The sequence below is a fragment of the Janthinobacterium glycogeni genome, from assembly GCF_051380725.1.
Taxonomy (GTDB): domain Bacteria; phylum Pseudomonadota; class Gammaproteobacteria; order Burkholderiales; family Burkholderiaceae_D; genus Janthinobacterium.
The window spans coordinates 228,088-339,424 of the sequence record NZ_JBNYXP010000002.1 but is presented as its reverse complement, the minus strand read 5'-3'; the positions used below and the strand labels follow the sequence as shown (position 1 = coordinate 339,424).

General features: G+C 63.7%; 106 protein-coding genes, 1 tRNA gene and 2 pseudogenes (2 of these 109 running past the window's edge). 59 read left to right on the top strand and 50 right to left on the bottom strand.

Going from position 1 to position 111,337, the window contains the following annotated elements; all coding sequences use genetic code 11:
• On the bottom strand, positions 1-344 hold the 5' portion of the coding sequence (locus tag ACQ4W4_RS07095) for a class I SAM-dependent methyltransferase (RefSeq protein ID WP_436541368.1). 892 nt of this gene lie to the left of the window's left edge; only the first 344 of its 1,236 coding nucleotides appear in the window; the start codon lies at positions 342-344; its stop codon lies beyond the left edge, outside the window.
• 127 nt (positions 345-471) lie between these two features.
• The gene (pdxH, locus tag ACQ4W4_RS07090; RefSeq protein ID WP_436541367.1) at positions 472-1,689 is read right to left on the bottom strand and encodes a pyridoxamine 5'-phosphate oxidase; all 1,218 of its coding nucleotides are present in this window, start codon (positions 1,687-1,689) and stop codon (positions 472-474) included.
• Between the two features lie 113 nt (positions 1,690-1,802).
• Between pdxH and ACQ4W4_RS07085 the strand changes: the two genes are divergently transcribed.
• Complete coding sequence (locus tag ACQ4W4_RS07085) at positions 1,803-2,663, top strand: tRNA threonylcarbamoyladenosine dehydratase (RefSeq protein ID WP_436541366.1); 861 nt, start codon at positions 1,803-1,805, stop codon at positions 2,661-2,663.
• A gap of 1 nt (position 2,664) precedes the next feature.
• Here ACQ4W4_RS07085 and thpR read toward each other — a convergent pair whose 3' ends face one another.
• Complete coding sequence (gene thpR / locus ACQ4W4_RS07080) at positions 2,665-3,192, bottom strand: RNA 2',3'-cyclic phosphodiesterase (RefSeq protein WP_436541365.1); 528 nt, start codon at positions 3,190-3,192, stop codon at positions 2,665-2,667.
• A gap of 100 nt (positions 3,193-3,292) precedes the next feature.
• Between thpR and ACQ4W4_RS07075 the strand changes: the two genes are divergently transcribed.
• Together ACQ4W4_RS07075 and cysK are read left to right on the top strand one after the other, a co-directional pair.
• Positions 3,293-3,757 carry an FKBP-type peptidyl-prolyl cis-trans isomerase gene (locus ACQ4W4_RS07075; protein ID WP_034780576.1) on the top strand — a complete coding sequence of 155 codons (465 nt, stop codon included), beginning with the start codon at positions 3,293-3,295 and terminating at the stop codon, positions 3,755-3,757.
• A gap of 96 nt (positions 3,758-3,853) precedes the next feature.
• Entirely contained in the window at positions 3,854-4,786 is a 933-nt protein-coding gene (gene cysK, locus ACQ4W4_RS07070) for a cysteine synthase A (RefSeq protein ID WP_436541364.1), read from the top strand.
• On the opposite strand, the gene ACQ4W4_RS07065 is transcribed toward cysK, so the two are convergent.
• Positions 4,747-6,036 carry an SGNH/GDSL hydrolase family protein gene (locus ACQ4W4_RS07065; RefSeq protein WP_436541363.1) on the bottom strand — a complete coding sequence of 430 codons (1,290 nt, stop codon included), beginning with the start codon at positions 6,034-6,036 and terminating at the stop codon, positions 4,747-4,749. The two genes, cysK and ACQ4W4_RS07065, sit on opposite strands and share 40 nt — an antisense overlap.
• A gap of 99 nt (positions 6,037-6,135) precedes the next feature.
• Here ACQ4W4_RS07065 and ACQ4W4_RS07060 point away from each other — a divergent pair, with 99 nt between their 5' ends.
• Together ACQ4W4_RS07060 and ACQ4W4_RS07055 are read left to right on the top strand one after the other, a co-directional pair.
• Complete coding sequence (locus tag ACQ4W4_RS07060; protein ID WP_436541362.1) at positions 6,136-7,041, top strand: LysR family transcriptional regulator; 906 nt, start codon at positions 6,136-6,138, stop codon at positions 7,039-7,041.
• 89 nt (positions 7,042-7,130) lie between these two features.
• Positions 7,131-7,532, top strand: a complete 402-nt coding sequence (locus ACQ4W4_RS07055; protein ID WP_436541361.1) for a ribosomal maturation YjgA family protein — start codon at positions 7,131-7,133, stop codon at positions 7,530-7,532.
• Positions 7,533-7,606: 74 nt separating this feature from the next.
• Here the strand turns inward: ACQ4W4_RS07055 and ACQ4W4_RS07050 are convergent, their stop codons facing one another.
• The 3 genes from ACQ4W4_RS07050 to ACQ4W4_RS07040 form a co-directional block, all read right to left on the bottom strand.
• The gene (locus ACQ4W4_RS07050) at positions 7,607-10,438 is read right to left on the bottom strand and encodes a M16 family metallopeptidase (protein ID WP_436541360.1); all 2,832 of its coding nucleotides are present in this window, start codon (positions 10,436-10,438) and stop codon (positions 7,607-7,609) included.
• 66 nt (positions 10,439-10,504) lie between these two features.
• Positions 10,505-10,858 (bottom strand): conjugal transfer transcriptional regulator TraM, encoded by a 354-nt coding sequence (gene traM / locus ACQ4W4_RS07045; protein ID WP_436541359.1) that lies wholly within the window; start codon positions 10,856-10,858, stop codon positions 10,505-10,507.
• Positions 10,859-11,587: a P-loop NTPase family protein gene (locus tag ACQ4W4_RS07040; RefSeq protein ID WP_436521289.1), complete on the bottom strand. Its 729-nt coding sequence runs from the start codon at positions 11,585-11,587 to the stop codon at positions 10,859-10,861.
• Between the two features lie 212 nt (positions 11,588-11,799).
• Between ACQ4W4_RS07040 and ACQ4W4_RS07035 the strand changes: the two genes are divergently transcribed.
• Positions 11,800-13,572, top strand: a complete 1,773-nt coding sequence (locus ACQ4W4_RS07035; protein WP_436541358.1) for a GGDEF domain-containing protein — start codon at positions 11,800-11,802, stop codon at positions 13,570-13,572.
• On the opposite strand, the gene ACQ4W4_RS07030 is transcribed toward ACQ4W4_RS07035, so the two are convergent.
• A complete protein-coding gene (locus ACQ4W4_RS07030; protein WP_436541357.1) occupies positions 13,562-14,044 on the bottom strand; it encodes a CinA family protein in 483 nt (160 codons plus the stop codon). The two genes, ACQ4W4_RS07035 and ACQ4W4_RS07030, sit on opposite strands and share 11 nt — an antisense overlap.
• 223 nt (positions 14,045-14,267) lie before the next feature.
• Here ACQ4W4_RS07030 and ACQ4W4_RS07025 point away from each other — a divergent pair, with 223 nt between their 5' ends.
• From ACQ4W4_RS07025 to ACQ4W4_RS07015, 3 genes are read left to right on the top strand one after another with little or no spacing between them, the layout of a single operon-like run.
• Positions 14,268-14,885, top strand: a complete 618-nt coding sequence (locus ACQ4W4_RS07025; RefSeq protein ID WP_436541356.1) for a TOL_0243 family YfiR-like periplasmic protein — start codon at positions 14,268-14,270, stop codon at positions 14,883-14,885.
• Complete coding sequence (locus ACQ4W4_RS07020; protein WP_436541355.1) at positions 14,886-16,916, top strand: sensor histidine kinase, YfiR-like protein-associated; 2,031 nt, start codon at positions 14,886-14,888, stop codon at positions 16,914-16,916.
• Entirely contained in the window at positions 16,913-19,489 is a 2,577-nt protein-coding gene (locus ACQ4W4_RS07015) for an EAL domain-containing protein (RefSeq protein ID WP_436541354.1), read from the top strand. The genes ACQ4W4_RS07020 and ACQ4W4_RS07015 overlap by 4 nt, the downstream gene beginning before the upstream one ends.
• A gap of 3 nt (positions 19,490-19,492) precedes the next feature.
• Here ACQ4W4_RS07015 and thiL read toward each other — a convergent pair whose 3' ends face one another.
• Positions 19,493-20,473: a thiamine-phosphate kinase gene (gene thiL / locus ACQ4W4_RS07010; RefSeq protein ID WP_436541353.1), complete on the bottom strand. Its 981-nt coding sequence runs from the start codon at positions 20,471-20,473 to the stop codon at positions 19,493-19,495.
• An 89-nt stretch (positions 20,474-20,562) separates the two neighbouring features.
• Between thiL and ACQ4W4_RS07005 the strand changes: the two genes are divergently transcribed.
• Entirely contained in the window at positions 20,563-21,159 is a 597-nt protein-coding gene (locus tag ACQ4W4_RS07005; RefSeq protein WP_436541352.1) for a hypothetical protein, read from the top strand.
• Here the strand turns inward: ACQ4W4_RS07005 and ACQ4W4_RS07000 are convergent.
• Positions 21,156-21,677, bottom strand: coding sequence for a MarR family winged helix-turn-helix transcriptional regulator (locus ACQ4W4_RS07000; protein ID WP_436541351.1), 522 nt, complete (start codon positions 21,675-21,677; stop codon positions 21,156-21,158). The two genes, ACQ4W4_RS07005 and ACQ4W4_RS07000, sit on opposite strands and share 4 nt — an antisense overlap.
• A 123-nt stretch (positions 21,678-21,800) precedes the next feature.
• Here ACQ4W4_RS07000 and ACQ4W4_RS06995 point away from each other — a divergent pair, with 123 nt between their 5' ends.
• The 4 genes from ACQ4W4_RS06995 to ACQ4W4_RS06980 all read left to right on the top strand — a co-directional run bounded on the left by ACQ4W4_RS06995 (position 21,801) and on the right by ACQ4W4_RS06980 (position 26,491).
• Complete coding sequence (locus ACQ4W4_RS06995; protein ID WP_436541350.1) at positions 21,801-22,994, top strand: MFS transporter; 1,194 nt, start codon at positions 21,801-21,803, stop codon at positions 22,992-22,994.
• 40 nt (positions 22,995-23,034) lie between these two features.
• On the top strand, positions 23,035-23,628 hold the full coding sequence (locus ACQ4W4_RS06990) for an SMI1/KNR4 family protein (protein WP_436541349.1): 594 nt from the start codon (positions 23,035-23,037) through the stop codon (positions 23,626-23,628).
• Entirely contained in the window at positions 23,621-23,974 is a 354-nt protein-coding gene (locus ACQ4W4_RS06985) for a hypothetical protein (protein ID WP_436541348.1), read from the top strand. Before ACQ4W4_RS06990 ends, ACQ4W4_RS06985 begins: the two co-directional genes overlap by 8 nt.
• A 198-nt stretch (positions 23,975-24,172) precedes the next feature.
• Complete coding sequence (locus ACQ4W4_RS06980) at positions 24,173-26,491, top strand: NADP-dependent malic enzyme (RefSeq protein ID WP_436541347.1); 2,319 nt, start codon at positions 24,173-24,175, stop codon at positions 26,489-26,491.
• Positions 26,492-26,543: 52 nt separating this feature from the next.
• Here the strand turns inward: ACQ4W4_RS06980 and ACQ4W4_RS06975 are convergent, their stop codons facing one another.
• The 5 genes from ACQ4W4_RS06975 to ACQ4W4_RS06955 form a co-directional block, all read right to left on the bottom strand.
• Positions 26,544-27,413 carry a hypothetical protein gene (locus ACQ4W4_RS06975; RefSeq protein WP_436541346.1) on the bottom strand — a complete coding sequence of 290 codons (870 nt, stop codon included), beginning with the start codon at positions 27,411-27,413 and terminating at the stop codon, positions 26,544-26,546.
• Between the two features lie 69 nt (positions 27,414-27,482).
• A complete protein-coding gene (locus tag ACQ4W4_RS06970; RefSeq protein WP_436541345.1) occupies positions 27,483-28,319 on the bottom strand; it encodes a universal stress protein in 837 nt (278 codons plus the stop codon).
• 310 nt (positions 28,320-28,629) lie between these two features.
• Positions 28,630-29,130, bottom strand: coding sequence for a hypothetical protein (locus tag ACQ4W4_RS06965; RefSeq protein WP_436541344.1), 501 nt, complete (start codon positions 29,128-29,130; stop codon positions 28,630-28,632).
• 63 nt (positions 29,131-29,193) lie between these two features.
• Entirely contained in the window at positions 29,194-29,940 is a 747-nt protein-coding gene (locus ACQ4W4_RS06960) for a M56 family metallopeptidase (protein WP_436541343.1), read from the bottom strand.
• 7 nt (positions 29,941-29,947) lie between these two features.
• Entirely contained in the window at positions 29,948-30,364 is a 417-nt protein-coding gene (locus tag ACQ4W4_RS06955) for a GNAT family N-acetyltransferase (protein WP_436541342.1), read from the bottom strand.
• Positions 30,365-30,511: 147 nt separating this feature from the next.
• Here ACQ4W4_RS06955 and ACQ4W4_RS06950 point away from each other — a divergent pair, with 147 nt between their 5' ends.
• Together ACQ4W4_RS06950 and ACQ4W4_RS06945 are read left to right on the top strand one after the other, a co-directional pair.
• A complete protein-coding gene (locus tag ACQ4W4_RS06950) occupies positions 30,512-30,904 on the top strand; it encodes an Imm10 family immunity protein (RefSeq protein WP_077408640.1) in 393 nt (130 codons plus the stop codon).
• Positions 30,905-30,972: 68 nt separating this feature from the next.
• Positions 30,973-31,551: an NnrU family protein gene (locus tag ACQ4W4_RS06945; protein WP_436541341.1), complete on the top strand. Its 579-nt coding sequence runs from the start codon at positions 30,973-30,975 to the stop codon at positions 31,549-31,551.
• A gap of 152 nt (positions 31,552-31,703) precedes the next feature.
• Here ACQ4W4_RS06945 and ACQ4W4_RS06940 read toward each other — a convergent pair.
• Positions 31,704-31,790: transfer RNA gene (locus tag ACQ4W4_RS06940), tRNA-Leu, on the bottom strand.
• A gap of 173 nt (positions 31,791-31,963) precedes the next feature.
• On the opposite strand from ACQ4W4_RS06940, the gene ACQ4W4_RS06935 reads away from it, so the two are divergent.
• Positions 31,964-32,728, top strand: a complete 765-nt coding sequence (locus ACQ4W4_RS06935) for an SDR family oxidoreductase (protein ID WP_436541340.1) — start codon at positions 31,964-31,966, stop codon at positions 32,726-32,728.
• Between the two features lie 79 nt (positions 32,729-32,807).
• Here ACQ4W4_RS06935 and ACQ4W4_RS06930 read toward each other — a convergent pair whose 3' ends face one another.
• A complete protein-coding gene (locus ACQ4W4_RS06930) occupies positions 32,808-34,124 on the bottom strand; it encodes an enoyl ACP reductase FabMG family protein (RefSeq protein WP_436541339.1) in 1,317 nt (438 codons plus the stop codon).
• 274 nt (positions 34,125-34,398) lie between these two features.
• On the bottom strand, positions 34,399-36,762 hold the full coding sequence (locus ACQ4W4_RS06925; RefSeq protein ID WP_436541338.1) for a DNA polymerase II: 2,364 nt from the start codon (positions 36,760-36,762) through the stop codon (positions 34,399-34,401).
• A 133-nt stretch (positions 36,763-36,895) separates the two neighbouring features.
• On the opposite strand from ACQ4W4_RS06925, the gene ACQ4W4_RS06920 reads away from it, so the two are divergent.
• Complete coding sequence (locus ACQ4W4_RS06920) at positions 36,896-38,575, top strand: AMP-binding protein (RefSeq protein WP_436541337.1); 1,680 nt, start codon at positions 36,896-36,898, stop codon at positions 38,573-38,575.
• A 75-nt stretch (positions 38,576-38,650) separates the two neighbouring features.
• On the opposite strand, the pseudogene ACQ4W4_RS06915 reads toward ACQ4W4_RS06920, so the two are convergent.
• From ACQ4W4_RS06915 to hutC, 9 genes and pseudogenes are all read right to left on the bottom strand, one after another.
• Positions 38,651-38,770: pseudogene (locus ACQ4W4_RS06915) on the bottom strand (PEP-CTERM sorting domain-containing protein); the annotation flags it as partial.
• Positions 38,771-38,818: 48 nt separating this feature from the next.
• Positions 38,819-39,631, bottom strand: a pseudogene (locus ACQ4W4_RS06910) (choice-of-anchor A family protein); the annotation flags it as partial.
• 198 nt (positions 39,632-39,829) lie between these two features.
• Complete coding sequence (locus ACQ4W4_RS06905; RefSeq protein WP_436541336.1) at positions 39,830-41,554, bottom strand: ArnT family glycosyltransferase; 1,725 nt, start codon at positions 41,552-41,554, stop codon at positions 39,830-39,832.
• A 152-nt stretch (positions 41,555-41,706) separates the two neighbouring features.
• Positions 41,707-41,976 (bottom strand): type B 50S ribosomal protein L31, encoded by a 270-nt coding sequence (locus tag ACQ4W4_RS06900; protein ID WP_034746247.1) that lies wholly within the window; start codon positions 41,974-41,976, stop codon positions 41,707-41,709.
• 293 nt (positions 41,977-42,269) lie between these two features.
• A complete protein-coding gene (gene rho / locus ACQ4W4_RS06895) occupies positions 42,270-43,532 on the bottom strand; it encodes a transcription termination factor Rho (protein ID WP_034746249.1) in 1,263 nt (420 codons plus the stop codon).
• Between the two features lie 155 nt (positions 43,533-43,687).
• Positions 43,688-44,014 (bottom strand): thioredoxin TrxA, encoded by a 327-nt coding sequence (gene trxA, locus ACQ4W4_RS06890; RefSeq protein ID WP_086137203.1) that lies wholly within the window; start codon positions 44,012-44,014, stop codon positions 43,688-43,690.
• A gap of 312 nt (positions 44,015-44,326) precedes the next feature.
• Positions 44,327-44,785 carry a response regulator gene (locus ACQ4W4_RS06885; RefSeq protein ID WP_436541335.1) on the bottom strand — a complete coding sequence of 153 codons (459 nt, stop codon included), beginning with the start codon at positions 44,783-44,785 and terminating at the stop codon, positions 44,327-44,329.
• Positions 44,786-44,853: 68 nt separating this feature from the next.
• Positions 44,854-48,138 carry a PAS domain S-box protein gene (locus ACQ4W4_RS06880; protein ID WP_436541334.1) on the bottom strand — a complete coding sequence of 1,095 codons (3,285 nt, stop codon included), beginning with the start codon at positions 48,136-48,138 and terminating at the stop codon, positions 44,854-44,856.
• Positions 48,139-48,586: 448 nt separating this feature from the next.
• The gene (hutC, locus tag ACQ4W4_RS06875) at positions 48,587-49,306 is read right to left on the bottom strand and encodes a histidine utilization transcriptional repressor HutC (protein ID WP_436541333.1); all 720 of its coding nucleotides are present in this window, start codon (positions 49,304-49,306) and stop codon (positions 48,587-48,589) included.
• A 343-nt stretch (positions 49,307-49,649) separates the two neighbouring features.
• Here hutC and ada point away from each other — a divergent pair, with 343 nt between their 5' ends.
• The 3 genes from ada (at position 49,650) to ACQ4W4_RS06860 (ending at position 53,122) form a co-directional block, all read left to right on the top strand.
• Entirely contained in the window at positions 49,650-50,705 is a 1,056-nt protein-coding gene (ada, locus tag ACQ4W4_RS06870) for a bifunctional DNA-binding transcriptional regulator/O6-methylguanine-DNA methyltransferase Ada (protein WP_436541332.1), read from the top strand.
• Positions 50,702-51,391 (top strand): 2OG-Fe(II) oxygenase, encoded by a 690-nt coding sequence (locus ACQ4W4_RS06865; RefSeq protein WP_436541331.1) that lies wholly within the window; start codon positions 50,702-50,704, stop codon positions 51,389-51,391. Before ada ends, ACQ4W4_RS06865 begins: the two co-directional genes overlap by 4 nt.
• Positions 51,392-51,466: 75 nt before the next feature.
• Entirely contained in the window at positions 51,467-53,122 is a 1,656-nt protein-coding gene (locus ACQ4W4_RS06860; RefSeq protein WP_436541330.1) for a mechanosensitive ion channel family protein, read from the top strand.
• Positions 53,123-53,129: 7 nt separating this feature from the next.
• On the opposite strand, the gene ACQ4W4_RS06855 is transcribed toward ACQ4W4_RS06860, so the two are convergent.
• From ACQ4W4_RS06855 to ACQ4W4_RS06825, 7 genes are read right to left on the bottom strand one after another with little or no spacing between them, the layout of a single operon-like run.
• The gene (locus ACQ4W4_RS06855) at positions 53,130-53,636 is read right to left on the bottom strand and encodes a hypothetical protein (protein ID WP_436541329.1); all 507 of its coding nucleotides are present in this window, start codon (positions 53,634-53,636) and stop codon (positions 53,130-53,132) included.
• A gap of 13 nt (positions 53,637-53,649) precedes the next feature.
• Positions 53,650-54,159 carry a hypothetical protein gene (locus tag ACQ4W4_RS06850; protein WP_436541328.1) on the bottom strand — a complete coding sequence of 170 codons (510 nt, stop codon included), beginning with the start codon at positions 54,157-54,159 and terminating at the stop codon, positions 53,650-53,652.
• Between the two features lie 7 nt (positions 54,160-54,166).
• Positions 54,167-54,742 (bottom strand): hypothetical protein, encoded by a 576-nt coding sequence (locus tag ACQ4W4_RS06845; RefSeq protein WP_436541327.1) that lies wholly within the window; start codon positions 54,740-54,742, stop codon positions 54,167-54,169.
• A gap of 52 nt (positions 54,743-54,794) precedes the next feature.
• On the bottom strand, positions 54,795-55,295 hold the full coding sequence (locus ACQ4W4_RS06840; RefSeq protein WP_436541326.1) for a hypothetical protein: 501 nt from the start codon (positions 55,293-55,295) through the stop codon (positions 54,795-54,797).
• A 13-nt stretch (positions 55,296-55,308) separates the two neighbouring features.
• Positions 55,309-55,818 (bottom strand): hypothetical protein, encoded by a 510-nt coding sequence (locus tag ACQ4W4_RS06835; RefSeq protein ID WP_436541325.1) that lies wholly within the window; start codon positions 55,816-55,818, stop codon positions 55,309-55,311.
• A 7-nt stretch (positions 55,819-55,825) separates the two neighbouring features.
• Positions 55,826-56,266 carry a hypothetical protein gene (locus tag ACQ4W4_RS06830; protein ID WP_139174312.1) on the bottom strand — a complete coding sequence of 147 codons (441 nt, stop codon included), beginning with the start codon at positions 56,264-56,266 and terminating at the stop codon, positions 55,826-55,828.
• 10 nt (positions 56,267-56,276) lie between these two features.
• A complete protein-coding gene (locus ACQ4W4_RS06825; RefSeq protein ID WP_436541324.1) occupies positions 56,277-57,347 on the bottom strand; it encodes a hypothetical protein in 1,071 nt (356 codons plus the stop codon).
• Between the two features lie 119 nt (positions 57,348-57,466).
• Between ACQ4W4_RS06825 and ACQ4W4_RS06820 the strand changes: the two genes are divergently transcribed.
• The 9 genes from ACQ4W4_RS06820 (at position 57,467) to ACQ4W4_RS06780 (ending at position 68,738) form a co-directional block, all read left to right on the top strand.
• Positions 57,467-58,081: a GNAT family N-acetyltransferase gene (locus ACQ4W4_RS06820; RefSeq protein WP_436541323.1), complete on the top strand. Its 615-nt coding sequence runs from the start codon at positions 57,467-57,469 to the stop codon at positions 58,079-58,081.
• A gap of 66 nt (positions 58,082-58,147) precedes the next feature.
• Positions 58,148-59,821 (top strand): amidohydrolase, encoded by a 1,674-nt coding sequence (locus ACQ4W4_RS06815; protein WP_436541322.1) that lies wholly within the window; start codon positions 58,148-58,150, stop codon positions 59,819-59,821.
• 138 nt (positions 59,822-59,959) lie between these two features.
• The gene (hutU, locus tag ACQ4W4_RS06810) at positions 59,960-61,663 is read left to right on the top strand and encodes a urocanate hydratase (RefSeq protein WP_436541321.1); all 1,704 of its coding nucleotides are present in this window, start codon (positions 59,960-59,962) and stop codon (positions 61,661-61,663) included.
• 19 nt (positions 61,664-61,682) lie between these two features.
• Positions 61,683-63,242, top strand: coding sequence for a histidine ammonia-lyase (gene hutH, locus ACQ4W4_RS06805; RefSeq protein ID WP_436541320.1), 1,560 nt, complete (start codon positions 61,683-61,685; stop codon positions 63,240-63,242).
• Between the two features lie 20 nt (positions 63,243-63,262).
• Positions 63,263-64,051: an N-formylglutamate deformylase gene (hutG, locus tag ACQ4W4_RS06800; protein ID WP_436541319.1), complete on the top strand. Its 789-nt coding sequence runs from the start codon at positions 63,263-63,265 to the stop codon at positions 64,049-64,051.
• A complete protein-coding gene (locus ACQ4W4_RS06795; protein ID WP_436541318.1) occupies positions 64,036-65,412 on the top strand; it encodes a formimidoylglutamate deiminase in 1,377 nt (458 codons plus the stop codon). The genes hutG and ACQ4W4_RS06795 overlap by 16 nt, the downstream gene beginning before the upstream one ends.
• Positions 65,412-65,987, top strand: coding sequence for a HutD/Ves family protein (locus ACQ4W4_RS06790; protein WP_436541317.1), 576 nt, complete (start codon positions 65,412-65,414; stop codon positions 65,985-65,987). The genes ACQ4W4_RS06795 and ACQ4W4_RS06790 overlap by 1 nt, the downstream gene beginning before the upstream one ends.
• A 12-nt stretch (positions 65,988-65,999) precedes the next feature.
• The gene (gene hutI / locus ACQ4W4_RS06785; RefSeq protein WP_436541316.1) at positions 66,000-67,226 is read left to right on the top strand and encodes an imidazolonepropionase; all 1,227 of its coding nucleotides are present in this window, start codon (positions 66,000-66,002) and stop codon (positions 67,224-67,226) included.
• A 45-nt stretch (positions 67,227-67,271) separates the two neighbouring features.
• Positions 67,272-68,738 carry a glycine betaine ABC transporter substrate-binding protein gene (locus ACQ4W4_RS06780; RefSeq protein WP_436541545.1) on the top strand — a complete coding sequence of 489 codons (1,467 nt, stop codon included), beginning with the start codon at positions 67,272-67,274 and terminating at the stop codon, positions 68,736-68,738.
• Between the two features lie 11 nt (positions 68,739-68,749).
• On the opposite strand, the gene ACQ4W4_RS06775 is transcribed toward ACQ4W4_RS06780, so the two are convergent.
• Positions 68,750-68,929, bottom strand: coding sequence for a hypothetical protein (locus ACQ4W4_RS06775; RefSeq protein WP_034746290.1), 180 nt, complete (start codon positions 68,927-68,929; stop codon positions 68,750-68,752).
• A gap of 59 nt (positions 68,930-68,988) precedes the next feature.
• Between ACQ4W4_RS06775 and ACQ4W4_RS06770 the strand changes: the two genes are divergently transcribed.
• Positions 68,989-69,282: a hypothetical protein gene (locus ACQ4W4_RS06770; protein ID WP_436541315.1), complete on the top strand. Its 294-nt coding sequence runs from the start codon at positions 68,989-68,991 to the stop codon at positions 69,280-69,282.
• Between the two features lie 299 nt (positions 69,283-69,581).
• Here ACQ4W4_RS06770 and ACQ4W4_RS06765 read toward each other — a convergent pair whose 3' ends face one another.
• The 4 genes from ACQ4W4_RS06765 to ACQ4W4_RS06750 all read right to left on the bottom strand — a co-directional run bounded on the left by ACQ4W4_RS06765 (position 69,582) and on the right by ACQ4W4_RS06750 (position 72,384).
• Complete coding sequence (locus tag ACQ4W4_RS06765; RefSeq protein WP_436541314.1) at positions 69,582-70,100, bottom strand: GNAT family N-acetyltransferase; 519 nt, start codon at positions 70,098-70,100, stop codon at positions 69,582-69,584.
• Positions 70,097-71,050 carry a DMT family transporter gene (locus tag ACQ4W4_RS06760; protein ID WP_436541313.1) on the bottom strand — a complete coding sequence of 318 codons (954 nt, stop codon included), beginning with the start codon at positions 71,048-71,050 and terminating at the stop codon, positions 70,097-70,099. Before ACQ4W4_RS06760 ends, ACQ4W4_RS06765 begins: the two co-directional genes overlap by 4 nt.
• Positions 71,051-71,368: 318 nt before the next feature.
• Entirely contained in the window at positions 71,369-71,818 is a 450-nt protein-coding gene (locus ACQ4W4_RS06755; protein WP_046684332.1) for an outer membrane lipoprotein, read from the bottom strand.
• 137 nt (positions 71,819-71,955) lie between these two features.
• Positions 71,956-72,384 carry an Mpo1 family 2-hydroxy fatty acid dioxygenase gene (locus ACQ4W4_RS06750; RefSeq protein WP_070224221.1) on the bottom strand — a complete coding sequence of 143 codons (429 nt, stop codon included), beginning with the start codon at positions 72,382-72,384 and terminating at the stop codon, positions 71,956-71,958.
• Positions 72,385-72,573: 189 nt separating this feature from the next.
• On the opposite strand from ACQ4W4_RS06750, the gene ACQ4W4_RS06745 reads away from it, so the two are divergent.
• Positions 72,574-73,410: a hypothetical protein gene (locus ACQ4W4_RS06745; protein WP_436541312.1), complete on the top strand. Its 837-nt coding sequence runs from the start codon at positions 72,574-72,576 to the stop codon at positions 73,408-73,410.
• Between the two features lie 27 nt (positions 73,411-73,437).
• Positions 73,438-73,989 carry a DNA-deoxyinosine glycosylase gene (locus ACQ4W4_RS06740; protein WP_436541311.1) on the top strand — a complete coding sequence of 184 codons (552 nt, stop codon included), beginning with the start codon at positions 73,438-73,440 and terminating at the stop codon, positions 73,987-73,989.
• 15 nt (positions 73,990-74,004) lie between these two features.
• On the opposite strand, the gene ACQ4W4_RS06735 is transcribed toward ACQ4W4_RS06740, so the two are convergent.
• Both ACQ4W4_RS06735 and ACQ4W4_RS06730 read right to left on the bottom strand, forming a co-directional pair.
• Positions 74,005-75,213 carry a hypothetical protein gene (locus tag ACQ4W4_RS06735; protein ID WP_436541310.1) on the bottom strand — a complete coding sequence of 403 codons (1,209 nt, stop codon included), beginning with the start codon at positions 75,211-75,213 and terminating at the stop codon, positions 74,005-74,007.
• A gap of 107 nt (positions 75,214-75,320) precedes the next feature.
• Complete coding sequence (locus tag ACQ4W4_RS06730; protein ID WP_070224224.1) at positions 75,321-76,187, bottom strand: HDOD domain-containing protein; 867 nt, start codon at positions 76,185-76,187, stop codon at positions 75,321-75,323.
• A gap of 63 nt (positions 76,188-76,250) precedes the next feature.
• On the opposite strand from ACQ4W4_RS06730, the gene ACQ4W4_RS06725 reads away from it, so the two are divergent.
• Both ACQ4W4_RS06725 and ACQ4W4_RS06720 read left to right on the top strand, forming a co-directional pair.
• Positions 76,251-76,481 carry a hypothetical protein gene (locus tag ACQ4W4_RS06725; protein ID WP_436541309.1) on the top strand — a complete coding sequence of 77 codons (231 nt, stop codon included), beginning with the start codon at positions 76,251-76,253 and terminating at the stop codon, positions 76,479-76,481.
• Positions 76,478-77,056 carry a DNA-3-methyladenine glycosylase gene (locus ACQ4W4_RS06720; RefSeq protein ID WP_436541308.1) on the top strand — a complete coding sequence of 193 codons (579 nt, stop codon included), beginning with the start codon at positions 76,478-76,480 and terminating at the stop codon, positions 77,054-77,056. The genes ACQ4W4_RS06725 and ACQ4W4_RS06720 overlap by 4 nt, the downstream gene beginning before the upstream one ends.
• An 8-nt stretch (positions 77,057-77,064) precedes the next feature.
• Here the strand turns inward: ACQ4W4_RS06720 and ACQ4W4_RS06715 are convergent, their stop codons facing one another.
• Together ACQ4W4_RS06715 and ACQ4W4_RS06710 are read right to left on the bottom strand one after the other, a co-directional pair.
• Positions 77,065-78,762 (bottom strand): methyl-accepting chemotaxis protein, encoded by a 1,698-nt coding sequence (locus tag ACQ4W4_RS06715; protein ID WP_436541307.1) that lies wholly within the window; start codon positions 78,760-78,762, stop codon positions 77,065-77,067.
• A gap of 68 nt (positions 78,763-78,830) precedes the next feature.
• A complete protein-coding gene (locus ACQ4W4_RS06710) occupies positions 78,831-79,289 on the bottom strand; it encodes a cache domain-containing protein (protein ID WP_034780434.1) in 459 nt (152 codons plus the stop codon).
• 281 nt (positions 79,290-79,570) lie between these two features.
• Between ACQ4W4_RS06710 and ACQ4W4_RS06705 the strand changes: the two genes are divergently transcribed.
• From ACQ4W4_RS06705 to ACQ4W4_RS06685, 5 genes are all read left to right on the top strand, one after another.
• On the top strand, positions 79,571-80,935 hold the full coding sequence (locus ACQ4W4_RS06705) for a KamA family radical SAM protein (RefSeq protein ID WP_436541306.1): 1,365 nt from the start codon (positions 79,571-79,573) through the stop codon (positions 80,933-80,935).
• Positions 80,936-80,937: 2 nt separating this feature from the next.
• Positions 80,938-82,287: an MFS transporter gene (locus ACQ4W4_RS06700; protein WP_436541305.1), complete on the top strand. Its 1,350-nt coding sequence runs from the start codon at positions 80,938-80,940 to the stop codon at positions 82,285-82,287.
• The gene (locus tag ACQ4W4_RS06695; RefSeq protein WP_436541304.1) at positions 82,232-83,080 is read left to right on the top strand and encodes a fumarylacetoacetate hydrolase family protein; all 849 of its coding nucleotides are present in this window, start codon (positions 82,232-82,234) and stop codon (positions 83,078-83,080) included. The genes ACQ4W4_RS06700 and ACQ4W4_RS06695 overlap by 56 nt, the downstream gene beginning before the upstream one ends.
• Positions 83,080-83,646 (top strand): carboxymuconolactone decarboxylase family protein, encoded by a 567-nt coding sequence (locus ACQ4W4_RS06690; protein WP_436541303.1) that lies wholly within the window; start codon positions 83,080-83,082, stop codon positions 83,644-83,646. Before ACQ4W4_RS06695 ends, ACQ4W4_RS06690 begins: the two co-directional genes overlap by 1 nt.
• A 95-nt stretch (positions 83,647-83,741) precedes the next feature.
• The gene (locus tag ACQ4W4_RS06685) at positions 83,742-85,295 is read left to right on the top strand and encodes a S1C family serine protease (protein ID WP_436541302.1); all 1,554 of its coding nucleotides are present in this window, start codon (positions 83,742-83,744) and stop codon (positions 85,293-85,295) included.
• Positions 85,296-85,352: 57 nt separating this feature from the next.
• On the opposite strand, the gene ACQ4W4_RS06680 is transcribed toward ACQ4W4_RS06685, so the two are convergent.
• The 3 genes from ACQ4W4_RS06680 to yjgA form a co-directional block, all read right to left on the bottom strand.
• Positions 85,353-86,021: an alpha/beta hydrolase gene (locus ACQ4W4_RS06680; protein ID WP_436541301.1), complete on the bottom strand. Its 669-nt coding sequence runs from the start codon at positions 86,019-86,021 to the stop codon at positions 85,353-85,355.
• Positions 86,018-86,647: a molybdopterin adenylyltransferase gene (gene mog, locus ACQ4W4_RS06675; RefSeq protein ID WP_436541300.1), complete on the bottom strand. Its 630-nt coding sequence runs from the start codon at positions 86,645-86,647 to the stop codon at positions 86,018-86,020. The genes ACQ4W4_RS06680 and mog overlap by 4 nt, the downstream gene beginning before the upstream one ends.
• A gap of 90 nt (positions 86,648-86,737) precedes the next feature.
• On the bottom strand, positions 86,738-87,337 hold the full coding sequence (yjgA, locus tag ACQ4W4_RS06670) for a ribosome biogenesis factor YjgA (protein WP_131373528.1): 600 nt from the start codon (positions 87,335-87,337) through the stop codon (positions 86,738-86,740).
• 92 nt (positions 87,338-87,429) lie between these two features.
• On the opposite strand from yjgA, the gene pmbA reads away from it, so the two are divergent.
• On the top strand, positions 87,430-88,782 hold the full coding sequence (pmbA, locus tag ACQ4W4_RS06665; RefSeq protein WP_436541299.1) for a metalloprotease PmbA: 1,353 nt from the start codon (positions 87,430-87,432) through the stop codon (positions 88,780-88,782).
• A 46-nt stretch (positions 88,783-88,828) separates the two neighbouring features.
• Here pmbA and ACQ4W4_RS06660 read toward each other — a convergent pair whose 3' ends face one another.
• From ACQ4W4_RS06660 to ACQ4W4_RS06650, 3 genes are all read right to left on the bottom strand, one after another.
• The gene (locus ACQ4W4_RS06660) at positions 88,829-89,938 is read right to left on the bottom strand and encodes a cytochrome-c peroxidase (RefSeq protein WP_436541298.1); all 1,110 of its coding nucleotides are present in this window, start codon (positions 89,936-89,938) and stop codon (positions 88,829-88,831) included.
• 258 nt (positions 89,939-90,196) lie between these two features.
• Positions 90,197-91,906 (bottom strand): methyl-accepting chemotaxis protein, encoded by a 1,710-nt coding sequence (locus ACQ4W4_RS06655; RefSeq protein ID WP_436541297.1) that lies wholly within the window; start codon positions 91,904-91,906, stop codon positions 90,197-90,199.
• 366 nt (positions 91,907-92,272) lie between these two features.
• Positions 92,273-93,397, bottom strand: a complete 1,125-nt coding sequence (locus ACQ4W4_RS06650) for a M14 family metallopeptidase (protein ID WP_436541296.1) — start codon at positions 93,395-93,397, stop codon at positions 92,273-92,275.
• A 141-nt stretch (positions 93,398-93,538) separates the two neighbouring features.
• On the opposite strand from ACQ4W4_RS06650, the gene ACQ4W4_RS06645 reads away from it, so the two are divergent.
• Complete coding sequence (locus tag ACQ4W4_RS06645; RefSeq protein ID WP_436541295.1) at positions 93,539-93,793, top strand: hypothetical protein; 255 nt, start codon at positions 93,539-93,541, stop codon at positions 93,791-93,793.
• A 118-nt stretch (positions 93,794-93,911) separates the two neighbouring features.
• Here the strand turns inward: ACQ4W4_RS06645 and paaX are convergent, their stop codons facing one another.
• The gene (gene paaX, locus ACQ4W4_RS06640) at positions 93,912-94,841 is read right to left on the bottom strand and encodes a phenylacetic acid degradation operon negative regulatory protein PaaX (RefSeq protein WP_436541294.1); all 930 of its coding nucleotides are present in this window, start codon (positions 94,839-94,841) and stop codon (positions 93,912-93,914) included.
• A 267-nt stretch (positions 94,842-95,108) separates the two neighbouring features.
• Here paaX and paaA point away from each other — a divergent pair, with 267 nt between their 5' ends.
• The 17 genes from paaA to paaZ form a co-directional block, all read left to right on the top strand.
• Positions 95,109-96,098: a 1,2-phenylacetyl-CoA epoxidase subunit PaaA gene (gene paaA, locus ACQ4W4_RS06635; RefSeq protein WP_436541293.1), complete on the top strand. Its 990-nt coding sequence runs from the start codon at positions 95,109-95,111 to the stop codon at positions 96,096-96,098.
• Positions 96,099-96,126: 28 nt separating this feature from the next.
• On the top strand, positions 96,127-96,411 hold the full coding sequence (gene paaB / locus ACQ4W4_RS06630; protein WP_034746356.1) for a 1,2-phenylacetyl-CoA epoxidase subunit PaaB: 285 nt from the start codon (positions 96,127-96,129) through the stop codon (positions 96,409-96,411).
• A 12-nt stretch (positions 96,412-96,423) separates the two neighbouring features.
• Positions 96,424-97,191, top strand: coding sequence for a 1,2-phenylacetyl-CoA epoxidase subunit PaaC (paaC, locus tag ACQ4W4_RS06625; protein ID WP_436541292.1), 768 nt, complete (start codon positions 96,424-96,426; stop codon positions 97,189-97,191).
• Positions 97,191-97,736 carry a 1,2-phenylacetyl-CoA epoxidase subunit PaaD gene (paaD, locus tag ACQ4W4_RS06620; protein WP_436541291.1) on the top strand — a complete coding sequence of 182 codons (546 nt, stop codon included), beginning with the start codon at positions 97,191-97,193 and terminating at the stop codon, positions 97,734-97,736. Before paaC ends, paaD begins: the two co-directional genes overlap by 1 nt.
• 40 nt (positions 97,737-97,776) lie before the next feature.
• Complete coding sequence (paaE, locus tag ACQ4W4_RS06615; protein WP_436541290.1) at positions 97,777-98,856, top strand: 1,2-phenylacetyl-CoA epoxidase subunit PaaE; 1,080 nt, start codon at positions 97,777-97,779, stop codon at positions 98,854-98,856.
• Positions 98,857-98,966: 110 nt separating this feature from the next.
• Positions 98,967-99,758: a 2-(1,2-epoxy-1,2-dihydrophenyl)acetyl-CoA isomerase PaaG gene (gene paaG / locus ACQ4W4_RS06610; protein ID WP_436541289.1), complete on the top strand. Its 792-nt coding sequence runs from the start codon at positions 98,967-98,969 to the stop codon at positions 99,756-99,758.
• A 1-nt stretch (position 99,759) separates the two neighbouring features.
• Positions 99,760-101,325, top strand: coding sequence for a 3-hydroxyacyl-CoA dehydrogenase PaaH (gene paaH, locus ACQ4W4_RS06605; RefSeq protein WP_436541288.1), 1,566 nt, complete (start codon positions 99,760-99,762; stop codon positions 101,323-101,325).
• Entirely contained in the window at positions 101,318-101,764 is a 447-nt protein-coding gene (gene paaI, locus ACQ4W4_RS06600; protein WP_436541287.1) for a hydroxyphenylacetyl-CoA thioesterase PaaI, read from the top strand. The genes paaH and paaI overlap by 8 nt, the downstream gene beginning before the upstream one ends.
• A 67-nt stretch (positions 101,765-101,831) precedes the next feature.
• Positions 101,832-103,160, top strand: a complete 1,329-nt coding sequence (gene paaK, locus ACQ4W4_RS06595; RefSeq protein WP_436541286.1) for a phenylacetate--CoA ligase PaaK — start codon at positions 101,832-101,834, stop codon at positions 103,158-103,160.
• A 22-nt stretch (positions 103,161-103,182) separates the two neighbouring features.
• Positions 103,183-104,388: a 3-oxoadipyl-CoA thiolase gene (gene pcaF / locus ACQ4W4_RS06590; RefSeq protein ID WP_436541285.1), complete on the top strand. Its 1,206-nt coding sequence runs from the start codon at positions 103,183-103,185 to the stop codon at positions 104,386-104,388.
• 84 nt (positions 104,389-104,472) lie between these two features.
• Positions 104,473-105,624, top strand: a complete 1,152-nt coding sequence (locus tag ACQ4W4_RS06585) for an ABC transporter substrate-binding protein (protein WP_436541284.1) — start codon at positions 104,473-104,475, stop codon at positions 105,622-105,624.
• Positions 105,625-105,695: 71 nt separating this feature from the next.
• Positions 105,696-106,574 (top strand): branched-chain amino acid ABC transporter permease, encoded by an 879-nt coding sequence (locus ACQ4W4_RS06580; RefSeq protein ID WP_436541283.1) that lies wholly within the window; start codon positions 105,696-105,698, stop codon positions 106,572-106,574.
• Positions 106,571-107,554, top strand: coding sequence for a branched-chain amino acid ABC transporter permease (locus ACQ4W4_RS06575; RefSeq protein ID WP_436541282.1), 984 nt, complete (start codon positions 106,571-106,573; stop codon positions 107,552-107,554). The genes ACQ4W4_RS06580 and ACQ4W4_RS06575 overlap by 4 nt, the downstream gene beginning before the upstream one ends.
• Before the next feature lies 1 nt (position 107,555).
• Positions 107,556-108,311, top strand: a complete 756-nt coding sequence (locus ACQ4W4_RS06570) for an ABC transporter ATP-binding protein (RefSeq protein ID WP_034746375.1) — start codon at positions 107,556-107,558, stop codon at positions 108,309-108,311.
• Positions 108,311-109,042 (top strand): ABC transporter ATP-binding protein, encoded by a 732-nt coding sequence (locus ACQ4W4_RS06565; protein WP_436541544.1) that lies wholly within the window; start codon positions 108,311-108,313, stop codon positions 109,040-109,042. Before ACQ4W4_RS06570 ends, ACQ4W4_RS06565 begins: the two co-directional genes overlap by 1 nt.
• Positions 109,043-109,051: 9 nt before the next feature.
• Entirely contained in the window at positions 109,052-109,666 is a 615-nt protein-coding gene (gene paaY, locus ACQ4W4_RS06560; RefSeq protein WP_436541281.1) for a phenylacetic acid degradation protein PaaY, read from the top strand.
• Positions 109,667-109,728: 62 nt separating this feature from the next.
• Positions 109,729-111,337, top strand: partial view of a phenylacetic acid degradation bifunctional protein PaaZ gene (paaZ, locus tag ACQ4W4_RS06555; RefSeq protein WP_436541280.1) — the 5' portion only. 443 nt of this gene lie beyond the right edge of the window; the window shows 1,609 of its 2,052 coding nt (coding positions 1-1,609); the start codon lies at positions 109,729-109,731; its stop codon lies beyond the right edge, outside the window.

The following is a 111,337-nucleotide window of genomic DNA, read 5'->3' as shown; positions in this document are numbered from 1 at the left end:
GCTTCGGCATCCTTGCTCTTGTCGTGCGTAAAGCTGCGCACGATGCGGGCCAGCTTGCCTTCCGGCTTCAAGGTGTTGCGCGCCAGGGCATTGCAGATGGAAATCATGTCCTGGGCCGTGCCCTTGACCTCGATATTGCCTTCCACATAGGCCGAGCCCAGGTTGGCCAGCGAGGGGTTCAGCAGATAGCGGGCCGAGGCGACGGTCGGCAGGCGGATGGTGACTCTGGGCGTTTCGCTGGACAGGTCGACATGCTGGCCGTTCCACAATTCTATGCGGAGCGGCAAGGCGGTCTTGCTGCGGATGCCGGCGATCCAGGACTTGAGTTGGTTTTGTACAAACAAAATAGCCTCCAATGCAGCGACCCCAGCTGGGGCCGCAAATTGAGAAACAATGTTATTTAGTAACTTTCACCCTCATAGCCTACACCGATATTGACCAGCTTGCTTTGCGCCGCCTTGGCTATCCTGCTTATGGTTGCAAGCGTTGCATGCTCCATTGCCCGTCAGCACCGCGTGTAAACACGATGCGGTCGTGGAAGCGCGAACGGCGCCCCTGCCAGAATTCGATGCGTTCCGGCTGCAGGCGGTAGCCGCCCCAATGGGCGGGGCGCGGCGGTTGCGCGTCGCCGATGGCGGCCGCCACAGCCTCGTAATTGCTTTCCAGCGCGGCACGGTCGGCGATGGGGGCGCTTTGCTGCGAGGCAATGGCGGACAGCCGGCTTTGCAGGGGGCGCACATTGAAATACTCGTCGCTCTCGGCTGCCGAGGTTTTTACCACCGTGCCCTCGATGCGCACTTGCCGCTCCAGCTCGCGCCAGAAGAACAGCAGGGCGGCGTGCGGATTGTGTTCGAGATGCCGGCCCTTGTCGCTGTGGTAATTCGTGTACCAGGTAAAGCCGCGCTCGTCGAACTGCTTGATCAGCACGATGCGCGAGCTGGGCTTGCCCTCGGGTGTGACGGTGGACAAGTCCATGGCGTTCGGTTCGCTGACCTGGGCTTTGAGCGCTTCGTCGAACCATTTTTCAAATTGCGCGATCGGGTCGCGCTGCACGTCTTCCTCGGACAAGAGCTTTTGCACATAGTCGATGCGCATGGCGGCCAGGGTGGCGGCATCGTGCACGGGGACGGCGGGAGCGGCGGCTGCGGTGCCTTCCGGCGCGATGCCGCGGCGGCGCTGCATGGCCGTGCCCAGCTGCTCCATCTGCTGCGCGCTGAACAGGCGCTTGGCCATCGGCGCCAGCTGGCCTTCTTCCTTGCTCATGTGGGCCTGGTAGGCGGCCACATAGTCGCGCACGCCATGGGCGGACAGCTGCACGCCGGTGCCGGCGGCGATGGCATCGAGTTCCGGGCGCAGGGTCAGCCAGGCCTGGTCCATGCGCTGGTGGTCGGCCAGGATTTCCGGCACCAGGGTCGCCAGCAGGGCCGCGTCCTCGCCCGTGGCCGTCGCCTGCAGCATGGGCATCAGGTCCTGCTCTTCATCGTCATGGTGCAGATGGGCGGCTTGATTGAAATATTGCAACACCGCCTTGGCCGCCTGCTGCGCGTCCGCCGTGTTGCCGTGCTGCACCAGATGGGCCAGCAGGTTTTGCAGGGTGGTCAGTTGCTTGCGGATCTTGTCGTGGCAATGCTTGAGTACGGCGATGGGCTGGTCAAAGCCGGGAACGGAGTCGAACAGGGGAGAGGTCATGGCGAGTTCTCGTGGTGAACGGTGTGGGGACGCGGCGACAAACGGAGCTTGTCGCTGTGTCAATTCGGCTATTTTAGAATATCCGCCAGCGCAGTGTCCGTTAAAATGGCGCCATGCATACCTCCACCAATGAACTAATTTCCATGGACTTGACCGAGATCGATTTTGAACGGCGTTTCGGCGGCATTGCCCGCCTGTATGGCGCGCCGGCGTTGGCCCGCTTCCGCGGCGCCCACGTGTGTGTGATCGGCGTGGGCGGCGTCGGTTCCTGGATTGTCGAAGCGCTGGCGCGCAGCGCCATCGGCCGCCTGACCCTGATCGACCTCGATAATGTTGCCGAATCGAACATTAACCGCCAGATCCAGGCCATGAGCGACACCATCGGCAAGGCCAAGATCACGGCCCTGGCCGAACGCATCGAACTGATCAACCCTTTGTGCCAGGTCACGCAGATCGAGGATTTCATTGCCCCCGATAATCTGGACCAGTTGCTGGGCGGGTGCGATTTCGATTACCTGGTCGACGCCATCGACAATGCCAAGGCGAAAGCGGCCGTGATCGCGTATTGCCGCGCGCGCAACCTTCCCATGCTGACCATCGGCAGCGCGGGCGGGCAGACGGATCCGACCCTGATCGCCGTGCGCGATTTGTCGAAGACGGAGCAGGAACCACTGCTCAAGCGCGTGCGAAAACTATTGCGCACCGAATATGGTTTCCCTCGTGGCGTGAAAAACAAATTCAATGTCGACGCCGTGTTTTCCATGGAGCCCTTGAGTACGCCTGAAAGCGCGGAAGCGTGCGCCATCGACGGCACGCCGGTCGGCGTGACGGGCCTCAATTGCGCCGGCTTCGGTTCCAGCGTGGTGGTCACGGCCAGCTTCGGCATGGTGGCGGCCGCCCATGCGCTGAAAAGCTTGCGCCAGGACAAAGTTCCTGAAGTGCCAGCGCCCGTGCCAGTACCGGACGCCGCCTGAGTCACACTGCTGAGGTCAGCTTCCTGCTGGCCACGATGCGGTAGTCGCCGCTGCTTTTCAGCGACTCCACCAGCACCAGTTCGTCCGCCTGCCAGGCGATGGGCGCGAAGTCCTGGTTCGCCGGCGGCGGCGCCTGGCGCGCCAGGGTCACGTGCGGCGTAAAGCGGTCGTGCTCGAAGCGGGGCGCCAGCCCCTGCTCCGCCAGGCCGTGCATGCAGGCCGCGCGCAGGTCGAGCAGGGCCGGCGACGGCTGCGCCAGGGCGGCCCAGGCCAGCGCCAGCTTGGTAAAGTGGCTGGCGTGATCGAACAGCAAGGGCATGGGATGCGCCGGCAATTGCGCCAGGAGTGTTTGCAGGGCCGGCAGGTCGCTGGCCGGGCGCTGGCCCAGGAAGGCCAGGGTTAGGTGCAGCTTGTCCGCGCGCACGGGTTTGCCTTCCAGGCGCGCCTGCCAGGCGGCCAGGGCGGCGCGCGTGGCCGCGTCGGGCCACAGCGCGTAAAACAGGCGGGGAGCGTGCGTATCGGGCGACAAGTTTTTCCTATCGTTGCGGCGGTTTGCTATTATTGGCGTTCCCTGCCGCGCTCACTGGCGCTTGCAGGGATCTCACCGAAACTCACTGAAAGAATACATCATGACGCGTAGCTCCGTTTTGTTTGCCCTGATCTGCTCCGTCGCCGCGTCGCTGGCGCAGGCACAGGCGCCAGCGCCTGTTCCCGCCTCGGCCGTCTCGCTGAGCCCTGGCCCTGTCGCCGATAAATTGATTCTGATCGACAACAAGGTCGGCACGGGCAAGGAAGCGTCCGCCGGTAGCAACGTTACCGTGCACTACACGGGCTGGCTGTACCGTCCCCTGGCGAAAGATTCGCGCGGCAAGAAGTTCGACAGCTCCGTGGGCCGTGGCCCGTTCGACTTCCCGCTCGGCAAGGGCATGGTCATCAAGGGCTGGGACCAGGGCGTGGCCGGCATGAAAGTGGGCGGCAAGCGCACCCTGATCATTCCTGGCGAACTGGCTTACGGTCCGCGCGGCGCCGGCAATGGCGACATTCCGCCGAACTCGGCACTGATCTTCGACGTGGAACTGCTGGACGTGAAGTAATTGTTCAGCTTGGCGGTGGCGCGTGCTCGCGCCGTCGCCATCGGCGTGCTGAAACGCGGTAGACTGGGGTTTCTTGAAATAGCGGAGAGTCCTTCCATGAACATCGCCAACGACGTCACTGAACTGATCGGCAACACCCCCCTCGTGCGCATCAACCGCATCGCCGCCGGCAGTGTGGCCACCATCCTGGCCAAACTCGAATTCTACAATCCCGCGCACAGCGTCAAGGACCGCATCGGCCTGTCCATGATCGCCGCCGCGGAAGCCGCCGGCAAGATCCATCCCGATACCGTCATCGTCGAGCCCACCAGCGGCAACACGGGCATCGCGCTGGCCATGGTCTGCGCCGCGCGCGGCTATCGCTGCACGCTCGTCATGCCCGACACCATGAGCCGCGAACGCCGCATCCTGCTGCGCGCCTACGGCGCCGAGCTGGTGCTCACGCCGGGCAGCGAAGGCATGCTGGGCGCCATCCGCAAGGCCGAGGAAATGGTCGCGGCCGACCCGCGCTACCTGATGCTGCAGCAATTTAACAATCCCGCCAATCCCGCGATCCACCGCGCCACGACGGCCGAGGAAATCTGGCGCGACACGGATGGGCAAGTGGACATCGTCGTCGCCGGCGTGGGCACGGGCGGCACGATCACCGGCATCGGTGAAGTGTTGAAAGAGCGCAAGCCTGGCGTGCAAATGATCGCCGTGGAACCGGAAGCGTCGCCGATGCTGTCGAAAGGCACCAAGGGGCCGCATCCGATCCAGGGCATCGGCGCCGGTTTCGTGCCGCAGATCCTGAACACGACCATCTACGACGAAATCATCTGCGTCAAGAACGACGACGCGTTCGCCACGGCGCGCCTGGCCGCCAGCGATGAAGGCTTGTTGGTCGGCATCTCGTCGGGCGCCGCCCTGTGGGCCGCCCTGCAAGTGGCGCGCCGCCCGGAAAACGCGGGCAAGACCATCGTCACCATCATCCCGTCGTTTGGCGAGCGCTACCTGAGCACGGCTTTGTACGCAGGCCTGGGCGACTGATTCATTAACAGCGGCAGGGCTATCCCTTCCGCCAGCGCCCGGTTGCCCGCGTCGCCCGGGTGCAAATGGTCGCCCGAGTCGTAGGCGGGCAGCAGGCGCTGCGGGTGCGCCGGGTCGCGCGCCCATGCATCGAAGTCGAGTACGGCGTCGAACGTGCCGCTGGCGCGTATCCACGCGTTCAGTTGCTGGCGCAGCGCATCTTTTTCCTTTTGATAATAGTCGCTCAGGGGCGTGCCGGGCAGGGCGCCTGCGAACGGCGTCAGGGTGGCGCCGACCACGCGCACGCCGCGGCCGCGGGCCTGGGCCACCAGTTGGGCGTAGCCGTTGGTTAATTCTTCCAATGTCGGCCGTTGTGCCCGTGGCGCAAACGCCGTGCCGGGCCAGCTGATGTCATTGATCCCCAACAAGATAACCACCGTGCGCACGCCGGGCTGCGCCAGCACGTCGCGCCCGAAACGCGCCTGGGCGTTCTCGCCCATGCCGTCGGACAACAGGCGTGCGCCGGAAATGCCCGCATTGATCACGGCCACGCCGTGCGGCGCCAGGCGCCGGGCCAGAAAGTCGGGCCAGCGCGCATCCATCCCCAGGCTGGCGCTGGCGCCGTCGGTGATCGAGTCGCCGAGGATGGCCACGGCTTGCGCCCCCGGTGCCGCTTCCACCTCGATGGCGCTCAGTAAAAGGCGCGCCGTGGTGGTCTGCACGCCGGGTGCGTCATCGATGCGGATGGCGCGGGTCTGATCCTGCGGCGCGATCCACGCCGTCTCGCGGCCATCCCAGTGAAACGTGGAGACGGGACTGGCCTGCGGCAGGTGCACGCTCACCGTCAGACGGGCCAGGTCCGGCACGGACAGCGTGACGGGGTCGCTGACGAGCGGCGCGCCCGGCGCCATCGTGGCCGAGGGCTGGCCGGCAAAGGTGAGCGTGCGCAGGCTGGCGGCATCGATGGCCGAACCGGAAGCGGCCAGCGCCACGGTGGCCGCGCCGATGCGCAGCGGCACCTTGCCGTAGGCGTTCGACAGCACGATGCGCACGCGCGGACCGCCCACGCTGATGCGCGCCACCTGGCGCACGGTCTGCGCTTGCAGCACGGCGGGCACATTGCTGGGGAACAGGAAGTCGCTGCCCCACACGGCTTGCGGGCTGGCTGTCCAGCTGGCCAGCCAGCTGGTATCGGCGTTGGCCGCCTGGACCGGGCTGGTGCTCAGTACCAAGCTCAGCAGGGCGGCGGGGAGGAGGGAATATCGTTGCATGGCGGCTCGCTTCATCAAGGGGAATGTGCGCATGATGCAAGCAAAGCCATTTATGTACTAGACTATCCTATCGAAGAACATTTATGAGTTGAATTCACAATGGCCAGACTGGAAGTGAACCGTTCCGGCGAGCTGGAAGTGTTTGTGCGCGTGGTCGAACTGGGCGGCTTTTCCGCCGCCGCGCGCGCCTGCGGCATGACGCCGTCGGCCGTCAGCAAGCTCGTGTCCCGGCTGGAAGAGCGTCTGGGCGTGCGCCTGTTGAACCGCTCCACGCGTCAGCTGCAGCTGACGGCCGAAGGCTGCGGCCTGTATGAACGGGGTATGCAGGTGCTGGCGGCGCTGGACGAGGCCGAGCGCTGCGCGGGCGTGCAGGATGTACCGCGCGGCAAGATCAGGGTGAATGCGAACGTGCCGTTCGGCCAGCATTTTTTGCTGCCGCTGGCGCCGCTGTTTCTTGAACGCTACCCCGAGGTGACGCTCGACATCGTGCTCACAGATGAAGTTGTCGATATCCTCGAACAACGCACGGACGTGGCCGTGCGGGCCGGCCCCCTGAAAAGTTCCAGCCTGCTGGCGCGCAAGCTGGGCCAGACGCGCATGGCGATCGTGGCGTCGCCATCCTACCTGGCGCGGCGCGGCACGCCGCTGTTGCCTGCCGACCTGGCGTCGCACAATCTGCTCGACGCCAATTACGCGCGCGCCCGCTCGGGCTGGCCGCTGCGCCTGCCAGGCGGCGACCTGGTCGTGCCGGTTACCGGCAATGCGCAGGCCAGCGATGGCGAAGCCTTGCGGCAACTGGCGCTGGCGGGACTGGGACTGGCGCGCCTGGCCGCCTTCCAGGTGCGCGCCGATCTCGCGGCCGGGCGCTTGCAGGCCGTGCTGGAAGCGTTCAACCCCGGCGACAGCGAGCAAGTGCATGCCGTGTTTGTGGGCCAAGGCGGCCATGTGCCGCTGCGCGTGCGCGTTTTTCTCGACTTCCTGGCGCAGCATGTCGACCTGGCTTGATGCGATAGGCTGCAGGCGGACACGGCCGCGCAGTACAATATCGGACGGGCCGCAATGGTTCGGCCCGTATTGTGCCTTTGAATGGAAATATGTTCCTGGTAAAACCTGAACGCCGCCGCCTGCTGCAGGTGGGCGCAACCGTGGCTGTCATCGCGCTGGGCCTGGCCTCGCGCGCCTATCCCCAATTCGTCCCTGCCGCGCTGGGCAAGTATCCGGGCGACGCCCTGTGGGCCATGATGATCGTCTTTGCGCTGGGCATCTTCGCCACGCGCATGCGCACGTGGCAGCTGGCGCTGACTGCGCTGCTGATCTGCTTTGCCGTCGAATTCGGCCAGCTGGTGCAGACGCCCTGGCTCGTCGCGCTGCGCGCGCATCCGCTGGGGCACCTGGTGCTGGGTTCGACCTTCGGCTGGGTCGATTTGATCGCCTACACGGCGGGCGTGGCGATCGCGGCGCTGGTCGACAAGATGATCTTGTTCAAGCGCCGCTAGCAATGGGGTCAGACCCGGCGGGGGAAAGCGCCCAATGGGGCGCTTTCCGATCGCGAAGCGACTGACCCCAGAACTTACTTTACTGCCCCCTCCGCATCGCGCAATTCCACGGGCGCCAGCTTCAGTTTCGACAATTGCGGGGCGATCTTCGCCTGGTCGCCCACGCCGATGACGATCAGCTGTTCCGGCTGCAGGTATTTCTTTGCCACCTGCTGCACCTGCTTGTCCGTCACGCTGGCAAAGCGCTGCGGCAAGGTCGCGTAATAGTCGAGGCCCAGGCCGTAGATATACGTGTTGGCCATGCTGGCGCTGATGCTGGCATTCGTCTCGAACTGGCCGGGCAGGGACAGCACCTGCGAATTGCGCGCATTCGACAATTCCTTGGCCGTCAACGGCTTGGCGATCATGGCGCGGATTTCCTTGAAGGTTTCCGACACGGCCGCGCCCGTCACGTCGGTGCGCACGCCGGCCGCGATCGAGAACGGTCCCGGCTGGCTGCGGTACTGGAATTGCGAGCGCACGCCATACGTGTAGCCCTTCTCTTCGCGCAGGTTATTGCTCAGCCGGCTCGTAAACAAGCCGCCCAGCGCCGCGTTCATCACTTGCAGCGGCGCATAGTCGGGCGTCGCGCGGGCCACGCCGATGGCCGACAGGCGCACGGCCGTCTGCGGCGCGCCCGGCTTGTCGACGAGGATCAGCCTGGCTTTCGTCGTGGCCGGCGCCGCCGTCACGGAAGGCGCTACCACGCCCGCCTTCCAGCTGCCGAACTTGGCTTCGGCCAGTGCCTTCAATTGCGCCGCGTCGATGTCGCCCGAGACGATCAGCGCCGCATTGTTCGGCACGTAATGCTGCTGCCAGAACGCCTGCAGGTCGGCGCGGCTGGTGGCTTTCAGGGCCGCTTCCGTGCCCAGCTGGATATAGCCGTACGGATGCTGCGTACCGTACAGAGCGGCCGCTTCCACGCGGGCCGCCACGGCCCCCGCGTTTTCGCGCTGCTGCGCCAGTTCGCCGATGCGGCTGGCGCGCTGGCGCTCCACTTCGTCTTGCGGGAATTGCGGGTGCTGCACCACGTCGGCCAGCACGTCGAGCGCTTGCGGGAAGGTGGTTTTCAGCGACGTCAGCTGGGCGAACGAGGCGTCCGCGCCGGAACCCGTGCCCAGGAAAGCGCCCAGTTGCGCCACGTCATCGGCGATCTGCGGCGCGCTGCGCGTACTGGTCCCTTCCTGCAGCAATTGCGCCGTAAAGCCCGACAAGCCCGGCTGCGCCAGCGGATTGGCGCCCGAACCGCTTTTGATGACCAGCTGGCTGGAGACGAGCGGCACGGCCCGGTTGTAATTGTGGATCACGGTCAAGCCATTGCTCAAGGTGAAGGAGGTCGCTTGCGGCAGCACGATCTTCGGCGCGGGACCGGCCTTCGGCACCGCGTTGCGCCACGGCTCGTCCGCATTGATGGCCGTGCCTGGCGCCGGCTTGACCTTGCCCGGCGCCGGCGTCGCCACTTCCGGACCCAGGTCCGGCTTGCCCGGCACGCCATACACGACCACGCGCGCCTGGTTTGTCAGGTAGGTGTCGACGGCGCGCCGCACGCCGGCCGCCGTCACCTGGCGGTATCGCTCGATATCCTTGCCCAGGTAGCCGGGGTCGCCCAGGTACTGGTTGTACTGGTTCATCATGTTGGCGTTGCCGCCCACTTTTTCCACCTGGCTCAGCATGGCTGTTTCGATGCTGTTGCGGGCCCGCTCGATTTCCTTCTCGCTGGGCCCCTGGGCGCGCAATTGCTCCAGCTCCGCCTGCATGGCTTGCTCGATTTCCTCGGGCTGGTGGCCGGGGCGGGCCGTCACGTCGAGGCTAAACACGGAAGTGAGGGCGTTCGAGCTCTGGTTGGCGCCCACGTCCTGCGCGATCTGCTTGTCGTACACCAGCGATTTATATAAACGGCTGGATTTGCCGCCGGCCAGGATGTGCGCGGCCATCGACAGTTCCGCGTCATCCTTGGCGTAGGCGGACGGCGTCAGCCAGGCCATGAAGACGCGCGGCAGTTCGACCCGGTCCTGCACCACCAGGCGGCGCTCCTGCGTGATGGGCGGCGTCACGACGTCGGGCTTGGCCACGGCGGGGCCGCTCTTGAAGCTGCCGAAGTATTTGTTGACCAGCTCCTTGGTCTTGGCCTTGTCGATGTCGCCCGCGATCACCAGGCTGGCATTGTTGGGACCATAGTATTTGGTGAAGAATTCCTTGATGTCGGCCAGTTTCGCGTTCTGGATGTCCGCGTGCGAACCGATGACGCTGGCGTAATACGGATGGGTCTTGGGAAACAGCTGGTGGTACAGCGCTTCCTGAACGATGCCGTAGGGCGCGTTTTCCACGCTCTGGCGGCGCTCGTTGCGCACCACGTCCTGCTGGTTCGTCAGCGCCGTCTGGTCGAGCACGTCCAGCAGGTAGCCCATGCGGTCGGAATGGGCCCACAGGGCCAGTTCCAGCTGGTTCGACGGCACCGTGTCGAAATAATTGGTGCGGTCGAAATCCGTGCTGCCGTTCGAGTCGGTGGCGCCCGCGCCTTCGAGCAGCTGGTCAGCCATGCCGCGCGGCACGTGCTTGGTGGCGGCAAACATCATGTGCTCGAACAGATGCGCGAAGCCCGTCAGCCCCGGCGCTTCATTCGCCGGTCCCACGTGGTACCAGATGTTGACGGCCGTGACGGGCAATTTATGGTCTTCCACGAGGATCACGTCGAGACCGTTCGGCAAGGTGTATTTTTCGTAGGCGACATTGGGCACGGCTGTGGCTGCCGTCGCGGCTGTGGCTGCCGTCGCGGCAGCGGCGCCGGCGGCGTGGGCGAGCGTGGGCGGGGCGCCGTACAGCGACAGCAGCAGGGCGGGTATGGCCAGCAATTTGATCGGTTTCATGCATGCTTCCAGGCTAGGGTGGGGAAGACGCTGCGGCCCGCTCGTGGCTGGCCCAGCGCGACGGTGCTACGGTTGATACAGCAGGGCCGCGCCGCCCAGCACCAGCAGCGCGCAGGCGAGCGAGACGATGGCCGCCGCGCCCAGCAAACGCCATTCGCGCGGCGTAAAAAGGGGGGCAGGCCCGGGCGCTTGCGGCACGGGCTGGGGTATGGCAGCGCCCGGTTCGGCCGGCAAGCCGCCCGTGGCGCGCGCCTGTGCGGCCAGCGCCTGGGTGGCGGCGTCCAGCAGGGCCAGCTGGCGCCCGACGGTGTCCGCCAGCACCGCTTCATTCAGCGCCACGAGGGCGAATATCGGGTCGTCAACGTCGACCTTGATGCCCGTCTTGTCGAACACGTGGCTGCGCAGTGTGTGCCGGTCCATCTACCACTGCACCTTGTCGAGCTGTTCGAAGATGTCGCGGTAGACGACCTTGATGCGCTGCTTTTCCATGATGTTGAACTTGTCGTTCTGCAGCACTTCCTGCATCGTCAGGCGCGCCGTATTCATTTTTTTCACGTCCGCGCCGAAGGTGTCGGGATTGCGCTGGCTCAAGGTGATGCTGCCTTTCACGCGCGCGCGGTTGTCGGCATACGATTGCGATTCGACGAACTGCTTGCCGGACGCCGATTGCAGCAGGCCGAAGTGTTCGTTTTGCCACAGCACCAGCGGCACCTTCGTCGATTGGGCCGTCGCGACAAACCCCGTGGCCGTGTCGTGCAGGGTGTCGCCGCCGCCGACGATGGTGTGGATGTACACCTTGCGGCCCGATTCTTCCAGCAGCGAAAAACAGTCGTTTTCCAGCAGGTAGCCCATCAGCGGCGAAAACGTGTTCGCGCCATTGTCGATCACGCAGTTGCCGTCCGTGTCGAGGATATCGATCATCAGCGCGTCGAAGCGTTTCGGATCGATGTTGCGGGCATCCGTCATCACGGGCACATGCTTGACGTTCATCGCCTTGTAGCGCGAGAACGTGGCGTTTTCCTGATCGGTGTCGTAGCAGCGCAAAGGCGTGTCGTCCTTGCCGCCTATCCACTGGGCCAGCAGGGTCGAGACGAGGGTCTTGCCGATGCCGCCCTTGCCCTGCAGGATGAAATGTACCGTGTTTTGCATTGCGACTACTCCAAGTTGTTGCGTCAGTGACAATCAAAGATCCGTGACAGCGGCGATGGCGCCCGGCCAGGTCACGACAGGCATTTTTACCACAATCCTTTGCAAAGATGCCATGCGCGCGCGCGAATCTGGTTATGATGTTAATCAGGATACCATTGATACAAAGCAAGTTTTGTGTGAAAAATGCACCCCAGAGTGTGAACGAGGACGCAGTGCCGATCTCCAGTCTCGATAAAGCCGACATTGACCGTTTGAATCAGCAAGCCCTGTCCTGTCTGATCGGTAACCGCCGCCAGGCACGCCGGCTGGCGCAGATGGCGCTGGCGGCGGCGCAACGACAACAGTATGCGCGCGGCGGCGCATATGCGGAACTCAATCATTGCTGGCTCGCGTATTACGCGGGCGAGGCGGAACCGTCATGCGAGCGCCTGCGCGCGTATTTCCTGCACAGCGGCGACCTGGAAGGGGGCATGGAAGTGGCCGCCCTGCAGGGCGCGTACGCGAGCCGGCGCGGCGACTTTGCCGGTGCCGAGCAGCATTTCCTGCAGGCGCGCAGCCAGGCCGCGCAGATCCCCGACTCGCTGCACAAGTTCATGCTGTATGCGCGCCTGGGCGTCGATGCCCTGAACCGTGGCGATACGCAGGACGGTCCGCGCAATTTCCTGCTGGCGCTCGACATCGCCGAGCGTTTCGGCAGTCCCGCGCACCGGGTCAACAGCCTGTCGAACCTGGCGTCGTCGCAGCACGACCTGGGCAACGATGAAGACGCCATCCCGCTGCTGGTCGAGGCGCTCGACATCATCGGCACGCAAAAGCTCAAGTACCAGCAAACCATCGTGTCGGCCAACCTGGCCATGTGTTTATTAGCCACCGGCAAGCCGGCCGAGGCGCTGGCGCTGGTCGAGCCGTTTTACGAGTGGCCGGAAGAAGACCTGGCCGTGCGCGCCTTCCTGTTCTGCATCGCCGCCCACGCCGCCATCCTGCTGCGCCAGCCCGGGAAGGCCTTGCAATTGCTGCTGCGGGCCGAAGACTATGCGCGCCGGGGCCAGGACCTGGAGGAGCAGATGCATGCATGGCTGGTGCGCGGCAAGCTGGACCTGCACGCGGGCCAGACGGCGCAGGCGCTGGCGTCCCTGACGCAGGCGCACAGCCTGCTGAGCTGGACGCGCAACCCGTTTCACCAGCAACAGATCCTGCGCGGCTTGGCCGACATCAATGCCCAGCTGGGCGAATGGCAAACCGCGTACGGTTTCCTGCAGCAATACCAGGCCGCGTACGAGGCCAGCAGCAAGTCGGCGCGCGCCTCGCGCAGCCTGATGCGCAATCTGGAAAAGGAAATGCACAGCCTGAAGGCCGAGCGCGACAAGGCGCTGGAGCTGCAGGCGGCGCGCGAATCGGAAAACGTCAAGCTCGAGCACCTGAACCGTGAACTGGCGCACCAGATCCTGCACGTCAATTCCCTGCAGGACAGCCTGAAGGAACAGGCCATGCGCGACCATCTGACGGGCCTGTACAACCGCCGCCATTTTGAAACCTGCCTCAATGCCATCCTGCACGAGGCCGATGGGGATGCGCCCGTGGCCATCGCCATCATCGACCTGGATTTTTTCAAGCGCGTCAACGACACCTACGGGCATAATTTTGGCGACGAAGTGCTGATCCAGTTCGCGCGCCTGGTGGAAGGCCAGCTGCGCGGCAGCGATATGGTGTGCCGCTATGGCGGCGAGGAATTCTGCCTGCTGTTACGCGAAGCCGACAGCCTCATCGCGGCGCACAAGATCGACGACATCGCCGTGCGCTACCGCCAGCTGCTGATCCGGCAGGCGCCGCACAGCTTGACGGGCTGCACCTTTTCGGCCGGCATTGCCGAATATCCGCGCCACGGCGCCGGCCGCCACGAATTGCTGATGCGCGCCGACAGCGCCCTGTACGCGGCCAAGCAGGCGGGCCGCGACCGTGCCTGCATCGCCGACGCTACTGAATAAAACGCAGCAGTTCCCGCAAGGCGTGCGCCACCGCCTGCTCGCGCACGGCCTGGCGGTCGCCCGCGAACACCAGCCGCTGCGTCTGCACGCGCCCGTCCATGGCCCAGCCGAAGCAGACGGTGCCGACGGGCTTGCCCGGCACGCCGCCCGTGGGGCCGGCGATGCCCGTCGTCGAGACGGCTACCTGGGCTTCGCTGTGGGCCAAGGTGCCCTGCGCCATGGCGGCCGCCACTTCCTCGCTGACGGCGCCGTGTGCGGCGATCAGTTCGGCGGGCACGCCCAGCATGCCGGTCTTGGCCCCGTTGGAATAGGTGACGAAGCCCCGTTCGAACCAGGCGCTCGAGCCCGAGATATCGGTGATGGCCTGCGCCACGCCGCCGCCCGTGCACGATTCGGCCGTGGCCAGCAACAGGCCTTTCGCCTGCAAGGCCAGGCCGACGGCGGTGGAGAGGGGGACGAGTGCGTTGCTCATGGTTGATTCCTGCATGCGGTGAAGATGGTGGCAGGACTGTAGCATGGCCGACGGTAAAAGAAACTTTCCCCGGTCACAGCGAAAATGCGTACACTCTTTTATACATTTGCTACCACTTCGGGCCGGCAGGCGGGCTGTCGCTGCGCCACCTTGGTGCGCATCGTCCGAACCGGCAAGCGGCATGGTGCCGCGCCTTCATATGCATTATCTTTACTCGGTTGTCATGGTAATTCTGAACTGGACCTGGTGGCGTCATCCTGGCCCCCTGCGCCGCCCCGTGCGCGGCGCTGCTCGCCGTTCCCTGCGCTGGGGCTGGCTAATGCTGCTCCTGGGCGTGCTGTGCGTCGATGCGCGGGCGCAGGTGCCGGGGGAGCTGGAACGCCAGGTCAAGGCCGGGTATCTGTACAAGTTTGCCGGTTATGTCGAGTGGCCCGACGGCAGCTTTGCCCGGCCCGACTCCCCGCTGGTGATCGGCGTGGCGGGCGCCGATGCGCTGGCCGAGCAGCTCGAACAGAGCGTGGCCGGGCACAGCGTCAACGGCCGCGCCGTGCAGGTGAAAAAAGTGCGCCGCGGCGAAGCGCTGGCCGGGCTGCACGTGCTGTACCTGGGCGCGCTGGATAAAATGGCGCTGCAGGAAATGCTGGCCGCCAGCCGTGGCCTGGCGTTGCTGACGGTATCCGATTCGGATGAGGTCTACGCGATGGGCAGCATGATCAATTTTGTGATGGCCGAAGACAAGGTGCGCTTCGACGTGGCGCTCAAACCCGTGGCGCAGGCGCATATCCGCATCAGTGCGCGCATGCTGCTGGCCGCCTACCGCGTGCAGACGGGAGGCGCCTAGATGATACGACTGCGTTCCATCCGCCGCAAGCTGATGTCGGTGGTCTTGCTGACCACCCTGGTGGCGCTCGTCATTTCGCTGGGCACCATCGTCGTCTACGACTTGCGCGCCTACCACCGCAACCTGGTGGCCGACATCAGTACCCAGGCCGAGCTGCTGGGGCACATGAGTTCGGCCGCGCTGGCCTTCGACGACGAACGCCTGGCGCTGGAAAACCTCAACCTGATGCGCATCCGCCCGCGCGTGACGGCCGGCGCCCTGTACAAGGCCGACGGCAGCCTGTTTGCCAGCTACCGCGCAAATGAGCGCGTGGGCGCGCTGCCGGAGAAGGTGGGCAAGGAAGGCGAAAATATCACCGGCAGCTCGGTCGAATTGTTCAAGCCCATCGTCGACAATGGCGAACTGCTGGGCACCGTGTATCTGCGCGCCGATTACGAGCTGGCCGGCCGCACGGCCGATTACCTGGCCATCGCGCTAGGCGTGACGGTGCTGGCGCTGCTGGTGGCCTTGCTGCTGTTGCGCCGCCTCGATTTCGTCATCACGCAGCCCATCCTCGACATCGCCGACGTGGCGCGCGAAGTGATCGAGACGGGCGACTACTCGCGCCGCGCGCGCAAGCTCAGCGACGACGAAGTGGCGCAGCTGGTCGATTCCTTCAACAAGATGCTGGCCGAGATCGAGCTGCGCACGCAGGCGCTGGAGCGTTCGAACGGTGAACTGGCGCGCGAAGGCGAGCGGCGCACCCAGGCGCAGCAGGAAGTCATGCGCCTGAACCAGGAACTGGAAGTGCGCGTGCACGAGCGCACGATGCAGCTGGAAATGACGAATGGCGAACTGGCCATGGCGATGGAAGAGGCGCGCAGCGCCAACTATGCCAAGTCGGCCTTCCTGTCGTCGATGAGCCATGAATTGCGCACGCCGCTCAACGCCATCCTGGGCTTCGCGCAAATCCTCAGTTCCGACCGCCTGCCGTCGACCCTGGAGCAAAAGAAGGAGTTTGCCGGCCATATCCTGAAATCGGGGCGCCACCTGCTGACCTTGATCAATGAAATCCTCGACCTGGCGAAGGTGGAGTCGGGCACGGTCAGCCTGTCGCTGGAACCGGTGGGCCTGGACGCCATCTTGCAGGAATGCCGCGACATGATCGCGCCGCTGGCCAGCCAGCGCGGCATCCGCATGACCTTTCCCGACGCTTGCCCCCTGAACGTGCTGGCCGACCGCACGCGCCTCAAGCAGATTCTGTTGAATCTGCTGTCGAATGCGCTCAAGTACAACCGCGAGCAGGGGCAGGTGGCCATCGATTGCGCGCCGCAGGCGGACGGACGGGTGCGCATCAGCGTGCGCGACACGGGCGTGGGCCTGGACGGCGAACAGGTGGCGCTGCTGTTCCAGCCCTTCAACAGGCTGGGGCAGGAAGGCGGCACGGAAGAAGGCAGCGGCATCGGCCTGGTGGTCACCAAGCGCCTGGTGGAGCTGATGGATGGCAGCATCGGCGTGACCAGTGCGCCCGGCGAGGGCAGCACCTTCTGGATCGAGCTGCGCGTGGTCGACGCCGTGCCCGCACCCGACCTGCTGGCCTTGCCGCGGCCCGACCTGGCCGGGGCGCTGCTCGAGCACAGCGCTCCCGTGACCTTGCTGTACGTGGAAGACAATCCCGCCAACCTGACCCTGGTCGAGGAAATCGTCCGCTACTGCCCGCAATTGCAGCTGCTGACGGCCACGGATGGCCGCCTGGGCGTGGAAATGGCGCGCACGCACCTGCCGCAGCTGATCCTGATGGACATCAATCTGCCGCACGTGAACGGCACGGAAGCGCTGAAGCTGCTGCGCGCCGATCCCCGCACGGCGCACATTCCCGTCATCGCCCTGACGGCCAACGCCATGCCGGGCGACGTCGAGCGCAGCATGGCGCTGGGCTTTTACCGCTACCTGACCAAGCCGATCAACCTCGATGAATTTACCGAGGCGATCAACAGCACCCTGGCCTATGTGGCGCAGCAGCGCCGGCAGAAGGGAACAGGCGCGCCATGATCAGCCAGGCCGATATCTATGCGGCGAAAATCCTCATCGTCGATGACCAGGACGTCAATTTGCGCCTGCTCGAGCATTTGCTGCAAAGCGGCGGCTACACGGCCATCAGCAGCACCCTCGACGCGCGCGCCGTGGCCGGCCTGCACCAGCGGCACCAGTTCGACCTGATCATCCTCGACCTGGTGATGCCCGGCATGAGCGGCTATGAGGTGATGGATGCCTTGCGCCCGCTGGAGCTGGAAGGCTATCTGCCCGTGCTGGTGATCGCCGCCGACCCGGACGCCAAGCTGGCGGCGCTGGAAGCGGGCGCGCGCGACTTCATCAGCAAGCCCTTCGACGCGCTCGAAGTGCTCACGCGCATCCGCAACATGCTTGAAGTGCGGCTGCTGCACCGCGCCGCGCGCCACTACAACACCCTGCTCGAACGCACGGTGGGCCAGCGCACGGCCGAACTGCAGCGCTTTCGCGGCGCCATGGACGCCACCACGGACGCCATCTTCCTCGTCGATGTGCTGGGCATGACCCTGGTTGACGTCAACGACGGCGCGTGCCGCCTGCTCGGCTATGCGCGCGCCGAACTGCTGGCGCTGGCGCCCGGCACCTTGCTGCCGTCGCCGCCGGCCCCGCCGCTGGCCGCGCTGCCGGGCGGCCCGGCCCACCTGGCCACGGAAGTGACGGAATGCGAACTGGTGCGGCGTGACCTGAGCCTGGTGCCCGTGGAACTGGGCTGGCACTGGTATGCGCAGGCGCCCGTGATGGGCGGGCAGGCGGCGGGCGGCCTGCTGCTGATCGCCGTGGCGCGCGACATCAGCGAGCGGCGCCAGGCGCAGGAGCGCCTGAAGCACCTGGCCCACTACGATGGCTTGACGGGGCTGCCGAACCGCAGCCTGTTCTACCAGACCCTGGCCCAGGCCGTCGAACTGGCGCAGGAAAAAAGCTGGCGCATCGTGGTGCTGTTCATCGCGCTGGACCGCTTCAAAAGCATCAACGACACCCTGGGCGCGGCGCTGGGCGACGAGCTGCTGCGCCAGTTCAGCAACCGCCTGGTCCAATGCGTGCGCCTGCGCGACACGGTGGGCCGGTTGGGCAACGACGAATTCGCGCTGATCCTCACCATGAGCCGCAACCAGCAGGAAGCTGTGGCGGTGGCCAACCAGGTGCGCGAAGCCTTGCGCGCGCCGTTCGACTTGCGCGGCCACGCGGCCACCCTGACGGCCAGCATCGGCATCGCCATGTATCCGGACGACGCCACCGACCCGGAAACGCTGATCAAATACGCGAATACGGCCATGGGCGGGGCCAAGCAGGCGGGCCGCGACGGCTACCGCTTTTTCACGGCCGGCATGAACGTGCAGGTGCTGGCGCGCCTGGACCTGGAACTGGCGCTGCGCCATGCGCTCGAACACGAGCAGTTCATCCTGTATTACCAGCCGAAGGTGGATTTGCGCACGGGCCGCATCAGCGGCGTGGAGGCGCTGCTGCGCTGGCGCCGCCCCGGCTACGGCCTGGTGGCGCCGGCCGAATTCGTGCCGGTGCTGGAAGACACGGGCCTGATCGTGCGCGTGGGCGCCTGGGTGATCCAGGCCGCCTGCCGCCAGATCGCCGAATGGCGCGACAGCGAAGTGGGGCCCGTGCACGTGGCCGTGAACGTGTCGAGCCGCCAGTTTGCCGAAGGCGACCTGGAAGGCGAAGTGACGCGCGCGCTGACGCGGCACAACGTGGCGCCCGAGCTGCTGGAGCTGGAACTGACGGAAACGGCGCTGATGTCGAACGCCGAGCGCACCATCGTCGTGCTGGGCAAGCTGAAGAAAATCGGCGTGAAGGTGGCCATCGACGATTTCGGCACCGGTTACTCGAGCCTCGCGTATCTGCAGCGCTTCCCGATCGACAAGCTGAAGATCGACATCGCCTTCGTGCGCAACATCACCAGCAACCCGAACGACGCGGCCATCGCGCTGGCCATCGTCAGCATGGCGCACAGCCTGAAACTGAGCGTGGTGGCCGAGGGCGTGGAATCGCGTCCGCAGCTCGAATACCTGCGGCGCAACCGCTGCGACGAGATCCAGGGCTTTTATTTCAGCCGCGCCCTGCCGGCGCTGGAACTGGGGCAGATGATCGTCGCCGGCGCCGGCCTGCCGCCCGGCCACGACCCGGCCGCCCAGCCGGCGCAAACTCTGCTTATCGTCGACGACGACGTCAACGTGCTGTCGTCGCTGCACCGCCTGTTCCGCCCCGAGGGATACCAGATCCTCACGGCCAGCACGCCGGCCGAAGGCTTTGAAATGCTGGCCCTGCACAGGGTCCACGTCATCGTCTGCGATCAGCGCATGCCCAGCATGAGCGGCACGGAATTCCTCAGTAAAGTCAAAGAGCTGTATCCGGAAACCATCCGCATCATCCTGTCCGGCTACACGGGCCTGGAGGCCGTGCTCGACTCGATCAACCGGGGCGCCATTTACCGTTTTTATACGAAGCCGTGGGACGACACCCAGCTGCGCGACAACATCCGCCTGGCCTTCCAGCACTACTGGATGGTGAACCAGCCGGGGCTGGCGCGCGTGGCGGTGCGCTAGAACCTATTGGCTGAAGTGGTCGAAGGAAGACAAGCGCAGGTCGAGCGGCTGCCCCGTTGCATCCACCAGGCGCAAGCCTGATTGCGCTTCGATGCGGCCCACGCGCGTGGCGGGCGTGCCGCAGCTGATCGCCAGTGCGGCGATGGCGTCGCGCGAGGAAGCCGGCGCCGTGAAGCACAGTTCATAGTCGTCGCCACCGGCGGCCGCGTAGCGGCGGCGCAGGCCTGTTTCCTGCCGTGCCAGCACGGGGCCGGCCGGCAGGGCATCGACGTCGAGCGTGGCGCCCACCCGCGACGCTTTCAAGATGTGACCGAGGTCGCCGACCAGACCGTCCGAAATGTCGATGGCCGCATGCGCGAGGCCCGCTTCGGCCAGCGCGCAACCGAGCGCCACGCGCGGCGTCGGCGTGTGCATGCGCGCGGCCGCTGTCAGCAGGTCGGCGGGTGCCAGCTCCTGTTCCATGCGGTAGCCGGCCAGCGCCAGGCGCGCGTCGCCCACGGTGCCGCTGACCCAGATGTCGTCGCCCGCCACGGCCGCGCTGCGGCGCAGGGCCTGGCCCGGCGCCAGTTCGCCGAACACGGTGATGCAGATATTGAGCGGGCCCTTGGTGGTGTCGCCGCCGATCAGTTCGCAATTAAACGCGTCGGCCAGCGCGAACAGGCCTTCGGCAAAGCCGGCCAGCCAGGCGCGTTCCGCTTGCGGCAGGGCCAGGGCCAAAGTGAATGCCACGGGACGCGCGCCCATGGCGGCCAGGTCGGACAGGTTCACGGCCAGGCTTTTATGGCCGAGCATGCGGGCGTCGGCGCCGGCAAAGAAGTGCCGGTCCTCGACCAGCATGTCCGAGGAGATGGCGATCTGCTTGCCGGCGCCGGGCGTGATCAGTGCGCAATCGTCGCCGATGCCCAGGGTGGCGCGGCCGGGGCGCTGGCGCACGAAGTATTGTTTGATCAGGTCGAATTCGGAAAGCGCGTCGTGTGGGGCCATGGCGTGGTCTGTTCGTTGAGTGATGGTGTGGCCCGGCTATTATAGGCTGGCCTACAATACGGGGCTTTGCCACCGCCGATCATGCCCCTATGCTCTTCCACGATATCCACGCCCTGATGCAATCCTATCTTGACGATGGCTGGCTGCGCGAGCCGCAGGCCGTCGGCCTGACCACGTTCACGGCGCCGGAACTGCTGGCGTGCGGGTTTTACGAGCTGTGCGATGGCGGCCAGCTGTGCCTGTATGAGGATGAGCGCTGGTTCCGCCGCGCCGGCCGGGCCGTGCAAGCATCGTTCAAGGTGTATCTGCAAGGCGGCCGCTTGCATGCGAATGGATTGGAACTCGGTTATCAGGTACGCCTGGCCAGCGTGCTGCGCGCGGCGCGGCGGCCCTTGCCGCCGTATCGCCTGCTGCTGGAGGCAGGGGCGCGCAGCGGTGCGCTGCTGTTCGACAGCGGCCTGGTGCTGCAGTTCGCGGCCAACCTGCGCGGCGCGCAGCGGCATTATTTCCTGACCCTGGTCGAGGGGCAGTTGCCCGATCCCGGTGCGGGCGAACTCGACCTGCGCGCCGCCAGCGAGGGCCACGTCCAGGCCCTGTATGGACACTGTGCGCCGGAAGAATTGCAGCGCCAGGCCCGGCGCGGCCATGCGGCGCTGCGCGAGCTGGCGCAGCTGCTCGCTGCTTAGTCCTTCTTCGCCTGCGCCATGCCGTGCAGCAGCTTGGCCAGCAACTGGTCGAGCTGGCGCTGCTCGTCCGCGCTGAGCACCGACAGCATCCTGCGCTCGTTGTCCACGTGCAGCAGCACCAGCTTTTCAATCAGTTCCACTCCCTTGGGCGTGAGCGCCACCAGCACGCCGCGCCGGTCCGTCGGATGCTTCTGGCGTTCGATCAGGCCGGCCGCTTCCAGCCGGTCGATGCGGTTGGTCATGCCGCCCGAGGACAGCATGGCCGCCTCGTACAGGGCCGTCGGCGTCAGCGCATACGGCGCGCCCGAGCGGCGCAATGTCGCCAGCACGTCGAATTCGCCCGGCTGCAAACCGTGTTCGGCGAACAGCGGGTTGAGCCAGTCGCGCGCCATCAGCTGCGCTACCGTGCCCAGCTGGCCCACCAGCTGCATGGCGCGCGTATCCATCTGCGGCAGTTCGCGTTGCCATTGTGCGGCGGCAAATTGCGCGCGCGTGTGTTCTTGCGGGGTAGTTGTCATGGGATTTCCATTTATCTTGGCCTTAAGATAGATTTCTATCTTTATGTTAAGATACTTTTCATCGAGTCATATTTTGGATGACGCATTAAACCATGTGCCTCCCAGCGAGGCAAGGACTATCCCATGCCTACCGCACGACCTGCCGTTCCCCTTTCTTCTTCCGCTTCCCCGGCCCTGCTGGTGGCCGCCATCATCCTGCTGGGCCTGAATTTGCGCCCCATCCTGGCGGCCATCGGCCCCTTGCTCGACAGCATCCAGGCCGGCACGGGCCTCGGCAATGCCGACGCGGGCTTGCTGACCACCGTGCCCGTGTTCGCCATGGGCGTGTGTGCGCTGGCGGGCGCGCAGCTGCAGCGCCGCCTGGGCGTGGCGCGCGGCATCAGCCTTGGCATCGCCATCATCGCTGCCGCCTGCGCGTTGCGCTGGCCCCTGCATGGCAGCGGCGGCCTGATCGCCACGGCGGCCCTGGGCGGCCTGGGCATCGCGCTGGTGCAGGCGCTGTTGCCGGCCTTCATCAAGCGCCATTTCCCTGAACGGGCGGGCCAGTTGATGGGGTTTTACACGACCGGCATCATGGGCGGCGCGGCCATTGCCGCCGCCTCCGCCTCGCCGCTGGCGCAGTCGCTGGGTTGGCAGGCGCTGCTGGCCCTGTGGGCGCTGCCTGCCGTGGCCGCCGCCCTGCTGTGGCGCCGCGCCGCCGCTTCGCGCGTGGACGTGGCCAGCGGCGCGGGCGCCAGCCTGCCCGTGGGCAGCCCCCGCGCCTGGCTGCTGATGGTGTTCTTTGGCATCGGCACGGGCGCCTACACCCTGGTGCTGGCCTGGCTGCCGCCGTTTTATACGGAGCTGGGCTGGAGCGCGGCCGACAGCGGCTTGCTGCTCGGCGGCCTGACCCTGGTGGAAGTGCTGGCGGGACTGGTGATTTCCAGCGTCATCCACCGCTTTCCCGACCGCCGCATCCTGCTGCTGGCCGTCTTGCTGTCCGTGCTGGCCGGCCTGGCCTGCCTGATCGTGGCGCCCGCGCAACTGGCGCTGCCCGCCGTGATCTTGCTCGGTTGTGGCATCGGCGCCCTGTTTCCCCTGTCGCTGATCGTCAGCATGGACCATGTGCGTGACCCGGCGGGCGCCGGCGCGCTGCTGGGATTCGTGCAGGGCGGCGGCTACATCATCGCCAGCAGCATGCCCTTCATCGCCGGCCTGATCCGCCAGCATTCATCCAGCCTGGCCCAGGCGTGGATGGTGATGGCCGGCGGCGTGGTGGTCTTGCTGCTGATCGCCGTGCGCTTCGCGCCCGGAGCTCATCTGGCCCCGTCGCGTTAGCGTGCGCCTGCCGCGTACCGGCAGCTGCTATATTTCGGCCATGAACATCGTCGACCATTATTTAGCCGGCCTGCGCCAGGCCATGCCGCCGGAACCGCTGGCGGAGCTGGCGCTGGCCAGCGGCGCCAGCGCGGCGCAACTGGCCAGCCTGCGCCAGGCGTATCCGCTGTGCCCGGACAGCCTGCTGCGCTTGCTGGGCCAGTACAACGGCACCTATTATCAGAAGTATGCGGGCGGCATGGTGCTGGTATACATGCTGGGCTCGGACGTGTTCGAGTATCCGTATTACCTGAGTTCCGTCGAACAGATCCTCAAGGACGGGCAGGCGAACCAGCGCAGCATCGCCGACATCTACGGCCATTACCTGGACGACGATCCCGGTATCGTCGACGCCCGCATCGACGCCGGCATCGAGCAGGGCCGGCGCCTGTGCTTTTCGCATTGCATGAACAATGGCGGCTCCTCGCGGCTGTATATCGATTTCACGCCCACGGCGTCGGGCAAGGTGGGGCAGGTGGTGCGCTTCCTGCACGATCCCGATAGCTACCTGGTCATCGCCGACAGCTTCGACGCCTATCTGCACATGCTGATCGATGACGACTATGCCTTCCTGACCGATGAAAATTTTGAATAGTCCGGCCGCGCCGCCGTCCCTGCTGCCGGCCAACCGCCGCATCGTGCTGTCCGGCGAGGATGCGCTGCGCATCCTGCGCGAGATCGAATTCCTGCTGCAGTCGCTGCATCACATCGGCCGCCATTATTATCCCGACGGAGACGATGACGGCGCCGATGCCGCGCGCCGTGCGCGGTATTGCGCGGAGACGACGCGTTTCATCGACGCGCAGCAAGCGACGACCCGTTTGGCGCTGATGCGCCGCATCCTGTCCGCGCCGTTCGACACGAGCCTGGGCGACGACGACATGGACGATATCGAGCGCGCCGTCGCCGCGCTGCCGCTGTGGCGTGCCCCTGGCGACTGATCACAAAAACTAATTGAAATCTAAAATTTGATAGTTTTTCCTGTTCAGGACGTTTGTGCCGCCGGACGGCCTTACAATGCTAGGTTATGCGTTTTCGTGATATCAGACTGTGGCTAGCGGAAAATACCTAGCTAATTGAAAGAATCGGTCTGATAAAATCCGGAACACCCGATCGACCAAACAGGAAGGCAGCACAGCATGGATTCGTCATCTGATAAAAAAGAAGAATTGCGTCAACAATTGCGCTTGGCCGCACTCGAGTATCACGAGTGCCCGCGCCCCGGCAAAATCAGCGTGACGCCGACCAAACAACTGACCAACCAGCGCGACCTGGCACTGGCCTACTCGCCAGGCGTGGCCGCCCCCTGCGAAGAAATCGTCATCGATCCGGCGAATGCCTATAAATATACGGCGCGCGGCAACCTGGTGGCCGTCATCACCAACGGCACGGCCGTGCTGGGACTGGGCAATATCGGCCCGCTGGCCGCCAAGCCGGTGATGGAAGGCAAGGGCGTGCTGTTCAAGAAATTCGCCGGCATCGACGTCTTCGACATCGAGATCAACGAGATGGACCCCGATAAACTGGTCGACATCATCGCCTCGCTGGAGCCGACCTTCGGCGGCGTGAACCTGGAAGACATCAAGGCGCCCGAGTGCTTCTACATCGAGCGCCAGCTGCGCGACCGCATGAAGATTCCCGTCTTCCATGACGACCAGCACGGCACCGCCATCATCGTCGGCGCGGCCATCCTGAACGGCTTGAAAGCCGTCGGCAAGAAAATCGAGGACTGCAAACTGGTTGTCTCGGGCGCGGGCGCCGCGGCGCTGGCCTGCCTGGACCTGATCGTCGACCTGGGCTTCCCCCTGAAAAACATCTACGTCACCGACCTGGCCGGCGTCGTCTACAAGGGCCGCACGGAACTGATGGACCCGGACAAGGAACGCTTCGCGCAAGACACGCCGCTGCGCACCCTGGCCGAGATCATCCCGGATGCCGATATTTTCCTCGGCGTCTCCGCCGGCGGCGTGCTCAAGCAAGACATGGTGCGCAAGATGGCGCCGAATCCGCTGATCCTGGCGCTGGCCAATCCGAATCCGGAAATCCTGCCGGAAGAAGTCAAGGCCGTGCGCAGCGACGCCATCATCGCCACGGGCCGTTCGGACTATCCGAACCAGGTCAACAACGTGCTGTGCTTCCCGTACATCTTCCGCGGCGCTCTCGATTGCGGCGCGACGACGATCACGCGCGAGATGGAAATCGCCGTCGTGCACGCGATCGCCGACCTGGCGCATGCCGAGCAGTCCGACATCGTCGCCACCACCTACGGCATCAGCAACCTGTCGTTCGGTCCTGAATACCTGATCCCGATGCCGTTCGATCCGCGCCTGCTGATCAAGATCGCGCCGGCCGTCGCCAAGGCGGCCGAGGATTCGGGCGTGGCCACGCGTCCGATCAAGGATCTGCAAGCGTACGCGGACAGCCTGCAGCAATTCGTCTACCGCAGCGGCACCTTCATGAAGCCGCTGTTCCTGATGGCCAAATCCACGCCGGCCGAACTCAAACGCATCGTCTACGCCGAAGGCGAAGAAGAGCGCGTGCTGCGCGCCGTGCAAGTGGTGGTCGATGAAAAACTGGCGCGTCCCATCCTGGTGGGCCGTCCACCGGTGCTCGAAGCGCGCATCCAGAAGTTCGGCCTGCGCCTCAAGCAAGGCGTCGACTTCGACGTCATCAACCCGGACTTCGACGAGCGCTATCGCGATTACTGGAACACGTATTACGCGATGACGAGCCGCAAGGGCGTCACCGAGGAATACGCGAAGCTGGAAATGCGCCGCCGCCACACCCTGATCGGTTCGATGATGATCCACAAGGGCGACGCCGACGGCATGATCTGCGGCACCTTCGGCACCACCCAGCTGCACCTGAAATACATCGACCAGGTGCTGGGCAAGCGCGCCGGCAGCAACGTCTACGCCGCCATGAACGTCCTGATCATGCCGGAACGCCAGCTGGTGATGGTCGACACGCACGTCAATGAAAACCCGGATGCCGAGCAGCTGGCCGAGATCACCATCATGGCCGCCGAAGAGATGACCCGTTTCGGCCTGTCGCCGCGCGCGGCCCTGCTGTCGCACTCGAACTTCGGTTCCAGCGACAGCGCTTCGGCGCAAAAGATGCGCGCCGCGCTGGCCATCATCAAGGACCGCGCGCCGGACCTGGAAATCGACGGCGAAATGCACGGCGATACGGCCCTCGACAGCAAGCTGCGTCAAAAAATCATGCCCAATTCGGCACTGAAGAACGACGCCAACCTGCTCGTCATGCCGAACATCGAATCGGCCAATATCGCCTACAACCTGGTCAAGACGGCGGCCGGCAACGGCATCGCCGTGGGCCCGATCCTGCTCGGCTGCGCCAAGCCCGTGCACATTTTGACGCCATCGGCCACCGTGCGCCGCATCGTCAACATGACGGCCCTGTGCGTGGTCGACGCCGTGGCACAGCGCAAAGCCTAAGCTTTTAGCTGCCGCTTGAAAGCCGCGCCATCCGCAAGTAGGCGCGGCTTTTTTACGTGGGTGAAACGGGCAGGGCCGCGGCGGGCGGATGGCGGCGCAGGTAATAGTGACGATACAGCATGATCTCGCCCCACACCAGCAGCAGCGCGATCAGCGCGAACAGGCCCAGCGTGATCTTGAGCGAATTGAAATAGGCGCCGGCCTGCCGTTTGATGGCGTCGATGAAAATCATCGGCACCGACTTGTCGAGTTTGCTGAAGTCGGCCTGGCGCGCCACATCGGTGGTCAGGCGCACGGCCAGGTCGGTGCCCAGCGCAGCCAGTTCGCCCGTCGCCTGGCCGCGGAAGTTGGCGCCCTTGAGCGCTTCGCCGAGCAGGCCGACCCTGGCGATCAGCTGTTCCTGCAGCACCTGCGTCAGCAGCACGCTGCCGCGGCGCAGAATGAATTCATTGATCCAGCGCGCCTTGCCGCGTTCCCAGTAACTGTTGGATGTGGGGCGGTAATACATGCCTTGCACGAAGGGCTCGAGCAGGCTGCGCACGCTGATGGGCTGGCCCGGGGCGATCAGCTTGACCTGCTGTTCCAGGTAGACGCGCAGCGCCGGCATCTGTGCTTCGACCACCGGCTGCAGATCGCGCTCGAGGGCCTGGTTGACCACGCGGTGCACGCTGTGCACGGCGCCCAAGCCGGCACCGAGGAGCGGCAGCGCGAACAGGATCAGCACGTAGCTGAGCTTGGCTGCCACATGCCAGGCGCGGGGACGGCGCACCAGCAGGCATTTTCTGGCCAGCTGGTAGCAGATGCCGAGCGCCAGCACGAAGCCGGCCGCGCTGCCCAGCAGCATCCACGGCAGGGCGCTCCACAGCAGTTCGCCGCCGAACGGCGCCAGGCTGTTGCCCCAATTGAGCAGTTGTTGGTTCATGTACATTGCTTTGATATGGATAAACAGGCAAGTATACCCATTGTGCAACGACATGGAGCGCGTTTGGTGTCAGTGCGCCATCAGCACGGGCAAGGTCATCTGGCGCAGCACCGTTTCCGTCACGCCGCCCAGCAGGATTTCGCGGAAGCGCGCGTGGCCGTAGCCGCCCATCACCAGCAGGTCCGCATGCACTTCGGCCGCCATGGCCAGCAGCGCCGCGCCGACGTCGCCCGTGGTGACGGCCGGGCGCACCTCGACGGGCACGCCATGGCGGCTCAGGTAGGCGGCAATGTCGGCGCCCGGATGGCGGGCCGGCTGCGCGTGGCCGGCCGGCGGGTGCAGCAGGGCCAGCACCACCAGGCGCGCCGCGCGCAGCAGGGGCAGGGCGTGGCCGATGGCGCGCGTCGCTTCCATGCTGCCATCCCATGCCACCACGACGGTGTTGTCCACGTGCGCGAATTGTCCGCTGCGCGGCACGATCAGCACGGGACGGGCCGCGTTCAGCATCACGTACGGCACCAGGTCGCTCATGGCGCCGGGCAGCGCTTCGCTGTCGTCGTGCTGGCTGAGCACTGTCAAGTCGCTGTAGCGGGCGCTGACGGCCATGCCGCCATCCGCATCGTCTTCGATCAGGCGCCGCTCGAGCGAGACGGCGCCGGCCTGGCGCGCCAGCATCTCGAACTGATCGAGCGCCTGCTCCGCCTGTCCGTGCAGGGCGGTAATTTGCGCCGCCACGGCGCCGCCGCGCATGCCGCGGTTGTTTTCCAGGGTAAAGCGCGACACGCCCGTCATGGCGGCGCCGATCAGGTGCGCCTGGTGCGTGTGCGCCAGCCGCGCGGCGATGGCGATGCGCTGCGGCGCATGGCGCGACAGGTCGGCGTGGACGAGGATGGATTTGTAAGCCATGTTGTCATTCGCTAGTCAGGGTGGCAACAAGGCTAGAACGGCAACACGGCCAAGTCCAGCATTGCCGTGCTGGACGGCAGTTTTCTTATGCGGGGCTTGATGTGGGTCAAAAAAAACACGGGCCATGCCCTTTCGCAAGGCGACAGCCAGGAAATTGCGAACTGTTTGATGCGCATCAAAATGCCTGGCTTCCTGCCGGCGATAATGGCATCGAACTCCTTGCTCTTCCAGTGGTCTGCATCGGCGCCGGCGCCATCTGTCCGGCATTTCCTTGTGTGACGCAACAACGCTGGCCGTGGCGGGAGTTCACTTAATTGTAGGGCTGCAAGTCCAGCCAGACGGCGTACGACAGGCGCTTGCCGTTCCACAGGCCGCCGCCGCGGATGACGGCGTCGCACGAGGTCAGCTGCCCCACCAGGTCCATGCGGCCCAGGTTGCGGCGCAGGCGCAGGGCGTCGTTGTGCGACAGGTAGCCGACCAGCTGGCCATCGATGAAGACGGCGATGGCCTTGTCCTGGAACGGATTGGCATCGTCGCAGACGAGCAGGGCCAGGCATTTTTCTTCCGCATTGCCGGGACCGTGCTCGCCGGCCAGTTTGGCGATGGCGGGTTGGTACATCGCTTCGTTTTCCACTTCCGACGCAAAACGGCCGTCATCGGTCCAGTGGTGCGCCGGGGCGCCGGGAGGGATGGCCGGCACGTACTGGCGCACGGACATGAGCGGCTTGTGCAGCGGCTGGGCGGGCGTGCGGCCGCTGAAGACGTAGTACAGCAGGGCGATGACGATCACGATGGCAAGCAGGTAAAGCATGGTATCTCTCTGATTTCTAAGGGGGAGCCGATGGCGCGGGCGCGCCGCGCGGCGTTGCCGCTACTATAGCAAGTTCGCCGCCTGGTCCCGGGTAAATCTGCCCATGATCCGCCGCCGGCGCCGCAGGGCCAGCGGGTCGTTCAGCACGATGGGCGAGGCGCCCGTCAGCCCCGAATAACACTGGCCGTGCTGGCGCAGGACGATGGCATAGTCGCGCGGCGCGTGGCCGTGCGCCAGCATGCGCGCGTCGCAATCGACTTCGATGGCAAAGCGCAGCCGGTGCACCTGCCACCACAGCGGTAAATTCCAGGGCATCAGCAGGATCAAGGCGTAGGCCAGGGCCAGCAGCTGCGGGTCGCGCGCGGCCAGCCGGCATTGCGCATGCGCCAGCAACAGCGCCTGCTGCTGGGAAGAAATCAGTCGCAGCCAGACGGGCATCACGATGCGCGGGCGCAGCAAGCCCGCCACGCAGGGGCCGATGCCGCCGCTCAGGAAGACGGGCGTGCCCAGCAGTGATGCTTTCTGCCAGCGCCGCTGGTGCGACAGCAGCCAGACACCGCGCAGCGCCAACATCAAGAGCATGCCGCTCGATAAGACAAACCAGCCCAGTTTCAGCTGCGCCTGTTCCGGCGGCATGGCCGCCAGCACGCGGGGCAGCCATGCCAGGGGCACGATGGCGGACGCGGCGATGGCCGCCAGCCACAGCCAGCGCGTCGCGCGTGCGCGCCTTTGCTGCGCGCGCTCGGCGCGCCAGGCGGCGGCGCTCAGCAGCAGCGCCAGCGCCATGGTGCACAGCAGCCAGGCCGGCATCGGGCGCCTAGCGCTTCAGCGCCATGCCGACGGAGGCGGGCGCCGTGTGCTGGAAACCGAATTGCGCATACAGCTCTTGCGCCTGGCCGTCGGCGATCAGGCTGACATACGCGCTGGGCGGTACTTCCGTCTCGATGAATTGCATGATCTCGCGCATGATGCGCTTGCCCAGGCCCTTGCCCTGGTGGGCCGGCAGCACGGCGATATCGGCGACCTGGAAGAAGCAGCCGCCATCGCCGATGACCCTGCCCATGCCCACCACCTCGTCGCCCAGCAGCACTTGCACGGCAAACAGCGAGTTCGGCAAGCCCCTGGCGGCCGCCTCCATGGTTTTCGCGCTCAGGCCGGCGGCGACGCGCAGGTGCTGGTAGGTGGCGATGGCGGGAATGGCCAGGCGGATGGTGTAGGGCGATGCTGCGCTCAAGGCGGTCTCCTGTTGAAATAGTTTGGAGCGGCAATTATAGGCGGCGATGGATTTCCGTGGCGGCACGCTTTATTCGCCGCGCCCTATGTCGTGCGGGGCGCTTTTGCGCTATGGTGGCGTCATTCCTTGAATTGCTGAAAGCACGCCATGTCCGCAGGATTTACCGCCACCGAGTTGTCCGTCATCAACGAAGACGACGCCCTGATCACCACCCTGGCCGCGCCCGCCGGCAAGGGCGAGCCCGTCTACCTGATGCTGCAGCGCGCCGACGAGTACGACGAGCAGGATGTGGCCATGGGCATGGACGAGCCCTACATCGAATATGGCGGCCAGGAATTTGCCTGGTATGGCCACATGCACGCCGTGATCCTGCATCCGAACCGCCTGTCCGTGCAGATGGATGCCGAGGCCGCCATGCAGATGGATGACGATGGCCAGATCGACGTGCGTTTCAACTTGACGCCGGAGCGCTACGCCCAGCTGCAGCAGGCGCTGCGCACCACCTTCGAGGGCTGCGATTACTATCGCGAAGAACGTTGATCTGTGCGGACGGCATCGTTCACGGTGCCGTTTATGATCGATAGCGGGTAATGACTGGGGAGACGACGATGACGGTGCTGATATTCGGCTTGCTGCTGTTCCTGGGTTTGCATTCGGTGCGCATCGTCGCCGACGGCTGGCGCAGCGCCCAGCTGGCACGCCTCGGCGAAAAGCGCTGGAAGGGCCTGTATTCGCTCGTGGCATTCGCCGGGCTGGGCCTGATCATCTGGGGCTACGGCCTGGCGCGCCAGCAGCCGCAGGTGCTGTGGACGCCGCCCATGGGCTTGCGCCACGCCAGCGCCCTGCTGATGCTGTTCGCGCTGATTTTATTGGCGGCGGCCAATGTGCCGCGCAACCGCATCAAGACCCTGGTGCATCACCCGATGCTGCTCGGAACGCAACTGTGGGCCATCGCGCATCTGCTGGCCAACGGCAGCGTGGCCGACGTGCTGCTGTTCGGCGGCTTTCTCGTCTGGTCGTCCGTCGATCTGTATGCCGCCGTGCAGCGCGACCGCGCGGCCGGCGTCGCCTACCAGGGCGGCACCGTGGCAGGCACCCTGATCGCCATCGTCGCGGGCTGTGCGCTGTGGCTGCTGCTGGCGTTCTGGCTGCACGGCGTGCTGTTCGGCGTGCGGCCGTTTGGATAGCCGGATGGCTGCACACGCAATGTCGTGCGTTTCAGCATTGTTGATACGGAGTGGGCGGCGGTGCTGGAGCGCAGATCGGGGCGCTAATACAAAAAAACCCGCAGCATCTGGCGATAGGCGGGTTTGATCGGGTACTGCCAAAACATGTTCTGTGGTGCCGGGAGCCGGAATCGAACCGGCACGCTGTTTCCAGCGCGGGATTTTGAGTCCCGTGCGTCTACCTATTCCGCCATCCCGGCAACGCGAGACGCATTATCACTGATTTGTCACAATCTGGCAAGTTTTATGCTTGGCGTGCGTTTTGCACAAGCATGGAGAATCTGTGAAGACGCCGATTCCAGCGCAAGAAGCGGAGTGCCGCGCCTGGCCAGCCGTCCTATCGTGTCCTTTCACTTATCTGGAGGGATATCCCATGCAACAACTGGAAAACAAGGTCGCCATCATCACGGGCGCCAGCTCGGGCATCGGCCATGCGGCGGCGCGGCTGTTCGCCCGCCATGGCGCGCGGCTGGTGCTGGTGGCGCGGCGACGGAAGGAACTCGATGCGCTGGTGGCGCAACTGGCGGACGGCGGCGCGCAAGCCGTGGCCTGCGCCGGCGACGTGGGCGACGCGGCGTGCGCGCAAGCGGCCGTGGCGCTGGCGCTGCAACGTTTTGGCGGCCTCGATATCGCCTTCAATAATTCGGGCACCCTGGGGCCGATGGGGCCCACGCCGGAAGTTGCCCTGGAAGATTGGCGGGCGGCGCTCGATACCAATCTCACCAGTGCCTTCCTGGCAGCCAAATATCAGTTGCCCGCCATGGCGGCGCGCGGCGGCGGCTCGCTGATCTTCACCTCGAGCTTCGTTGGGCATACGCTGGGCATGGACGGCATGGCCGCGTATGCGGCCAGCAAGGCTGGCGTGATCGGCCTGACGAAGGCCCTGGCGGCCGAGTACGGCGCGGCGGGCGTGCGCGTGAATGCCCTGTTGCCGGGTGGCACCGATACGCCGATGGGGCGGGCAGTGGCGGCTACGCCCGAGGCGCAGGCCTTCGTGGCGGGATTGCATGCCCTGAAACGCCTGGCCACGCCGGACGAGATCGCCCGCTCGGCGCTGTACCTGGCGTCCGATGCATCGAGTTTCACCACCGGCACGGCGCTGCTGGCCGATGGCGGCGTGTCCATCGCGCGCGCCTAAGGCATGCGCAGAAACGCCGACGGCCCGGGGATGAGCCGGGCCGTCGGTGTCTTGCAGCGTACCCTACGCTACCTCAAGCTCAGTTGTGAACCGAGTTCAGCTGGCGGGCGATGATGTCGTGGTTGAGCCAGACGACGGGCGCTGGCGGTTCCGACATGGTGTGGAACATCAGCGGGCCCGTGCCTTCCAGCACCAGCGAACTCAGGTGGTCGGTGATCAGTTCCTTGCGGTCCTTGTGCAGCTTGGTGATGTCGTCCGAGGTGCCGATCATGACGTCGGCCAGCTCAGGGGTGTTGTCCATCGGCCAGGCGGCGAAGTTGCGGAACTGCACGCTGGTGGCGTCGCCATTGTAGGCGGCGATACGGTCGAGCAAGTCTTGCAGCGACACGCCGTCTTCCAGCAAGCCCTGGCAGATTTTCCACTGCTCTTCGGCCCAGGCGCCGCCGCCTTCTTTTTTCAGCGCGTCGAGCAGGGGGAACAAGGACAGTTCCACGCCGACGAAAATGTCGGACGAGTTCGTGCGGATTTCCGGGCAATTGAAGACGGTGGCCTTGATACCTTTTTCCCACGCAGCCTTGGCCACGTTTTCCAGGCGCATCTTGGCCAGGCCTTGCGTGTAGTTGCTATACGTTTGCCACTGGTATTTGCCGTCGATCAAGATCTCTGTGCCGTGGTAGCCGTAGGCGCTGTAGCGTACCTGGCCGCCCGTTTGCTCGATGCGGGCGCGGATGGCGGCGCTGCCGTCGATCAGGTGCTGCAGGGTGTTGGCCGTGACTTCGTCGAAGTTCATCAGGATTAATTTACCCAGGTCGCTGTCGAGCAAGGCGCGCGAGGACATGAAGCGCTCGCCGCGGCCTTTATAGATGCGGTTGGCGATCGCCAGGAAGACCTTGACCTTCGGAATGCCGCCGGCCATGGTGTGGGCGAAATACACATTGCTGCCGTCAGGAATCAGGCTGTCCAGTTCGGCCATGGCTTTTGCCACGGAAGCGCTGAAGCGGGCGATGCCGGCTTCGCGGCAGCGTTCGATCTGCGCCCAGTCCAGCTTGTCTTCCTGCCAGCTTTTCAGGGTCATGTCGGCCAGCAGGGCCGTCGGCGTCGGTTCGCCGGCGGGCGCGTCGAGGTCGAAACCGGCCATCAGCGGCACATTGATGATGCGGCCGCCCAGGTTGGCTTCCGCTTCGGCCAGCTCTTCCGCGTTCAGCGGGCGCAGCGCCATGTTTTCATCGCGGCGGCCGACCGTCATGCCGACGATATTCATGCCCGCCTTGCGCGCTTCGTCCAGCAAGCCATTCACATAGCCGCGGCCGAACAGCTCGCCGAACAGCACAAAGGTGTCGCCCTTGCGGAAGATATTTTTTTGCGGGATGTCTCTTAAGGACGTGATCTCGGTCATGGTGTCAATTCATTCAAAAAATAGCAGGGGAGGCGCATACCGCACAGCCTGCTGGTTCAACATAGTGATAAATTATGCGCCCTTTCAGTGGCGACAATCTTCTTGCGAACGATTCTCGTCTGGAGCGGCATCTTCTTCTGCGGTGGAGCTCTTATTCTTTCGCCATGGCGTATTTTACGCTGCCGCGGCCCACAGCGCCTGTTGGACAGGGCCAGATAAGCCCGGCAGGCGCCGATATTACCTCAGCTTGGCCGCCCAGGTCAGCAAAATTGATCTAAAACAAATCCTGCTGCCCCGATACGAGGCGCGAAAAATCGTCGCCCAGGAACGGCAGTATCGCGTCCGCCACCGGCTGCAGCTGGCGCGTCAGGTAATGCTGGTAATCGATGGGCGAGCGCTGGGTTTCCAGTGGTTCCGGCCCCGCCACCGTGATGACGTAGCTGATCCAGCCGCCGTTCTGGTATTGCAATGGCCAGCCCTGCGCCAGGTTGTAGGCGTCGGCCGTGCGCGCCGCGCGCACGTGGGGCGGCACGTTGCGCTGGTAGTCGTCGAGCGGGCGGCGCAAGCGCTTGCGGTAGACCAGCAAGGCGTCGAATTCGCCGCGCACCGTGCGCGCCACGTAGTCGCGCACATAGTCCTGGTAGGCGGCGCGCTGGAAGATGCGCAGGTACAAGGCTTGCTGGAATTGCTGCGCCAGCGGCGTCCAGTCGCTGCGCACGGTTTCCAGGCCCTTGTAGACCATCTGTTCGCTGCCGTCCGGCTTACCCACCAGGCCCGCGTAGCGCTTCTTGCTGCCTTCTTCCGAGCCGCGGATGGTGGGCATCAGGAAGCGCCGGTAATGCGTCTCGAACTCGAGCTCCAGCGCATTGTCCAGGCCGAATTCCTCGCGCAGATAGGCATCCCACCAGGCGTTCACGTGCGCCACCAGGGCGCGGCCGATCTTGCCCGCCTCTTCATCCGTATGCGCTGTTTTCAGCCACACAAACGTGGAATCCGTGTCGCCATAAATTACCTGATAACCCTGCTCGGTGATCAGCTCGCGCGTGCGGTGCATGATGTCGTGGCCGCGCAGGGTGATGGACGAGGCCAGGCGCGGATCGAAAAAGCGGCAACCGCTTGACCCCAGCACGCCGTAAAACGCGTTCATGATGATCTTCAGCGCTTGCGACAGCGGCGCGTTGCGCTCGCGCTTGGCCGTCTCGCGCCCTTGCCACACCTGTTTCACGATGGCGGGCAGGCAATGTTTTACGCGTGAAAACTGTGCGCCCCGGTAGCCGGGCACGGTATCGGCCTCGTCGCCGCTGGTGCCCACCACCAGGCCCACGGGGTCGATCAGGAAGGTACGGATGATGGACGGGTACAGGCTTTTGTAGTCGAGCACCAGCACGGAGTCGTACAGGCCCGACTGCGAATCCATGACGAAGCCGCCCGGGCTGTTGTCGCCGGACACGTCGCCCAGGTTGGGCGCCACATAACCCTGCCGGTGCATCAGCGGCAAATACAAATGTTCGAAAGCGGCCACGGAACCGCCGCTGCGGTCGGCCGCCAGGCCCGTCACGCTGGCCCGTTCCAGCAAAAAGGTCAGCAGCTCGGTCTTGGCGAAGATGCGCGTGACCAGTTCGCAATCCTTGAGGTTGTAGCGGGCCAGGGCGGGCTTGTCTTCGCGGAAACGCCGGTCGATCTCGGCCATGCGCTGGTAGGGATTGTCGATGGACTTGCCTTCGCCCAAGAGCGTTTGCGCCACGTTTTCCAGGCTGAACGAGGAAAAATTCCACGTCGCCGAGCGCAGGGCTTCGATGCCGTCGATGATCAGGCGGCCGGCCGCGGCGGCAAAATAATGTTCCTGCTTGCCGCCATGCTCGCGCCATTCCATCACGGCGCCGCCGCGTCCCAGTTTCAACGGTACTTGATAACGCTCGGCATGTTCGCGCAGCACGCGCAAATCGAACTGCACCAGGTTCCAGCCGATGATGGCATCCGGATCGTGGCGCTCCATCCACGCGTTCAGGCGCTCGAGGATCTGTGCGCGCGTGTCGCAGTATTCGAGGTCGAAATCGAGCGTTTCATCGCCGCCGTTTTGCGGCCCCAGCATATAGACCTGGCGCTGGCCGCAGCCTTCCAGGGCCAGCGAGTACAGCTCGCCATGCGCCGTCGTCTCGATGTCGAGCGAGGCCAGTTTCAAGCTTGGCCGGTAGCCGGGCGCCGGCCTCAGCTGCACGTCCTGCCCTGTCTCCCCTTTGACGCTTACCGGCGCCGTGATGAAACGCTCCATCAGGTAGCGCTCGGGCGGGCGGATGTCGGCTTCGTAGACGTCGACGCCGTGCGCGCGCAGCTGCTTTTCCAGTTTCAGCAAATGCCGGTATTGCTTGCAGTACAGCCCCAGCACGGGACGGTGGTGGAAATCGCACAGCGACAGGGGACGCAGCTCGGCATGGCGCTCGCCGCGCAGCAACTGTTGCGCCTGTTCCTGCTGCTCCATGGGAAGGAAGGCGACGGCCGTCTGCACGGGCAGGCGCACGTGGCGTGGCCCTGCATCCGTTGCCAGCCAGAAATCGACTTCCGTGCCGGCGGGCGTGTCGCGCCAGTGGCGGGTCAGGATGAAGCCCTGTTCGAGTGGGTGCTGGGTGTTGCCTGTCATGGTGCCGTGAGTGTCTGGTGTGCTGGCCTGCACATTACAGCAAGCTGACGCAGGGCGGGGGCGGTTGCGGCTATAATTTTCAGTATCGAAGACGATAACAAGAGCGCGCCGCGCCACCCACCCCGGAGACAGCATGCAAGCAATCAGTTATGTACACGGCGCCCACGAGACGCCGTTGATCGGCGAAACGATAGGCGCCTACCTGGACGGCATCGCCGAGCGCTACGGCCAGCACGACGCCCTGATCGTGGCGCACCAGAACGTGCGCTGGACGTATCGGGAATTCCAGCAGCGCGTGCACAAGCTGGCCGCCGGCCTGTTGAAACTGGGCTTGCAGCCGGGCGACCGGGTCGGCATCTGGTCGCAGAACTGCGCCGAATGGGTGCTGACCCAGTTTGCCACCGCGAAAGCCGGTTTGATCATGGTCAACATCAACCCCGCCTACCGGCGCTCGGAACTCGAATACGTGCTCGACAAGGTGCAATGCAGCGCGCTGATCCTGTCGCCCAGCTTCAAGTCCAGCGATTATCTGGCCATCGTGCAGGACGTGGTGCCGGAAATCGCCCGTTCCCGCGCGGGCGACCTGCAGTCGCCGCGCCTGCCCCAATTGCGCCACGTCATCCGCCTGGGCGCTGCCGCCACGCCCGGCATGCACAACTTCGACGCCCTGATGGACGGCGTCACGGACGCCGACCTGGCGCACCTGGAAGAAGTGAGCGCGACCTTGCAGTTTGACGATGCCGTCAACATTCAGTTCACGTCCGGCACCACGGGCGCGCCGAAGGGCGCCACCCTGACGCACCACAATATCCTGAACAACGGTTTCTTCATCGGCGAAGCCATGCGCCTCACCGAGCAGGACCGCCTATGCATTCCCGTGCCCCTGTACCACTGCTTCGGCATGGTGCTGGGCAACCTGGCCTGCGTCACGCATGGCGCGGCCATGGTGTTTCCCGGCGAAGGTTTCGATCCGAAAGCCGTGCTGGAAACGGTGCAGGCCGAGCGCTGCACGGGCTTGCATGGCGTGCCGACCATGTTCATCGCCATCCTCGACCATCCTGACTTCAAGCAATACGATTTGTCGAACTTGCGCACAGGCATCATGGCCGGCTCGCCTTGCCCGATGGAAGTCATGACGCGAGTCATCGAATTGATGCACATGGCGGAAATCACGATTGCGTACGGCATGACGGAAACGTCCCCCGTGAGCTTCCAGACGGCGATCGAAGACCCGCGCGAGATGCGCGTCTCGTCCATCGGCCGCGTCCACCCGCACCTGGAAGTGAAAATCATCGATGCGGAAGGCCGCATCGTGCCGCGCGGTGAAAAGGGAGAATTGCTCACGCGCGGTTATTCCGTGATGCAGGGCTACTGGGGCGACCCTGAAAAAACAGCCGAGGCCATCGATACGGCGCGCTGGATGCACACGGGCGACCTGGCCGTCATCGACGCCAACGGCTTTTGCAGCATCGTCGGCCGCTCGAAGGACATGGTGATACGCGGCGGCGAAAACATCTACCCGCGCGAAGTCGAGGAATTCCTGTACCGCCACCCGAGCGTGCTCGACGTGCAATGCGTGGGCGTGCCGGACGCCAAGTATGGGGAAGAATTGTGCGCCTGCATCATCCTGCGGCCGGGCATGCAGGCCACCAGCGACGACATCCGCGCCTTTTGCGATGGGCAGATCGCCTATTACAAGATTCCCCGCTATGTGCGCTTCGTCGAGGAATTTCCCATGACGGTGACGGGCAAGATCCAGAAATACCTGTTGCGCCAGCAGGTGGCCAACGACCTGGGTCTGGGTACGCAATAAACTTTTCGCCAGCGCATAAAAAAACACCGGGACGCTCGCGCGGCCCGGTGTTTTTTTATTGCTTCAGCGTAAAGCTTATGCCAGTTGTGCTTGCGGTGCGCGCGCTGGCGTGCGGCGGCGCATGAAGGCCAGCAAGCCCAAGCCGGCCAGCAGCATGGCGTAGGTGCCTGGCTCAGGTACGGCCGAGACGTTGACCGTGTTGAAGCCGGAACCGTTCATTGCGACGTGGCCATAATTGATCGAGCTGACCGAATTGGCGATCAGGGTGCCATTCATGTCGCCCGAACCGGAGAACGCGGCCTTCGGTGCCAGGATGCTGCCGTTGATGCCGACGTTCTGCAGGCTGGTGGTGGTGGCGTTGGCGAAGTTGAACAGCGTGCGGTTGGCGAAACTGGCGAAATTGTCGAAGCCGCCGCTCATGGTGATGTTGGTGGCCGTGCCGTTGATGATGATGCTGGCCGTGCTTTTCAGCGAGGACAGGTCCAGGGTCAGGTTATGCAGGTTCGACGCATCGATGTTGAAAATATTCACGTCGGCGTTGATATTGCCGACCAGGGTCATGTTGCCGTACTGCGAGATCACGGTGCCGTTCGATTGCAGCTTGGCCACGTCGCCCGACAGGGTCGTCAGTTGCTGCTTGGCGCCCGCGAAGTCCAGGGTGGAGGCGTTGCCTTTGCTGATGTTGTCTTTTGGAAACCACTGTGGCGCCGTCAGGGTGGCGTTGGGATTGCTGACGCCGTACACGGCCGAGCCGCTGAGCGTGCCCCAGCCCGTGTTCAGGTTGCCGCCAGCAACGACCGAATTGACGGCGCTGCCTGGCTTTTTATTCGTGCCGACGTTGTAGTTGTCCAGATAGATATTGCCGCCAGCGGCAATGCTGCCGCCGACGCTGGTGAAGCCGCTGCTGCCGCTGCTGCCGATGTTGCCAAAGATGAAGGCCGAGTAGCCATTGGCGACGCCGAGGTCGACCACGGTGGCTTGCGCCGAAGCGCTGAAGGAGAAGGCGAACAGGGCGGCGCTGATGAGCGGCAAGGTGCGGGTAGCAAATAATTTCATGGACAACCTCATAGTCAATTGGGGGACGATTCGGGCGGGAAAGCAACACACCGCCATCGCGCAGCCGGCCATTATAATATAAAAAACAATGTTAGTTCAATTTAGGTAATTAACTATATTTTAAGGCAACAGTTTTCCTATAGTCAGCAATTGTCTGACGGACATAAAAAAACCGGGGCTGGCCCGGTTTTTTGCTGCTTACCTGACGCGCTGGTACAGGCGGAAGCGTTCCACGTCATCCGTGGGGCGGCGTCCTTCCCACAGCTTGATCCAGTCCGCACCGTGATGTTCCGGCAGTTTTTCCTTGTTATCCGGAACTTTAATGCTGTCTTGCAACAAGAACACATCGCAATGTTGCTGGCCCACATTGGCAAACGGCAGGTGGCCGTAGTAGGCGAACGAGGCGCGCTGGGCGGCGCCGACATTGCTGTTGATGCAAGTAGTGCCTGGCGGCAGGTGGACGGAAATCTGGTGCGCGACGCTGGCGTAGCTCTTGCTGTAGTTCAGCGGCGGCAGGAACAGGGTCATGATCAGTACCCAGATCAGGATCAGGCCGCCGGACGACAGCACCACGGCGCGCCACAGCACGGCTGGCTGGCGCGAGATGCGCCAGTGCACCAGCGCCACCCAGCCCGCGCTGGCGCAGGCGGCGACGAAGAAGGCCAGCAAGTCCAGTTCGGGCTTGAAACCCGGCATCAGTTTCAGGGCGTTATGGGACAGTTTCGGCGGCCAGCCGGTCAGGATGGCAAACCAGAACAGCCACAGCGCGAGGGCGCAGATGGTCAGCACCATCACGGAGAACCAGTCGATGGCGTTGATGGCGCCCCGTTTCATGGTCAGCAAGCCGAACGCGGCCATCACGGCCAGCGGCGGCAGCAGCGGCAGCAGCTGGCTCGGGTCTGGATCGGGATGGCACAGGCCCAGGATGGCCAGCATGGCCACAAAGGTCAGCGGCACGACGATGTGCAGCACGTGGTGCTGGCGGCGCCAGGCATACACGGCCCAGGCGGCGAAAGGCCACGCGGGCCAGAAGAACCAGATGCCGACACGCCAGAAGTATTGCAGGCTTTTCAGGCTGGGGGCGCTGAACTGGCGGTAATTCCATTCCATCCACGCTTGCAGCGGCGCATGGCCATAAGGTTGCAACCATTCGCCCGGCAGCAGCCAGACCAGGGTCAGCGCGATGCCTATCAGGATGGCCAGCGCCAGGTGGCGCACGCTGCGCAGCAGCGGCAGGCGCAGGAAGACGGTGCACAGCAGCAGGGCGATGCTCAGCGCCGCCGGCGTGATCCAGCCGCGCGCGAGGGTCAGGCCGCCCAGCGCCAGGCCCAGCAGGGCGGCATTGCGCACTGATGGACCTTCCACGTAGCGCACGGCGCGGTACAGCAAATAGGCCATCAGGGACACGTACAGCGCTTCGGCCGTGATGTCGTGGCTGTGCTGCAGCAGGCCCAGGCAGCCCAGGTAGATGAGCACGGCGGCATCGGCCAGGGTGCGGCCGAAGTCGTCCGGTTCGGGCTGGCCGCCGAAGGCCAGGCGCAGCGGCTGGGCGTCGTTGCGCCGGCCCAGGTTGAAGGCGGTGTACCAGACGGACAGGGTGCTGACGACGAAGATGCCGATGGTCGACATGCGCGCGCCGAAGACGTCGCCGTCGATCCAGCCGAACAGCTTGATGAAGATGGCGCCCAGCCAGAAGGCCAGCGGGCCCTCATCGGGCAGCGACAGGCCGGCGATGTTGGGCCACAGCCAGTCGTTCAGGCCGCCATGCGCCATGGTCCACATGATGCCGAAACTGGCGGCATCATCGTTCTTCCACGGTTCGCGGCCGATCAGGCCAGGCAGGATGTACAGCAGGCCGAGCGCAAACAAGGCCCATCGTGGCAGCGCGAGTGTGGCAGCGGCGGGAAGGCGGACTGGCTTCATCGATAATCGGTATCAGAATAGTGGCAAGACGCGACGAATGGCGTCGGGTATGCGCGAGTATAAAGTAAAGCGGCCAAAGACAAAAAAGGCAGCCGTGGCTGCCTTTTCTCTGGTAGCCGAAGCTGCCCTGTTTTGCCGCAAAGCGGCAAAAATCAGCCTGCTGCGACTGCGGTTTTCGAACCAACCGAACCGAACTTCTGACGGAACTTCTCGACGCGACCGGCGGTATCGACGATTTTGTGCTTGCCCGTGAAGAATGGGTGCGATTCAGCCGAAACCTCGATCTTCACCAGTGGGTATTCTTTACCGTCGTGGGTGATTTTTTCGCGGGTCTGGATGGTCGAGCGGGTAACGAATTTGAAATCGCACGACAGATCGTGGAAAACAACTTCGCGGTATTCTGGATGGGTATCGACTTTCATGGTCTTCTCTCTAGTTTGGTAGCCAAACAGCACTTCGTCGGTCGTCTTGCTTCTTGACCCGATTGCCGATCACTTGCCAGGGTTTAAAATAATGCAACCGTCGATTATATAGCGCTTTCGGGCCGGCGGCAATAAAAAAGCCGCTCGATGAGCGGCTTGGGCCGGTAGTACATTGATATGTGCCACCGAGGGGAGGGAAACCGTAGCGAGCAGGCCCGATATACGGCCGAGTAGCGCAGCTGTACGAAGGTACAGCGAGCAACACAGGCCGTAGAGCGGGACGCGCAGCAGGTTTACCCCCCCCGGCGCATCATGTCGAAAAACTCGGCGTTGTTCTTCGTCGCTTTCATCTTGTCCAGAATGAACTCCATCGCCTCGATCTCGTCCATCGAGTACAGCAACTTGCGCAGGATCCAGATTTTTTGCAGTTCGTTTGGCTTGATCAGCAGTTCTTCGCGGCGGGTACCCGATTTGTTCAGATTGATGGCCGGGTAGACGCGTTTTTCGGCCAAACGGCGTTCCAGATGCACTTCCATGTTGCCGGTACCCTTGAATTCTTCAAAGATCACGTCATCCATGCGCGAACCCGTTTCGATCAGCGCCGTGGCGATGATGGTCAGCGAGCCGCCTTCTTCGATATTGCGCGCGGCGCCGAAGAAGCGTTTTGGACGTTGCAGCGCGTTCGCGTCGACACCACCGGTCAGGACCTTGCCCGAGGCAGGGATGACGGTGTTGTAGGCGCGCGCCAGGCGGGTGATCGAGTCGAGCAGGATGACCACGTCTTTTTTCATTTCGACCAGGCGCTTGGCTTTTTCCAGCACCATCTCGGCCACTTGCACGTGGCGCGTGGCCGGCTCGTCGAAGGTCGAGGCGACGACTTCGCCGCGTACCGAGCGTTGCATTTCGGTCACTTCTTCCGGACGTTCGTCGATCAGCAGCACGATCAGCGTGATATCCGGGTGGTTGGCCGTGATCGCATGGGCGATGTGCTGCAGGATCACGGATTTGCCGGATTTCGGCGACGCCACCAGCAAGCCGCGCTGGCCTTTGCCGATCGGGGCGATCAGGTCGATGATGCGGCCGGTGATGTTTTCCTGGCCATTCATTTCACGTTCCAGGCGCAGCGGCTCGTTCGGGTGCAGCGGCGTCAGGTTTTCAAACAGGATGCGGTGTTTCGACATCTCCGGCGATTCGCCGTTGACCTTGTCGACTTTGACCAGTGCGAAATAGCGTTCGCCATCTTTCGGGGTCCGTACCTCGCCTTCGATCGAATCGCCGGTGTGCAGATTGAAGCGGCGGATTTGCGAAGGGGAGATGTAAATATCGTCGGTGGACGCCATGTAGCTGGCGTCAGGCGAGCGCAGGAAGCCGAAGCCGTCAGGCAGCACTTCCAGGGCGCCGTCGCCAAAAATCTGTTCGCCGGACTTGGCGCGTTTTTTCAGGATAGCGAACATCAGCTCCTGTTTGCGCAAGCGGGCTGCGTTGTCAATGTCAAGACCGATCGCCATCTCAAGCAGGGCGGATACGTGTAGGGCCTTTAGTTCGGATAAATGCATATGTGTTGAGTGTCCCGAGACGGGATGTAAAGGTAGGGGAGGGGACTGCGTGGCGTTGATTAATTAGTGGGGAAGGCTGTGCACGAATGAGGCAAAGCCGCTTCCCGGTCTATCCAGTCAGGCGGCGCTGCGGGCGCAGCGCTGCCCATCATACATTAAATGTTGCTGTCGACGAAAGCGGTCAACTGGCCCTTGGCCATGGCGCCCACTTTTTGAGCAGCTGCAACACCATCCTTGAACAGGATCAGGGTCGGGATGCCGCGGATGCCGAACTTGGCAGGCACTGCCTGGTTGGCGTCCACGTCCATCTTGGCGATCACGATGCGGCCGGCGTATTCCTTGGCCACTTCTTCCAGGATCGGGGCGATGGCCTTGCAGGGACCGCACCATTCCGCCCAGAAGTCGACCAGTACTGGCAACTCGGATTTCAGGACGTCTGCTTCAAAAGATGCATCGCTAATGTGTTTGATATTTTCGCTCATATTTTCCTCAAATGAGGGTGGGATCAATAATGCCTGGAATTCACCATACGCTGGTTCGCCATCCATGCTTCCTGGAATGCAGTGAGAAGATGGGGGCAATGGGCACAAATTCAATGTTCTTGGAAGGTGCGACCAGAGGTATGCAGGCGGGGATGGCTGAAATAATAACCCATTTTTTCAAAGCGTGGCGATTATTGCAGAAAAACTTGAGGCATATCGCCGGCATATCGCTCCCGCGCGTGCCGCCAGGGCGGCAAAGCCGCATGCCTGCTGGCCTGCGGCGCCGTGTCCCGCCTCCCGGCCCGGCTCCGCTCAGGCTTGCGCGCCGGCCTGACGCGCCGTGTGCTGCAGTTGCAAGTTCACCATGAGCTGCAATTCCGCGCTTTCCATCGGCTTGCGGAAGGTGCCTAATATATGCAGGCCGTTGGCCATGGCCAGGCGTTCGGCCGCCAGGCGCACGGCCGAATGCAGGCCCGACAGCAGGACCACGCCGCCGCGGAAGCCGTTTTCCGCCGCCATGCGCAAAAATTCGATGCCGTCGATGTCGGGCATGGACAGGTCGCAGATCAGCAGATCGGGCTGATGCTGCTTCAGGGTCGACAGCGCCTGTTCGCTATGCGACTCGCAGCGGATGTCGAACGGGCCCATTTGCTCGAGCATGTCGCTGAGCACGTCGAGCATGAAAACATCGTCGTCCAGCAGCAGCACGCGCAACGGCGCCAGGCCTGCTTCATTCTGTTCCTGGCTGGTTTGGTTTGATACAGTGTTCATCGTCATGTCTTTCTGTTGATATGCATCGCTGTCGATGCCGATACCTTGCCATGGCGTACTGGCGGTAGCTAATCGTCATTGGCAAAGCTGGTGTTATTCATGATCTGTTCGGTAATCTGTTCCAGCAGGGGCCACAGGCGCGCGACGATGCGCTCGGCCCGCTCTGCCTCGTCGGCCGGCTCGCCCGGCGCCAGGGTTTCCAGGTTGTGGCACAGTTCGGCCAGTCCCAGGGCGCCCACGGTGCGCGCCGACGACTTGATGCGGTGCCCCAGTTCGCGCACCTGGTGCACGTCGCCGCGCGCCAGGGCCGCATCGATGTCGCCAAAGCCATCCTGCGTCGTCTGCAGGAACTTGAAGGCGAATTTGCGCACCTTTTCCGGGTTGTAACCGAGCAGCTTGGCCAGGATCGACAGGTCGATCACCTGCGGGTCGCCCGCCAGCGTCGTCTTGAAGGCGGGCGCGGCGCGGCTGCGCGCGGGCTGCGGCGGCGTGTCGCGCGCCGGCAGCCAGCTGGCGATGGTCTGGTACATCATGGCCGGCTGAATGGGCTTGGAAATGAAATCGTCCATGCCCGCCTCCAGGCAGCGCACGCGGTCTTCGCTGGTGGCCGTGGCCGTCATGGCCAGCACGCGCAGGTGCGCCAGCTGCGGGTCGGCGCGGATGTGGCGCGTCGCCTGCAAGCCATCCATCAGCGGCATCTGCACATCCATCAGCACGCAGTCGAACTGCGTCTGGCGCAGCAGGTCGAGCGCTTCCTCGCCATTGTTGGCCAGGCAGACGGAGGCGCCCGCTTCTTCCAGCAATTCCAGCGCCACCTGCTGATTAAAAGTGTTGTCTTCCACCAGCAGGATGCGCGCATGCTTGAGCGTGCGCATCACCAGGGCCGCGTCGGCGCTGGCGCGCATGGCCGCCGCCGTCTGCACCATGCTGTCGAGCATGGCGGGCGCCGCCTGGTCGGAAATGCCCAGGTTGGCCGTGAACCAGAAGGTGCTGCCGGCGCCGGGACGGCTGTCGACGCCGACGTCGCCGCCCATCAGCTGCGCCAGCTGCTTGCAGATGGCCAGGCCCAGGCCCGTGCCGCCATATTCGCGCGTGGTGGACGTGTCGGCCTGCTGGAAGGACTGGAACAGCTTGCTCATTTCATCCTGCGACAGGCCGATGCCGTGGTCGCACACTTCAAAGCGCACCAGGCAGTGTTTCGCGTCCGCCACCACCTTGCGCACCTTCACGGTGATGCTGCCCTGTTCGCTGAACTTGATGGCGTTATTGGCGTAGTTGATCAGCACTTGTCCCAGGCGCAGCGGGTCGCCCACGAGCACGGCCGGCAATTGCGGGTCGATTTCAAACAGCAACTCCAGGTTCTTGCCGGCGGCGCGCGGCGCCACCACCGTCATCAGCGTTTGCACGACGTGGTCGAAACTGAAGTTGACGCGCTCGATTTCCAGCTTGCCCGCCTCGATTTTCGAAATGTCGAGAATGTCGTCGATGATGCCCAGCAAGTGTTCGCCGGCAAAACGGATTTTTTCCAGGTAATCGCGCTGGCGCGGTTCCAGATCCGTTTTCAGGGCCAGATACGCCATGCCGATCACGCCATTCATCGGCGTGCGGATTTCATGGCTCATGTTGGCCAGGAATTGTCCCTTCGCCAGGCTCGCTTCTTCGGCCACCTGCTTGGCCTGGTCCAGCTGCTCCGTGCGCTGCGCCACGCGCTCTTCCAGATGTTCATTGAGTTCGCGCAAGGCGCTCTCGCTGCGCTTGTGATACGTGATGTCCGTCAGGCTGGCCACCACCATGCCCACCTTGCCGTATTCATCGCGGATGGCCTCGGTATTTACCGACAGCCACGACAGGCTGCCGTCGGGCTGTTGCACGCCCATCAGCACGTCGCGCATGGCGACCCCCGTCGACAGGGTGATGTGCACGGGATGGCTGCGCTGGTCGAAGGGGGAGCCGTCCTCGTGGATGGCTTGCCACAGGCTGTTGCCGGCCGGACTGGCCGCCAGCATGCGCTCGGCGGCGGCGTTGCTTTCCAGTATGTGGCCGTGGCTGTCCTGCACCACCAGGCCGTTCGTCACGGCGCCGAACACGGACGCCATGCGCTGGCTCGAATTCGACAAGGCGATCGACGCCTGGCGCCGCTCCGTGATGTCGGTAATCATCGCCAGAGTGCCACCCGGCTCGCCGTTGTCCGACTGGATGCTGGTGCTCGACAGCAAGCCCCACAGGCTCGACTGATCCTTGCGGAAGAAGCGGAAATCGACCTGGTCCGGCTGGCTGGCCTGAGTGCCGTGGCTGGCCAGGCGGCGCTGCATCAGCAGCTGGCTGTCGCGGTCCATGAAGTCGAGCAGGGGACGGCCCAGCATTTCCTGCACTGTGTAGCCGAGCATGTGCGCCATCTTCGGGTTGACGAAGGTGGTCTTGCCATCCGCATCCGTCATCCAGATGCCTTCGGCGGCCGTCTGCACGATCAGGCGGTAGCGTTCGGAACTGGCGTGCAGCGCTTCCTCGGCGCGCTGGCGCTGCGTCATGTCGCGCAGCGAGACGATGGAAAATACTTGCCCGGCCATGCGCAGCGGCGACAGGCTGACCTTGGCCGGGAAGTGCGTGCCGTCGCGGCGGCGCGCCATCATCACCCGGCCCGGCAGGCTGTGCCGCGCTTGCGGGTCGCCCACGGAGTGGCTGGCCGTGCTTTCCGGTACCAATTGCTCCAACGACATGCCCGTCAATTCGGCCAGCGGATAGCCGAAGCAGCGCGCGCCGATCTGGTTGGCGTAGTGCACCTTGCCTTCGACGTCGGCCACCAGCATGGCTTCGGGCGCCGCTTCCAGCATCGAGCGCATGCGCGATTGTTCATCCTGTTTGCGTTCGCTGATATCGCAGACGATGCCGCTGGCCTGCGTGGCGGCGCCATCCGAGGCGCGTGTCAGCACGGCGCCGCGCGCCAGCAGCCAGCGCCAGTGGCCGTCGCTGTGGCGCAAGCGGAATTCGCAATTGAAGGTGCCGGGCGCCTGGCCATCGAGATGCTGGCGAAAGGCCAGGCTCAGGCGCGCGCGGTCGTCGCGGTGCACTTCGGCCAGCCACTCGTCCAGTGCATGGTCGAGCCTGGCGCTTTTGTCGCCCAGCACGTCCTGGTACTGGGGCGCGAACTGCAGCCGGTCCGACTGTCGCCGCCAGGTCCAGCCCGCCATGGCCGCGCCGCGCAAGGCATGCCCGGCGTCCTGTTCGGCCAGGGCATGCGCGGGCAGCAGCAGGCGGCGCAACTGTTGCCGCAGCCGCCAGGCTTGCCAGCAAGCCACTCCCGCCAGGGCGGTGGCGCTGGCGGCAGCGTAAGGCCATAGCAGTGTTGGCGCCATGCCGTGTACCGCCGCCTGCACCGGCAACGACAGCGTCAGGCCTGCCGCCAGCATCGTATGAGCGAGCCGGCGCAGCGCAGGGCGCCGTCGGCGTGATGCGCTGAAACTCGTGTGGCTGCAATACGACAAATGCATCCCTTTCTGGGGCATGATGGAACTGGGCTGACAGTGCATGATGCGCGTTCAAATAAACGCCTGCGGCGCTTTCTGGCGGCAACTATAGCATCGAATATTTGCTCGGGGTATTTAAGTTCTGAAACAGGCAAAACGGGATTTTTTTTGCCCCGAAATGGCTGTTTTTTTCGCGGTTTGGTGAGAATCTGTGACAAAGTTTGCGCGAAATCGTGCTACTGAACCACCAGCTCGGAAGACGTCTGATAAAACCGTAGCGAGCCGGTGAGTATCACAGGCCGCAAAGCGCGACGCGCAGTAGGTTTTTCAGGTGTTCTCAGGCGAAGCTGCCTGCAAACTGATAGCGGTGCCCGGGATGCCACATGGTGGCGATGGAGGCGATCCTGCCGCCCGAGCGCGTCTGGCGGCGCAGCACCAGGCACGCCTGTTTCGTGTCGATGGCCAGCATTTCGGCGATGTCGCGCGGCGCCGACAGCGCTTCGATGCTGTAGGTGGCGCCTTGCAGGGGGGCGGCGGCCATCAGGTATTCGTTCGGCGTGATGCTGGAAAAATCCTGCGTCATGTAGTCGGGCGCGCATTCGGGATTGACCCAGCGGTCTTCCACCTGGATCGGCACGCCGTTTTCAAAATGCACGATCAGCGAGTGGAACAGCGGGTGTTCCGGCGGCAAGCCGAATTGCTTGGCCAGCAAATCCGAGGCTTTCGTACGTTCCAGCAATTGCAGGCTGCTGCGGTGGATATGTCCGCGCGCCCGCACTTCATCGGCGATACTCTTGATTTCCAACAAGGTCGCCTGGTATTTTTGCTGCGCCACATAAGTGCCGGAACCCTGGCGCCGCGTCAGCACCTGTTCGCTGGTCAGTTCGCGCACGGCGCGGTTGACCGTCATGCGCGAGACGCCGAATTGTTTCACCAGGGCTTGCTCGGAGGGAATCACGTCACCTTCCTTCCAGCGTCCGGCGGCGATACCGGCCAGCAGAAAATCCTTGATACGCTGGAAAATGGGCGTATTTTCTTGTGTATTGTGATCGTCCAATGCGGTTTCTCCGAGGCGCAGGCAGGGCGCGCCGCCGGCTGGAGGCGCGATGGCCGATTTTAGCACCGAGCACGATGCCTGCCGCCAGCCTTTTTTTTGAATTCAAAAGCAAGCGCCGGAGTGTGGCGCGCATGGGCGCTGGTTATGCTGGTGACTTGGAGCCTATCCCAGTAGGGAGCGTCTTCTGCTGGCAGTTCATCAGGAGCGCGGACAAGGCGTGAGGAGGACGCGTGGCGAGCCACGCGACGACGAGCAACGCCGTCCCCGCTTCTGAGGGGCGCCAGCAGGGGATGTATTCATCTACTGGGATAGGCTCTTACTATTGACTTGCACGGAGCTCGCTATGGAACACGCTTACCTGACTGACGATGAACGCTGGGACGCCCTGCAGCGGCGCGCGCCCGACGCCGACGGCGTCTTTTATTACTCGGTGCGCACGACGGGCGTGTATTGCCGCCCTTCCTGCGCGGCGCGTCCCGCCTTGCGCCGCAACGTGGCTTTTCACGCCACGTGCGAGCAGGCGGAGGCGGCCGGATTCCGCCCCTGCCTGCGCTGCAAGCCGAACCTGCCGCCGCTGGCCCTGCGCCAGGCGGCCATCGTGGCCGACATCTGCCGGCTGATCGACGCCAGCGACGAGCTGCCCGACCTGGACGCGCTGGCGCAGGCCGCCGGCATGAGCCGCTTTCACTTCCACCGCGTCTTCAAGGCGCACACGGGCATTACGCCCAAAGCGTACGCGGCGGCGCGGCGCGGCGAGCGCCTCAAGGCCGGCTTGCAAGGCGCCGCGAACGTCACGGAAACGTTATATGCGGCCGGCTTCAACTCCAGCGGCCGCCTGTATGCCGCCACGCCGGGCTTGCTGGGCATGACGCCGGGCGCGTTTCGCGCCGGCGGCAGCGGGGCCGTGATCCGTTTTGCCATCGGCGCCTGTTCGCTGGGGGCCATCCTCGTGGCCAGCACGGACAAGGGCATCTGCGCGATCTTGATCGATGACGACCCGGAAGTGCTGCTGCGCGACTTGCAGGACCGCTTTCCGCAAGCCGAGCTGCGCGGCGCCGAGCCTGACTATGAACAGACGGTGGCGCAGGTGGTGGGCCTGGTCGAGGCACCGGGCCTGGGACTGGACTTGCCGCTCGACGTGCGCGGCACCGTGTTCCAGCAGCGCGTGTGGCAAGCCTTGCGCGAAATTCCCGCCGGCAGCACGGTCAGCTATGCCGAACTGGCCCGCCGTATCGGCGCCCCGCAAGGCGCGCGCGCCGTGGCGGGCGCCTGCGCCGCCAATGCCCTGGCCGTCGCCATCCCCTGCCACCGGGTGGTGCGCAACGATGGCGCGTTGTCCGGCTACCGCTGGGGCGTGGAACGCAAGCAGGCGCTGCTCGAACGCGAGGGCGAACGGTGAGGGCGCTCGATTGGCCGCAGATCGAGGATGAGCTGAACCAATACGGCTGCGCCGTCGTGCCGCGCTTGCTCAATCCCGCGCAGTGCGCGGCGCTGGCGGCACGGTATGACGACGCGTCGCGCTTTCGCAGCAAGGTGGTGATGCAGCGCCATGGCTTTGGACAGGGCGAGTACCAGTATTGGGCGCATCCGTTGCCGGAAGCGGTGGCCGCCTTGCGCGAACAGCTGTACGGACCGCTGGCGGCGATTGCCAATCGTTGGCAGGCCAGCATGGGTCTGGAGACGCGCTTTCCATCCAGTCACGCCGATTTTCTCGCGCGCTGCCATGCGGCTGGGCAGACGCGGCCCACGCCCTTGCTGCTGCGCTACCGCGCAGGCGATTACAACTGCCTGCACCAGAACCTGTATGGCGAGCACGTGTTTCCGCTACAGCTGGCCGTGCTGCTGTCGCGCCCGCAAGACGATTTCACGGGCGGCGAATTCGTGCTGACGGAGCAGCGCCCGCGCATGCAGTCGCGTGTCGAAGTCGTGCCGCTGGCGCAGGGCGATGCCGTGATCTTTCCCGTGGCGCAACGCCCCGTCAACGGCACGCGCGGCAGCTACCGCGTCAACATGCGCCATGGCGTGTCGCGCCTGCGCTCGGGCATGCGCCACACCCTGGGCATCATTTTTCATGATGCGAGCTGAACGCTAGGTGCGGCGCTTGAGTTTCCGCAATTACATGGCATGATGGCTATTCCTTGTCACTTTTTCATTTCTGCCATGTCCGCGTTGCTCCGCCTGTTGTGCCTGTTGACCATCTTCCTGCTGCCTGCAGCCCATGCGGACGATGGCGCGTCCTCGCTCGGTGCGGAAGCCGCGACCGCCATCGCGCCGTCACAGGCCGCCGTCGTGAAGACGGCGCCCTTGATGTTTGCCAACCGCAAGGTCTTCGTCTTCCGTGCCGCGCTGGCCGGCTATCCGCCCGATGAACGGGCCATCGGCGCGCAGCGCCGCCTGGAAAGCGTGCTGGCGAAAAACGGTGCCTTGCAGGCGAGCACGCGCATGATTCCCGAAGGCACGCAAGTGCTGCTCGATGGCGTGCAGCTGTTCGTCGTCGTGCCTGGCGACGTCAACTTGCTGGCCGGCGACACGACGGAAAGCGTGGCGAAAACGGCCGCCAGCGAGTTGAGCAAGGCCGTGCTTGACTATCGCGAGCAGGGCAGCTGGCGCTACCTGGCGATCGCCGCCGCCGTGTGCGCGGCCGCCACGCTCGTGTTCTGGCTGGTATGGATGGGCTTGACGCGTCTGTATCGCTGGGCCAAGCGCCGCAGCGGCATCCTGCTGGCCTCGCGCCTGCGCGACGTGCGCCTGAAAAACGTGCGCGTGCTCGACGCCGAACACTACATCGCCTTCGCCTATCAACTGCTGAGCGCCGTGCTGTGGGGCTTGCGACTGATGGCCACGTATCTGTGGGCCGCCTTCGTGCTGGGCCGCCTGCCTTACACGCGCTCCTGGGGCGAAAGCCTGAGCGGCTACCTGTTCGACGTGGCGGCCGATGTCTTCCACGCCATCATCGGCGCCTTGCCGGGCCTGGTGCTGGTCTGCGTGATCTTCGCCATCGCGCGCCTGATCGCCGCCACGGCCGCCTCGCTGTTCAAACGGGTGGAAAGCGGCGAACTGCAGATCGGCTGGCTCGACAAGGACACGGCCCTGCCGACGCGCCGCATCGCCAGCGTGGTGATCTGGCTGTTCGCGCTGGCCATGGCGTATCCGTATCTGCCCGGTTCGCACACGGCCGCCTTCCAGGGCCTGTCCGTGCTGGTGGGCCTGATGGTGTCGATCGGCGCGTCGAGCATCGTGGGCCAGGGCGCCAGCGGCCTGATACTGATGTACACGCGCGCCCTGCGCAAGGGAGAATATGTGCGCGTGGGCGACAGCGAAGGCACGGTGGTCGAGTTGGGCATGTTCGAGACGCGCCTGCGCACGGGCCTGGGCGAAGAGGTCGCCTTGCCGAACGCCTGGGTGATGTCGCAAACGACGAAAAACTATTCGCGCGCCCAGCCCGGCGGCGGCTTCGTGCTCGACTCCACCGTCACCATCGGTTACGCGACGCCATGGCGGCAAGTGCACGCCATGCTGGAACTGGCCGCGTCCCGCACGACGGAACTGTCGACCACGCCAAAACCCTACGTGATGCAACTGGCGCTGCAGGATTATTATGTGCAATACCGCCTGGTCGCCTACGCCAGCGCCGAAGTCCCCCGCCAGCGCGCCGAAGTGCTGAACCGCTTGCACCAGAACATCATCGACGTCTTCAACGAATTCGACGTGCAGATCACCTCGCCGCACTACATCGACGACCCGAAAGAGTCGCATGTGGTGCCGCCGGAGGAGTGGTTCAGGGCGCCGGCGAAGCGGGGGGAGGAAGATAAATAGTGTCGGACTATGGGAGGGAGGGATGGGCTGGGCAGATTTCAGTTCGCCACTCCTGCATGTCGCTGTCAATAGGAATGACTTTCTGAGCTCCGGCCTCCGTCGCCACCACGCAGAATTTTCCTTGGTAACCATAGGTTGGATCGGATGGATCTTTGGGGCTGCCATTTAGGAATACGCTATAAAAGTGCCCAGGTATCAGTTTTTCAGCGCGTATGCCCGTCGCGCCGGTAGGCACATTTCCATAGCGGATACATATGCTGGCGCGGATGGGTAGCGGCATCTCTGGAGGCATGGAGAATCCCCATACTTCTCTTACCGGTTGCATGGACATGTCTGAAACCATGAGTGCGCCAAGAAATGGCAGGCCATTGCGCGCCTCTTCCTTTTTTGTAATCGAGAAGCAGGGTATGCCGTTGAGAGGGTGAACGTGGGCATCAGCGATGCGCGACCATGCCGAGGCATCGATAGTCGTCAGGGTGGCAAGCAGGAATAGCAGCGTGTGACGATATGGCATGGCGAGCCTCGCACTATCTGATGAGCGAATGTTCCGGGCAACTATCCTGTTCCCACGCTGGCGTGTCGCTGCCAATGGCGATGATTTGTCGTTCACCAGTGGATGTGGCTACTATGCAAAATTTTCCCATGTAACCATAAGTGGGGTCTGCAGGATCATTTGGTCTTCCATTGAGGAAAATGCTGTAGACCCGTCCTGTTTGCAGTTCAGGGGCGGGCATGCCGTTCGCTCCCTGAGGAAGATCAGCATACCGAAGGCAGCTTTTTGACGAGAGCGGTACTTTTTTTCCACCAGTCATATAGAAACTCCATACACCAACGGCGGGCTTTTCTGACAGATCTGAAATGCTGAGTGCTCCCAGAAGTGGCTGACCGTTACGTTTTTCTTCCGTCTGCGAGATTGTGAAGCAGGGGGTGCCATTCACTGAACTGATTTCAGCATCGGCGATGCGTGATGTTGCACAGGCATGCAGGCCGAGGGACATGAGCAGTATGAACAGGGCATTCTGCTGCAAGGACATCATGTTTTCCCTATTTCCGAACGGGACAGATTTCATCTATCCAGGCTTGGCTATCGCTGTCAATACGGAGAATTTTTCGCTCCCCAGAGATGCCGCTGATTAAGCAAAACTTGCCCACGTAACCGCGAGTAGGATCTGAGGGATCGGCTGGCCTACCGTTCAGGAAGACGTCATACATCCGTCCCGTTTTCAGCGGCGGCGCTTTGGGCGGCTTGACCTCTGCTGTTGCTGGTGCAACTCCATACAGAAGGCAGGACTTGGCGTGAATAGGAATAGACCTGCCATTCAAAAATACTTCGTACACCCTGCCGGTCTGCAGTTCAGGAGCCGGCGCAGCTTCCGCACTGGCTGGAATTCTTCCATAAAGAATGCAATTTGCTGATGACAACGGAATTTTCTTGCCACCTGTCATGAGAAACCCCCATATTTCCGTCGTTGGCTTGACCGTCATGTCCGACACGCTCAAGGCGCCGAGGAAGGGCTGGCCGTTGCGTCTCTCTTCCTTTCTGGAAATGCTAAAGCAGGGTACGTCATTGATCGAGGTGACTTCGGCATCGGCCATGCGTGATCGCGCGTCGCTGTTCATGCTCGAGAATGCGAGCAGTATGAATAGTGTTTGATGAGACAAGGGCATGATGCTAAGGCGGCGTTGGGCAGACTTCATCGATCCAGGCCTGCATGTCGCTGTTGATGGGAATGACTTGCTGGCCGCCAGCAGCCGTAGTTCTCACGCAGAATTTTCCTTGATAGCCATACGTTGGATCGGACGGATCTTTGGGGCTGCCATTCAGGAAGACGCTATAGAAATGTCCAGGAACAAGACTTTTTGGCTTGATTCCAGTAGTCGCAGTAGGGGGTAAATCTCCATAACGAATGCACGAATCTGCATGGATTGGAATAGGCCTATCTGGAGGTGTAGAGAAAGACCATACCTTCTTGACGGGTTGAACGGACAGATCGGAAACGATCAATGCCCCGAGCATTGGCGTGCCATTGTGTGCCTCTTCCTTTTTTGTAATGGAGAAGCAGGGCATGCCGTTGACAGAGTGAACGTGGGCATCAGCGATGCGCGACCACGCCAAGGCATCGATACTCGTCAGCGTCGCAAGCAGGAATAGCAGTGTGTGACGATATGGCATGGCGATCCTTGCACTATCTGATGAGCGAATGCTCCGGGCAACTATCCTGTTTCCATGCTGGTGTGTCGCTGCCAAAGGCGATGATTTTTCGTTCACCAGCGGGCGTGGCAACGATACAGAATTTCCCTCTATAGCCATAGGTCGGGTAGGAAGGATCATCTGGACGCCCATTCAAGAAGATGCTGTAAACCTGTCCTGTTTGCAGTTCAGGGGCTGGCATGCCATTTGCGCCCTGTGGAATGTCGCCATAGAGAAGACAGATTTTTGATGAAAGTGGAACTTTTCCTCCTCCGCTCATCACAAAGCTCCACACTTTTGTAGCGGGTTTTACTGACAGGTCTGAAATACTGAGTGCTCCCAGAAGTGGCTGACCGTTACGTTTTTCTTCCGTCTGCGAGATTGTGAAGCAGGGGGTGCCATTCACTGAACTGATTTCAGCATCGGCGATGCGTGATGTTGCACATGCATGCAGGCCGAGGGATATGAGCAGTATGAACAGGGCATTCTGCTGCAAGGACATCATGTTTTCCCTATTTCTGAACGGGACAGATTTCATCTATCCAGGCTTGGCTATCGCTGTCGATACGAAGAATCTTGCGCTCCCCGGAGATGTCGGTGAATAAGCAAAACTTGCCCACGTAACCGCGAGTAGGGTCCGATGGATCGGCTGGCCCACCGTTCAGGAAGACGTCATACATGCGCCCCGTTTTCAGCGGCGGCGCTTTGGGTGGCTTGACCTCTGCTGTTGCTGGTGCAACTCCATACAGAAGGCAGGACTTGGCATGCACAGGAATAGTCGCTGCGCCCGGTAAAAGAAAAGACCATACTTCTACTGCAGGTTTGACGGATACATCTGTCAGTACGATCGCACTAATCTGCGGAACCCCGTTGCGCGCTTCTTCTTTTTGCGAAATGGTGAAACAGGGAGTGCCATTTTTTAGCTGTACTTCCGCGTATGCCATGCGGGACATGCCGAAAGCGTTATGGTATGTCAAACAAAGGCTCATGTTCAGAGTTACGGCCAGGCAAATTCGCCTTGCTTTTCCTATCTTTAAGAAAGTCATGTAATACCTCTTCATAGAGCCCAATTGAGTTTTGATATTCCGGTTCCCGCATTGTATTTGGTTTTTTTAAATACTTCAGTGTGTGATAGTCGGCGAGCAGGTCACCTTGTGCTTCCATGTTGTAATCCGATAATTTTTTCTTCGGAAGTAGCACATATTTGTAGTCCAAACCTAGCCTGACAAGTCCCCGTATCGCTACTGGATAATTCAATTGATGCTGCCAAACATGCACCATTTCATGCATGAACCAGTTTTTTGGCCTTGGTTTCTCCTTTGAGAAGTCCTCTCGGAATTCCGACTCATGAAAATAAATCTCCCCATCCGGCGTCATGGCCACATCCTTCGGCTGCAGGCCAAACCATAGATACGGTTCCCCATGCACCTTGACCTTGCCGTAGTCGATCGCATCCTGGAACAGCATCCAGGCCATGTCGATCTCGCCCCTGGTCAGCGGGCGAACCTTGTCCTTCACTTTGACCTGTTTCACAGAGGAACCGACATCCTTGTCGGTCGTCTTGATGCCATCGAGCTGAATGACCTTGACGGCAGGCGCAGCGTGTTTTGGCGCGGCGGCGCAGCATGGCGATTTATCCGGGTGCGGCAGGAACTCGGCCTGGGTGATTTGCGCCTCCCGCTTGCTGGCGACGCGCCCCGTGCGCCCCTTTGCATCCGTCGTCCCCGTCCACGTTTCGCCATTGCTCAAGGTGAGCCGGTAATCGGCGTGCGCCAGCGGCACCTTGTTTTGCGAGACGAATTCCAGCTGCTCGTCGTAGCCGCAGCACCAGCATTCGTCGGGCTGGCCGGCCAGGCGGTGCAGTTCGCAGCCACTTTTTGCGTCGCGCAGGGCCGCGCCGCGTACGGGCTGGCCGTCGGCGCTGAAGGTGACGATCATGCTGTCGAAGTGCGCGCCCAGGCTGCTCTTCTGGTGCGCCACGAGCTTGAAGAACACGTCGCACGCGGTGGTGCTGATGACATGGTGCCTGGCCATGGTGACTCCGCGATAAAACGCCAGCGTAGGCCCGCACCGCCATGCGAGTATTGACCGGGCGCAAGGCCTGCGCGCTTGCGTTAAGATGCCGGGCGTTTCAATGAGAAGAAAGAGTCCCCATGTCCAGCCCATCCAACATCGCATCCTCCCGCACCGCCCGCAGCCTGGCCGCCGCCCTGGCCGGCGATCCGTTCTACCGCACCGTCACGGTGGCATGCGGCGAGGACGAAGCGGCGCGGCTGGCCATGCTGGAGGCGTACTTCGCGCTGGCGCTGGCCGAGGGCGAGCAGGCGGGCCGCGTCGACCTGGCCGATGCGGCGGGCCATGGCGCCGCCATCTGGACGACGGATACGCCGGCGGCCCTGCGCCAGGCCGCTTACGCGCAGCGCGAAGCCGCCTTGCGCGCGCTGCTGGGGGAGCGCGGCTTCGCGCATTTCACGGCCATCGTCGCGAACATGGAGCACGCGCTGGCGCCGCATGGTCTGCAAGACGCGTGGTATTTGTCGATCGCCGGCATCGCTCCCGCCGCGCAGGGGCAGGGGCTGGGCGCGTCCGTGCTGGCGCCGGGACTGGCGGCCGTCGATGCGGCGCGTGCCGCATGCTTCCTGGAGACGTACAACGAGCGTAGCCTGCCGTTCTATGCCCGCCTGGGCTTCGTGTCGGCGGGACGCTACGTGGAAGCCGTCACGGGCTGCGGCTACTGGCTGATGGTAAGACCGCCTTCCGCTGCCTGATTGACCATTTTGCCAATTTCTATACACTCGTCTTTTTGCTAACGACTAAAAGACCTGGAGATGGAAATGCCGACCTTGCCACTGCGCCGCACCCTGCTCACGCTCGCCTGCCTGGGGGCCATCGGCCACGCGCATGCCGATACCGTCATCGACAACGCCAACGGCTACACGCTCGACACAAACGGCAAGGTGCTGCGCTTCACGGCGCTGGCCTTTGACGACGCGGGCAAGCTGCTCGCCGTCGGCAGCGCCGCGCAGGTGAAACGCAAGGCGGCCAAGGGCGCCACGCACGTCGACGTGCAGGGAAAAACCGTGCTGCCAGGCCTGATCGACGCGCACGGTCACGTCTTCGGCCTGGGGACGATCGCCAGCGGCGTGATGCTGTACGGTTCGTCGTCGCTGCCGGCCGCCGTGCAGGCCGTGGGCGACTTCGCCCGTGCGCATCCCGAGCGCGGCTGGATCGTCGGCAATGGCTGGAACCAGGAAATCTGGAAGCTGGGACGCTTTCCCACGGCCGCGGAACTCGATGCGGCGGAAAGCGCGCGGCCCGTGTGGCTGCGCCGGGTCGATGGCCACGCAGGCTGGGCCAACAGCCGCGCGCTGGCGCTGGCCGGCATCACGCGCGCCACACAAGATCCGGCCGGCGGCAAGATCGTCCGCGACGCGGACGGCAACGCCACCGGTGTGCTGGTCGACAGCGCCATGGATTTGATGGATGCCGTGCTGCCCAAGCCGGGCGACGTGGAAAACCGCGCCGCCCTCGATGGCGCGCTGGCGCAGCTGTCGCAGGTGGGCCTGACCAGCGTGCACGATGCGGGCATCGGCCAGATGCAGGACCGCTTGTTCCGCGATTACGCGGATCACGGCAAGCTGACGGTGCGCGTGTACGGCATGATCTTTGACACAACGGAAGACTTTGACGCGCTGTCGAAAAATGGCCCTGTCAATAGCTATGCGCGCGACATGTACGCCTTGCGCGCCGTCAAACTGCTGTCCGACGGCGCCCTGGGCAGCCGCGGCGCGGCCCTGCTGGCGCCGTACAGCGACGATCCTTCCACCAGCGGCCTGCTGTTCTACCCGGACGGCGTCATGCGCGCGAAGATGGAAAAAGCCATGCGCGCCGGCTATCAGGTGAATGTGCACGCCATCGGCGACGCGGGCAATCATCAGATCCTCGACGGCTATGCAGCCCTGATCGGGAAGTACCGCAGCGCGGGCCTGCGCCACCGCATGGAGCACGCGCAGGTGGTGCAATTGAACGATATCCCCCGCTTCAAGGCGCTGGGTATCGTGCCGTCGATGCAGCCCACGCACGCCACGTCCGACCAGAACATGGCGGAGCAGCGCGTGGGCCATGAGCGCATCAAGGGCGCGTATGCGTGGCGCACCTTCCTCCAGCAAGGCTCGCGCATCGCCTGCGGTTCCGACTTCCCCATTGAGTCGCCGAACCCGTTCGAGGGCATCCATGCGGCCGTTACGCGGCAAAATAGCGAAGGATTCCCGGCTGGCGGCTGGTATCCGCAGCAAGCCATGACGGTGACGCAGGCGCTGCGCTGCTTCACCCTCGACGCGGCCTGGGCGGCGCACCAGGAAAAGGTCATCGGCACACTGGAAGCGGGCAAATGGGCGGACTTCATCGTCGTCGACCAGGACCTGTTTACCGTGGCGCCAGCGGCCATCGGCAAGACGCAGGTGCTGCAGACGTGGGTGGCGGGCAAGCGCGTGTTTGAGAAAAAATGAGGGTTGGGATCAGACCCGCCGGGTCTGACCCCAAAGAAAACCTGTTGACTTGGTTGTATAGACAACCTATGCTGGGAGTACCAGAGCGGGCCAGGTATCAGGCTAGATACGCCCGCTCGCACCCTACGAGGAGACAGCATGAACAGCACAATGGACACCGATCCACGCTTTGATGCCAGCCGTACCATCCGCGCGCCGCGCGGCACGGTCATGGCTTGCAAGAGTTGGCAGGCCGAGGCGGCCTACCGCATGTTGCAAAACAACCTGGACCCGGAAGTGGCGGAAAATCCGCAGCACCTGGTCGTCTACGGCGGCATCGGCCGCGCCGCCCGCAACTGGGCCTGCTTCGACCAGATCCTCGCCTCCTTGCGCGAGCTGGAAGACGACCAGACCCTGCTGATCCAGTCCGGCAAGCCGGTGGGCGTGTTCCAGACCCACGCGGATGCGCCGCGCGTGCTGATCGCCAATTCCAACCTGGTGCCGAAATGGGCGAACTGGGAACACTTCAACGAACTCGATCGCCAGGGCCTGTTCATGTACGGCCAGATGACGGCTGGCAGCTGGATCTATATCGGCACGCAGGGCATCGTGCAGGGCACGTATGAAACCTTCGCCGAGGCGGGCCGCCAGCATTTCGGCGGCGACTGGGGCGGGCGCTGGATTTTGACGGCGGGCCTGGGCGGCATGGGCGGCGCGCAGCCGCTGGCCGCCACGATGGCGGGTGCCGTCTCGCTCAATATCGAATGCCAGCAGAGCAGCATCGACTTCCGCCTGCGCACGCGCTACCTCGACAAGCAGGCGGCCAGCCTGGACGAAGCCCTGGAGCTGGTGAAATATCACACCGAACGCAAGGAAGCCATCTCGATTGGCTTCCTGGGCAACGCGGCCGAAGTGCTGCCGGAACTGGTGCGCCGCGCCAAGGCGGGCGGCCTGGTGCCCGACCTGGTGACGGACCAGACGTCCGCGCATGACCTGGTCAACGGCTATCTGCCGCGCGGCTGGAGTGTGTCGGACTGGAAGGCGGCGCAGCAGGACCCGCAGCGCCACGCGCGCCTGACGGTGGCCGCCGCCGATTCCTGCGCCGCCCACGTGCAGGCCATGCTCGATTTCCACGCCATGGGCGTGCACACCGTCGATTACGGCAACAACATCCGCCAGGTGGCGTTCGACCAGGGCGTGCGGAACGCCTTCGACTTTCCCGGTTTCGTGCCGGCCTACATTCGCCCGCAGTTCTGCGAAGGACGCGGTCCGTTCCGCTGGGTGGCTCTGTCGGGCGACCCGGAAGACATCTATAAAACGGATGCGAAGATCAAGCAGCTGTTCCCGCACCACCAGCAGGTGCACCACTGGCTGGACATGGCGCGCGAGCGCATCGCTTTCCAGGGCCTGCCGGCGCGCATCTGCTGGCTGGGACTGGGCGAGCGCCACATCGCGGGCCTGGCCTTCAACGAGATGGTGCGCACGGGCGAGCTGAAGGCGCCCATCGTCATCGGCCGCGACCACCTGGACACGGGTTCCGTCGCCAGCCCGAACCGCGAGACGGAAAGCATGAAGGACGGCACGGACGCCGTTTCCGACTGGCCGCTGCTCAACGCCATGCTGAACACGGCCGGCGGCGCCACCTGGGTCTCGCTGCACCATGGCGGCGGCGTGGGAATGGGGTATTCTCAGCATGCGGGCATGGTCATCGTGGCCGACGGCAGCGAAGCGGCGGCGAAACGCCTGGCGCGCGTGCTGGTCAACGACAGCGGCTCGGGCGTGATGCGCCATGCCGATGCCGGCTACGAAACAGCGGCCGCCTGCGCCAAGCGCAACGGCCTGATTCTTCCGATGATTCCTTGAGACCTAGATGCGAATGACTATGACACAGCATGCCAAAAGTTGGACCCTGAAACCGGGCGCGATGACCCTGGGCGACCTGCGCGCCGTCTGGGCTGCACCCGCGAAACTGATCCTCGCCGCCGAGGCCTATCCCGTCATCGAGGCGTCGGCCGCCGCCGTGCAGGCCATCGTCGCCAAGGGCGATGCGGCCTACGGCATCAACACGGGTTTCGGCCTGCTCGCCAAGACGCGCATCCCCGATGAAAAGCTCGAGCAATTGCAGCGCAACCTGATCCTGTCGCATTCCGTCGGCACGGGCGAACTGCTGTCGGACGCCGTCGTGCGCCTGATCATGCTGATGAAGATCGGCAGCCTGGCGCGCGGCTATTCCGGCGTGCGCCCGCTGATCGTCGACACCCTGATCGCCCTGTACAACGCGGGCATCATGCCGGCCATTCCCGCCAAGGGTTCCGTCGGCGCCTCGGGCGACCTGGCGCCGCTGTCGCACATGACCCTGGCCATGCTGGGCGTGGGCGACGTGCGCGTCAATGGCGAATTGATGCCGGCCCCCGAGGCGCTGGCGCAGGCGGGCATCGCGCCCGTCGTGCTGGCGGCGAAAGAGGGCCTGGCGCTGATCAACGGCACGCAAGTGTCGAACGCGCTGGCGCTGCATGGCCTGTTCATGGCCGAGCGCCTGCTGGAAGCGGCGATGGTCACGGGCGCGCTGTCGCTCGATGCGGCCAAGGGCAGCGATGCGCCGTTCGACGCGCGCGTGCATGCGGTGCGCGGACAGCCGGGGCAGATCCTGGCCGCGCAGATGTACCGCCAGCTGGTGGCCAACAGCGCTATCCGCGCCTCGCACCTGGAAGGCGACGAGCGCGTGCAGGATCCGTACAGCCTGCGCTGCCAGCCGCAAGTCATGGGCGCCTGCCTCGATTTGATCGGCAACGTCGGCCGCACCCTGCTGATCGAAGCCAATGCCGTCACGGACAATCCGCTGATCTTCCAGGATGGTCCCAACGGCCAGGCGGAAATCGTCTCGGGCGGCAATTTCCACGCCGAGCCCGTCGCCTTTGCGGCCGACACCCTGGCGCTGGCGATTTCTGAAATCGGCGCGCTGGCCGAGCGCCGCATCGCGCTGCTGATCGACGCCACCCTGTCCGGCCTGCCGCCGTTTCTCGTGCGCGACCCGGGCGTCAATTCCGGTTTCATGATCGCCCACGTGACGGCCGCCGCGCTGGCGTCGGAAAACAAGTCGCTTGCCCATCCGGCCAGCGTCGACAGCCTGCCGACGTCCGCCAACCAGGAAGACCACGTGAGCATGGCCACGTTCGCCGGGCGACGCCTGGACGACATGGCGCACAATACGGCCGTCATCGTCGGCATCGAGCTGCTGGCCGCCGCACAGGGCATCGATTTCCACCGCCCGCTGAAAACCTCGCCGCACCTCGAGCACGTGCATCACCAGCTGCGCCAGAAAGTGCCGTTTTTCGATGCCGACCGCTTCTTCGCGCCCGATATCGAAGCGGCCAAGCAGATGGTCTTGCATGGTGAATTGAGCAGCACGTGCAAGAATTTGTTCGCCCCGCTGTACGCCTGAGCGGGCGCAAGGAGACAAGCATGGATTTCCGCTTCAACGAAGGCAGCATCCCGCTGCTCGTGTCGATGCCCCACGTGGGCACCGACATACCGGACGATATCGCCGCGCGCATGACGCCGCAGGCCCTGGTCAAGGCCGACACGGACTGGCATCTGCGCGAGCTGTACGGCTTTTTGCAGGAGATGGACGCGTCGGTGCTGTCGGCGCGCTGGTCGCGCTACACGATCGACTTGAACCGGCCGCAGGAAGACACGAATCTGTACCCGGGCCAGGACACGACGGGCTTGCTGCCCAACGATACCTTTCACCGCGAGCCGCTGTACCTGGCCGGCAAGGAGCCCGATGCGGCCGACGTGCAGCGGCGCTTGCAACGCTACTGGGCGCCGTATCATGCGCAGCTGCGCGCGGAACTGGACCGGCTGCTGCGCGTGCATGGCGCCGTGGTGCTGTGGGATGCCCATTCCATCGCCTCGCATGTGCCGCGCTTCTTTGACGGCAAGCTGCCCGACCTGAACTTCGGCACGGCCGATGGCGCCAGTTGCCACGGCGGCCTGACGTCCGCCGTGGCCGATATCGCGCGCGCGCAGGAGCAATTTACCGTGGCCTTGAATGGCCGCTTCAAGGGGGGCCATATCACGCGCCATTACGGCCAGCCGGACAAGCGCGTGCATGCGATCCAGCTCGAGATGTGCCAGTGTCTGTACATGGATGAAGCGGAACCGTTCGGCTACCGGCCCGACCTGGCGGCCCAGGTGCAGCCGCTGCTGCGCCGGATGATGGAAGCGGCCGTGGCATGGGTGGCGCGTTGAGCGGCTGTCTGTTCGCGCGCCACGCGCTGCTGCCGCAAGGCTGGCGCCGCGACGTGCTGCTGGAATGGGATGGGGCAGGCGATTTGACGCGCGTCCAGGAAGACGCCGTGCTGCCGCCTGGCGCGGCAGTGGCCGAATATGTCTTGCCCGGCATGGTCAACCTGCATTCGCATGCCTTCCAGCGGGCGCTGGGCGGCATGACGGAGATGGCAGGCGAGGGCCCTGACAGCTTCTGGACCTGGCGCGAGCTGATGTACCGCTTCGCGCACCACATCACGCCGGAACAGATGGAAAGCATCGCCGCGCAGCTGTTCGCCGAATGCCTGCGCCATGGCTACACGGCCGTGTGCGAATTTCACTACCTGCAGCGCGATGCGGCTGGCGCCCTGTATGCGCGCCCTGCCGAAACAGCCGAACGGGTGCTGGCCGCGGCGCGCATCAGCGGCATCGGCATGACCATGCTGCCCGTGCTGTACAGCCATGCGGGCTTCGGCGAGCAGCCGCTCAAGCCCGAGCAGGCGCGCTTTCGCACGGACGCGGACGATGTCCTGCGCATCGTCGAAGCGCTGGCGCCGCAGCGCGGCGGGCAGGTGGAAGTGGGCTTTGCGCCGCATTCACTGCGCGCGGCCGCCGTGGCGCAGATCCGCGAAGTGGCGCAAGCGCTGCCGGCGGATCGCCCCATCCACATCCACATCGCCGAGCAGCAGGGCGAGGTGCGCCAGAGTCTCGATCACAGCGGCCGGCGCCCGGTGCAGTATCTGTACGATCAGGTCGACGTCGATGCGCGCTGGTGCCTCGTGCACGCCACGCATGTGCAGCCCGACGAGGTGGCGCGCATGGCCGCCAGCGGCGCTGTCGCGGGCCTGTGCCCGACGACGGAAGCGAACCTGGGCGATGGCCTGTTCCCGCTGGCCGAATTCATCGCCGCCGGCGGGCGTTTCGGCATCGGCAGCGACAGCCACGTGTCGCAGTCGCCGGTGGAAGAATTGCGCTGGCTCGAATACGGCCAGCGCTTGCAGCGCCAGCAGCGCAATGTGGCCGCCACGCCGGAACAGCGCCATGTGGGCGACTATCTGTGGCAGGCGGCCCTGCGGGGCGGCGCGCAGGCGGCCGGGCGCAAGCTCGGTGCTTTGGCGCCGGGCTGCCGTGCCGACGTGCTGGTGCTCGACGACGCGCATGTGAACCTGTGCGGCGTGGACATCGTTGACGTGCTGGGCAGCGTTGTTTTCTGCGGCAACGACAACCTGGTGCGCGACGTGCTGTGCGGCGGCCAGTGGCAGGTGCGCGATGGGCGCCACGTGGCGCAGGACGCCATCGCCACCGCCTACAAACGCACGCTGGCGCAATTGAGGGCGCTCTGATGGCGACCTTCATCCCGCATGAATGCCTGCGCGCCGCGCCGTGGAAGAACGGCGGCGGCAGCACGATGGAAATCGCCATTGCTCCCCCTGGCGCCGACCTGATTGAATTTGACTGGCGCATCAGCCTGGCGACGATCACGGCCAGCGGGCCGTTTTCCAGCTTTCCCGGCATCGACCGCAGTCTGATGCTGGTCGATGGCGACAGTGTGCAGCTGACGCTGGACGGCACACGCAAGGTGACCTTGAGCGCGGCGCAACCGATGCTGTGGTTTCCCGGCGAAGCGGCCGTGTCCGCGCAAGTGAAAGGGCCGACGACGGATTTCAACGTGATGACCCGGCGCGACCGCTGCCGCCACCAGCTGGAAAAAATCACGGCCCCCGGCAAACTGGCGCGGCGCAGTGCGGCGACCTTGCTCTTCGTCGCCGGCGAAGGCCACGTGCTGGCGCGCGGTGGCGACCAGCAGTTCGCGCTGGCCCGCCATGACACGCTGCTGCTCGACGCCGACGATGCGCAGGAATGGCGTCTCGACGCCTTGCAGCGCACGGCCGTGTTCCGCGTCGACCTGTTCATCTAGGAGAGAAAAGCAATGCAAGACTGGGACCTGGTCATCCATAACGTCCACCTGGCCACCATGGAGCACGGTTATGGCGAACTGCTGGACGCGGCCATCGCCGTCAAGGATGGCCGTATCGCCTGGTTCGGTCCCGGCGACGAGCTGCCGGCCAGCGGCGCCGTGCTGCACGACGGCCATGGCTGCTGGCTCACGCCTGGCCTGATCGATTGCCACACGCACATCGTCCACGCGGGCAACCGCAGCGACGAATTCGAGGCGCGCCTGAACGGCGCCAGCTACGAGGATATCAGCCGCGCCGGCGGCGGCATCATGTCCACCGTGCGCGCCACGCGCGCGGCCAGCGACGACGAACTGCTGCGGCAAAGCCTGCCCCGCGTACTGGCGCTGCTGGCCGAGGGCGTGACGTCGCTGGAAATCAAGTCCGGCTATGGCCTGGATGCGGCCAGCGAGGCGAAGATGCTGCGTGTGGCGCGCCGCATCGGGCAAGAGCTGCCCGTGTCCGTGCGCACCACCTTCCTCGGCGCGCACGCGCTGCCGCCCGAATACGCGGGCCGGGCCGACGCCTATATCGACTTGCTGTGCGCGCAGGTGCTGCCCTGGCTGGCTGGCGACGGTCTGGTCGACGCCGTCGACGCGTTTTGCGAGCGCATCGGTTTTACCCCGGCGCAAACGCAGCGCGTGTTCGAGGCGGCGACGGCGCTGGACTTGCCCGTCAAACTGCATGCGGAGCAGCTGTCCGACCTGGGCGGCGCGGCGCTGGTGGCGCGCCATGGCGGCCTGTCGGCCGACCATCTGGAATTTTTGTCGGAAGAAGGCGTCGCCGCCCTGGCGCAGCATGGCACGGTGGCCGTGCTGCTGCCGGGCGCGTATTATTTTTTGCGCGAGACGCAGCCGCCGCCCGTGGCGGCCTTGCGCGCGGCCGGCGTGCCGATGGCCGTGTCCACCGATTGCAACCCGGGTACGTCGCCGATGACGTCCTTGCTGCTGGCGATGAACATGGCGTGCACGCTGTGGCGCCTGACGCCGCAGGAAGCGCTGGCCGGTTGCACGATCCACGCGGCGCGCGCGCTGGGCTTGCAGGATCAGACGGGCAGCCTGGCAGTGGGCAAGCGCGCCGACTTCGCCCTGTGGCGCATCGCGCGCCCGGCCGACCTGGCGTATGCGCTGGGCCTGAACCCGTGCGCGGGCGTGGTGCATGGCGGTGTCTGGCGCGCGCCGGTGGTAAGCTTGCCGGATTGATCATCCGTCCTGGAGCGCCGCGTGCGTCTTGCCTGCCTGTTGTTTTTGTTTGTTTTCAGCGCCGCGGCGCCCGCGCACGCCCGGGACGGCGGCATCCTGAAGGTGGGGTCGAAGCGCTTTACGGAATCGTATATTCTCGGCGAAATCCTCCGGCAGAGCGCCGCGCCGCACGTCAAGGCGGAACACCGCCAGGGCCTGGGCAACACGGCCATCGTGCTCGCCGCGCTGCAGGCGGGCAGCATCGACGTGTATGCCGAATACATGGGCACCATCGCCAGCGAAATCCTCAAGCATGACCAGGCCATCGACCTGGCGCAGATGCGGCGCGAGCTGGCGGCGCTGGGCCTGGGCGTGGCCGTGCCGCTGGGTTTTAATAATACGTATGCGCTGGCCGTGCGGGGCGATGAGAAAGCCATCGCCAGCCTGGACCAGCTGGCGCAGCATCCTGCCCTGAAGTTCGGCCTGTCGCATGAATTCATCGGCAGGATCGATGGCTGGCCTGGCCTGGCCGCGCGTTACGGCTTGCCGCAGCGCCCGCGCGGACTCGATCACGGCATCGCCTATGAAGCGCTGGCGCAGCGCCAGGTGGATGTGATCGACATCTATTCGACGGACGCGAAGATCCGTCAGTACGGCTTGCGCGTGCTGGCCGACACGCAGCAGTATTTTCCCCGCTACGACGCCATGCTCCTGTACCGGCTCGACGTGCCGGCCCGCTTTCCCGCCGCCTGGCAAGCCTTGCAAGGCTTGCAGGGGCGCATCGGCGAGGGCGACATGATCGCCATGAATGCGGCTGTGGAAATCGATGGCAAGACTTTTTCTGATGTGGCGCGCCAATGGCTGGCCTCCGGCACGCAGGCGAACAAGCCGGCCGCCGCGCGCAGCAAGCTGCTCGATAAACTCATCGGCGACGATCTGTGGAGCCTGACGCGCCAGCATGTAACCCTGGTGCTGCTGTCGGTGGCGCTGGCGTGCCTGATCGGCATTCCGCTGGGCGTGCTGGCGGCGTTTTCGGCGCCGCTGCGGCAAACGGTGCTGGCCTTCGTCGGCGTGCTGCAGACGGTGCCGTCGCTGGCCCTGCTGGCGATATTGATTCCCGTGCTGGGCATGATCGGCACCGTGCCGGCGCTGGTGGCGCTATTCGTGTACGCCTTGCTGCCCATCGTGCGCAACACGTGCACGGGCATCTTGCAGGTGCCGCAAGGCTTGCGCATGGCGGCGCTGGCGCTGGGCTTGAGCCGGCGCGACCGCCTGCTGCATGTGGACTTGCCGCTGGCCTTGCCCGTGATGCTGGCGGGCGTGAAAACGGCGGCCGTGATGAGCGTGGGCACGGCCACCATCGCCGCCTTCATCGGCGCGGGCGGCTACGGCGAACGCATCACCATCGGCCTGGCCCTGAACGACAACGACATGCTGCTGGCCGGCGCGATCCCCGCAGCCGTGCTGGCCCTGCTGACGCAAGGCCTGTTCGAGCTGGTGGAGCGTTGGGCCGTGGCTGGCCGGCAGCGCTGACGGCATTACGGTTACAGCGAGTGCAGTTTGGAGCGCACCGAGACGACGGCCTGGTGCAGGATGCGTTCGGCCTGGAAGTCGTTTTCGCGCTGTTCGGCGATGGCTTGCAAGTCGCGCGTGTAACGTTCCAGGCGGGAACGCAGGTAGGCGCGGTAGATCTTCATGACGAGCGGTTTGGCAGAGACATTCATGATGTGGCTCCCAGGTGCGGAATGATGCGTTCATTTTGTGTGAGCGGAATGCCGCCACTTTGCGTCAGATCAAACGCCATGACCCCGTCAAATTGGCGCGTTTGACATTGCGCAATGCCCCCAACGTCGCAGATGCCACACTGAATCTTCCCTGCTCGCCTGGACATCATCAGCCGCGAGCCCTGATCCCATCAAGCATACTCAAGGAGCGTCGCATGGTCATTTTTGCCGTGGTTGCTGGCTGCATCGCCTGCCTGACAGTGTACCAAATCTATAAAAATTCGCAGGGTGGCAGTGGGGTTGCGCAACAACATATCGGCTTGCACGGCACATTGATTGAACCACGGAAATAATCAGTGTCATCCGAGCGACACTTGGTAACACTTGGTTAGCCGATTTAAGTCAAATGTAAGGCCCGGTAAGCAAATGTAAAGGTCTGCGCCGTCGCAAGCGGCAGCGTTTATATTGATAACCGTTGATTGCATTCTCCCCCTCCCACTTGACAATGGGTTCACCCCGCGGTGCCGCTAGCCCGCGGGGATTTTTTTTGGAACTTACTGCGCGGCGCGCCTGGCGGCCTGCGATGCTCACTGCCTCGGCGGCCCCGTACTGCGTACAGTTCCGCTTCTTGGCCACAAATCGCCTCCGCTCGCTACAGTTCCAAAGCGATGGTCTTTGGCGTACCCGCCGACAATTGCGTCAAGGCATCACCAGCGACCCGGCAGATGCGCCAGTCCGGCATCACGTCGGCGCCCATGCCCTTGTAGAAGTTGATCGCGTTTTCATTCCAGTCCAGCACCGACCATTCGAAGCGGCCGCAATCGCGTTCGACGGCCAGTTGCGCCAGCGCCACCAGCATCTGCTTGCCATAGCCCTTGCCGCGCACCGATTGCTTCACATACAAGTCTTCCAGGTACAGGCCCTTGCGGCACAGGAAGGTGGAAAAGTTGTGGAAGAACAGGGCGAACGTCACCACCTCGCCATGTTCCTCGCCCACCAGCGCTTCGCACGCGGGGTGCTTGCCGAACAGGCTGTCGTGCAGCATGGATTCCTTGGCGATCATCATGTGTTCGAGTTTTTCAAACACGGCCAGTTCATGGATCATGCCGAAGATGGCGGCCACGTCGGATGCGGCCGCGGGACGGATGGCGAGGGAGGAAGAGGTGCTCATGTTGCCTTTGCGGATGGAGTGGTGGAAAGAGAGGATGCGACAGCCGTCTTGCGCGCGCCCGACGTCAGGGCCCAGGCCACGCTGGACAGGCACAGCACCATGCCCACCCATTCGATGGGGGCGGGCCGGTAATGTTCGAACTGCACCGACAGCAGCACGGAAATGACGGGCGTGACGACGCCGATATACACGGTCTTTTGCGTGCCGATGCGCGTGATCAGGGTGAAATACGCGCTGAAGGCGATCACCGAGCCGAAGAGGGCCAGATAGACCAATCCCATCCAGTAACTGGGGCGCGTGGGCAATTGCCAGGACTGGCCCGTGACGATGGCCCAAGCGGCCACCATCAGGGTGCCCCACAGCATGGTCCACGCCATGGTCAGCATCACATTGCCGGATTGTTCGCGCACCTTCATGACGAGGGCATTGCCCGCCGTGCTGGACACGGTGGCCACCAGGGCCAGCACGAAGCCGAGCAGGAAATGTGCATTGCGGCCATTGCCGCCGCCCAGGATGTCTTGCAGCGCCGCGCCGATGGACTGGTAAAACAGCAGCACGATGCCGCAGATGGCGACAAACGCCGCGCAGCAGGTGCTCCAGGTAATCGGCGTGCCGAAGGCGATGCGGTTGAGCAAGGGCGTCCAGAACACCATCAGCGCGAACAGCACGCTGACGAGGGCTGACACCAGGTATTGCTCCGAGCTGTAAGTGCACACATAGCTGAGGGCAAACGAGGCCAGGCCCTGCAGCAGCATCCATTTTTGCGCGCGCCAGGGCAGGCGCAAGCGGTCGCCGCGCACGGCGCACCAGGCAAACAGGGTGGCGGACGCGAGGCCGAAGCGGTAGACCACGGAAACGGCGGGGGCGACGTCGCCCAGCTGCAAGGTGATGGCCCAGAAGGTGGAGCCCCAGATCAGGCAGGCAATGATGAACAGGAGAGGAGAGGACATCGCGCAAGTATACGGGCATCGCGCGGGGATGGCGAGTGCGGTCGAGCTTGCTCGATGTGCGACGAGGAGACAGCAGGCATTGAGCCAGCGCAGTGCTTCTGGAAAATATTGAATTTATGAAAATATTTACATTAATATCAAGTAAATATTTTCCGGATTGCATCTTTGAAGGAGACCTCCATGCCCGCCTCACTGCACATCAAAGTATGGAGCGTGCTTGTGTATGTTGTCGTGACTGCCGTGATTGCCATCTGGCTGCACCCTTCTGCCTTGCTCGCTGCCGGCGCATTCGGCTGAGCACATGCGCCGGCAAGCGGATCAGTGCGTGACGCGGGTCTTGCGGCCGTCCGACAGCAGGCGCACGCGTTCGCCCGGGCGGAACAGTTCGTCGGCGTCTTGCACGATGGCGCGCATGTCGCCATTGTCCAGCCGCACGGTGATTTCCAGGCCGGGTTTGTTGGACGCGTTCGCCTCGATGCTCTTGCCGGCCATGCCGCCGGCGACGGCGCCGAGGATGCTGGCCGCAATGGCGCCCTTGCCGCCACCGACTGCCGAGCCGGCCACGCCGCCCAGGGCCGCGCCAGCCAGCACGCCTGTGCCCGTTTCGCCCTTGTCGATGGTGACCTGGCGCACGGATTCAACCGTGCCCATGCGAACCGATTGTTCATTCTGCGCCTGGCGCGCGTTGTAGACATTTGCCGAGTTCGGTTGTACGGCGCAACCGGCCAGGGTGGCGAGCAATGCCACTGCAATAATTGGTGCTTTCATGTAGGACTCCCTTGGACAAAAGTTGGTTGCCGATTGCGTCGACCGGCAGATGATGACTTATCATAAGGACACTTGCCTAAGATAACTAGTTGCGAATAGTAAAAATCTGTTACTGGCCCCGCGTGACCGCCTGCCGCTTAATACGCCAGCCGCAGGCGCCGGTACAAAAATCCCAGCACGAAGAGCGGACCCACCAGCAAAAAGCGCAAGTCGTCGAGAAACGACGGTTTCTTGCCTTCGATCTGATGGCCGATGAACTGGCCTATCCAGGCCAGCACGAACAGCGCCAGCGACGCGGGCAGGATGGTCAGCGGCGGCATGAGCAGCAGCAGGCCCAGCATGGCGGCCAGCATCGCCAGCATGCCCGCCGCAAACGGGCGCGACAGCTTGTAGTAATAGTATAAGGCCAGGATACTGCCGAGCAGCGCCACGCTGGGATGCACGCTCCACAGCAGCCCCAGCAGGCTGAAAACGATCAGCGGCACGCACACGATGTGCACCCATTCATTGACATGGTTGCGGTGGCTTTCGCCATACTGGGCCAGCAGGGTGTCGATGGTGCGCATGGGCGGTCTCTTGTGTGGTGTTCTGGCTGGAAATTCTACACCGGAACACCAGCCGCCGAACGCAGCGTGCTGTGGTGAATTGCTCAATTGCTAATTTTGCGTTATTATTTCCCGTTGGAAATATTTTCGTTCATCTCAAAGACATCCGTGACATCGCCCGCCAGCCTCCCTGATTACCAGCGCTATTCCATGGCGTCCCTGCAACAAGCCCTGTCCGGCGCCGACGGCGCCGATGCGGCACGGCGCCAGCGCATCGAAGCGGAAATTGCCCAGCGCCAGCAGGATGACTATGCGGCAGAACAGCGCCAGTGGGCAGCGCGGCCGCAGGACAAGCCGCTCGATCCGGCCAGCGCCGCACTCACGGAAGCGGCCAAGCCCCACTTGCAGTCAGCGGGCTATGTCCTGCTGTTCACGTGGCTAGTGTTGACAGTCAGTGCCTGGTCTGAAATCGCTCTGGCGGATAGCCGGATCTATTTTGTTGGCGGCCTCGAGTTGCTGGTCTTTGGCATCTTTTTGTTGCGTGGCAACCTGCGCGCGGCGAGATGGCTGCGCTGGCTGATTGCCCTCTTGCTGCTACCCACCGTGCTGGTGCTCGATTTCCTGTTCATGCAACCGCTGTCCCTGACCGTCACGCAGTTCAAGCTGGCGCCTGTCCGCCATGGCTGGCTGGTGCTGGAAACCGTGCTGTCGCTGTGGACCATGCATTATGTGTACCGTCAACTGGGGATGCCTGCCGTCATGGCCGCCTGCGATGCCAGGCGATACAGGCGGCGCGATGTGCGCATACCTGCCATTCTCGGGCTACTCCTGGGTATCAGCAGTGTTGGCATCGGGCTGGCGACCTTGCGTGGCGAGACGGCGCGGCAGGCGCACACGATAGCGGCGCAGCGCTATGGATCGGGCTACCAGTACCATGTCAACGGCGTCGGCAATGCCGTCACACCGCAAGGCAGATTTCATACGGCACAGGTGCTGGTGTGGGATGACAAGGGCATCATGTCTGTGCCCGTGCAATGGCCCCAGTAAAATAGGCGCTCCCCCCACTCCCGCAGGATGCCGCTTTTGACCCGCTTATTGTCTGTTGACCCGGCCATGCCGGACCCGCGCAAGCGCTGTTTCGACCCCGTCGTCGATGCCGGCACGCGCTTGCTGATACTGGGCAGCTTGCCCGGCGAAAAATCGCTGGCGCACAGCCAGTACTATGCGCATCCGCAAAACAGGTTCTGGATGCTGCTGGGAGCAGTGCTGGGCGCGGAGTTGACCGGCCTGCCTTATGAAGCCCGGTTGACGACCTTGCTGGCGCATGGCGTGGGCCTGTGGGATGTGGTGGCGCAGGCGCAGCGCACGGGCAGCCTGGACAGCAATATCCGCGCCCGCGACGACAACGACCTGGTGGCGTTGGCCGCCAGCTTGCCGCAATTGCACACGATCGCCTTCAACGGCGGCACGGCCGCCAAGCTGGGTATCAAGGTGCTGGGTGAGCACGCGCAGCGTTACCGCATCGTCAGCTTGCCCTCGAGCAGCCCGGCTTACACCTTGGCGTATGCGCAGAAATTGCAGGCGTGGCTGTCGCTGCGTGGCCAACGGGAGCCGGCCGCGCCTTGATCGTGTGGCCGGCCTTTACGCCGGCGCGTACGGCTGCGCTTCCACCGGCTGTCCCTTGGCGTCGAATTTCAGCGCCACGGACAGTTGCGTCACGCCGATGGTGGCCAGCGCGTCGCAGATGTCGTCGACTTCGTCCTGCAGGTCGGCGGCCAGGTCCAGCGGCTTGTCGGCGCTGTGCAGCAGCTGGCCGCCCGCCGTGCTGACATTGACGCGCAACAGCATTTCACCGTGCTCATCGGCCGGGCCGACGACCACCGCAACGTCACCGGCGTCCACCTGGTTTTCCGCCAGTGCATGGTTGATGCCGGACATCATCTGCAGCATCGCATATTCGCTCATGCCTTGTTCCTTGCCGCCGTGGAACAGGTCCTGGTAGAGGAAGCTCACTTCCAGCGCGCTGCCGGCCGGCGCCAGGCAGCGTTTCACCAGGTCGCCCACTTCCGTCGTCCACTGCTGGTAGCGGGCCATGCGCGCGTCGAACCAGGCGTCGAGCGCCGCTTCGTCCTTCGGTTCCGCATAGAACGGGTCGTCCACGCGCTTCAAGGCAAAGCCCAGCAGGAAGCGCAGTTCGACGGCCGTGTCCTGCGGGCCGAAAGCCGTTTCGCTCCAGCCGACGATGCTGCTTTCCAGGCCCGGCGTGGCGACGATCTTCTTGTCTGTCATCGATGCGTACGCATCGCGCACCATCTCGTGCAGGTGGCTGTAGGTGATGCGGTCGATTTCATCGAGGTCGTAGGCATGGCTCATCAGGACCACCTTGGCCTTGGCGCTTTCCAGTTCTGCCTGCTGAAAACTTTTCACCAGCGCTTCGAATGCATCCTGGTCCTGGAAGCTGTCCGCTTCCTTCAGGCCGCCCGTGCTTTGCACCAGCAGGGGCACGACGAAGGCGTTGATTTCCATCGCCGGGGCATTCTCGCGGCGGATCACGGAAATGGACGCCGCTTCCTCGATATGGCTGCGCAGGTACTGGTAGGCGCCCACGTCCTCGTATTTGGAGCGCTCGATGGCGTCGTACAGGATTTCATCCTTCTTTTGATTCAATGCCTTGCGGATCAGGCGGCCGAATTCGACGGCTTGCTCGGCCAGCACCGTGCCCTGCGATTCGCTGTCTTCCTGCTCCGCCAGGTTCAGGGCCATCGTGCACAGCATGCGTGTGACGGATTCATCCTTGTCTTCAGGCGTGTTGGCGGATTTACGGGGGACAGGGCGCTTATTTTTGGGCATGGCGATCAACAGGTTAAGAAATACGGGTCAGGCAAACGGAAATGGGCGCCAGGGCTGATGCCAGGCGCCGGGATGGATCATACAGGCGGACGCGGCCGCCTGATACCTCAATGGTCGGTATCGAACATCTCGTGCAGCTCGTCGAGCAGGTCGGCGGCTTCTTCCTGCGACAGGCCGAGATGCTGGCAGGCAAGTTCGCCGCCCTTGTCCCACTCCAGCGAGGTACTGTTGCCATGGTAGCGCTGAATGCCCTTTTCGGCCAGCAGCGACAGGGCGACGAGCGAGCGGATGGCGTCGTCCGTGGACGGGTCCGCCAGCACCGTGTAGTCGTGGTGGTGCAAAATTGCCCAGGAAACGTCGGAGGACAGGCCCCAGTTGCGTGCCAGCAGGCAACCGATAGCCGCGTGGTTGGTCTGGTGGCGCGCGTCTTCCAGGGCCGTGAAACAATTGTGCGCATCGTTGGCCGCCGCCGCATACGTGTTGACGTAGTCGGGGAAGCGGTTCATCAGCAGGGGCACGCCGATGTCGCAGAACAGGCCGAAGGTGTGGGCGATGTCGGGCGGGGCGATGCGCAGCTTGCGCGAGGTAAATACCAGGGCGCGCGCACGCTTGGCCGACACATCCCAGAAGTGGGTCAGTTCCACGCCTTCCGCTTCCAGCGCCTGGCGCGCCAGCAAGCCCGTCATCATGGCGCTGCACTGGTTAATGCCGAGAAAGTTGATGCCTTGCTCGACGGATTTGGCCTTGCGCGCGGCGCCATAGAACGGCGAATTCGCCAGTTTCAGCAGGGCGCCCGACATGCCGACGTCGTCGGCGATGATGCGCGCGATGCGACGCGGCGACGGGTCCTGCTCCGCCAGTTCGCGCTGCAAGTCGACCAGCAGGCTGGGACGCGGCGGGATACGGATGGAACGCATCAAGGCGTCAACCGGATCTTCCTGCACTACCTGCTTTTGCGCTGCCGCTCTCATCATCACGCTTTCATCATCATTTTTGTGCCCGGTGCTTATTCTGTGCGCGCTGCCGCTGCCCGCTTCATGAGCGTCTGGCGCAGTGCCCGACGATTATCGCTGTTTATGGGCAACAATAGTTCACATCTGCAATATATTGTCGCAAAAATCCCTGTTTTGGCTTGGTCCAGTTGCGATTTCCGTCATGTCATGACACTGTTCATCCCGGAATCCATGATGAAAAAATCAAGTTTTATTTGTTTTCAAGGCGGGAGTGCGGCGTGCGGCGAACAGGGCGGCGGTACAATTGCCGGATGAAAAAAATCCTCGCGGGTATCGATTTTGCGGACGATTCCAGCAGCGTGGCGCGCCAGCTGATCGGCGTGACCGTGCTCGTCGACGGCGTGGGCGGGCGCATCGTGGAAACGGAAGCGTATGACCGGCTGGACCCGGCCTCGCACACGTATGGCGGCATGACGCCGCGCAATGCGGCCATGTTCGGCCTGCCCGCGCACGCCTATGTCTACCGCTCATACGGCATTCACTGGTGCCTGAACTTTGTGTGCCGCGAAGCGGGGCATGGCGCGGGCGTGTTGATCCGCGCCATCGAACCGCTCGTGGGACTCGATACCATGCGCGAACGGCGCGGCGTCGAGGATGCCCGGCTGCTGTGTTCGGGGCCGGGCAAGGTGTGCCAGGCGCTCGGTGTCACGCATAGGCATAACCGGCTGGCGCTCGATGCGGCGCCGTTCATGCTGCTGCCCCGCGAGGACGAGGTGGCTGTACAGGCGGGGCCGCGCATCGGCATTTCCAAAGCGATGGATACGCCGTGGCGTTTCGTGCTGGCAGGCTCGCGCTACCTGAGCAAGCCGATGCGCGCGCCTGTTATCTAGCCGCGTAGCTAGCCGCGCCGGCGCTGGGGCGCATCCTTGGCGCCGCGCTGGCCTGGCATGCCGCGTAGCGGGCTGTGCAGCGCGCGCCGCTCCTGGCCGGGCGTCCTGGCGGGGTCTTGAAAGGCTTCCTCGTCCGCGCCGGCGGCCGCAGCAGCAGCAGCTTGGTCCAGGGTAAAGACGCTGACCGCCGCCGACAGTTTGACGGCCTGGTCCTGCAAACTGGCCGCCGCCGCCGCCGCCTGTTCCACCAGGGCCGCGTTTTGCTGCGTGACGTCATCCATTTGCGCGACGGCCTGGTTTACTTCCGTGATGCCCGACGCCTGCTCGGCGCTGGCATCTTTCACGCGCTGGATGATCTCGTTGACTTGCTGCACCGAGGCCACGATGGCGCCCATGCTGTCGCCCGCCTGCTGCACGGCCACGCTGCCGCCGTCGATGGTGGTGACGGATGTGGCGATCAGGGTCTTGATTTCCTTGGCCGCCTGCGCCGAGCGTTGCGCCAGGGTGCGCACTTCCGACGCCACGACGGCAAAGCCCCGGCCTTGTTCGCCCGCGCGCGCCGCCTCCACCGCCGCATTCAGCGCGAGGATATTGGTCTGGAAGGAAATACCGTCGATCACGCCGATAATATCCACGATCTGGCGCGAATTGGCGCGTATCGTCGCCATTGTCGCCACCGCTTGCTGCATCGATACGCCCCCTTGCACTGCCAGGGTCGACGCTTGTCCCGCCAGCTCGCAGGCCAGCTGGGCATTGTCCGCATTGTTGTTGACGGCTGCCGTCAAGGTTTCCATGGCGCTCGATGTTTCTTCCAGCGAGCTGGCTTGCATTTCCGTGCGCGCCGACAGGTCCAGGTTGCCGGTGGCAATTTCGCGCGAGGCCGTGTCGATCGATTGCACGGCGCCCATGATAGTGCGCAAGGTCTGGTTCAGGTGGGCGATGGTCTGGTCCAGCACGCGCGAGGTAGCGGCGATTTCGTCATTGCCCGGCTTGGGGGCGCCGGCCATCAGCTTGCCTGCTGCCAGATCTTGCACGGCGTCGGCGATGCCGCGGATTTCCACCAGCATGGCGCGCCGCACCAGCATGGTCACCACGATAGAGACGAGGATCGATAGCGCCACCGTCAGCAACAGGCTCCAGCCCAGGCTGCGGAACTCGGCGCTGGCCGTCGCGTGGGCCTGGCTGCTGAGCGTTGTTTCCAGGGCAGACAGCTGCGCCAGCTGCGTATTGAACTGGACGAACTGGGTTTCCGCCTTGAGCATGGAGTTGGTGGCGATCGACTGGTCCATCTGCGCCATTTCCATGGTTTCCAGCACGGCCTTGCGATAGCCGGCCAGGGCCGTGATGGCCGCATCGACCAGGGTGCGTTCGGCGCCCGTGGCCGTGGAACGCAGCGTGCCCAGCTGGGCGCCGATGGCTGCGTGGCGCGCCTTGATCTGTTGCTCCAGCGCATCGAGGCGGGCCTTGGCGAAGCTGCCATTCGTCCATGACAGCAACTGGTACATATTGCCATGTACGTGCTTGGCCTCGCCCAGTACGTCCGCGGCCGCCTTCAAATGTGTAATGCGTACCCGCACCATGTTTTCCAGCGAGGCATTTTGCCGCACCATGCCATACCAGGCGCCGCTCGAGCTGAGTATCAGCAACAGCAAGACCAGGGTGGGCGCCAGCAATAATTTTGGTCCGATGCGTAATTGATTGAGCATGCTTGACTCCTGGCTATGGCTGTTCAAACCGCAGGCGGCGCGCGGCGTTCCTGCGCGCCGCCCCTGCCTTATTTTTTGTAGATGCCCGCTTCCAGCACCACATCGTTGACGCGCAGGATGTACGTGGTCTTCGGCTCGATCTTGCCGCTGGTGGGATTCTTGTACTGGTAATCGACCCAGCCCTTGCCTTGTTTTTGCGCCAGCTCGATGATTTCACGCCGATATTTCTTGCCATTCGCGTCCGGCACATCCGTCAGATCCTTGCCCACGATGGAAGGATTGATGGGGTGGGCCAGCACGATGCCCGTCTTGATGTCGCGCATGTCCACGTACAGCGAACCCTGCACGAAGTCCGGATCTTTCGCCGTGATTTTCTTCATCATTTCTTCCTTGCCATGCGCCTTCATGAAGGCGGCGCCCCGTTCGGCCATGGCGATGGCGTCTTTTTCCGTTGGCTCGACCGCGGCACTGACGCTGCCGCCGGCAAATGCCAGGCACAGCAGGCTACCCGTGAATAAGCGTTTCATGAAAGCTCCTTGTGATATCGAGGGATGTGTTGCCAAGCCGTAATTTACGTCGCCGACAGTCCCATCAAATTGCGGTGGAACAAACTTAGGTGTTGCTTGTAGGCAGCATGCAACGTATCGACCGCTTGTTGATATGTAGCAATTTGGTTCCTGTAGGCAAGAACTATGATGACTTTCACAGCATGCCGAGCTGGCCTGGCATGGAGAGGAAGAGGCTGGAATTGGCCGATATACGGCCGATTTTATGAAAGTTATCGCTATTTACAGGCAAGGAGCCGATCGTGTCCGCACTCATTACCGAGCCGTTTCCACCCAAGTTTAAGCCGTACACGCGGCACACCATTCAACAGGCGCGGCAGTGGGAATGGCTGCCGGAAGAGCAGCGCGAAGCCGTGCAAGTGGTGTCGCACGTCTTGCCATTTCGCACCAATGAATATGTGCTTGATCAGTTGATCGACTGGAACAACATCCCTGACGACCCCATCTACCGCCTCGTCTTCCCCCACCGCGACATGCTGCCTCCCGAGCAGTACGCGCACTTGCGCGACCTGGTGCTGGTGCGGCGGGACAAGGCGGCCATCGATGCCTATGTGCATGGCTTGCGCCTGGGAATGAATCCCCATCCGGCCGGCCAGATGACGCACAACGTGCCGCGGGTCAACGATGCGCCCGTGCGCGGCCTGCAGCATAAATATGCGCAGACGGTGCTGTTTTTTCCCAGCGCGGGCCAGACCTGCCACGCGTATTGCACTTTCTGTTTTCGCTGGCCCCAGTTCGTCGGCATGGACGACATGAAGTTCGATGCGCGCGAATCGAACGAGCTGGCCGCCTACCTGAAACTGCATCCCGAAGTGACGGACGTGCTGATCACGGGCGGCGATCCGATGATCATGAACACGCGGCAACTGGCGGCCTACCTGGAGCCGCTGCTGGCGCCGGGCCTGGAACACATCCAGAACATTCGCATCGGCACCAAGGCGGTGGCGTATTGGCCGCAGCGCTTTGTCTCGGACCGCGATGCGGATGATTTGCTGCGCCTGTTCGAGCGCATCGTCAAGGCGGGCAAGAACCTGGCCGTGATGGGCCATTACAGCCATGCCGTCGAGTTGCGCCAGGAGATCGCGCAGCAAGCCGTGAAACGCATCGTCTCCACGGGCGCCACCTTGCGCATGCAGGGGCCGCTGATCCGCCACATCAACGAAGACCCGGCAAGCTGGGCCGAGCTGTGGCAGACGGGCACGCGCCTGGGGGCGATTCCGTATTACATGTTTGTGGAGCGGGACACGGGCCCGCGCGGCTATTTCGAGTTGCCGCTGGCGAAAGCGTACGAAATTTTCCAGGCCGCCTACCAGATGGTGTCGGGCCTGTCGCGCACGGTGCGCGGGCCCTCCATGAGCGCCTTTCCCGGCAAGATCGTCATCGACGGCATCGTCACCATCAATGGTGAAAAACTGTTTGCCCTGCAATTCTTGCAGGCACGCAATCCGGACTGGGTGCGTCGGCCGTTCTATGCGAAATTCGATGCGGAAGCGACGTGGATGGACGATTTGAAACCCGCGTTCGGCCACGATAAATTCTTCTTCGAGACGGATGAACCTGTGCCGCAGCTGCCGCATAAAGTCATCCGCCTGGCACAGGCTGCCTGAGCATGCACGCGGCCGGTGCGCCCGCCCGCTCCGGCGTGGCCGTGTTTTGCCTGGTGTTCCTGCCGTTCGCGCTCGGCCACTACCTGTCGTGCCTGCTGCGCGGCGTCAATGCCGTGCTGACGGCGGAATTGCTGGGCGCCGTCGCCTTGACGCCAGCGCAGCTGGGGCTGCTGACCAGCGCCTTTTTTCTCGCCTTTGCGCTGGTGCAACTGCCGGTTGGCATGGCGCTCGACCGCTACGGTCCCCGCACCGTGCAACTGTGGCTGCTGGCGCTGGCGTCCCTGGGCGTGTGGCTGTTCAGCCGGGGCCACAGCTTTGCCGAGCTGATGTGGGCGCGCGCCCTGATGGGGGCGGGGCTGGGCGGCTGTTTCATGGCGGCCGTGAAAGCGATCTCGTGCGCCGTCGCGCCGTCGCGCCTGCCTTCCGTGCATGGCTATCTGATCGCCGTGGGCGGCCTGGGCGCGGCCACGGCCACCATGCCCGTCAAGCTGGCCCTGCATTACACGGACTGGCGCGGCGTGTTCCTGGGACTGGCGCTGGCGGCGCTGGCCGTCGGCTTGCTGATCCGCCTGCTGTCGCCGGCCATGCCCGCGCCCGCCACAGGCAGGAACAAGGTAAGCAAGGTTAGCGTCTGGAGCGTGTACCGCGATCCCGGCTTTCGCCGCACCATCGCGCTGATCCTGTTGCCGCACACGGTGTTCTTTGGCGTGCAGGGCTTGTGGGTGGGGCGCTGGCTGGCCGACGTGGGCGGCTTGTCCGATGACAGCGTGGCGTATTTGTTGTACCTGGGCATGGCGGCCGTCATCTTCGGCGCCATCGGCATGGGCATGCTGACGGAATGGGCCGGGCGGCGGGGCATTGCACCCATGCAAGTGGCGGCCGTTGGCATCGTCCTGTTTGTCGCCGTGCAAGTGGTGATGGCGTGCAATGTGGCGCCCAGCCTGCCTTTGCTGTCCGTGCTGTTTACCTTGCTGGGCACGGTGACGGGCCTCGAGTATGCAATCGTCGCGCAAAGCATGCCGGCCAGTTTGACAGGCAGGGCGGCCACCTGCCTCAATTTGCTCATTTTCACGGGCGCCTTCCTGGTGCAGGCGGGCTTTGGCCTGATTCTCGGCTGCTGGCCCCTGAACAGCCAGCAGCAGTACCCGCCGCAGGCCTACCAGGCGGCGTTTGGCGTGCTGGCGGCCTTGCAACTGCCGGGACTTGCGATGTTTTTCATTCGCCGCTGCAGGCGTGCCGGGCCATCCGGTAAAATGGCAGCCTGCACAGCGGCAATGATCAACTCCAAGGAAGACTATGAAACTCGTTCGTTATGGACGTCCAGGCAAGGAAAAACCGGGCCTGATCGATGAAGAAGGCAAACTGCGCGACCTGTCCGGCGTGATTGCCGATATTGACGGCGCACAACTGTCAGACAAGGCCCTGCGCAAGCTGGCCAAGCTCGACGAAAAGACCTTGCCCCTGGTGCGCGGCAATCCGCGCTTCGGCGTGCCGCTGGCGAAAGTCGGCAAGTTCATCGGCATCGGCCTCAATTACGCAGACCACGCGGCAGAGTCCGGCATGGCTATCCCGGCCGAACCCATCGTGTTCATGAAGGCCATCACTTGCCTGAACGGCCCGGACGACAATGTCGTGTTGCCGAAAGGCTCGAAAAAGACGGATTGGGAAGTGGAGCTGGGCGTGATCATCGGCACGCGCGCGCAGTACGTGAGCGAAGAGGACGCCCTGAAATACGTGGCCGGCTATTGCGTCGTCAATGACATTTCCGAGCGCTCGTTCCAACTGGAACGGGGCGGCCAGTGGGACAAAGGCAAGGGCTGCGACACCTTCGGCCCCGTCGGCCCCTGGCTGGTGACGCGCGATGAAGTCATCGACGAGCAGGACCTGGACCTGTACCTGGAAGTCAACGGCAAGCGCATGCAGACGGGCAATACGCAAACCATGATTTTCACCGTGGCGCAGATCGTCAGCTACCTGTCGCAATTCATGACCCTGGAACCGGGCGACATCATCGCCACGGGCACGCCGCCGGGCGTGGGCCAGGGCCGCAAGCCGCAGCGTTTCCTCAAAAAAGGCGACAGCCTGCGCCTGGGCATCGCCGGCCTCGGCGAACAGCAGCAGGACGTGGTCGCCTGGACTGCCTGATGGCCGGTAGCGATATCGACCGCTTGCCCGCGCTGCCGCTGGACCGGCTCGACGCACAGCAGCGCGCGGCCGCGCAAGCCATCATCGATGGTCCGCGCGGCGCCCTGTACGGCCCCTTCGTGCCGCTGATCCGCAGCCCCGAGCTGATGGAAACGGCGCAGCGCATGGGCGAGTATTTGCGCTACCGCAGCGCCATCGGCACGCGCCTGTCCGAGCTGGCCATCCTGGTGACGGCGCGCCAGTGGGATCAGCAAGTCGAGTGGGCCATCCACGCGCCGCTGGCCGTGCAGAACGGTATCGCGCAAGCGGCAGTGGACGCCATCGCGCAGCGGCGCGCGCCGCTTGCCCTGAAGGAAGACGAGCAAGCCGTGCATGACTTCTGTATCGAGCTGCAGCAAAACAAGCGCGTCAGCGACGCCACGTATGCGCGGGCGCTGGCCCTGTTCGGCGAACAGGGCGTGGTCGACTTGATGGGCATCAATGGCTACTACACCTTCCTGGCCATGGTAATGAATGGCGCGCAGACGGCGGTGCCGGCCTTGGGCGTGACGCCCATGCCCGCCTGATTAGAGGCATTCTTCGGGCAAAGATGGACAAAGTGTAATGAAGTTGCAATTATTCAATATATAATTTTGCTTCCCTTCCATTGCCAACCAGCTCAATGAAAACTCGTCCGTGCATCACCCTGATGGGCCGCGCCTTCCTGGCGCTGGCCCTTTCTTTTTCCCCCTTGATGACGCTGCGCGCGCTTGCCGCCGAGACCAGCGCCACGGCCAGCGCCTCTGCGCTGGAAAATTCCGTCGTCAAGGTGTTTTCCACCTTGCGCGGGCCCGATCCCTACAAGCCGTGGAGCAAGGCCGCGCCGCAAGAGGTGACGGGCTCCGGCGTCGTCATTGAAGGCCGCCGCATCCTCACCAATGCGCACGTGGTCGGCTATGCCAGCCAGGTGCAGATCCAGGCCAATGGCGCGGGCGACAAGATACCGGCGACCGTGCTGGCCATTTCGCGCGGCATGGACCTGGCCTTGCTGAAAATCGATGACGACAGTTTTTTCGCCAGCCACAAAGCGGTGCCGCGCGCCAACGTCTTGCCCGACGTGCGCGATGCCGTGCTGGCGTATGGCTATCCGACGGGCGGCACCTCACTGTCGATCACCAAGGGCATCGTGTCGCGCATCGAATTCGTGCGCTACAACTTTCCCGTCTCCGGCCTGCGCATCCAGATCGATGCGGCCATCAACCCGGGCAATAGCGGCGGCCCCGTGATTGCCGGCGACAAGATGATCGGCCTGGCCTTTGCGGGCATGCTCAATGCGCAAAACATCGGCTACATCATCCCCAACGAGGAAATCGAGCTGTTCCTGCGCGACCAGGAAGGCGGCGCGCCCAAGGGCAAGCCGGCCATGCGCGACGTGACGCAAACGCTGGAAAACCCCGCGCTGCGCACGTATTTGAAACTGGCCAAGGGTGTCGAGGGCGCCGTCGTGATGACGCCGGCCAGCAAGGATGCCGCCTATCCGCTCAAGGAGTGGGACGTCATCACGCATATCGGCGATTTCCCCATCGACAACCAGGGCATGGTCAAGCTGAATGCCAACAGCCGCGTGCGCTTCCAGTACCGCGTGCAGCAGCTGGCGAAAGACGGCGAATTGCCGTTGACGGTGGTGCGCCAGGGTGCGCCTGTGAAAATCAAGGTGCCCGTCTCGGCGGCGCACCCGATGCTCATCAGCGGCCTGCAGGGCAATTATCCGTCCTATTTCATCTTCGGTCCCATGGTGTTTTCGCGCGCCAGCACGGAATTCATGGCCGCGCCGAATGGCAATCCGGCAATGTTGGGCGGCATGAGTTTTGCCGGCAACCCTTTGGTGACGCGGCGCGGCGATGCGCCCGACAGCGAGCGCGAAGAGCTGGTGGTGATCGCCGCGCCGTTCTTCCCGCACAAGCTGATGAATGGCTACAGCACCCGTTTCTTCTCGGTCGTCGATTCCGTCAATGGCGTGCGCGTGCGCAGCCTGGCGCACCTGGTGGCCTTGCTGCGCGACCAGAAGGATGACTTGCTGACCTTCCGCTTCCAGCAGCGCGATGCGGAAATGGTCGTCGTGCCCCGCAAGGAGATGCTGGCCGCGACGGAATCGGTGCTGACGGACAACGGCATCCGCTCGGAAGCATCGCCCGACATGCTGAAAATCTGGAATGAAAAAACGCCGGCGAACTAAGCGTTCCCGGCGTGTAGCAAGACAGCAGGCGCGGTGGATGCCGCGCCTGTTTTTACTTTAAGCCAATACTTTTTTCAGCCAGGCGCCGATGGCGTCGATCTCTTCCTTGCACAGCGAGTGCTGCATCATGTATTCGTGCCATTCCACCTTGTAACCCATGCCGGTGAGCAAGTCGCGCGACTGCTGCGCGCGGCCGATCGGCACCACGGGATCGGCCGTGCCGTGCGCCATGAAGATCGGCGTCTGCAGGCTCGCCGGCGTGCGCTCAAGGGCCGTCTTGTCGGCCAAGGGCAGGTAGCCGGACAGGCACATCAGGCCGGCCAGCGGTTCCGCGTGGCGCAAGCCCGTTTGCAGGGTCATGGCGCAGCCTTGCGAAAAGCCGGCCAGGATGATGCGGCTGGCGGGGATGCCGCGCGCCTTTTCGCGCGCGATCAGCGCTTCGATTTGTGCCTGCGAGGCGCGCAGGCCGGCCTCGTCTTCGCGGCGCACGAGGTCGTTCACGAGGATGTCGTACCAGGCGCGCATCACATAGCCGTTGTTGATGGTGACGGGCATGGTGCCGGCGCTGGGGAAAATGAAGCGGATGGCGGGGCAGCCGCGCAGGTCCAGCTCCTTCACCAGTGGCACGAAGTCGTTGCCGTCGGCGCCCAGGCCATGCATCCAGATGATGGAGACGGTGGGATTCGGTGCGCTGTCGAGTTCTATGGTTTCCAGCAAGGTGCTCATGTATTTTCCTCAGGTATGGGTTGCGCCGGACGCAGCGCCGATTTGGGACGGAAGGCCTTGCAGATGGCCGGGTCGGTTTCCATGTAGGGACCGCCGATGAGGTCGATGCAATACGGCACGGCGGCAAAGATGCCGTTCACCAATTGATTTCCATCAACATCCTTCAAGCCTTCCAGGGTTTCCTTGATGGCCTTGGGCTGGCCCGGCAAGTTCATGATCAGGCAAGCGCGCTCGGGCGTCTCGCGGATCACGGCTACCTGGCGCGACAGGATCGCCGTCGGCACGAATTGCAGGCTGATCTGGCGCATCTGTTCGCCGAAACCGGGCATTTCCTTGGTGCCCACGCTGAGCGTGGCGTCCGGCGTGACGTCGCGCCGCGCCGGGCCCGTGCCGCCCGTCGTCAGGATCAGATGGCAGTGGTTCAGGTCGACCATGTCGATCAGGGTGTTTTCGATCTGCGAGCGCTCGTCCGGGATCAGGCGCTTTTCCAGGCGGAACGGCGTGCGGATGGCGGCGGACAGCCAGCTTTCCAGGGCGGGGATGCCCAGGTCTTCATACACGCCGCCGCTGGCGCGGTCGGAGATCGACACGAGGCCGATAATCAATTCGTCTTCTATCGTGGTCATGGGGCACCTGTCTATGTCGTAAAAAAACCGGGCTGATCCCGGTTTTTAGCTACTGTCGGGGTCAGACCCGCCGGGTCCGACCCCAGTTGCTTATTCGTCTTCTTCTGGCTCGACGCCATCTTCATCGGCATCTTTCTTGCCGCTGTTGTTCTTTTTGGCGATCTCTTTCAAGATCTGGAAGATTTCGCGGTAGGCTTTCGGCGGCTTGTTCTCGGCTTGCTCCTTGCGGGCATTGCGGATCAGGGTGCGCAGGTGCTGTACGTCCAGTTCCGGGTTTTCCGACAGCAAGACGGTCAGCGCCTTGTCGTCCGTCAACAGCTTGTCGCGGCGGCGTTCCATCGCGTGCATATTGGCCGTGTCGGCTTTCGACAAGCCTTTCCAGCTATCGATGGTGCGTTGGATGGCGGCAACTTCTTCTTCATCCAGGGTACGCATTTTCTTGCCCACGTATTGCAGCTGGCGGCGGCGGCCTTCGTGATCCTTGATTTGCTGACATTCGAGAATGGCGTCGCGCACGTCTTCCGGCATCGGGACGCGCTTGACGCGGTCGCGTGCCTCATTGACGAGTTCTTCGCCCAGCTTTTGCAGGACGGTCATCTGGCGCTTGAGTTCCGATTTCGACGGACGTTCATATTCCTGTTCGAATTCGGTGGATTGGAAGCCGCAAGCTCCCCGGTTTGGATTTGGCATGATAAGGCGGGATTGGCCGCGTAGGCCGCACCTGTAAACTGTAAACGACTGCTATGATAACCTTTTTAGCGGCTTTCCGAAGAAAACAGCGCATGAACGACTCCGTATTTACCCATAGTCAAGAGCAATTGCAGCAACTAGCCCGTGATGTGTTGTCTTTTGCGCGGGAAGCGGGCGGCACCGACGCTGCCGTCGAGGTCAGCGAAGGCGGCGGCCTGTCCGTGTCTGTACGAAAAGGCAAGATTGAGACGATCGAGCAAAACAAGGACAAGGGCATGGGCGTGACCGTGTTTGTCGGCAAGAAACGCGGCAATGCCAGCACCTCCGACTTTTCGCCGTCCGCCCTGCGCGCCACGGTGGACGCCGCCTACAACATCGCGCGCTTCACGGCCGAGGACGATTGCGCGGGCCTGGCCGACGCCGACATGCTGGAAATGTCCCCCCGCGATTTGCAACTGTTCTATCCCTGGCTTATTTCGACCGAGGAAGCCGTCGCACTGGCCCAGCGGGCCGAGGCGGCTGCGTTTGCCGTCGATCCGCGCATCACGAACAGCGAGGGCGCCAGCGTGCACGTGCAGCAATCGCACTTTGTGTCCGCCAATTCGCGCGGCTTCATCGGCGGCTATCCGTTTTCGCGCCACACCCTGTCCGTGGCGCCCATTGCCGGCAAGGGCGCCAAGATGCAGCGCGACGACTGGTATTCGTCCGTGCGCGACGCCGCCAAGATGTCGAGCCCGGAAGCCATCGGCCGCTATGCCGCCGAGCGCGCGCTGTCGCGCCTGAACGCGCGCAAGCTGGGCACGCGCACCTGCCCCGTGCTGTTCGAGGCGCCGCTGGCGGCCGGCTTGCTGGGGACCTATGTGCAAGCGACCTCGGGCGGCGCCCTGTACCGCAAATCCACTTTCCTGAACGATTCCCTGGGCACGCAAGTGCTGCCCTCACACGTGCAGATCTTTGAGGATCCGCACGTGATCGGCGGCGTCGGTTCGGCGCCGTTCGATGAAGAGGGCGTGAAAACCGTCAGCCGCGACGTCGTCAAGGATGGCGTGGTGCAAGGCTATTTCCTGTCGACTTACACGGCCCGCAAACTGGGCATGCAGACGACGGGCAACGCGGGCGGTTCGCACAATCTGTACCTGACCTCGAACCTGACGGCCGCCGGCGATGATTTTAGCGCCATGCTGAAAAAGCTGGGCACGGGCTTGCTGGTGACGGAATTGATGGGACAGGGAACCAATTACGTGACGGGCGACTATTCGCGCGGCGCGTCCGGTTTCTGGGTGGAAAACGGCGTAATCCAGTATCCGGTGGAAGAAATCACCATCGCCGGCAACATGAAGGACATGCTGCGCAACATCGTTGCCGTGGGCGCCGATGTGCTGCGCCGCGGCACCAAAGAGACGGGTTCCATCCTCATCGAGAGCATGGTGGTGGCGGGCGGCTGAGTGCTTGGGGGCCCGCCGCGGCAACGCCGGGCAGGCGCCCCACGCTTTACTGCTGAACCTGATAGCCATCCGTCAGCGTGGCCAAAAATTTCACCATATCCTCGATCTCGCCGGCCGTCAGCGCCGGCGCCATGCCGCGCTTGCGGTCGAACGGCGCCTCGCTGACGTTCACGTTGGCGCGGTATCTGGCGGGTACGTCGTTGAATTTCAGCACTTTTCCCCGCCTGTCGCGCGGATACCATTCTTGCGGGTGCGTATCGCGCCGCGCGTAGAAGCGCAGGGCATCCGTCAGATTGTCGAACACGCCGTTGTGAAAAAATACCTGGCGCGTGGCCACATTGCGCAGGCTGGGCACCTTGAAGGCGCCGCACAGCTCGCCTTTCAGCGCCAGGTCCGTGCGGTCGGGGCCGCACAAGCCCAGATCGAAATACGCGGGGTCGGCCGTGGCGGGAATGCGCGTATTGCGCGGCACGCCCAGGTTGTCGAAACTGAAGTCCGTAAACAAGGGCGGTGCGCCATGTTCGCCCCGCACGCTGGGGTGGCAAGCGGCACAATTGCCCTTGCGTTCATCGTTGAACAGGGCCAGGCCACGCAATTCCGCCAGCTCCAGCGGAACCTTGTTGGCCAGGTAGAGGTCATATTTGGAATCGTAGCGGTGGAAATCCGGCTCTTCCAGCTGGAATTGCTGCAAGGCATAGGTGATGCGGCGGAATGCCTGTTGCGGTTGCGTAAAGATGGCAGCGCCAAAGACGTGCCGGAATGTTTCTGCGTAACTGCCGTTGCGCAGCCGTTCCACCACTTCATCCGTGTTGGCATTGGCCATTTCGTGCGGTGCCAGGAAAGGCCGTTCCGCCTGTTCCGCCAGGCTGGCGGCGCGGCCGTCCCAGTTGATGCCGCCGTTGGGCGCGCCTTCCCCATCCAAGCGGAAGGGCGGAGTGTGTTCCAGGTAGCGCAGCGATGGCGTGGCGCGGTAGCCGTGCGTCTGGCCATCGGCGCCCCCCAGTTGCACGGCCAGCTTGTTGCCGGGCGCAAAGGCGTGGGCCGGGTCATGGCAACTGGCGCACGACTGCTTGCCCGAAGCGGACAGGCCGGCATCGTGGAAGATGCGCCGCCCCAGCTGTGCGGCAGGGCTGAGTTCTGCCGCTGTACCTGGCATGCCGTGCAGGCCAAGCAATAAAAATATGCACACGTGTGCAAATCGGGTCGGTGAAAATCGCGCCTCAGCGCGTGGCTGGTATTTGATGGTCATATGCGGGATGGTTATCGGCAAGGGAAGGGACAGGCAACGCTGCGCCCAGTATAGGCAGCAATAGCCGGCGTGGCAACGATTTGCGATGCTGCACTGCGCCATGGCCCAGTGCCGCTGCCGCCGCGCCAGAGGACGGCAGCGGCGGCTGGCTGCCGCCCGGTCAGGTCAGTATTGTTCCCACTCGCCTTCCGCCGCCATGGCCGGCGCGGCGCTCTTGCGGCTGGCGGGGGCGTTGGCGACGAGCCGGGGCTGGGCCGCCGTGGCGGCTGCGGGCCGAGGCGCCGGCTTTGGCGCCGGCCGCGATGCTGGCGCGGCTGGCGCCAGCGCTTGTGTGCCGTCGAGCTTGAACACGCTGACGGCTTCGGCCAGGATGCCCGCTTGATCCTGCAGCGCTTCGGACGCGGCCGCCGCCTCTTCCACGAGGGCCGCATTTTGCTGGGTCACGGCATCCATTTCCGTGATGGCCTGGTTGATCTGTTCTATCCCCGCTTCCTGCTCGTTGCTGGCGGACGTGATCTCGGCCATGATGTCCGTGACGCGCCGCACGCTATTGACGATTTCCTCCATGGTGCTGCCCGCCTGGTTCACGAGGGTGCTGCCCAGACTGACCTGATGCACGGAATCGTCGATGAGAATCTTGATTTCCTTGGCGGCGGCGGCGGAGCGGTGCGCCAGGTTGCGCACTTCCGTGGCGACCACGGCAAAGCCCCGTCCCTGTTCGCCCGCCCTGGCCGCTTCCACGGCCGCGTTCAGGGCCAGGATATTGGTCTGGAAGGCAATGCCGTCGATAACGCTGATGATGTCGACGATTTTCTTCGACGAGGCATTGATGGAATCCATGGTCGTGATCACTTCCGCCACCACCTGGCCGCCCTTGCTTGCCACGCTGGAGGCCGATTGCGCCATCTGGTTGGCCTGGCGCGCGTTCTCGCCATTCTGCTTGACGGTGGACGTCAGTTCTTCCATCGACGAGGCCGTTTCTTCCAGCGAGCTCGCTTGCTGTTCCGTGCGCGACGACAGATCCATATTGCCGGAGGCGATTTCACGCGAGCCGTGGGCGATGGCATCCGTACCATGGCGCACACGGGCCACGATGCCTTGCAGATTGTCATTCATCTCTTTCAAGGCGCGCAGCAGCTGGCCCGTTTCATCGTTGCCGCGCGCATCGATGCTGACCGACAAGTCGCCGGACGCCACCCGTTGCGCCACCTTGACGGCTTCGGCTATGGGCCGGCTGATGGAGCGGCTGATCAGGAGGGCCAGCGCGATGGCAATGAGCGTCGCGGCGATCGAGAGGGACAGTGTCAGGATGATGGCCATGCGCCCATCGGCAGCGGCTTGCTTGCCTTCGTTTTCCATCAGCGATTGCTGAAAGTTGGCCATGGCCGCCAGTGCCGTCAGGAATTTTTCTTGGGGATAACGCAGCTGCGTCAACAGGAAGATGCCCGCCGTTTCCGATTTGCCTTCTTGTAATAGTTTGATGTTCGCATCGCGCGTCCTGGCATAGCTTTCGCGGCTGCTCATCACGGCTTGGAGCAGCTCCTGGCCCTTGGGCGTGTTGATCATGGTTTTCAGGCGCGCCAGCAGCTCCGCGTTCTTTTTGATCGACGCCTGAATCTTGGCCACGGAACTGCTGACTTCATCGGCATCGTTGGCGCCGATGATGGCGATGCTCAGCAGGCGGGCCTGGATATTGACCTCGGACTGTATCGTATTGGACAGCATGACCTTGACATAGCGGTCGTTGAGAATTTTTTCCGTCGAGGCATTGATGTTGCGAATGCGGCTGATGGAAACAAATGCCACCATGGCAAGCAGGACAATGATCAAGCCGAAACTGACAGCCAGGCGGGTACTGATTTTAAGCTTAGACATAGGTCATTCATCCTCGGCGAGAAGCGGAAAGCGTGCGCTGGGAATCGTCCCGCGGACAGGCTGTGTCCATTCAAGACGATGCTGATGCGGTCAGTTTGCGTTACAGAAAGCTAATTCGGCAGGGACAGGGCCGTGGATGCGTATTGCCGGTGGCCGGGAAGTCATGGCGACCCGCCCGGCGAGCTATTCTTGCGGGGCCGTGCAGCGTGGCGCGGTCCGATTCTGTTGCCTAGTGTAGGACGATAATTTCTGGTAGGCAAGATGTTAGGAAAAAAAACCGCTCGGACAGCAACGCTTGTCGTGCAGTCAAAAAAAAGCCCCGGCGAGCGGGGCAGGGGATCAAGCGGGCCGTGTCGGCCCCGGCGCTCAGGCGCGCAAGGTGGACAGGATAGGTTGCAGCACGGCCGCGCCCAGGGCGGCGCTGCGGGCGCCGCTCCAGCCCGTTTGCGGGTCGGGATCGTTGGCGTTGTCCTTGAACGGCAGTTCCAGGGTCAGCGACAGGCAGCCGAAGGCGTGCGTGATGTGGGGCGAACCCATGGTCAGCACTTCCGGCGTGAACGGGCCGTCTTCATAGCCGTGCTCATCCTGGAAGTCGGGGCTGGCCACCTTGAAGTCGGCGATGAAGCGGTCTTGCTCGGCTTTTTGTGCCGGCGTGAAATTTTCCAGCGCGTCGCTGCCGGCCACGAACACGTACGGCAAGCCTTCGTCGCCATGCACGTCGAGGAACAGGTCGCAGCCGATTTCATGCATTTTCTGTTTTACCAGGAACACTTCCGGGCTGCGCTCCATGGTCGGCGTCATCCATTCGCGGTTCAGGTTGGCGCCGGCCGCGTTGGTGCGCAGGTTGCCGTGCACGGAACCGTCCGGGTTCATGTTCGGCACCACGTAGAAGACGGCGTCCTGCAGGCACTGGCGGGCAAATGGATTGGCCTGGTCCAGCAAGGCTTCAAGCATGCCTTCGACAAACCATTCGGCCATCGTCTCGCCCGGATGCTGGCGCGCGATGACCCAGACTTTTTTCTCGGCATCGGCGTCGCCGACCACCAGCAGATTCATGTCGCGGCCTTCCACGGTGCTGCCCAGGTCGACCAGGCGCACCAGCGGCGACGCTTGCGCACTGTCGATCAGGGCCAGGTGGCGGTCCCATGGATACGGTTCGAAGTAGGCGTAGTACACGCTTTCTTCTTCCGGCGTGTGTTCGATGGTCATCACCGTGCCGTCAAAGCTGGTGGGCACGCGGAACCAGGTTTCGCGGTCGTAGCTGGCCACGGCCTGGTAATCTTTCCAGCCGTCCGGGTAGGCCGACTTGCCGGCATTCATGAAGCGGATCGTGCACGCCTCGCCTTGCGCACCTTGCAGGCGGAAGTAAAACCACTGCGTGATGTCGGCGTGGGAATCCTTGCGGATGTTCAGCTCGATGGATTGGGCATCGTCGGCGCGCAGCACCTCGATCGCGCCGGCGTCGAATTGCTGGCTGATTTTAATGGTCATGAGTGTTCCTGATAAAAACGTATGGGTTTTGCATCGTGTGCAATGGCGCGATGATACCTGTTTTGCGGCGGCCTTTGTGCTGGCGCAAGCGATGGCGGACGTGCTTTGCTAACGTGGAAGCTCCGACACAGGGAGAGCATCATGGAAGACAACGGCAAACACATCCGCGAACTGGAAAAGAAAATCAGCGCGCTCAGCGATGCCCTGGCGCACCTGGGCAAGGGCACGACCTTGCAGGAATTGCTGCGCATCATACGCTTTCCCGGCTATACGACGCCGGCCGAATTCACCTTCAACGTTGCCATCCTCGACACCATGCTGGTGCAGGCCAATGCGCTGGAAAAGCTGGGACAGGATTTATTGGCAGGGGCGAAACAAGTGGTAGCCAAACAGTGAGCGCAGGCGCTGACTTATTCCTGAACGCCTGAAAAATGGCCAGGGCCAAGGCAAGGCGCGGGGCCGCAGGCAGTACGAACGTACGCCCAGGCCCTGCAACGCCGCCATGGACGTTTTGTCAGGTGTTCAGGCCGCCGAAGCGTTCAAAAAACCAGGGCTCCACGTCCGGTGCCTGTTCATCCTCGCGCCGCAGGGTCGCCAGGATATGTTCCTCGGCCGCCGCGTACGTGATGCGGTACAGGTCGCGCGCCAGCGCATAGGCTTGCGTGCCGGGCCACGGTTCGGGCAGCAGTTCGACGGGCAGTTGCGGGTCGTGCAATTGCACGCGGCGGTAGGCGTGCGTCAGCAGCGAGCGGATGACGAACGCCTGCTCGGCATCGAACACGGGTGCTTCCTGTAGCAGGGTCAGCAGCGGCTGGAAGCTGGCGATGAATTTTTCGTAGCCGGCCATCACTTCCGACAAGTCCCAGCAATCGCCCACCATGTCGCGCAGAGGACGCGTACTGACACCTGGCAATTCCGTGGTGTGGCAGACATACAGCTTGCCCTGCACCTCGTTGCGCACGAGGATATCTTCCAGCGCCTCCGCATTGCTGGCCGGGTGGCCAAAGATGCCGGGAGAGATCAAGCCATAGCCGGCCCACAATAATTCCTTGCGCAGCGCCCCCCGCTCGGCGGCGCCGATGCTGCCGGCCGGCCCGATCACCAGGGTCCAGCTGCCATCCCAGTGCACGACCAGCGGCGCATAGATGCGGCGATAGGCGCGCTCGAAGCGGGCCAGCGCCTCCGGGCGTATCGCATAGGCGCTGCGGCGGCCGTCGCGCTGCGAGCTGAGCCAGCCCTCCTGCGCCAGGCGGAACACGCTGGTGCGCAATAGCCGGTCATTGACGCCGAATGGCGCCAGCAGCTCGATCAGGCTGCCCAGCCAGATGGCGCCGCCCCGCGGCACGATGGCGTCGCCAAAGATGGTCATCACCAGGGACTTCGAGCGCGGTGGGTCGCTTTCCAGGAAATCGGCTATCCATGCCGTGCAGCGGGTGTTCTTCATGTGGTTCCGGTCTGGCCGTGTTGCGGTCGGTTCAATAAAAACAGCAGTTTACTTGGCTGCGCGGTTAGCGCGGCAATAATTTGCCGGAAGCGCTGGTGGCACTTCGCAATGTTTTCTCATCAGCAATATCATACGCACAAAAAAGCTGCACAAGATACGATTTTTTAAAATGATTCACATCAAGTGTATGCAAATCGTTTTTTGTATCGTATTATCTGTTCATCGCACCGCGTTGCTGCGCAAAATCAAAGACATGGGAGACACATCATGTACGCACAAATGGTTGAAACCGGCCTCAAGAACGTCCGCTCGATCGACGACATGGGTCAAGAAGAACGCGCTTTCCAGGCGCGCATCGACGAAGGCATCAAGATCGAGGCCAAGGACTGGATGCCGGACGCCTACCGCAAGACCCTGATCCGCCAGATTTCGCAGCACGCGCACTCGGAAATCGTCGGCCAATTACCTGAAGGTAACTGGGTCACGCGCGCACCGACCCTGAAACGCAAATCGATCCTGCTGGCGAAGATCCAGGACGAAGCGGGCCACGGCCTGTACCTGTACAGTGCTGCGGAAACCCTGGGCGTCTCACGCGACGATTTGCTCGCTGCCTTGCACTCGGGAAAAGCCAAATATTCCAGCATCTTTAACTATCCGACCCTGTCGTGGGCCGACATGGGCGCCATCGGCTGGCTGGTCGACGGTTCCGCCATCATCAACCAGATTCCCCTGTGCCGCTGTTCCTATGGTCCGTATGCGCGCGCCATGATCCGTGTCTGCAAGGAAGAATCGTTCCATGCGCGCCAGGGCTACGACATCATGATGTCGCTGTGCAAGGGCACGCCGGCGCAAAAGGCCATGGCGCAGGATGCCTTGAACCGCTGGTGGTGGCCATCCTTGATGATGTTCGGCCCGTCCGACGCCGCCTCCGTCAACAGCGCCCAGTCGGCGCAATGGCGCATCAAGCTGTTCTCGAACGATGAATTGCGCCAGCGCATGGTCGACCAGACCGTGCCGCAAATCGAATACCTGGGCTTGACCGTGCCCGATCCCGACCTGAAGTTCAATGCGGAAACGGGCCATTATGAATTCGGCGAGATCGACTGGGCCGAATTCAACAATGTCCTGAAGGGCAATGGCCCGTGCAACCGCGAACGCCTGCAAACGCGCGTGAAAGCGTATGCAGACGGCGAATGGTTCCGCGATGCCTTGGTCGCGTATGCAGACAAGCAAGCCGCTAACAAAGCGGCAGCGTAATTACATAAGACAGATAGGGGAGAGCAACATGAGCAAAGAATGGCCTTTGTGGGAAGTTTTCATCCGCAGCCAGCACGGCCTGGCGCACAAGCATGTGGGCAGCCTGCACGCTTCCGACGCCACCATGGCGGTCAACCATGCGCGCGACGTCTACACGCGGCGCAATGAAGGCGTGAGCATCTGGGTGGTGCGCGCGGCCGATATCGTCGCCAGCAGCCCGGGCGACAAGGGCGCCCTGTTCGAACCGTCGAACAGCAAGGTGTACCGCCATCCCACCTTCTTCCCGATGCCGGAAGAAGTCAAGAACCTGTGATGGGAGCCTGCAATGGATGACAAGGTCACGCAACAAAAGTTCGATTACCTGCTGCGTCTGGGCGACAATGCCCTGATCCTCAGCCAGCAGCTGTCGCAGCTGTGCGGCAAGGGGCCGGCGCTGGAAGAAGACATGGCGCTGACCAACGTGGCGCTGGACTTGCTGGGTCAGACGCGTCTGTGGTTCAGCTATGCGGCCGAACTGGAAAACGCGGGCCGCGACGAGGACGACATCGCCTTCCTGCGCGACGCCCACGACTTCAAGAATTGCCTGCTGGTCGAACAGCCGAACGGCAATTACGCCGACACCATGATGCGCCAGTTCTTCTTCGACAGCTGGCACTACTTCCAGCTGCTGGAACTGACGAAATCGACGGATGCGCGCATCGTCGAAGTGGCGCAAAAGTCGATCAAGGAAGTGACGTATCACCTGCGCCGCAGCGGCGACCTGATCGTGCGCCTCGGCGACGGCACGGAAGAAAGCCACGCGAAAACGCAAGCTGCCGCCGACAAGCTGTGGATGTACACGGGCGAGATGTTCACGTACGACGCCGTCGACCAGGCCATGGTCGCCGCCGGCATCGCGCCGCCATCGGATATCTTGCGCCAGGCTTTCCTCGAACATGTGGCCGAGATCTTCGCCGAAGCCACTTTGACCATGCCGGCGCCCGACGCCTGGATGCAAAAGGGCGGCAAGCAGGGCACGCACACGGAGCACCTGGGTTTTATTCTGGCCGAGATGCAGTTCCTGCAGCGCGCCTATCCCGGGGCGGAGTGGTAATGAACGCCGCCGCTGGCGCCGCAGCGCTGGACGCCGCCCAGGTCTGGGCCTGGCTCGGCGAGGTGCCGGACCCGGAAATCCCCGTCATTTCGGTGGTGGACCTGGGCATCGTGCGCGCCGTCGACATCACGGATGGCGATGCGTGCGTCGTGACGATCACGCCCACGTATTCGGGCTGCCCGGCCATGCAGGTGATCGCCGACGCCGTCACCGATGCCCTGCGCAGCCATGGCGTGGCCAAGGTGACCCTGGTGAACCAGCTGGCGCCCGCCTGGACCACGGACTGGATGAGCGAGGCGGGCAAGGCCAAGCTGAAAGGCTATGGCATCGCGCCGCCGCAGCAGCAGGTGATCGACATCAGCGGCCTGCGTGGAGGAACAGCAGGCGGAGTAAAACGCCAGGCTGGCCCCAAGCTGGACGTGATCTGCCCGAACTGCGGCTCGACGCATACGCAGTTGACCAGCCAGTTCGGCTCCACGCCGTGCAAGGCCCTGTACAAGTGTATCGATTGCCGCGAGCCGTTTGACTACTTCAAGTGCCACTAAAAAAATCAGGCACACGTTCCGAAGAAACTGGAGATGAAGCATGAGTAAATTTTATCCGCTGTGCGTGGCGAACGTGCGCAATGAAACGCGCGACACCATCGCCGTCACGTTCGACGTGCCAGCGGAACTGCAGCAGCAGTTCCGCTTCCAGCAGGGCCAGCACCTGACCCTGCGCGCCAATATCAATGCGGAAGACGTGCGCCGCTCGTATTCCATCTGTTCGGCGGTGCAGGACGGCACCCTGCGCGTGGCCATCAAGCGCACGCCGGGCGGCGCCTTCTCCACCTGGGCGAACGACACCCTGAAAGCCGGCGCCACCATCGAGGTGATGCCGCCCATGGGCCACTTCAACGTGCCGCTCGACTGCGTCAACCGCAAGCACTACCTGGCGTTCGCGGCCGGCAGCGGCATCACGCCCATCCTCTCCATCATCAAGACGACCCTGCTGACGGAACCCCTGAGCCGCTTCACCCTGTTCTACGGCAACCGCGCCTCGTCGTCCGTCATCTTCAAGGAAGAATTGACGGACTTGAAGGATGTGTACCTGGAGCGTTTGAACCTGGTCTACGTGATGAGCCGCGAGCAGCAGGACATCGAATTGTTCAACGGCCGCATCACGCAGGAAAAATGCGAGCAGTTCCTGCAGCACTGGATCCGTGTCGAAGACTACGACAACGCCTTCATCTGCGGCCCGGAAGACATGATGCTGGGCGTCTCCGCCGCCCTGCAGGCGGCCGGCATGCCCAAGCAGAATATCAAGATCGAACTGTTCGCCGCCAGCATCCCGAAAAACGCCCACAAGCCGCGCGCCCAGTTCGACGCGGGCGCCGTGCAGGAAACGGAAGTGACCGTCATCATGGATGGCAATCACACCACCTTCACGATGGACAAGGACAAGGAATCCATCCTCGACGCGGGCCTGCGAGCGGGGCTGGACATGCGCTACTCGTGCAAGGGCGGCGTATGCTCGACCTGCCGCTGCAAGATCCTCGACGGCAAGGTCGAAATGGACGTCAACTACGCGCTGGAAGACTACGAAGTGGCGCGCGGCTTCGTCCTCAGCTGCCAGAGTTTTCCGCTGACCGACAAGGTCGTGGTCGACTTCGATCAGGCAGAGTAAAAGCCGGGGTCTGACCCGCCGGGGTCATTCGTCCCAGTGGGGCGAATGACGATTCCGCAGGAACTGACCTTCCTTGCGCTTGGGTTGAAAACGAAAAATAGCGAGACGCCATGACCTACCAAAACATCCTCTTCACCATCGAGCACGGTATCGCCACGCTCACCCTGAACCGTCCCGACAAGCTCAATAGCTTTACGCAAGCCATGCACGAGGAAGTGCGCGACGCCATCGCCAAAGTCAAGGCCGACAGTTCCGTGCGCGTCTTCGTGCTGACGGGCGCGGGGCGCGGCTTTTGCGCGGGCCAGGATTTGTCCGACCGCGCCGTGGAACCCGGCTCGAAGGGCGTGGATCTGGGCGAGTCGGTGGAAAAGAACTACGCGCCGCTGGTGCTGGCCTTGAAGGCCTTGGCTATGCCCGTGATTTGCGCCGTCAACGGCGTGGCCGCCGGCGCGGGCGCCAACCTGGCGCTGGCCTGCGACATCGTCATCGCCGGCAAGTCGGCCAGCTTCGTCGAAGTGTTCTGCAAGCTGGGCCTGATCCCGGACACAGGCGGCACCTTCTTCCTGCCGCGCCTGATCGGTTCGGCGCGCGCCATGGGCCTGGCCATGCTCGGTGAAAAACTGACGGCGGAAAAGGCCGAGGACTGGGGCCTGATCTGGAAATGCGTGGACGATGCGGAACTGGCGAAAGAAACGCGCAAGCTGGCCGTGCACTTTTCCACAGCGCCGACCAAGGGCCTGGCCTACACCAAGCAGGCGTTGGCCGCCAGCGGCGCCAATACCTTGCCGCAGCAGCTGGCGCTGGAAGCGCGCATGATGAGTGATCTCGGTAACAGCGACGATTACCGCGAAGGCGTGGCCGCCTTCATGGAAAAGCGCGCACCGCAATTCAAGGGACATTGATATGGCAGCTTTGGACAACAACAGTATCGTCGCCGTCATCGGCAGCGGCGCCATGGGCGCCGGCATCGCGCAGGTGGCTGCCGCCGCCGGCTACAGGGTCAAGTTGTACGACACCCGAGCAGAAGCGGTGAGCAAGGCGCTGGCGGACATCGGCAAGATGTATGCGAAGCTGGCCGAGAAGGGCCGCATGACGTTTGACGAAGCCACAGCCGCCACGGCGCGCCTGCAGGCGGCCGGCAGCCTGGCCGATGTGAGCGATTGCTCCCTGGTGGTGGAAGCCATCGTGGAAAACCTCGACGTCAAGCGCGGCCTGTTCGCCGAGCTCGAAGCGCTGGTCGGCGACGACTGCATCCTGGCGACGAATACATCGTCGATCTCCGTCACGGCGATCGCCGCCAAGCTGCGCCGGCCGGAACGCCTGGTCGGCATGCATTTCTTTAATCCCGTGCCCCTGATGGCGCTGGTCGAAGTGATCAGTGGCTTGGCCACCAGCGAGCAAGTGGCCTCCACCGTGTATGACACGTCGATTGCCTGGGGCAAGAATCCCGTGCATGCAAAATCGACGCCCGGCTTCATCGTCAACCGTGTCGCCCGTCCGTTTTACGCGGAAGGCTGGCGCCTGCTGAACGAACAGGCAGGGGACGCCGCCACCATCGATGCCGTGCTGCGCGAAGCGGGCGGTTTCCGCATGGGGCCATTCGAATTGATGGACCTGATCGGCCATGACGTGAATTTCTCCGTCACGCAATCCGTGTTCGGCGCCTATTTCAACGACCCGCGCTTCACGCCGGCCGTGCTGCAGCAGGAAATGGTCAACGCCGGTTTCCTGGGCCGCAAATCGGGCCGCGGCTTCTACCTGTACGGCGAAGGCGCCAGCGCACCTGTGGCGCAGGCGGAAAGCGTGCAAGCGACCCCGGAATTCGTCGCCCTGTCGGCCGCCATCGGCGGCGATGGCCGTGGCCACAGCGGCATCATCCGCAGCCTGGTGCAGCGGCTGGAGCAGGCTGGCGTCACGGTCAGCCGCCGTGTGACGCAGGAAGGCCAGGCGCACGACGAGGCGCCGGCCCTGCATTGCCATGGCGCCGCGATTTATCTGACCGATGGGCGCAGCGCCACCCAGCGCGCGCACGACAACCAGCATCCGGACACGGTGCTGTTCGACCTGGCGCTCGATTACGCGACTGCCCGCCGCATCGCCGTGGCCCGTGCCGACCAGTGCAGCGACGCCGCCTATGCGGCCGTCGTCGGCCTGTTCCAGGCGGCCGGTTTCATCGTCACGCGCCTGGACGACGTGCCTGGCCTGGCCGTCATGCGCACGGTCGCCATGCTGGCCAACGAAGCGGCCGACGCCGTCAACCAGGGCGTGTGCACGGAGGATGCCGTCGATATCGCCATGCAGAAGGGCGTCAATTACCCACGCGGACCGCTGGCCTGGGCCGATGCCGTCGGCGTCCAGCACATCGTCGCCGTGCTGCACCACCTGGCGCAAGGCTATGGCGAAGACCGCTACCGCGTCTCGCCGCTGCTGCGCCGCAAACTCGCCAATGGAGCACCGTTTCATGCATAAGGAAGACCATCTTCACGCCGCCCAGGCCCTGGCCGAAGCGGCCGCCGCCTCCATGCTGTCGCGCGATAACGCCACCGCCGCCATGGGCATCGCCCTGGCTGATGTGGGCCCAGGCCATGCGCGCATGACGATGACGGTGCGCGCCGACATGCTCAACGGCCACCAGACCTGCCACGGCGGCTTCATCTTCGCCCTGGCCGACAGCGCCTTCGCGTTTGCCTGCAACAGCTACAACATGAATACCGTGGGCGCCGGCTGCACCATCGATTACCTGGCGCCGGGCCGCGAAGGGGACGTGCTCACTGCGTACGCCATCGAGCAGGCGCTGGCGGGAAAAAGCGGCGTCTACGACGTCAAGGTCAGCAACCAGGACGGGCGCGCCATCGCGCTCTTCCGCGGCAAGTCGATCCGCGTGGCGGGTGAAGTCATCAGCGGTTGAAGGTACAAGAGCAGGCTTGAACTGCCGGAACGAATTACATAGTGATAGAACCGATTAGGAGACAAAGATGGTCCAACGAATTCCCGCCCCCAATGACCTCGAGCCGATCGAGCGCGCCAGCAAGGATGAACTGCAGGCGCTGCAGCTCGAGCGCATGAAATGGACGCTCAAGCACGCGTATGACAACGTGCCCCATTACCGTGCCGCTTTTGACGCAGCGGGTGTGCATCCGGATGATCTCAAATCCTTGTCCGACCTGGCGAAATTTCCGTTCACCGATAAAAAGGTCTTGCGCGACAATTATCCGTTCGGTCTGTTCGCCGTGCCGCGCGAGCAGGTGGTGCGCATCCACGCATCGAGCGGCACCACGGGCAAGGCCACGGTGGTCGGCTACACGCAGAACGACATCGACACCTGGGCTAACGTGGTGGCGCGCTCAATCCGCGCCGGCGGCGGCCGCGCGGGCGACATGGTGCATATCTCGTACGGCTACGGCCTGTTCACGGGCGGCCTGGGCGCGCACTACGGCGCCGAGCGCCTGGGCTGCACGGTCATCCCCATGTCCGGCGGCCAGACGGAAAAGCAGGTGCAGCTGATCCAGGACTTCAAGCCGTCCATCATCATGGTCACGCCGTCGTACATGCTCAACATCATCGAGGAGTTCACGCGCCAGGGTCTGGACCCGGCCGAATCGTCGCTGAAGGTGGGCATCTTCGGCGCCGAACCGTGGACGGACGCCATGCGTTCGGAAATCGAGGCGCGCGCCGGCATCGACGCCGTCGACATCTACGGTCTGTCCGAAGTGATGGGACCTGGCGTGGCGTCCGAATGCATCGAGAGCAAGGATGGTCCCGTCATCTGGGAAGACCATTTTTACCCGGAGATCATCGACCCGGAAACGGGCGAAGTGCTGCCGGACGGCGCAGAGGGCGAGCTGGTGTTTACCTCCTTGTCGAAAGAGGCGCTGCCCATCATCCGCTACCGCACGCGCGACCTGACCCGTTTGCTGCCGCCCACCTCGCGCTCCATGCGCCGCATCGGCAAGATCACGGGCCGTTCGGACGACATGCTGATCATCCGCGGCGTGAACGTTTTCCCCACGCAGATCGAAGAGCTGATCCTCAAAATGCCGAAGCTGGCGCCGCAATACCAGCTGGTCGTCACGCGCGACGGCCACCTCGACAAGCTCGAAGTGATCGCCGAGCTGCGCATCGACCTGACATCCACCATCTCTGCGAGCGAAACGGACGCCCTGGCGCGCGAGCTGGAACACCGCATCAAGACGCACGTGGGCGTGAGCACGCGCGTGCGCCTGGTGGCCGCTGCCGGCATCGAACGCACCTTGACGGGCAAGGCCCGCCGCGTGGTCGACCAGCGCCCGAAGATATTCTCCTGATAGCCCGAACAAGGAAGCAAACATGAACGAAGCCTTTATCTGTGACGCCGTACGCACACCTTTCGGCCGCTACGGCGGTGCCTTGTCCAGCGTGCGCGCGGACGACCTGGGCGCGCTGCCGATCGCCGCGCTGATCGCGCGCAACCCATCCGTCGACTGGTCCGCCATCGACGATGTGTTCTACGGCTGCGCCAACCAGGCGGGCGAAGACAACCGCAACGTGGGCCGCATGGCTGCGCTGCTGGCCGGCTTGCCGGCGGCAGTGCCCGCCAATACCATCAACCGCCTGTGCGGCTCCAGCCTGGACGCCGTGGGCATGGCCGCCCGCTCGATCAAGGCGGGCGAGGCGGAACTGATCATCGCCGGCGGCGTGGAAAGCATGACGCGCGCACCGTTTGTGATGGGCAAGGCCGACAGCGCGTTTTCGCGCGCGGCGAAAATCGAAGACACGACCCTGGGCTGGCGCTTCGTCAACGGCAAAATGAAGGCGCAGTACGGCATCGATACCATGCCTGAAACGGCGGAAAACGTGGCCGTGGAATTTGGCATCAGCCGCGCCGACCAGGACGCGCTGGCCTTGCGCAGCCAGCAGCGCTGGGTCGCCGCCAACGCGGCCGGCGTGTTCGATCGCGAAATCGTGCCCGTCGCCGTGCCGCAAAAAAAGGGCGAGCCGAAGATGGTGACGATGGATGAACATCCGCGTCCGGACACCTCGCTGGAAATGCTGGCGAAACTGAAAGGCGTGGTGAAAGCGGACGGCACGGTCACGGCCGGCAATGCCTCGGGCTTGAACGACGGCGCCTGCGCGATTTTGCTGGCGTCCGCCGCCGCTGTGGATAAATACAAATTGACGCCGCGTGCAAAAGTGCTGGGCATGGCCACGGCCGGCCTGGCGCCGCGCATCATGGGCTTTGGTCCCTCGCCGGCGTCGCGCAAGGTGCTGGCGCAGACAGGATTGAGCATCGAACAGATGGATGTCATCGAACTCAATGAAGCGTTTGCGGCGCAGGCGCTGGCCGTCACGCGCGACCTGGGCCTGGCCGACGATGCGGCCCACGTGAACCCGAATGGCGGCGCGATTGCCATCGGCCACCCGCTGGGCGCATCGGGTGCGCGCCTGGTGATGGCCGCATTGAACCAGCTGGAGCGCACGGGCGGGCGCTATGCGCTGTGCACCATGTGCATCGGCGTGGGGCAGGGTATTGCTGTCGTCATTGAACGCGTATAAAAAAGTAAAACAACTAAAAAGGCGCAGGCTTGCAAAAAAGCGCCAACCATAATTGACCGTAGTGCCAACCTGGTGGAGACCACAATGATTGCCAATATCTTCAAGAAAACCCTGATCGCCGGCGTGCTGGCCATGACTGCCGCGGGTGCGTACGCGGCCGACAACATCAAGATCGGTTCCGTGCTGTCCGTCACGGGCCCGGCCGCCTTTCTGGGCGACCCTGAACTGAAAACCCTGCAGCTGTATATCGAAAAAATCAATGCGGCCGGCGGCGTCCTGGGGCGCAAGCTGGAGCTGGTGCACTACGACGACGGCAGCGATGCGGCCAAGGCCAACGGTTTTACCAAGCGCCTGATCGAGTCGGACAAAGTCGACGTGCTGATCGGCGGCACCACCACGGGCGCGACGATGGCGATGGCGCCGCTGGTGGAGCGCGCCAGCATGCCGTTCATCTCGCTGGCGGGCGCCGTGGTCATCATCGACCCGGTCAAGAAATGGGTCTTCAAGACGCCGCACACGGACCGCATGGCGGCCGAGAAGGTGTTCGAGGACATGAAGAAGCGCGGCATCAGCAAGGTGGGCCTGCTGTCGGAAACGAGCGGCTTCGGCGCCTCGGGCCGCAAGGAGTCGCAGATCGTCGCGTCCAAATACGGCATCACCCTGGTGGCCGATGAAACCTACGGTCCGAAAGACACGGACATCACGGCGCAGCTCACGCGCATCAAGAACACCGCCGGCGTGCAAGCCGTCTTCGTCTTCGGCCTGGGCCAGGGTCCGGCCGTCGTGACCAAGAACTACGGCCAGCTGGGCATGGCCGCGCTGCCGCTGTACCAGTCGCACGGCGTGGCGTCGGACGAGTACCTGAAATTGTCGGGCAAGGCCGCCGAAGGCGTGCGCCTGCCGACGCCGGCCCTGCTGATCGGCGCCATGCTGCCGGACAGCGACGCGCAGAAGGCCGTCGTCGTCGGCTACGACAAGACGTATAAGGACCGCTACAAGATCGACCCGTCGACCTTCGGCGGCTATGCGCTCGACGCCCTGAACCTGTCGGTCGACGCCATCAAGCGCGCCGGCGGCACGGACCGCGAAAAAGTGCGCACGGCGCTGGAAACGACCAAGGGTTTTGTCGGCACGACCGGCGTGTTCAACATGTCGGCCAAAGACCATATGGGCCTGGACCTGTCGGCTTTCCGCATGGTGGAAGTGAAGAACGGCGAATGGCAATTGTCGAAATAATATAAGCCAGAGTACCTGCGCGGGCCGCCCTCGAAGGCGGCCCGCGCATCGCCGAACACAATGGAGACACCATGGAAGTCGCTCAATTTCTACAATTTCTGTATTCCGGGATGACGGTCGGATCCGCCTATGCGCTGGCGGCGCTGGGCTTTACCATCATCTACAACACAAGCGGCGTGATCAACTTCGCGCAGGGCGAATTCATCATGCTGGGCGGGATGCTGGCCGCCGTGATGTCCGCCGCCGGCGTGCCGCTGCCGCTGGCCATCCTCCTGGCCGTCATCGCCACCGGTATCGTTGGCCTGTTGATGGAAAAAGCCGTGATCGAACCGGCGCAAAACGCGCAGGTCATCACCCTGTTGATCATCACGATCGGCGCCTCGCTGGTGCTGCGCGGCCTCGTGCAGATCTGGCTGGGCAAGGATACGCACTCGCTGCCGGCGTTTTCCGGCGACGCGCCGATCGAATTTCTGGGCGCCAGCCTGCTGCCGCAAAGCTTGTGGGTGCTGGGCGTGACGGTGGTCATCGTGCTGGTGCTGGGCTGGTTCTTCGGCCGCACCCTGATGGGCAAGGCCATGCTGGCCACCTCGCACAACAAGCTGGCCGCGCAACTGGTGGGCATCAACACGCGCAAGGTGCTGCTGTTCTCGTTCGGCCTGTCGGCGCTGCTGGGCGCGGCGGGCGGCATCCTCGTCGCGCCGATCACGTATACCTCGTATGACGCGGGCATCATGCTGGGCCTGAAAGGCTTTGTCGCCGCCGTCCTTGGCGGCCTCGGTGGCGGCGCGGGCGCGATTGCCGGCGGCCTGATCCTCGGTATCGCCGAAGCCATGACGGCCGGCTACATCTCGTCGGCCTACAAGGACGCGGTACCGTTCGTGCTGATTTTATTGATCCTGTTCTTCCTGCCGCAAGGCTTGTTTGGCGCTAAAAATTCGGAGCGTGTATGAAGAATTTCCTTACCCGCTCGCGCCACGGAGGCTTGCTGGTGCTGGCACTCGTGCTGGCCATCCTGCCCCTGTTCCTCAGCAATGCGTTCTACTATGACGTGGCGATCCGCATCGCCCTGAACGCCATCGTCGTCATCGGCCTGAACCTCTTGATGGGCTATACGGGCCAGATCAGCCTCGGTCACGCGGGCTTCTATGGCCTGGGCGCGTATGCGTCGGCCGTGCTGACCACGCACTACAACTGGCCGCCGCTGGCCGCCCTGTGCGCCGGCGCCGTCGCCACGGGGCTGCTGGCGCTGCTTCTGGCGCGCCCCGTATTGAAACTCAAGGGCCATACGCTGGCCATGGCGACCCTGGGCCTGGGCATCATCATTTCCATCGTCATCAACAACGAGACGCAATGGACGGGCGGTCCGGATGGCATCGGCGTGTCCGCCTTCAGTGTCGCTGGCCTGGATATCGCCGGCGAAAAAGCGTGGTACCTGGTGTGCGCCGTGCTGCTGTTGCTGGTGACGTGGCTGGCCCTGAACCTGATCGATTCGCCCGTGGGCCGCGCACTGCAGGCCATCCACGGTTCGGAAGTGGCGGCCCGCGTGGTGGGCGTCGATACGACCCGCTTCAAGGTGCGCGTGTTCGTGCTGTCGGCGGTGATTGCCAGCATCGCGGGCAGCATCAGCGCCCACTACATCGGTTTTATCACGCCCAACCTGGCCGGTTTCTTCCACTCGATCGAACTGGTGACGATGGTGGTGGTGGGCGGCATGGCGTCGATCTTCGGCTCCATCATCGGCGCGGCGCTGTTGACGATTTTGCCGCAGCTGCTATCCAGTTTTGAAGGCTGGGAAACGGTGGTATTTGGCGTGATCCTGATGGCGACCATGATCTTCATGCCCAAGGGCCTGGTGCCGAGCCTGGCCAGCCGTTCGCGCAAGCGGGCCGCCACGCCGAAGGCGCCCGTCAAATCCGCGCAGGAGGTGTGAGATGCTGACGATTAACAAGCTGAGCAAGAGCTTCGGCGGCGTGCATGCCGTGCAGGACGTGAGCTTTACCGTCAAGGAAGGCAATATCCATTCCGTGATCGGGCCGAACGGCGCCGGCAAGACGACGCTGTTCAACCTGATCACCGGTGTCTACACGCCGACCAAAGGCGAGATCCTGCTCAATGGCGAGAACGTGGCCGCCATGTCGCCCGATGCGCTGGCGCGGCGCGGCATGAGCCGCACCTTCCAGAACCTGCAAGTGTGCATGAACATGACGGCCATCGACAACGTGATGGTGGGCGCGCACCTGCGCCTGAACCAGAACCTGTTCGCCTCCATGCTGCGTTTGCCGTCCGTGCGCCGCGCCGACGCGGCCTGCCGCGACGAGGCGGCGGGCCTGATGGAATTCGTCGGCGTAGGACGGCATATCGATGACGAGGCGGGGCAGATGTCGTACGGCGCCTTGAAGCGCCTGGAAATCGCCCGCGCGCTGGCGGCCAAGCCGAAAGTGCTGCTGCTCGACGAGCCGGCGGCCGGTCTGAACCACACGGAGACGGGCGAGATCGAAGCCTTGATCCGCAAGGTGGCGCAATCAGGCGTGACGGTGGTGCTGGTCGAGCATGACATGAAACTGGTGATGAATCTGTCGGACCATATTCTGGTGCTCGACTATGGCAAGAAGCTGGCCGAAGGGACCGCCGCCGAAGTGCGCGCGAACCCCGACGTGGTGGCGGCATACCTGGGAGTGGCGGCATGATGAAGATGGAAAAAACTCAAGCACCGCTGGTGCTCGATATCGCCGGCCTGACCAGCCATTACGGCCGCATCCAGGCCTTGCACGGCATCGACCTGCAGGTGCGCCAGGGCCAGCTGGTGGCGCTGGTGGGCGCGAATGGCGCCGGCAAGACGACCTTGCTGCGGGCGATTTCCGGCGTGCAGGCGATCAGCGCCGGCAGCATCGTTTTCGCCGGCCAGGACGTCAGCCGCATGAGTGCCGACAAGCGCGTGCGCGCCGGCATTTGCCAGGTGCCGGAAGGGCGGCAAGTGTTCGGCCCCATGACGGTGGAAGATAATCTGCGCCTGGGCGCGTTTACACGCCCCGCACAGGACGTGGCGGGCGACATGGAGCGCATGTACGGCCTGTTCCCGATCCTGAAGGAAAAGCGCTTGCTGCTGGCCGGGACGCTCTCCGGCGGACAGCAGCAGATGCTGGCCATGGCGCGCGCGCTGATGGGCCGCCCGCAACTGCTGCTGCTCGACGAGCCGAGCATGGGCCTGGCGCCGCTCCTGATCGCGGAAATCTTCCGCATCGTGGCCGAGCTGCGCGACCAGGGCATCACCATCTTCCTCGTCGAGCAGAACGCGCACGCGGCCCTGTCGATCGCCGACGTGGGCTATGTGATCGAGACGGGCGCGATTACCCTGTCCGGTCCCGGCCCTGAATTGCTGCATAACGAGCAGGTACAAAGCGCCTATCTGGGCATGTAAGGAGTCTGTATGGTCAAAGTCTACGAAATCAACGGCGTCACCCCCGTCGTCCACCCCAGCGCCTATGTGCACCCGTCGGCCGTGCTGATCGGCGACGTGATCGTCGGCCCGCGCTGCTATATCGGCCCGCTGGCCTCGATCCGCGGCGATTTCGGCCGCCTGATCCTGGAAGAGGGGGCGAACCTGCAGGATACCTGCGTCATGCACGGCTTTCCCGGCTGCGACACGGTGGTTGAAGTCGACGGCCATATCGGCCATGGCGCCGTGCTGCACGGCTGCCGCATCGGCCGCAACGCGCTCGTCGGCATGAACGCGGTGGTGATGGATAACGCCGTCATCGGCGAGGAATCCATCGTCGCGGCCATGAGTTTCGTGAAGGCGGGCATGATCGTCGCGCCGCGCAGCATGGTGGTCGGCACGCCCGCGAAGGTGATACGGGCGCTCACCGACGATGAAATCAAATGGAAAAGCTCGGGCACGGGCCAGTACCACGAACTGGCCGTGCGCTCCATGCAGACGATGCGCGAGGTGGAAGCGCTGACGCAAGTCGAGGCGAACCGCCAGCGCCTCAATTTCGAATCGGCCTTGCCGCTGCATTTGCACAAGAACGCTGCCGCGCAATAACCTTTAACCCTTTAAATGCTGGGGTCAAACCCGACGGGTCTGACCCCTAACGGAGAAACCACATGGCTCACATATCCACCCTGCAAAGCCTGATCGCCGGCCGCTGGCTGGGCGAAAGCGCCGCCGTGCCCCTGCACAGCGCCTTGAACAACCGCGTCATTTATCACACGCATGCGGAAAAGATCGACTTCGACGAAGCCGTCACGTATGCGCGCAAGACGGGCGTGCCGGGCCTGATGGCACTGGACTTCCAGCAGCGCGCCGCGCGCCTGAAGGCGCTGGCCCTGTATCTGGTCGAGCGCAAGGAAGAACTGTATGCGATTTCGCACCTGTCGGGCGCCACGCGCGCAGACAGCTGGGTCGACATCGAGGGCGGCACGGGCACATTGTTCGCCTACGCCAGCATGGGCAGCAACGAGCTGCCGTCGTCGAACGTGCTGCACGAGGGCCCGGCCATCGCGCTGGGCAAGAAGGGCGGTTTCGCCGGCACGCACATCCTGGTGCCGCGCGGCGGTCTGGCCGTGCACATCAACGCCTTCAACTTCCCCATCTGGGGCTTGCTGGAAAAATTCGCGCCCAGCTTCCTGGCGGCCATGCCCTGCATCGCCAAGCCGGCCACGGCGACGAGCTACCTGACGCAGGCTGTCGTGCGCATGATGCACGAATCGGGCTTGCTGCCGGCCGGCAGTTTGCAGCTGGTGATCGGCTCCACGGGCGACCTGCTGGACCGCCTGAACGGCCAGGACTTCGTCACGTTCACCGGGTCTGCCGCGACGGCCGCCAAGCTGCGCACGAATGCCAACCTGATCGCCCAGTCCGTCCCCTTCAACGGTGAAGCCGATTCGCTCAACTGCGCCATCCTGGCGCCGGACGTCACGCCAGACGACGTGGAATTCGACCTGTTCGTCAAGGAAGTCGTGCGCGAAATGACGGGCAAGTCGGGCCAGAAGTGCACGGCCATCCGCCGCATCATCGTGCCCGAGCACCTGATGGACGCCGTCGGCACGCGCCTGCGCGAGCGCCTGGCCAAGGTGGTGGTGGGCGACCCGTCCATCGACGGCGTGCGCATGGGCGCGCTGGCCTCGAAAGAGCAGCAGAACGACGTGGCCGAGCGGGTCGCCACCCTGTCGCAGGGTAACGAAGTGGTGTTCGGCGCGGCCGACGGCTTCAATCCCCTGGGCGATGGGGCGCAGGACGGCAGCTTCTTCTCGCCGACCTTGCTGATGTGCCGCGACGCTTTCGGCAACGACGCCGTGCATGACGTGGAAGCGTTCGGTCCCGTCAGCACCATGATGGGCTACCACGATATCGATGAAGCGCTGGCTCTGGCCGCGCGCGGCAAGGGCAGCCTGGTGAGCACCCTGGTGACGCGCGATCCGAAGATCGCCGCGCGCGTGGTGCCGCAAGTGGCGGCCACGCATGGCCGCGTGCACGTGCTCGAGCGCGTGGCCTCCGTCGATTCGACCGGTCATGGCTCGCCCCTGCCGCAACTGAAGCACGGCGGCCCTGGCCGCGCGGGCGGCGGCGAGGAACTGGGCGGCGTGCGCGCCGTGCGACACTACCTGCAACGGGCGGCCGTGCAAGGCTCGCCGACCATGCTGGCGGCCATCACGGGCGAATACGTGCGCGGCGCGGATGTCAACGAAAGTCCGATCCACCCGTTCCGCAAGC

Excerpts from the sequence above, each read along its gene's own strand:
- pdxH (WP_436541367.1), bottom strand. The coding sequence starts at position 1,689 with ATGACCTCTCCCCTGTTCGACTCCGTTCCCGGCTTTGACCAGCCCATC.
- ACQ4W4_RS07085 (WP_436541366.1), top strand. The coding sequence starts at position 1,803 with ATGCATACCTCCACCAATGAACTAATTTCCATGGACTTGACCGAGATC.
- ACQ4W4_RS07075 (WP_034780576.1), top strand. The coding sequence starts at position 3,293 with ATGACGCGTAGCTCCGTTTTGTTTGCCCTGATCTGCTCCGTCGCCGCG.
- cysK (WP_436541364.1), top strand. The coding sequence starts at position 3,854 with ATGAACATCGCCAACGACGTCACTGAACTGATCGGCAACACCCCCCTC.
- ACQ4W4_RS07065 (WP_436541363.1), bottom strand. The coding sequence starts at position 6,036 with ATGCAACGATATTCCCTCCTCCCCGCCGCCCTGCTGAGCTTGGTACTG.
- ACQ4W4_RS07060 (WP_436541362.1), top strand. The coding sequence starts at position 6,136 with ATGGCCAGACTGGAAGTGAACCGTTCCGGCGAGCTGGAAGTGTTTGTG.
- ACQ4W4_RS07055 (WP_436541361.1), top strand. The coding sequence starts at position 7,131 with ATGTTCCTGGTAAAACCTGAACGCCGCCGCCTGCTGCAGGTGGGCGCA.
- ACQ4W4_RS07050 (WP_436541360.1), bottom strand. The coding sequence starts at position 10,438 with ATGAAACCGATCAAATTGCTGGCCATACCCGCCCTGCTGCTGTCGCTG.
- traM (WP_436541359.1), bottom strand. The coding sequence starts at position 10,858 with ATGGACCGGCACACACTGCGCAGCCACGTGTTCGACAAGACGGGCATC.
- ACQ4W4_RS07040 (WP_436521289.1), bottom strand. The coding sequence starts at position 11,587 with ATGCAAAACACGGTACATTTCATCCTGCAGGGCAAGGGCGGCATCGGC.
- ACQ4W4_RS07030 (WP_436541357.1), bottom strand. The coding sequence starts at position 14,044 with ATGAGCAACGCACTCGTCCCCCTCTCCACCGCCGTCGGCCTGGCCTTG.
- ACQ4W4_RS07025 (WP_436541356.1), top strand. The coding sequence starts at position 14,268 with ATGGTAATTCTGAACTGGACCTGGTGGCGTCATCCTGGCCCCCTGCGC.
- ACQ4W4_RS07020 (WP_436541355.1), top strand. The coding sequence starts at position 14,886 with ATGATACGACTGCGTTCCATCCGCCGCAAGCTGATGTCGGTGGTCTTG.
- ACQ4W4_RS07015 (WP_436541354.1), top strand. The coding sequence starts at position 16,913 with ATGATCAGCCAGGCCGATATCTATGCGGCGAAAATCCTCATCGTCGAT.
- thiL (WP_436541353.1), bottom strand. The coding sequence starts at position 20,473 with ATGGCCCCACACGACGCGCTTTCCGAATTCGACCTGATCAAACAATAC.
- ACQ4W4_RS07005 (WP_436541352.1), top strand. The coding sequence starts at position 20,563 with ATGCTCTTCCACGATATCCACGCCCTGATGCAATCCTATCTTGACGAT.
- ACQ4W4_RS07000 (WP_436541351.1), bottom strand. The coding sequence starts at position 21,677 with ATGACAACTACCCCGCAAGAACACACGCGCGCGCAATTTGCCGCCGCA.
- ACQ4W4_RS06995 (WP_436541350.1), top strand. The coding sequence starts at position 21,801 with ATGCCTACCGCACGACCTGCCGTTCCCCTTTCTTCTTCCGCTTCCCCG.
- ACQ4W4_RS06990 (WP_436541349.1), top strand. The coding sequence starts at position 23,035 with ATGAACATCGTCGACCATTATTTAGCCGGCCTGCGCCAGGCCATGCCG.
- ACQ4W4_RS06980 (WP_436541347.1), top strand. The coding sequence starts at position 24,173 with ATGGATTCGTCATCTGATAAAAAAGAAGAATTGCGTCAACAATTGCGC.
- ACQ4W4_RS06975 (WP_436541346.1), bottom strand. The coding sequence starts at position 27,413 with ATGAACCAACAACTGCTCAATTGGGGCAACAGCCTGGCGCCGTTCGGC.
- ACQ4W4_RS06970 (WP_436541345.1), bottom strand. The coding sequence starts at position 28,319 with ATGGCTTACAAATCCATCCTCGTCCACGCCGACCTGTCGCGCCATGCG.
- ACQ4W4_RS06965 (WP_436541344.1), bottom strand. The coding sequence starts at position 29,130 with ATGCTTTACCTGCTTGCCATCGTGATCGTCATCGCCCTGCTGTACTAC.
- ACQ4W4_RS06960 (WP_436541343.1), bottom strand. The coding sequence starts at position 29,940 with ATGCCGGCCTGGCTGCTGTGCACCATGGCGCTGGCGCTGCTGCTGAGC.
- ACQ4W4_RS06950 (WP_077408640.1), top strand. The coding sequence starts at position 30,512 with ATGTCCGCAGGATTTACCGCCACCGAGTTGTCCGTCATCAACGAAGAC.
- ACQ4W4_RS06945 (WP_436541341.1), top strand. The coding sequence starts at position 30,973 with ATGACGGTGCTGATATTCGGCTTGCTGCTGTTCCTGGGTTTGCATTCG.
- ACQ4W4_RS06935 (WP_436541340.1), top strand. The coding sequence starts at position 31,964 with ATGCAACAACTGGAAAACAAGGTCGCCATCATCACGGGCGCCAGCTCG.
- ACQ4W4_RS06930 (WP_436541339.1), bottom strand. The coding sequence starts at position 34,124 with ATGACCGAGATCACGTCCTTAAGAGACATCCCGCAAAAAAATATCTTC.
- ACQ4W4_RS06925 (WP_436541338.1), bottom strand. The coding sequence starts at position 36,762 with ATGACAGGCAACACCCAGCACCCACTCGAACAGGGCTTCATCCTGACC.
- ACQ4W4_RS06920 (WP_436541337.1), top strand. The coding sequence starts at position 36,896 with ATGCAAGCAATCAGTTATGTACACGGCGCCCACGAGACGCCGTTGATC.
- ACQ4W4_RS06905 (WP_436541336.1), bottom strand. The coding sequence starts at position 41,554 with ATGAAGCCAGTCCGCCTTCCCGCCGCTGCCACACTCGCGCTGCCACGA.
- ACQ4W4_RS06900 (WP_034746247.1), bottom strand. The coding sequence starts at position 41,976 with ATGAAAGTCGATACCCATCCAGAATACCGCGAAGTTGTTTTCCACGAT.
- rho (WP_034746249.1), bottom strand. The coding sequence starts at position 43,532 with ATGCATTTATCCGAACTAAAGGCCCTACACGTATCCGCCCTGCTTGAG.
- trxA (WP_086137203.1), bottom strand. The coding sequence starts at position 44,014 with ATGAGCGAAAATATCAAACACATTAGCGATGCATCTTTTGAAGCAGAC.
- ACQ4W4_RS06885 (WP_436541335.1), bottom strand. The coding sequence starts at position 44,785 with ATGAACACTGTATCAAACCAAACCAGCCAGGAACAGAATGAAGCAGGC.
- ACQ4W4_RS06880 (WP_436541334.1), bottom strand. The coding sequence starts at position 48,138 with ATGGCGCCAACACTGCTATGGCCTTACGCTGCCGCCAGCGCCACCGCC.
- ada (WP_436541332.1), top strand. The coding sequence starts at position 49,650 with ATGGAACACGCTTACCTGACTGACGATGAACGCTGGGACGCCCTGCAG.
- ACQ4W4_RS06860 (WP_436541330.1), top strand. The coding sequence starts at position 51,467 with ATGTCCGCGTTGCTCCGCCTGTTGTGCCTGTTGACCATCTTCCTGCTG.
- ACQ4W4_RS06855 (WP_436541329.1), bottom strand. The coding sequence starts at position 53,636 with ATGCCATATCGTCACACGCTGCTATTCCTGCTTGCCACCCTGACGACT.
- ACQ4W4_RS06850 (WP_436541328.1), bottom strand. The coding sequence starts at position 54,159 with ATGATGTCCTTGCAGCAGAATGCCCTGTTCATACTGCTCATGTCCCTC.
- ACQ4W4_RS06845 (WP_436541327.1), bottom strand. The coding sequence starts at position 54,742 with ATGAACAGCGACGCGCGATCACGCATGGCCGATGCCGAAGTCACCTCG.
- ACQ4W4_RS06840 (WP_436541326.1), bottom strand. The coding sequence starts at position 55,295 with ATGCCATATCGTCACACACTGCTATTCCTGCTTGCGACGCTGACGAGT.
- ACQ4W4_RS06835 (WP_436541325.1), bottom strand. The coding sequence starts at position 55,818 with ATGATGTCCTTGCAGCAGAATGCCCTGTTCATACTGCTCATATCCCTC.
- ACQ4W4_RS06830 (WP_139174312.1), bottom strand. The coding sequence starts at position 56,266 with ATGTCCCGCATGGCATACGCGGAAGTACAGCTAAAAAATGGCACTCCC.
- ACQ4W4_RS06825 (WP_436541324.1), bottom strand. The coding sequence starts at position 57,347 with ATGGCCAGGCACCATGTCATCAGCACCACCGCGTGCGACGTGTTCTTC.
- ACQ4W4_RS06820 (WP_436541323.1), top strand. The coding sequence starts at position 57,467 with ATGTCCAGCCCATCCAACATCGCATCCTCCCGCACCGCCCGCAGCCTG.
- ACQ4W4_RS06815 (WP_436541322.1), top strand. The coding sequence starts at position 58,148 with ATGCCGACCTTGCCACTGCGCCGCACCCTGCTCACGCTCGCCTGCCTG.
- hutU (WP_436541321.1), top strand. The coding sequence starts at position 59,960 with ATGAACAGCACAATGGACACCGATCCACGCTTTGATGCCAGCCGTACC.
- hutH (WP_436541320.1), top strand. The coding sequence starts at position 61,683 with ATGACACAGCATGCCAAAAGTTGGACCCTGAAACCGGGCGCGATGACC.
- hutG (WP_436541319.1), top strand. The coding sequence starts at position 63,263 with ATGGATTTCCGCTTCAACGAAGGCAGCATCCCGCTGCTCGTGTCGATG.
- ACQ4W4_RS06795 (WP_436541318.1), top strand. The coding sequence starts at position 64,036 with ATGGGTGGCGCGTTGAGCGGCTGTCTGTTCGCGCGCCACGCGCTGCTG.
- ACQ4W4_RS06790 (WP_436541317.1), top strand. The coding sequence starts at position 65,412 with ATGGCGACCTTCATCCCGCATGAATGCCTGCGCGCCGCGCCGTGGAAG.
- hutI (WP_436541316.1), top strand. The coding sequence starts at position 66,000 with ATGCAAGACTGGGACCTGGTCATCCATAACGTCCACCTGGCCACCATG.
- ACQ4W4_RS06775 (WP_034746290.1), bottom strand. The coding sequence starts at position 68,929 with ATGAATGTCTCTGCCAAACCGCTCGTCATGAAGATCTACCGCGCCTAC.
- ACQ4W4_RS06765 (WP_436541314.1), bottom strand. The coding sequence starts at position 70,100 with ATGAGCACCTCTTCCTCCCTCGCCATCCGTCCCGCGGCCGCATCCGAC.
- ACQ4W4_RS06760 (WP_436541313.1), bottom strand. The coding sequence starts at position 71,050 with ATGTCCTCTCCTCTCCTGTTCATCATTGCCTGCCTGATCTGGGGCTCC.
- ACQ4W4_RS06755 (WP_046684332.1), bottom strand. The coding sequence starts at position 71,818 with ATGAAAGCACCAATTATTGCAGTGGCATTGCTCGCCACCCTGGCCGGT.
- ACQ4W4_RS06750 (WP_070224221.1), bottom strand. The coding sequence starts at position 72,384 with ATGCGCACCATCGACACCCTGCTGGCCCAGTATGGCGAAAGCCACCGC.
- ACQ4W4_RS06745 (WP_436541312.1), top strand. The coding sequence starts at position 72,574 with ATGGCGTCCCTGCAACAAGCCCTGTCCGGCGCCGACGGCGCCGATGCG.
- ACQ4W4_RS06740 (WP_436541311.1), top strand. The coding sequence starts at position 73,438 with ATGCCGCTTTTGACCCGCTTATTGTCTGTTGACCCGGCCATGCCGGAC.
- ACQ4W4_RS06735 (WP_436541310.1), bottom strand. The coding sequence starts at position 75,213 with ATGCCCAAAAATAAGCGCCCTGTCCCCCGTAAATCCGCCAACACGCCT.
- ACQ4W4_RS06730 (WP_070224224.1), bottom strand. The coding sequence starts at position 76,187 with ATGATGAGAGCGGCAGCGCAAAAGCAGGTAGTGCAGGAAGATCCGGTT.
- ACQ4W4_RS06725 (WP_436541309.1), top strand. The coding sequence starts at position 76,251 with ATGAGCGTCTGGCGCAGTGCCCGACGATTATCGCTGTTTATGGGCAAC.
- ACQ4W4_RS06720 (WP_436541308.1), top strand. The coding sequence starts at position 76,478 with ATGAAAAAAATCCTCGCGGGTATCGATTTTGCGGACGATTCCAGCAGC.
- ACQ4W4_RS06715 (WP_436541307.1), bottom strand. The coding sequence starts at position 78,762 with ATGCTCAATCAATTACGCATCGGACCAAAATTATTGCTGGCGCCCACC.
- ACQ4W4_RS06710 (WP_034780434.1), bottom strand. The coding sequence starts at position 79,289 with ATGAAACGCTTATTCACGGGTAGCCTGCTGTGCCTGGCATTTGCCGGC.
- ACQ4W4_RS06700 (WP_436541305.1), top strand. The coding sequence starts at position 80,938 with ATGCACGCGGCCGGTGCGCCCGCCCGCTCCGGCGTGGCCGTGTTTTGC.
- ACQ4W4_RS06695 (WP_436541304.1), top strand. The coding sequence starts at position 82,232 with ATGAAACTCGTTCGTTATGGACGTCCAGGCAAGGAAAAACCGGGCCTG.
- ACQ4W4_RS06690 (WP_436541303.1), top strand. The coding sequence starts at position 83,080 with ATGGCCGGTAGCGATATCGACCGCTTGCCCGCGCTGCCGCTGGACCGG.
- ACQ4W4_RS06685 (WP_436541302.1), top strand. The coding sequence starts at position 83,742 with ATGAAAACTCGTCCGTGCATCACCCTGATGGGCCGCGCCTTCCTGGCG.
- ACQ4W4_RS06680 (WP_436541301.1), bottom strand. The coding sequence starts at position 86,021 with ATGAGCACCTTGCTGGAAACCATAGAACTCGACAGCGCACCGAATCCC.
- mog (WP_436541300.1), bottom strand. The coding sequence starts at position 86,647 with ATGACCACGATAGAAGACGAATTGATTATCGGCCTCGTGTCGATCTCC.
- yjgA (WP_131373528.1), bottom strand. The coding sequence starts at position 87,337 with ATGCCAAATCCAAACCGGGGAGCTTGCGGCTTCCAATCCACCGAATTC.
- pmbA (WP_436541299.1), top strand. The coding sequence starts at position 87,430 with ATGAACGACTCCGTATTTACCCATAGTCAAGAGCAATTGCAGCAACTA.
- ACQ4W4_RS06660 (WP_436541298.1), bottom strand. The coding sequence starts at position 89,938 with ATGCCAGGTACAGCGGCAGAACTCAGCCCTGCCGCACAGCTGGGGCGG.
- ACQ4W4_RS06655 (WP_436541297.1), bottom strand. The coding sequence starts at position 91,906 with ATGTCTAAGCTTAAAATCAGTACCCGCCTGGCTGTCAGTTTCGGCTTG.
- ACQ4W4_RS06650 (WP_436541296.1), bottom strand. The coding sequence starts at position 93,397 with ATGACCATTAAAATCAGCCAGCAATTCGACGCCGGCGCGATCGAGGTG.
- ACQ4W4_RS06645 (WP_436541295.1), top strand. The coding sequence starts at position 93,539 with ATGGAAGACAACGGCAAACACATCCGCGAACTGGAAAAGAAAATCAGC.
- paaX (WP_436541294.1), bottom strand. The coding sequence starts at position 94,841 with ATGAAGAACACCCGCTGCACGGCATGGATAGCCGATTTCCTGGAAAGC.
- paaA (WP_436541293.1), top strand. The coding sequence starts at position 95,109 with ATGTACGCACAAATGGTTGAAACCGGCCTCAAGAACGTCCGCTCGATC.
- paaB (WP_034746356.1), top strand. The coding sequence starts at position 96,127 with ATGAGCAAAGAATGGCCTTTGTGGGAAGTTTTCATCCGCAGCCAGCAC.
- paaC (WP_436541292.1), top strand. The coding sequence starts at position 96,424 with ATGGATGACAAGGTCACGCAACAAAAGTTCGATTACCTGCTGCGTCTG.
- paaD (WP_436541291.1), top strand. The coding sequence starts at position 97,191 with ATGAACGCCGCCGCTGGCGCCGCAGCGCTGGACGCCGCCCAGGTCTGG.
- paaE (WP_436541290.1), top strand. The coding sequence starts at position 97,777 with ATGAGTAAATTTTATCCGCTGTGCGTGGCGAACGTGCGCAATGAAACG.
- paaG (WP_436541289.1), top strand. The coding sequence starts at position 98,967 with ATGACCTACCAAAACATCCTCTTCACCATCGAGCACGGTATCGCCACG.
- paaH (WP_436541288.1), top strand. The coding sequence starts at position 99,760 with ATGGCAGCTTTGGACAACAACAGTATCGTCGCCGTCATCGGCAGCGGC.
- paaI (WP_436541287.1), top strand. The coding sequence starts at position 101,318 with ATGCATAAGGAAGACCATCTTCACGCCGCCCAGGCCCTGGCCGAAGCG.
- paaK (WP_436541286.1), top strand. The coding sequence starts at position 101,832 with ATGGTCCAACGAATTCCCGCCCCCAATGACCTCGAGCCGATCGAGCGC.
- pcaF (WP_436541285.1), top strand. The coding sequence starts at position 103,183 with ATGAACGAAGCCTTTATCTGTGACGCCGTACGCACACCTTTCGGCCGC.
- ACQ4W4_RS06585 (WP_436541284.1), top strand. The coding sequence starts at position 104,473 with ATGATTGCCAATATCTTCAAGAAAACCCTGATCGCCGGCGTGCTGGCC.
- ACQ4W4_RS06580 (WP_436541283.1), top strand. The coding sequence starts at position 105,696 with ATGGAAGTCGCTCAATTTCTACAATTTCTGTATTCCGGGATGACGGTC.
- ACQ4W4_RS06575 (WP_436541282.1), top strand. The coding sequence starts at position 106,571 with ATGAAGAATTTCCTTACCCGCTCGCGCCACGGAGGCTTGCTGGTGCTG.
- ACQ4W4_RS06570 (WP_034746375.1), top strand. The coding sequence starts at position 107,556 with ATGCTGACGATTAACAAGCTGAGCAAGAGCTTCGGCGGCGTGCATGCC.
- ACQ4W4_RS06565 (WP_436541544.1), top strand. The coding sequence starts at position 108,311 with ATGAAGATGGAAAAAACTCAAGCACCGCTGGTGCTCGATATCGCCGGC.
- paaY (WP_436541281.1), top strand. The coding sequence starts at position 109,052 with ATGGTCAAAGTCTACGAAATCAACGGCGTCACCCCCGTCGTCCACCCC.